This is a genomic window from Pseudoalteromonas sp. DY56-GL79 (assembly GCF_041414765.1).
Classification (GTDB): Bacteria; Pseudomonadota; Gammaproteobacteria; order Enterobacterales; family Alteromonadaceae; genus Pseudoalteromonas; species Pseudoalteromonas piscicida.
This window is the reverse complement of sequence record NZ_JANHZS010000003.1, coordinates 1-115343: the sequence shown is the minus strand read 5'-3', so window position 1 is coordinate 115343 and position 115343 is coordinate 1. Positions and strand designations below refer to the sequence as shown.

The window sequence follows — 115343 nt, the reverse complement described above, 5'->3', positions numbered from 1 at the left end:
CAATATAGTCGTTGGTCCACCCGTGGCGTTTTTCGATAGACAAATGTTTGCGCTTGGTAAGAAACTATCAACGGTGGATAACGCTCATGTATTGATGATCTATGATAGCGATATTATTGATAGATGGTTGTTAAACATCGGCTCCTTAGATGGTACGATGGAATTTAAAAACCAAAGTGATGAGATTATCGCGGGGGAGCGCTATGATCACGACCACGATGGGCTTGTAAACTCATCAGCACCTTGGCAGTACGGACTACACTTTATTGCAAAACCCGCCAAAGAGCCTATTAGTTTAAACTATCATGAAAGCTATGAGCAGTTTGCCGCTCCGCTACAGCGGGAGATCTTGCTCGAACTTGCGCTATTACTGTTTTTTATTCTTTTTACCTTTGTGACTATTGTGTGGTTAAGCGGACAAATATTTGTCCGACCTTTAAAGCACTTTGTGAATTATCTATCTTTGCAAGAGCATACACCACAAGCCACTTTAAACTATCCCATCCCCTCAGAATGGCAACCTTGGTTTATACAAATTAAGCAGGTAGTGGAGCAAAAATCGCGCTTAATGCATGCCCTTAAGCAACATAATCAAGAACTAGACGACGAAATTAAGCGTAAACAACAGGCATTAAAGCAAAGCTTTGAGGCAAAAGAGCGTCAAGCTGCTTTGCTAAATGCAGTGCTTGACTCTGTGCCCGATATTATCTATTTCAAAAATATAGACGGTTCATTCATAGGCTGTAATCGCGCGTTTGAAGAGTTTATGGGGGTTGATAAGTCGGATTTAGTTGCGAAAACCCAGCCTGAAGTGACATCTGGATTAACCATATTACTTGAGCAAGAAGCGGCGATGGAGCGCTCGCAAGAACAAGTGGCAACTAACTTTGTCCTTGGGGCGAATACCTACTTTTTGACAATCACGCCATTGAAATCGGAAACTGGAAAGCTCATCGGTTGTTTGGGGGTTGCGAGAGATATTACTGCCGCACAAGAGGCATATAATGCCCTAAGAGACTCTGAAGAAAACTTTAGGGCTGCGACTGAGTTTGCACCTAATGGCGTGATTTTAGCTGCGATCAGCGGTAAAATTTTGGAGATGAACAAGGCTGCCAAACGTTACTTGTCACTTGATAAGAATACGGGAGAAAAGCAGCTGGAACGCTTGTTTGATGAACAAAACTGGCAAGAGCTAAAGCCTGTCTTGGCTGGGCTATTAAAAGAGCAAAAGAAAGTCGTTGAACACATGATCTCACAGTCGGGTAAGCACCGCTGGTTACAATTGAGTATTTCTTTAGTTTGGGATAAAAATAAGCGCCCTAAGTATTACGTGATCCATATTCAAAATATCACCGGTTTGTTGTTAGCAAAGCAAGATGCTGAGCGCGCAACGCTTGCCAAAAGCCGCTTTATCGCGAATATCAGCCATGAAATTAGAACGCCAATTAATGCCATATTAGGTCTGGCGGATATGATCAAAAGTGAGTCACTAACTCGAGTTCAGAATAAAAAATTGCAGCAGCTTTCTGGAGCTGCAAACGAGCTGCTTACCATGCTCAATAGTATTTTAGAGTTTGCTAAAGTCGAAAGTCATCAAGGCACAATTCAATACGAGACATTTCAGACCTGCCATGTATTTACCACGATAGAATCACTGATTAAGCCTTTATGTATACAAAAAGGTTTGGAATTTGAGTTACAGGTCGACCCTCAAGTTTGGCCTTACCTGTACAGTGATGAAGATAAGGTAAAGCAAATCTTAGTAAACCTACTTGGTAACGCTGTAAAGTATACCAATCAAGGTAAGGTTGGTTTGAAGGTAACGTTAGTTAATGATAGAGCTGCAAAACAAACCATAAAGTTTGCTGTTTGGGACACTGGAGTTGGGATCAAATCGCAAGAAATTGAACACCTTTTTGATGCATTTACCCAAGGTGATGAAAGCTTCACACGTCGTCACGAAGGCATTGGTTTGGGGCTTGCGATTGTGAAGCAAGAAGTTGCACTCTTAGGTGGCGATATTGCGGTTAACTCAACCCCGAACGAAGGAAGCTGCTTTTTCTTCGAATTGGTGCTAGATAAAGGCGCTTGTCCAGTCGTGGATAGTCACAAAGAAGTTTACTGTCTCACCACCGAAGCGCATAGCTTACCAAGCTATTTTGCAGGTCTTGCGGAACCTTTATCTGTTGAGCGATTGCACGCAATGCATGCTCAGCTCGACAAGTCTATTGTTGTTATTCCACCAGAAGCAGCGCTTGACCCCGCTTATGCGCTACCTGGAAATACCGCATTACTACTGCATAGTGAAGGGGAGTTTCCTGAGCAAAGTAACCATATTGCGCTTAATCAAAGTGTGTTTTACCAATCAGCCTATACTTGGCTTGCTGAATTTGCCCATATGACGCAAACCGTCGACAACGTGTGTATGCAGGTTGCCGGTGCGCTTTGCTTGGTGGTCGACGATAACAACTTAAATTTAGATATTACTGAAAATATGTTGAAGCAGAATGGTATTTCTACCATAGGGCTACAAAGCGCCGAACATATTGAGGAAGTTTGTCGCTCACTGCAACCCGACATCATCCTGATGGATATCCATATGCCAAACATTGATGGCTATCAAGCGACCAAGCAGATCAGAGCCGTGTGGTCTGAAACTGAGCTACCCGTTATTGCCTTGACCGCCAATGCAAGCAAAGAAGAGCGGGCGAAAGCCACAGCCGTTGGCATGAATGATTATTTGGTAAAACCAATTAATAGCACACAGGCGTGCAAGGCATTGGCAAGTAATATTTTCCAGTCAGATAAAACAGAAGAAGCTTTTTTTGATTATGAGTTTGCTTTATCACAAATGATGCAAAATGAAACGTTTTTGCAAACAATGTTAGATAAATTTGCTAAACTTTGCCATGATTACCTAGAACAGGTTGCTGAAATAGAGCAAGGTTCAGCATTATTCGAGTTAGCACACGGAATTAAGGGCGCTGCAGCAGGTCTGGGCTTTAAGCGACTAGCGAAAGTTGCAAAAGACCTTGAAACACAAAGCAAAACGATCACAACAATAACAAATCGCACTGACTTGGATGTGTTAACAAATGCACTTTCACAGGTGGTGTGCTTTATCGAGCTAAAAAGGTAGCGTCATAAGATGCAGCAAGCTGAGCACATTTTTATTATTGATGATGACCCAATAAATAAGATGGTCCTAAGTAATACATTAGGTGACGGCCATCGGTTATCCCATAGCACTGATACTAAGTTATGTATTGATGAACTAAAAGCAAGCAAACCAGACCTTATTATTTTAGATGTGTTAATGGCTGACGGCGCTGGATTTTCTGTTTTAGAGTGCCTAAAAAAGGATGCGAGCACTTACGGTATTCCCGTTGTCGTGATCTCCGGTAGTGTGAGCTTTAAAGATGAAGCACGAGGTTTGGAGTTAGGGGCCGTGGATTATATTACTAAGCCCTTTAACCCTTTGATTGTAAAAGCCAGGATCAAAAACCATTTAGCAATAAAAAAGAAAAATGACCTGCTAGAAAAGCTAGCCTCTATCGATGGTTTAACGGAGTTGCCCAATCGAAGATATCTAGATGAAGCGATGAAATCAGCATTAGAAAGCGCAAAAGCTGATGGCAGTGCGTTTACCGTTATGCTGGTTGAGGTGGACTATTTTAAAACGTTTAATGAGCATTATGGCTACATGCACGGTGATGATTGCTTATTTAAGGTCGCCAAAGCGCTAGAAGAAGGCGCTACCCGACGTTCTTTATTTATTGGCCGTTTTGATGGTACTCGTTTTGCGTTGGTGCTAACTCAGCATAATATCGATGTAATTAATGAGATAGCAGAAGCGTTGCATGACTCGGTTAATGCGTTAAAAATCCCCCATATTGCCTCACCGATATGTGCTCATGTGAGCGTTAGCATTGGTGCAGTTCATATTGAAAATCACTGTAGTAGTGAGCTTGGTGAGTTGATCAAAATGGCAGATAGTGCCCTTGCCGTTGCACAAAAGCAGCAAAGCACGGTATTTATTAAAGCGTTATAAATATCTAAAGCCACATGCAGGGAAAAGAGCGTATCCGCATTATTCACCATCCTTGGTGCAATAAGGTCTTACTGAATTTGTTTTAGTGCGTTGTCGCCAAAGCCAACCAGTTGGTTGTTTTTGAATACCAATGGCGTGCACTCATCTTTTGTTACTTTGCCGTCTGAGTGTTTGCTGTTGGTTGCATAGTAAAGCACTTGATAGTTGTCGCCGTCTTTTGACACCAACTCGCTAAAATCAGGGGTTGCAAACATGTCTTTTACTGATGAGTAAGACGCGCCCATTTCAAGGTTGGCAATCTTCTCACGATTTTTACGCTGTTTATGTTCCCAGTTAGACGAGTTGTATTCAGAAGCCCAACCATGCTCTACTTCACCGTCGGATACAGCAACGATACAGCCTGATAATAGAGTAGAGCTAAGCGCAGCCACTAACATTAATTTTTTCATTGTTGTTTTCCTTTTTAATTTTGTTGCTGAGCAAATAATGCAAACAGCCATTTGTTTTTTGCTTGAATTATCCCAGAGGTGCAAACTCTTTGCCAACTAATAAAGTTTATAAATATCAGTTTGTTGTTGGTTTTTAATCAGTTTGTAGTTGATGATTTTCACTAACATTTGGCTATATCACTCACTAAAACAATAATCTAGACCACTCGGTTTCTCGTTGTCCCAGCCACAAAACTTTCAATATTAATGGCAATTTCGCCGACTAAACGTTCGATGGCCTCTTTACTTGCCCATGCCGTATGCGGTGTTAAAAGCAAGTTTTCCCCTTGGTATTGAACGAGTGGATTGCTTGCTTGTGCCGGCTCTTGTGTGAGGACATCCACAGCAGCACCAGCTATTTGCTCATTAGTTAGTGCATCCACCAGCGCTTGCTCATTGACTATTCCGCCTCTCGCGGTGTTGATAATATAGGCATGATTTGGAAGTAGGGCGAATTCAGCACTCGCAATCAGGTTTTCTGTTTCAGCGGTAAGCGGGCAGTGAATTGATACAATATCTGCAATTCGCAGTGCTTCTTCAAAAGCCATTCGTCCTGCTCTAACCTCAGTTACGCCTCTACGTTCGGCAACAATTACCTGAGCTCCAAATGCTTGTGCGACTTTTGCAACGGCTTCTCCTAACGTTCCATGGCCTACGATCACAAAGTTTTTGCCTGCAATTTCATTGATGCTGTAGTCCAAACGACAAAACATGTCACTTTGCTGCCAAAGCCCTGCATGGCAGTCTTGCTGGTAACGATGAATATTTGTCATTAAGTTACCAAGCATAGTAAAGGTGTGCTGCACGACAGAAGGCGTCGAATAACCAGCCACATTGGCAACCGCAATGCGATGGGCTTTTGCGGCTGCTAAGTCGATGTTGTTGACGCCTGTGGCCGCAACACAAATCAGTTGTAATTGCGGTAACGCCGCGATCGTTTCTTCAGTTAATTGTACTTTATTGGTGATGATGACTGCTGCATCTTTACAGCGTGTGATGATGTCCTCACTGGATGTGGTGTCGTAAGACGTTAATGTGCCTAGTTTGGCAATGAGGGAAAGATCGGTTCCTGCAAGGGTTTTAGCGTCTAATACCACGATTCGCATTATTTTTATCCTTTTCTTGACTTTGGAGTTAACTCTAAGGTTTATACTTGTGATGTCGACTAGGATAATCTTCAGGACTTGGGAGTGTAAAGTGGTAAAGATTGGTGAGCTGGCAAAGCGGCTTAACGTATCAACTGACACGTTAAGGTATTATGAAGCAAACGATCTCCTACACCCTTGCACAAGGAGCGAGGGCGGGTATCGGTTGTTTGATGAGCAAAGTGAAAAGCAAATGCGCTTTATTCTTCGTGCGAAGGAAGTGGGGTTCAGCCTCAAAGAAGTGCAAGACTTGCTGAAGATAAAGTTTGAAAAGCATCAGCACAGTTGTGAAGAAGTGAAAACACTGACTATCACTAAACGAGATTTAGTGAGAGCGCGTATCGCTGAGTTACAAAAATTTGAACAATCGTTATCGACGCTAGCAGAGCAATGCTGCGGCGGTAAGGAAGCGGCTGTGAGCTGCTCGATTTTAACGGCCTTGGAGGCTATCGATGAATGAACTGATAGTAAATTTTTGGCAGCTATTTTTAGTATCTGCCCCGTGGTTACTGCTTGGCCTAATATTGGCCGGGTTACTTAATGTATTTATTCCAAAAGATTTGTTGCAAAAGCATTTAGGGAAAGAAGGATTTTGGACGACGATAAAGGCAGCACTGATTGGGGCGCCGATGCCGCTTTGCTCTTGCGGCGTTATTCCAGCTGCAGTGGGACTGAGAAGAGCGGGCGGCTCAAAAAGTGCGACAACCGCATTTTTAGTCTCAACGCCTGAAACTGGCGTGGATTCTATCTCGGTTTCTTATGTGCTACTTGGTCCTTTTATGGCGATAATTAGGCCAATTGCGGCTGTGGTTAGCGCAATTGCGGCTGGGTTGCTCGTTGGCAGTGAGAAAGATGATAAGCCTGTGTCGCTAAAGCACCTTAATACCTCAGAAGAACCAAGCGCGACTAGCGGTTGTTGTGACGCTAATCATCACTCAGAGCCAAAGCCTGCTGAAAAGCATCACAGCCATGATAGCTGTTGCGCCAGCACTAAAGTGGAAACCGCAAAAGTAAGCTCAAGCTGCTGTGCGCCTGCAGGCCCTCAATTAGCAATGGCAGGGGCGAATATGTCTTGTTGTGATACTACGGAGCCTACCGTAACCAGTTGTTGCGATGCTTCATCAGCCACGACAAGTTGTTGTGAGCCTGCCCATATACCTGAAAACCAAGGGGGTTTTGGTAAAATTGTAGAAGCTGTTAAGTTCAGCTGTAATCAATTACTGTCCGACACCGCAGTTTGGCTTCTTATCGGTTTATTCTTTGCAGCGTTAGTGCAAACCTTCGTGCCTGAGTCTTTCTTATCCCAATGGGGCGACGGTATTATTGCCATGCTAGTGGTTATTCTTATCAGTATCCCAATGTATATTTGCGCCACCGCTTCAACTCCAATCGCTGCGGGTTTATTAATGGCTGGTGTTTCACCTGGTGCAGTATTGGTATTTATGCTCGCAGGTCCTGCAACTAACATCGCCACAATTGGGGTGGTAGGTAAAGAATTAGGGCGTCGTGCCGTGTTTGCCTATTTGGGCGGCGTTATCGGGGTTGCGCTTATCTTTGGCTATTTAACTGATTACTTAGTTAATACTTACGGTTTTGTAGTAACGCCGATGATAGGTGAGGAGCACGAAGTGCTACCACATTGGTTAACAGTATCGATGGGCGCATTATTAGCAGCACTCTTACTAAGATTAGCTATACTCAAATTAGGTAAAGTTGTTAGAAGATAAACAATTGTGGTACTTTTTACCGTATTACAATTGCATGACGCTTAAGCATTTAATGTTCCAACTTGGTATATCGCCTTGGTGGTCAGACATGAAATGCTTAGCGTCTGTTTATTTGACACGATAGAATGCGTTCCAGTATTCGTTAATCCGACAATTTGAGAAGTAGAGTGGATAAATACGCTGACATTAGACCGTATAATGATGATGAAGTAGTGCCAGCATTGGCACGTCTACTAGGTGATGATCAATTCATTGATGTGATCGCCAAATATAACCTGCCAGCTTGGTTGAATGCCTGGCCTGCTATTGCACGCCCACTCGTAAGAATGAAACTAAAAAAGAAGTGGGGAGATTTTTGTACGATTGAACAAGTACAAGATGAAGTGGCGTACTATCTACAAATTTTAATCAATAAAACGACGTCTAAAGTGACTTATTCTGGCCTTGAAACATTGGACTCGAATACCTCGTATTTATTTATTTCAAATCACCGTGATATCGTATTAGACCCTGCGCTTGTTAACTGGGGCTTGCATCAGCAAGATATGCGTACGGTGCGTATCGCTATTGGTGATAACTTACTACAAGTACCTTATATCACTGAGCTTATGCGCCTTAATAAGAGTTTTATAGTAAAACGTTCGGCAAAGGCGCCGAAAGAAATGCTAAAAGCATTAACCCAGCTTTCTGCCTATATTTTTGACTCATTGAGTGAAGGTAACTCCATTTGGATTGCGCAAAAAGAGGGGCGTGCAAAGGATGGAGTAGATCAAACCGATCCAGCACTGTTAAAAATGCTACAGCTCAATGGTCGCAAACAGAAGCTAGATTTTTCAGAATATGTAAAGCAGCTCAGGATAGTGCCCGTTGCCATCTCCTATCAATATGAGCCATGCGCGGTTGCTAAGGCTAAAGAGCTATACCATAAAAAGCAGTTTGGCCAATATGTGAAAGCACAAGGCGAAGACATTGCTAGCATTGTCGAGGGCTTTAGTTCAGATAAAGGCCATGTGCATATCGCATTTGGCGATCCTATCACTGCGGATGTTGAAAACCCAGATGAGCTGGCGAATGTCATTGATAAACAGATTTTAGATTTATACTATCTACATTCAACCAATCACCTAGCAGCAGGTGATGATGCACAAGTTAGTCCAGAAGATAAAGAGGACTTTATCTCTAAACTAGAGTCTGTACCGGAAGAGCTGAAGCAATTGGTGTTGAGCATGTATGCCGAACCACTGCGTCGCAAAGGCATTTAATAGCAGTGAGCAAGCGCAACCGTAGTCTTAGGTGGTTGCGCTTTTGTTCGGTTAATTAAGAACTTTATGATAATAAACGACTTCCATATCTCCTAAAATATCTTTGTGAAGCCCTTTTTTCACATAATTCATCCCAAGTTTCTGCATAATTTTGATGGATCCAAGGTTCTCTTCTTCAGCGATAGCGCTCAAGTGCGTCAAAGTAGGATTGGCTGCTATTAGGTCTGGAATAATATGTTGTGCGGCCTCTGTTGCAAACCCTTTGCCCCAAGAGGCTTGTTTAAAACGCCAACCAAGCTCTAAATCCTGATCGTTTCTTTGTTCTGAAAAGAAATTAGCAGGGCGAACCAAAATCCAACCAATAAATACCTTGTTTGGCAGCTCGAAACAACCCCAAAGCCCCCAACCTTTGATCTCATCGGTAAACTCTGTTAAACGTGGAATATATACAGTTTTTACTTCTTCAAGTGAGTTAGTCTGACCGCCTGTGATGTATTTCATTACCTCAGGGTCGCTATCAAGATCGGCGAGCAGCTGTGCATCTTGTGAGGTGAGTAGGCGATAACTCAGTCTTGCAGAGTCCTTTACTTGCATTTTTTACTCCTAATGAAACCCAATAAAACTTTAGAGTACAAAAGCTTATGTCATGAGTAAAGATGTTGCATAAGTTTGCATAGACGCCAGCCGAGCGCTTTACTAAAATACGCCGGCATTTTTAGATGGGGAACAGAGTGAATAATTCAGTACTAGCGCTTAGACAGCGTCAAATCGCTGCGGCTCAACGCGAATATAAGGCAAGGGGATCAAAGCTTGCGCGTTGTGAATGCTGCTTATTAGCCACGACTCTATGTATTTGCGATAAAGTCGAAGTGGCCAAAGCAGACTGTGCGGTGTGTTTGCTTATGTATCATAATGAAAGCTTTAAGCCCTCCAACACCGGACGCTTGATTGCCGATGTGATCCCAGATAATCATGCCTTTCGTTGGGACAGAACTGAGCCTGACGCTGCGTTATTAGCGCTTCTTTTGGACGAGCAATATGCACCAATAGTCGTTTTCCCAGAGCAAGGCGTGGAGCCTGAACGGGTAATTACTAAGGTGACTCGCACTGAAAATAAAACACCACTATTTATCTTTTTGGATGGGACATGGCGTGAAGCTAAGAAAATGTTCAGAAAGAGCCCCTACCTCGATAGTTTACCTGTGTTATCCATCGCCCCTGAAAAGCTCTCGGATTACAAGCTACGAGTCGCGCCGCATGAACATCAGCTTGGTACGGCAGAAGTTGCGTGTGTGTTGTTTGCCGAATGCGGCGAGCAGGATGCGGCAGCTAAATTAACCGCGCATTTTATCGATTTCAGAGATGCCTACTTAAAGGGTAAGCGCAGTAAACTGTAGGCTGAGCCCTAACCGTAGGTCGAGGTTTATCTCGACAAAATAACCGCATTATTTACGAAATATGGCGAGCAAGATGATAGTAGATCGAGATTTATCTCGACAAAAAGCTGCATTATTTACGAAATACAGCAAGCAAGATGCCGGTAGGTCGAAATTTATTTCGACAAAAAGCTGAATTGTTTACGAAATACGGCAAGCAAGATGCCGGTAGGTCGAGACTTATTTCGACAAAAATCTGAATTGTTTACTAAATGCGGCAAGCAAGATGCCGGTAGGTCGAAATTTATTTCGACAAAAAGCTGAATTGTTTACGCGGTACAGCGAGCAAGACGGCGGTAGGTCGAGATTTATCTCGACAACACAAACGTAATATCACGCGATAAATAGGAACAAAATAAGAAGCGCGCGACCCATTGCTGAGTCGCGCTTACGGAATCTTCTAAATGCATCCTGCAAAGTTGAGTAGTTCAACGTCCTGAATCTTTCCTCTTCCATGGCATCGCTTGGTGTTCTCGTTTTGCGAATAAAGGCATCTTGCCCTGTGTCCATCTTCCTTTTACACGTCCGCTGTCTTATCCATTGCCATCCACTTGCTAAGAACAAGCCCTTGTTCTAATTGTCCCTATTTGCTACTTTCCAAAATAGCAGTGCCAATCATCACTTTTTTACCTTGACACTTGGTAGCCTGAACGTGTTGCTTCAAGCTAGGTGTTGCACTGTTAATTGCAACAATTGGCATCTCCTAAGCCACATTTTACCAGTACATCCGATGTACCTTCCTTCCTCATCCTCAACCACCTGCATATCCAATGCAGTAACGTTATCCCTCAACGTTTAGCCTCTCCCCTGAAGCAATCCTTAGGCTCGTCATGAACCTTTAATCCCTGTCCTTTAATGTAATCACACCATGTGACATACAATCTCGCTCGCTTTTCCCTATATTCCTTTAAGTGGGTGCTTATCCATTAGCAAATCCTGCCCTGAGCGTATCCCGTGTATCCTTTATCTCTCTTCCTGAGATGTTGTTAAGTATAAGCAGACTAAAAAAAATCGGGAGCAGTGAAATTCAATCTTTTTTGCGTCTTTTTCTAGTAATAATAAATAACTTTATATTTTTTAATTAGTTACTTTAATTCCGAGTGTTATTTCAGCACGTCTTTACTCAATTTCTGGTAGCTAAGTGAGATATATCTCACAGGTAATTCTCCCGTTTTCTACAACGCTAATTTTATCTTGAGCGTAGTTTCAAATATTCAGGGTGTAAAACGGCACAATTACAGGTAGAATTAGTTGATAATAATTATTGTTTACCTAATGGAGTCTTTATGAAAAAAGCACTTGTTACTATACTGGCAACGCTTACTTGCCTACCAGCAATGGCTGCAGAGGAAGTTAATATCTACTCGTTTAGACAACCTTTTCTGATCCAACCTATTTTGGATGACTTCACCAAGCAAACCGGTATCAAGACCAATGTGGTTTTTGCAAAAAAAGGCTTAATCGAGCGTGTTAAGCGTGAAGGCAAGCATAGCCGTGCTGATCTCGTACTCACTTCAAACTTCAGTGCGCTAATTCAACTTGAAGACGAAAACCTAACACAAGCAATTAACAGCGAAGCTGTAACCAAGAATATCCCAGCGAACTTCAGAGATCCTGAAGGTCAGTGGGTTGCGCTTACTAAGCGTGTACGCAATGTATATTCTGCAAAAGACCGTGTAGGCAAGTTAGATGCGCTTACGTATGAAGCGCTAGCGGATGAACAATACCGCGGTAAAATATGTACGCGCTCAGGTAAACACCCCTATAACCTCGGTTTAGTGGCGTCTATGATTGCCCATCATGGCGAAGCAAAAACCAAAGAATGGCTTGAAGGCGTGAAGAAAAATTTAGCTCGTAAGCCTCAAGGTAACGACCGCGCACAAGTCAAAGCAGTAAAAGAAGGACTGTGTGATTTGGCCATTGGAAACAGCTATTACTTCGGTAAGATGATGGAAGATGAGAAACAAAAAGCTTGGGCTGAAGCGGTGTATATCAACTTCCCAAATCAACAAGATCGAGGTTCACATATTAACGTTTCTGGTGTTGTCTTGACCAAGCACGCTAAAAATACAGAAAATGCCTTGAAACTCATTGAGTTTATGACCGACAATAAGGCGCAAAATATGTATGCGTCGATGAATATGGAATACCCGGTTAAACCTGGCGTCGAGTTATCGAAACTTGTGGCATCTTGGGGTGAGTTTAAGGAAGACAGCCTACCATTGTCAGAGATCAGTAAATACCGTCCGTTAGCGCTTAAGCTAATCGATGAGGTAAAATTTGACCTTTAATGCAATTATCATTTTCACTGTCTAAATGGCAGAGTTTTGCGTGGCTGATAGGGCTTAGCCTATCAGTCCCGCTGATGTTTTTAATCTTTGAGTCGCTACAACCTGACTCCGAAGTCTTTGCTCACCTTTGGGGTACCGTTCTGTGGGATTATGTCCGCAATACGATTTTGCTGATTGTGGGGGTATGCACCCTTTGCGCTTTAATCGCGCTACCACTTGGCTGGCTAACTGCATATTGTGAATTTCCTGGACGGCGCTTTTTCGAATGGTCGTTGATGCTACCCCTTGCGATGCCAACCTATTTGATTGCTTACGTGTATACCGATTTGCTGGATTATGCAGGACCTGTACAAATAGCGCTGCGAGAGTGGTTTGGTTGGCAATCTCCAGATGATTATTGGTTTTTTGATATTCGCACTTTGTCAGGTGCTATCGTGATGATTGCACTGGTGCTTTATCCTTATTTGTTTTTGATTTTTAGAACGGCGCTAAGAGAGCAGTCGTTTAAGCTGGTGCAAGCCAGCCAATTAATGGGCAAGTCGCCTTCACAGAGCTTCTTTAAGGTAAGTTTACCTTTGTCGCGAGGGGCGATTGTGGCGGGGCTGGCACTGATCGCCATGGAAAGCATGGCAGATTTTGCAACCGTACATTACTTTGCTGTGAGCACACTAACCACCGCCGTTTACGATACTTGGTTGGGTTATTATTCACTTACTGCTGCGGCTAAAATTTCAGGCATCATGCTACTGTTTTTATTTTTAGCCCTAACACTGGAGCGAGTAAGCCGCCCAACTCAGGTAGTGCATGAGCGCCAGTCGAGTGTTAACAGTACCACGCTTTATCATCTTAAAGGCGCGCAGGCTTGGCTCGCTAGCGCTTTTTGTTGGCTTATTCTTATTGCGGCTTTTATCGTGCCTACATGGGTGCTTGCAGATTACGCCATCGACTATTTTGAACAAGCTTGGAATGACGACTTTTTCTTGTATGCGTGGCAAAGTTTAAAAATAGCGTTTTGGGTGAGCGTGGTATTAATTATCATGAGCATGCTGGTGGTGTTTAACCAGCGAGTTAGCAGTGGTAAACGCGTCACGCTTCCGGGCAAGCTTGCAAGTACCGGATATGCGCTACCGGGCACGGTGCTGGCAATTGCAGTACTTATTCCACTCACTTTATTAGACGACAAGCTAAATACTTGGCTTGAAGGTACTTCATTTGAGCCAGGCTTGCTGTTCAGCGGGACGATTTTTGCGCTGGTTTTCGCTTACGTTGTACGATTTTATGCGATTGCGCAAGGCGCGGTCGAATCGAGTTATCAGCGGATCAGCCCAAGTCTAGATATGGCAAGCTTTTCGCTGGGTCGCAATCGTTTCAAAACCATGTTATCAATACATTTGCCATTGCTGCGTCGGGGTATTTTAACCGCAGCACTGTTGGTTTTTATTGAGTGTATGAAAGAACTTCCAGCGGCATTGTTATTACGACCCTTTAATTATGAAACACTGGCAACACACGTTTTCCAATATGTGAGTGATGAGCAGCTGGAATTGGCTTCTGTCTCTGCGTTATTTATTGTGTTGGTTGGTTTAATTCCGCTTTATGTTGTAAACCGTTCTATGGAGCAGCGAAGTTAATGCATAGTTTAGTGCTTGAAAATCTCTCTTATCGTTATGACGGTGAAGCCGTTGTGGATAGCCTAAATCTGACCGTAGAACAAAACGAGATTGTTTGTTTGCTTGGTGCCAGTGGTTGCGGTAAAACGACCACGCTGAAGGCGATAGCGGGCTTGATTGAACCATTTCAAGGCTCTGTGAGTATTTTAGGCAAAGCCATGAATGGTAATGGCACTTTTGTACCTCCACAAAAACGCAATATTGGCATGATGTTTCAAGACTATGCGCTATTCCCACACCTCACTGTGGCGCAAAATGTGGCGTTTGGGTTAACCTCAAAAAGCAAGCGTGAACGTCAAGACCGAGTGGCTGAAATGCTCCATTTGGTGCAGCTGCAAGACTATAGCGACCGCTTTCCACACGAGCTTTCAGGTGGCCAGCAACAACGTGTCGCAATTGCGCGAGCACTGGCGTACAAGCCAAATCTGTTGCTGCTTGATGAGCCGTTTTCAAATATAGATGCCCAAGTGCGGTTTCAGTTAATTAACGATATTCGCCGTATAATCAAAGACCAGCAAGTTTCCGCGATTTTTGTTAGTCACTCGAAAGAAGAAGCTTTTGCTTTTGCCGATCGGTTGGCAATTATGGATAAAGGGAAGATCGCACAAGTGGGCGAGCCGAGAACGCTATTCCAACGACCAAAGAGCAAAATGGTTGCCGAGTTTTTGGGTCAGGGAATTTATATTCCTGCACAGCGAGTGAATGGCGCTTCGGTAGAAACCCAATTTGGTGCCGTAAAATCACTCGTTGAGCTCGGTAATATCGACGCGAAGGGCGAAATGTATGTGAGGCCACAGCACATTACGTTAGAAAACGCCGAGCTTGGCAGCGTTAAAATACTCAATCAGCGCTTTATGGGAACAGAGTACATTTACCGTGTTGCATTAGAGGGACAAGAGCTTGAAATACCGCATCCAGCGCATGAACCGCTCGACTTAAATCAACCAATCTCTTTAAAAATTAAGGCACATGCTGTAAATTTCTTTTCTTAATAGCAAATGAATAAACGCAGGGAGTAGAGCATGGCGCTTGCCCAATCAGGTGTGTGTGCTGAAGCCAATTTGCACGGCTTACACTTGTTCTTCAATGTGCTTGAAGGACAAGACGAGGCGCTAAGAGCGGCGCTCGCCAATTGTGGGCGCTTGCAAGAGGAGTTAGAAGATAGATTCTCTGAATCTATGCTGTCGAGCTTTGTCGCGGTGGGTGCGCAATACTGGCCGCACATTTATCCTGAGTTTATTCCTAAAGAGCTGAAAAGCTTTCCACATATTGTTGAGGCTGAGCACACCGTGCATACTCAGCCTTTTGACTTGCTTTATGTGATCCGCTCCGACCGAGAAGACGTTAATCATATCTTTGCTCAAAGTGTGCTACACATGCTAAATGGCCTAGTCGAAATGGTGGCACATGTACGCGCCTTTCGTTTCTTAGACGGTCGAGATTTTAATGGCTTTATTTATGGCGCAGACATCCCTAGAGGGCGTAACAAACGGGAAGTTGCACTTGTGCACAACCCGAATGCAGCCGACCACCTTGGTAGTTATATTCACGTACAGCGGGTGAAGTTTGATTTACTGCGCTGGCAGGCGTTGCCGCTCGCTGAGCAAGAGCAATTGATGGGGCGTACGCGTCTCGACAATGACCTAATTGAAGATTGCGACCCCTGTAATCATGCGGCATTAACCGAATTGAAAGACGCAAATGGTAATGCGCTACTGCTTAACCAAAGCATGCCATTTGGTGATGTATTTGAACAAGGAAGCTTGTCGCTAAGTTGCAGTGCCAAGGGCGATGCTTTTGAGCAGGTACTTAGAAGCCGATTGGGTGAAGGCGATGAATACGACCCCATATTGGATTATTCCAGTGCCGATATGGGTTCCGCGTTTTTTGCACCCTCACTAGAGTTTTTGGCGGTGATGGCAAAAATGCCAGAATAAGTTATCTGCCACTTTACATCTCCAAAGCCCATCCATGCATGGGCTTTGATTTGTTTCGCAAGTGTTTTTCCGCTGTTACAACATATACGGGTTTTTCGCAGGTGATCCGTTACTAACACCAGGTCTTGATTGAATATCCTCTAGCTTGTGTAAAATGTCTTTTAGCTGTTGCTGCTTGACTTGTTCAGCGCTTGAGTTTGCTAAAGTATTTGTTAGCAAAGTGGTGACGGCTTCAAGCGCTTTTGCACTGCTATCATCAATGTGATTGTCGACTTGAATATGCGGTTGTGCCACCGCTTCTAAGCGCTCAGACAGGTTTTCAAATAACGTATTTTGCTGCTGACCTTGTTGGCCCAATGCTTGTTGTATTTGCGCTTGGGTGCTGAGCAAGTCATTGAGTTTGCCAAGATTAGTGAGTAGCTGCTCGTTGTTCGCGGTGTGTTTGATAGCGTTTTGCAGCCCCGCAATTTCCTCAGCGACTTGTTGCTGTGAAGCTATCAATTGTTTTAGCGGTGTAGCGTAAGGTTGCTGCGTTAAGGCCTCACGTAGCTCAGTTAACTGCGTGGCAAACTCTTGCTCGTTAAGCACTTGAGCCAATTGTTGCAATAGCGCACTGTAATCAAAGCTAAGCTGCTCTTTGTCGAGTTTAGCGGCGATTTGCGAAAGGGATTTATTGACAAAGCTTAGCTGTTCAACTGCCAATTGCGCAGGGCTTCCCTCATCGCTATTGCGGTGCAGGCGGGCATATTCGGCCTTGATTTCATGCCAGCGCGTTGCTTCTTCATCCGTTAAGGTACCGCGTAATTCAGCCAGTTTCAGTAAGTTTTCTTCGCTGCCTTTGCTAAGCGTTTGTGCTTCACCGCGATAGTGATCTTGAATTAGGTTTTCAAGTTCACTGTCATTCATGGCAGCAACCACCTTTTCAGCCATCTTATTCATGTTCCGGTAACTGCCTTGTAGCTTAAACGGCGGCTCGGTTCGATAGTTATCATCTTGCGCTGCTGAGGCAATATATTGGGCATTTACTTTGAGCACGGTGTTGCGGATGGTGAGCAGCTTTTTCAGTACGCTGACAACTTCATTCACTTGCGCTTGAGAGTAATTAAATTCCAATTCATTGATGGAGATGTCTTCTCCGTCGGCAATGCGTACTAGCTTGTACAAGTCTTCCATACCACGATTGGCAAGTGGCGCAAGCACTGCATTGGAAGTGAGCGTATTTTCAATAAAGCTCATGGCAAATTCTTGTTCGCAGCCACTGAGGGTGTCACCGAGGTTGTAAATATCCGCACGGTTGGCAAGCATATCTGGGATCTTAAAGGATTCACCGGATTCGGTGTAGGGGTTTCCTGCCATCACAACGGCAAATTTTTTGCCTCTCAGATCATAAGTTTTACTGCGGCCATTCCACACACCGTCTATGCGTCTTGAACCATCACATAAAGAGATGAATTTTTGTAAAAACTCGGGGTTGGTATGCTGAATATCGTCAAGGTACAGCATCACATTATTGCCCATCTCAAAGCTTTGGTTGATCTTCTCAATTTCTTTTGCGGCGGTCGCGTTGATGGCTTGAGCAGGATCTAAAGAGACTTGGTCGTGACCAATGGATGGACAGTTGACCTTAACAAAGGTGAGTCCTAAGCGGTTAGCCACATACTCGATTAACGTGGTTTTACCATAGCCCGGTGGGGAGATAAGCAGCAACATGCCCATTAAGTCGGTGCGTTTATTGTTTCCTGCAGCCCCTATTTGTTTTGCTAAGTTATCGCCAATAATAGGGAAGTAGACTTTGTCAATCAGCTGGTTACGTACAAATGAGCTTAGCGGTCTAGGTTTAAACTCATCCAATTGCAAGCGCTGCTTTTGCGCCTCAAGCACTTGTGCTTTTAACTGTTGATACTGTTTGTAGGCCGGAACATGAACCGTGAGATACTCGTTACTACGGGCAAAAAAGTCTGCGTAATCTAGGCGTAACACTTGGTTCTCGATACGTGGGTGTTGGCCCATTAAACCTGAAATTTCGGTTTTTATTTCGGCTTCTTTGACTTGGTAGGTGATATCTAACTGGGTGGAAAGCAAAATGCAGTTAGCGGCCTCAAGCAAGGTCTCAGCACTTTCATTTTGCTTACTGCCATAGGCGCGCAGCCAGCTGCTTAACAGGCGGCATTTGTCCGCAAGTTTAGTCAAATGTGTTAATGAGTCTTCAAGCTGTTGCCAAACGCCTTTGGCCTTTGCCATCGAGATAAACTGCTCGCTGGTGTGTTTTGCAGGTGAAGCCAAATCAAATTGTCTCGGCTTAACTTGCTTGGCAAGGGCTTTAATTAAGTAAGTTGCGCTTAACTCGCCTGAAAAGCGGTGTAGCTCGGTTAAATAGCTCGATAAATTTTGTTGGCAAAATGCCGTGATCTTTTCACTCAATTCTTTGCTTAGCTGTTGGCTAAAACTATGATCATCTAACTTCGTTGCCATCAGCTCTGCTTGTGTGGCCTGAAACGCCAATTCAGCTAGCTCAGCCTTGCTTTGTTGAGTATAAAATAGCTGTGCCGCAATTCGACAGCTAGCAGGGTAGACGAGTAACTCAAGCTGTCGTTTTTGTTTTAGTAAATTAGCTAAGATCAGGCTGGCATCTTGATCATGAATACCTTTTTCATAGCCTTCTTGATATCTGGGTTCTGCAAATTTTTGTACGATGGGCAGTAAACTTCCGTCATCAACGGCAAGTTCTAGATCTGCTTGACTAAAGTCGTTGCCGTCTTGCTCCGCAGCTGCTAATACTTGAGCTGCAAGGTACTCGCCTCGATATAAGTGACGATTTTCTGAGATCAGGTTTTGCTGCCAGTATGTGCTTGCGTCATTGAGTTGTTGATTGACAGTGGCGTCAGGAATAGTATCGAAATACTCAGTGCCGGTGAGGTGTAACATCAGCTGTTCACCACGAGGCAGCAAAGTCAAATCAAGGATTTGTTTATTGAAACTAAACGCATGTTTGCCGACTTTAACGGTATTGCCACCATCAATGTAAATATCTTGCTTGTCTCGCAAAGCGCGGATTGCTTGATCTTTGCAGGCCTTGAGTTTGGCTTGAATATCATCCGCCTTCACTTCATCGCTTAGGCGCTTTAGCTCTTGCGTTAAATCACGCAGCTTGCCAATCATAGGATCGGAGGCAAAATAGCTATTGATGTCGTCTAAGGTTTTAAAACTTTGCGAGCGTCGATTCACCCCCTGTAAAATACGCTCAGCAGCGTTTGCTAGGCTTAGTGCTCGGCGCTGTCTTTCGTCGATGAGCTGCTGTTTATGCGCCTCAAAGCTTTCATAAACGTCATCACGTTTAGCCAAGATCTCCGTTAAAAACTCATCATACTGACTAAATTGAGACTCGAGCTCTTCTAATTGGATAAGTAAGCGAGAGAGCTGGTCGTCACATTGCTCTGGGGTTTTGGCAGCGCTTAGACCGCTGGTAATACTTTGGCTGAAAAGCTTAAAGCGAGCCGCGAATTCGGCTTTTGCTTCAACACTGCCCACGCTCTTTTTCTGGATTTCTAACGCTGCTTTGGCGCGGTTTACTTGACCATAAATGGCGCTGACATCTTCCAAAATTTTAGTGCGAATGCGGCTATCGTCAATGTCGAGATCCAGCATGGTATGGTTGAGCAAATCAAGTTCAGCGCTCAAGGTTTCCAAGGTTGCCAAAAAGCCGTTAAGCTCGGTGACACTCTCTGTCTGTGCTCTGGCTTGCTCTAAGGAGTCTAGTTGCTCGTAGTAGGGCGCCAAAGCACTATCTTGCTGCAAGAACTCCGCAGTTTTATGGCTTAAACTCAAGGTTTGCTCATCAATCTGCTGCAGCATGACAGATAGCGCGCCAAGATTGATATACTTCACTTCTTCAAGGCTTATCACTTTGCCTTTCAAGCGTTTGAGAGATTCTAAGCTCTGAACGAATTGCTCCGCTGTTTTAAAGCTATCAGGTCTCACCTCGCGAAGCACATCTTGCATGGCTTGCTCTATTTCCGCTTCTGCGCGCCGAGCGTCGGCCTCAATTTGGCTTACCTTTTCAAATTCGTCGAGTACCTGCTCCGAAGTTTCAAAAATTTCATGTAGTTTTGCTGTGACGTCTGCAAAGTCCGCTTCAGCAAGCCAATGATAGCGGTCTAAAATACTGCGGGTGAGGGCAATTAAATCTTCATAATGAAAGACCGTGGGGCTTTGTTCGTTAATGGCTTTGAACACACTGTATAAATCAGAAATCGCGCGTACTAAATCCGGGTTGCCGATCCGGCCAAATAAGCCGGTTGCGCGAGGGGCTTGTGCGGCAAACTCGCTGCCACAAAATGGGCTTTGCCAGATTTGAATAGGGTGCACGCGCTCAGGCTCAGGCTCTGCTTTAAAGGTTAGCGCTAAGCCATCGTCATAAATTCCATAGCCATGACAATAAATAGGATTTTGCAGGTTTTTCTCAATAATATTGTAAGAGAAAAGTGCGTAGCGACCCTCGTTTGGTTCGTAGAAGATATACAGTACATCTTCACCATTGGGTGATTTGATCTGGCGATGGAAAATTAAATCGTCCAGTTGGTCGTCAAAATAGCGTGTTTGCCCAGATTGTAAATAATAGCCACCAGGAAAAATAATTCCTTGGTTCTCAGGTAATTGAACACAGGCACCACCCAGCGCATCTTGGCGCAATACCTGTTGGGTGCGGCAATTATAAATAAAATAACGCCATTGTTTTTCTCGGTAGGGAAGTAACTTTAACAACACCATTTCGCCAACTTCGGCAAAACGTAAATCGCAATCTGCGAGTGATTGACTGGCGTCATCAACGGCTTCTTGATAAATACCTTCACCGCTTTGGGTATTGTTTTCTATTTTTACGGTGAGTTTGCCACTCGATACTTCAATAAATACTTTGTCGTTTACATTAATATGTGGGTGACGGCCTTCGACGTGATCGGCGCGATCGGTTTTTTGCCATTCAAAGTCAAAGTTTTCCACTTCGCCTAGGTCACGCTCTCCTCGGTTATCAATGTAATCTAAGGTTTCGTCTTTGGCGATTTGCCAGCGAAACACGCGGACATCAGAGAGCTTTTCGCCAATCTGAAATAGTGCAAAAAGCTTGTTTGATTTAACAAATAGGTGCTGTAGACGGGTGTCTTTGTAATACGTGTATAGTTCGTCGAAGTCCCGTAAGAAACGTTGGTCAGTGAGGAATTTGGTTTCTTGCGGGTAAGGTTCTATTTCGTAATGCTCTTCTTGCAAGTGTAGCTTTTGTACGGTGAATACATCGCTGACTTGGGTATTTTGTTTAAGCCCCATAAACACATTATAAGCAAAGATGAGCTTGTCGCCGATCAGTACAATGTCGCGCGGTACGCAGTTATGCTCAGTGCGAACTCTTGCTCGACCTTTCACTTTAAGCTCGGTGCTGCCAAAAGTGTCAACACGCTGTTGGTTGAGTTTATCTATCTGACTTTTCAGTTCACTGCCAAAGTTACTAAGCCGGCGTTTAATCAGTTGATAAGAGTCTTGTTCGAGCGTTCGCTCTGGCGCTTGTTGCGTTGCTTCCGTCATTCTTTGCTTTCCTATGTGCGCTGTCGCAAATGGGGGAGAGGAGCCAAGCAGATTGACTCCTCAGGGTTAATTACTCTAGTGGTTCGCTTTGTTTACTGCCATTTAACGAGCCGCCAAGTAACTTGAGTAGCTGCTGTTTGTCCGCATCTGAGCTATTGCTTAGTTGTTGGAAGAACTTACTCATGTTGATGTTTTTTAGCGTTTCCGACGACGCATTAGCACCAGCCAACACCCCTTTTAGGTCGTCCATCAAATTACGCTCACCGTTTAGGTGATCTTTAAATACGGTTTGTACCGTCTTACTTTCGCCGACTAAGCCGTCAATTGACTTGCCCACTGTGATGGCATTCATAAACTGGTTAAAGAACTGGCCGTCGCCGCCCATAAAGTTGATATCAGCACCGCTTAGTGCTTTACCTAATACTTCAGCCTGACTTGCAGAAACTTGTTTGTTTGCCTCGATACTCGCAAGCGTCAGCTCTTTCTGTTGATTTAGCTGTAGTGTAAAGCCTTCGTATTCACGGGCGTCTTTATCCATCTTATTCAGTGCTTCCAGCTTCTCTGTAAGACCTTTGGCTTCTGCTGACATCTTTCGTTCAAGGTTGATAGCTTCTGCTTCACCTTGTTTTTCAATTGCCTCAGCCATTGCTGATTGAACCTCAGCTTCTGCCAAACCAATTTCACGTTTGCCTTGCGCTTCGGCTTCACTTTGCTTCTTAGTTGCTTCAGCCATTGCTGCTTGTACTTCGGCTTCGGCGCGGCCGATATCACGTTTACCTTGTGCTTCGGCTTCTAGTTTTTGCTGTAACACTTTGGCGTCTGTTTCGCCTTGTATCGCACTTGCAGCGGCTTTTGCCTTGATGATATCGGCTTCTGCAAGACCAGGCGCTGCCGCTTCAACTTGGGCAGCCTCGGCAAGAATTTTCTTCGACTCTGCGGTTTGGTTCGCAATACGTAGTTCTGCTGCGGCCATTTTTTCCATTTCACGGGCTTTAAATTCGGCAGCTTGCTCTTTAGCTTTAGCCGCTTCAATATCTTTAACCAACGCTTCTTCAGCCTCAGCTTGAGCAAGAATAATTTTTGCTTGCTTTTCACGCTCGGCTTCAGCAATACATTGTACGTCTTTGATGCGCTCTTGTTCCTCGGCAACGGTTTTCTCAACGGCAACCCGTTCACGCTGAACATCGGCAATCTCTTTACGTTCAACTTCTAGCGCTTTGGCCTTTTGAATACGTAGTATTTCGGTTTCGCGCTCACGTTCGATAATTTCAATCTGGCGAGAACGCGTGACTTTTTCTTCTTCTATACCGAGTAAGCGAAGGCGGTTTTGCTCTGCAACATCGATTTCACGCTGTTTATTGTGCTCTGCAATTGCAATTGCTTCGTCCGCTTTGAGGCGTGCTTCTTCGGCTTTTAAGCGCTCTTCATGCTTAACACGTTCAGCTTCTGCGGCTTCGCGAGCGCGCACCGATTCGATTTCACGACGCTGTCTTGCGCTAGCATCTTCTCGTTGGCGCTCGACTTCTGCTGCTTTTTCAAAAGCTGCTTGGTTTTGGTTGTCGATTTGCGCTTTTTCATCGCATTTAAGTTGGTTCGTTTCCACGTTTTGGCGTGAGGTTTTTTCGGTAATACGGCGAATACCTTCAGCGTCAAGAATGTTATTTGGATCTAACTTGTCGATAGAGGTTTGTTCAAGATAATCAATCGCCACATCTTCTAACGTATAGCCAGATAAATCTTGTCCAATCACTTCTTTAATAGAATCTCGGAACTCATTACGATGGGTAAATAGCTCCTCAAAATTCATGCGCTTACCAACGGTTTTCAAGGCTTCGGAGAATTTTGCCTCAAATAATGCTTGTAAGGTTTCTGGTGCCGATGCGCGGGCACAGCCAACTTGTTTAGCAACGCGTAGGATATCTTCTTTGTTTTCGTTTACGCGAATGTAAAAAGTGATGGCGATGTCGGCACGGATATTGTCTTTACAGATCAGGCCGCTATTTTCACGACGCTCCAATACCATGCGGTTAGTTGAAATATCCATGACTTCCATTTTATGGATCACAGGTAGCACAATGCCGCCTGTAGTCGTGACATCCGGCTCGCTTTTCATCTTGTTGATGATCAATGCCTGACCTTGTTCAACCTTGCGGTAGAACTTTCCAATCAGAAGTAGAATGGCAAAAATAATGACGATGGATATGCCCACGATTGCGAGCACCGGTCCGAGGTTGTTTAGAAATTCCATGTTTTTTCCTGCGTTGCGCTATATTGTTTGAGCTGGTATTAGCTATACCAACTCGTTCCTAAATTCCGTTATTTTCCGTACTATTACCAAGGTTTAGCCACAATCGTGTAGCTATGTGTAAGGGTGTCATGTTCGATAAGTAAGGCACTGTCTCCTAGTGTGAAAGTGTTATCTTCATCCGAGCGCACTTCGATGAGTTGCTCTGTTCCTTGAATATATACTCTGGCTTGACCGAACGTGTTGCTAACTCTCGATGTTGCAATAACGCATTCGAGCCCAACCAGCGCTTGCTTTGATGTGGTTTCTTGGCTTTCGAAAAAGCGTCGTAATGGTCTTACAATGACGGCGGTTAGTGGTAATGCAGCAATGAGGCTAACAAGCATAAATACCGTGCCCATCAGGTAGTAGAAAATGCCATTGCCTAGTAGGTAAGCAAAAAACTGTTGTACATAAATACTGACAATCCAGCCCAGCGCGATGATTAAACTCAATGAAATACTCACAGGGACGCCGCCAAAAGCGACTTCCCAAAAAGAACCAGAGCTTGCGCCTTCGGCTTCAATATCAACATCGCCTTCTAAGATATCGATATCAGCAAAACCGAGTAAAGCAATTAGCCAGAACAACAGCACTATCAGTAATAGTGTTGAAAAAATAACAGTGGGAAACGTAAATGCAGTATTTAAAAATTCCATTGCTGTTCCTTAGTTCCTTGTATTTCCTTTTAAGCGGTTAAGTAAGTGAATTGTCCACTCAGCGCCATAAGGTATCTTTGTGTGTATCAAGCGGTGAGTTCCGCATCATAGAATGTGAGATGATTGAGTGAAGCGAATAGCGTTCGTGTCCGGAAAGACTGAGACACTGTAGGAAACAAATCCGAAAAGCTAGTCAATCAGCTTAAAAACCATCCATGCGTTGTAAGAAAGCCTCACATGTGTTTCTAAAGTTGCCACATTTAGACATATTATGTCAAACGTTTTTTTGCTGTAAAGATAAGCAATTTATTCTGTTTATCGTGATAGTAGGGGGAAGCGTTTTTGTGGAAGCTAAAATATCAAAGTATGTGCTAACCTGTGAGTTAGCACCGATAAGAGTAATAGACTAAACGTTATCGAACAGGGTTTTTACTTTGTCTAAAGTAACGTCGATTTCAGATACTTTGGCAGGGGCAATAAAAATCGTGTCATCGCCGGCAATCGTACCTAATACGCCGTCTGCGGTGCCTAATGAGTCAAGTAGCCTCGCAATTAACTGGGCAGCACCAGGACTGGTTCGAATAATAATCATCATTTCGTTGTGCATAATATCAACGACTAACTGACGTAAAGGACTTTTTGCTGTTGGTACGCTCATTTCGGCGGGTAAGCAGTAAACCATTTCTTGTTTGGCATTACGTGTACGCACAGCACCAAACTTGCTCAGCATGCGCGACACTTTGCTCTGACTGACGTTGTCAAATCCTTGTTGTTTTAGAGCATCAACAATTTCACCTTGAGAGCCAAAGTTTTCTTCTTTTAAAATGGCTTTAAATGCTTTGATCAGTGCTTCTTGTTTTTCTTGCGGCTGCATAGTCTGTCTTCTTTTACGGCTAATCTTTAAATTCTACACAAAACCGCCGAGATTCCCAAATTTGCGCGACCAAAATGGCAGTCGTAAAGCATAAGTGTACAAAGTGTCGCGATCTTTACACTTTTATTTAAGACATTAGTCAAAAAATCTCGAAAATAACCGTGATTAATTTGTGTTTAACAGCGCTTTTCATTATCTTTACTGCACACTCAATTCCACCTTCAAATTATGGAGAATTCAAATGAAAGTTGCTGTATTAGGTGCCGCTGGCGGTATCGGTCAAGCTCTATCTTTATTGCTTAAAAATGGTCTTCCAGCTGGCTCTGAGTTAGCGCTTTATGACGTTGCACCTGTTGTACCTGGTGTTGCAGTTGACTTATCTCACATCCCAACTGCGGTAAAAGTAGCGGGTTATGGTAAAGACGACCTAGACCCAGCTCTTGCTGGTGCTGACGTAGTGCTTATCCCTGCTGGTATGCCTCGTAAGCCTGGTATGGACCGTGCTGACCTATTCAACGTTAACGCAGGTATCATCAAGACACTTGCTGAAGGTATCGTTAGAAGCTGCCCTAAAGCACTTGTTGGTATCATCACAAACCCAGTAAATGGCACGGTACCAATCGTTGCTGAAGTGTTCAAAAAAGCAGGTACTTATGATCCAGCTCGCGTATTCGGTGTAACAACGCTTGACGTTATCCGCGCTGAAACTTTCATCGCAGAGCTTAAAGGTCTAGACGTTGCTGAAGTTAAGATCCCAGTAATTGGTGGTCACTCAGGTACTACAATTCTACCTCTGCTTTCTCAAGTTGAAGGTGTTGAGTTCACTGACGAAGAAGTTGCTGCACTAACGACTCGTATCCAAAACGCGGGTACTGAAGTGGTTGAAGCTAAAGCGGGTGGCGGTTCAGCTACACTTTCAATGGGTGCAGCAGCAGCACGTTTCTGCTTCTCACTAGTGAAAGGTCTACAAGGTGAAGAAGTACTTGAGTACGCATACGTTGAAGGTAACACAGGCGATGCAACATTCTTTGCACAGCCGGTTATCCTTGGTAAAAACGGTGTAGAGAAGTTACTTCCTTACGGTGAGCTAAGCGCGTTTGAGCAAAAAGCAAAAGACGACATGCTAGCGACACTTGAAAAAGACATCAAAGAAGGTGTTGATTTCATGGCGTAAGCCAAATTGATACAAAAAAAACCAGTCACTTCACAGCGACTGGTTTTTTATGCTTGATTCTTCTTATACCAGTTGTATTAAGTAAATGATCTATCTTGAAGCGGGGAAATAGCTTTAGTAGCAAGGCAAAAATTTTGCTATTTATTTGTTCTAAATGAGAAATTTTTAACGAAGCTAATATGCTATTTCACCCTTCAAATTGATTAGAGAATTAATTCAATTGGTATTAGTGAAGAATACGTGCTCTAATAGTTCCTTCAACTGCACTTAACTCTTTCAGTGCTACTTCAGAGTGGTCGCTATCGACGTCGATAACTACGTAACCAATAGATTCATCCGTTTGTAGGTATTGCGCCGCAATATTGATACCGTGCTGAGCGAACGCTTGATTGATTTGCGTTAGTACGCCTGGGCGGTTTACGTGTACGTGTAATAAACGACTTCGGTTTGATAATTCAGGTAGAGAAACTTCTGGGAAGTTAACTGCCGTGACTGTTGAACCATTATCTGAATATTTTGCCAACTTACCCGCGACTTCCACACCAATGTTTTCTTGTGCTTCTTGGGTAGAACCACCAACGTGTGGGGTTAGCAGTACATTGTCAAACTCGCGTAGTGGTGAGACAAATTCTTCATGATTAGATTTTGGTTCAACGGGGAATACATCGATAGCAGCGCCAGAAAGTTTCTTGGCCGCTAAAGCTTCAGCTAAGGCGTCGATATCAACAACCGTTCCACGTGATGCGTTAATTAGGATTGCGCCTTGTTTCATCACTTCAATTTCAGCCATGCCGATAAGGTTTTTGGTCTGTGATGTCTCTGGTACATGCAAACTGACCACGTCCGCTCTTTGTAGCAGTTGCGTTAGCGTGTGTAACTGCGTTGCGTTGCCGAGCGTGAGCTTATCTTCGATGTCATAAAACTCGACGTTCATCCCGATATTCTCAGCCATAATGCCAAGCTGGGTGCCAATGTGACCATAACCAATAATACCCAGCGTTTTACCACGGGCTTCGTATGAACCATCGGCAGATTTATCCCACTCACCGCGATGCGCCTTTGCGTTACGCTCAGGAACACGGCGCAATAACAAGAGAATTTCACCTAAGACGAGTTCAGCCACAGAGCGGGTGTTAGAAAATGGTGCGTTGAATACGGCGATACCGCGTTTTTTAGCAGCATCCAAATCCACTTGGTTGGTGCCGATGCAGAAACAGCCAATCGCGACCAGCTTTTCAGCCTGTTCTAAAACTGCTTCTGTAAGGTGGGTACGTGAGCGGATCCCGACAAAGTGAGCATCTTTGATCCGCTCGATCAGCTCAGGCTCCGGTAAGGATGTTTTAACGTAGTCTATGTTGCTATAACCGTTGCGCTTTAGCGTCTCAACAGCGCTTTGATGCACGCCTTCTAACAACAAAATTCGAATTTTATCCTTTGATAACGAAACCTTGCTCATCTGTAATCTCACTAGTTGATTTTAGGCCCTTCTGGAGTGCCTGTTATTACAACGTCAGCGCCACGCGCGGCAAATAAGCCATTAGTCACGACGCCAACAATCTGGTTAATTTTTTCTTCAAGCGCTTTTGCTGCGCTAATTTCTAGGCCATGCACATCAAGAATGACATTGCCGTTATCAGTGATAACGCCTTGGCGGTAAACTGGATCGCCACCTAATTTTAGTAACTCTCTTGCCACGTAACTACGCGCCATTGGGATCACTTCAACAGGCAGTGGAAATGCGCCTAGCGTCTCAACATGCTTTGTATTATCAACGATACAAACAAATTTCTTGGCAACAGCTGCAACGATTTTCTCGCGCGTCAGTGCTGCGCCACCACCTTTTATCATTTCGTTGGTGCTGTTGATTTCATCTGCGCCATCAACATATACCGCAAGCTCTGACACATCGTTTAGCTCGAAAACTTCAATACCAAGTGCTTTTAGCTTCTCTGTTGAAGCTTCAGAGCTTGATACTGCCCCTTTGATTTGATCCTTGATACTGCCAAGCGCATCAATAAAGTGGTTTACCGTTGAGCCTGTACCAACCCCAACAATGGTGTTTTCTTCTACATAGTTCAAAGCTGCCCATGCCGCGGCTTTTTTCATTTCATCTTGAGTCATAACGCTACACTTAGTTGTCATTGAAGTTGTATGGAGTATAACTCAATCAAAGTGTCAGCGTCATGGTCAAAAGTGCCTCAAAATGCGCTTAACTATTTGCCTGCTAAATTATTTTTTGGCCAAGTGTATAGTTGGGTTGGAGTGAGGATAGTTGGGAGCGGTACATCCCAAGCTGCTGTTGGTAAGCTTGGAACTTGCTGGCAATCATGAGCAAGACCAACAAGTGCTGGTTTAGCTCGCTGCTCAGCGTAGTGTAACGCTAATGTTCTATCGTAGTACCCACCGCCCATACCGAGGCGATTACCTTGCTCATCAAAAGCAACCAGAGGCATCAAAAGGAAATCCAATGATGCAAGCGGTGCCACTGCTGAACAATCTAACTTAGGTTCCAAGATAGCATAGCGATTTGCCTTCATGGGTGAGTTTTTTTCATACTTCTGGAAGAGCAAATTAGCGTGATTAAAGGGGTGGATTATGGGTAGAAAAACTTGGTGTTTTTTATCCCAAAGCGATTGAATTAAAAGGGATGTATCTAGTTCTCCATCGTTTTGAATATAGACCCCAATATTGGCATTTTTAGGAAGTTTTATTTGTTGAAAAAAATTAATGTTAAGGTGTGCCGCGGCTGCCTTCTGTTGCTCTGCTGATAGCGAGTTTCTTGCGTTTCTAATCATTTTTCTCAAATCAGCACGAGTAACTTGAGATTTATTTATGTTGTTATTAGTTTTACTCATTCTAACGCGAGCCACTCAGGGAAAAACAAACTTACACCAAGTAGAATAAATAAAATAATTAATACAGCGAGCAGGTAATATAGCCAAGTCTTAGATTTAGCCGGAGGGCTAGGCTCAAAGTCTAGCTCATCAAATAGCTCCTTCGTTTCCCACTCTTCGTCTGTTGTATCTTCTATTTTAGTATGGGGAGTTGGTGCCACGCGTTGCTCGAGTTCCTCTAATCGCTCTTCGATACGTATTAGACTGCTGGTGATGTAATCCAGTGCTTCAAATACGCGCTCTTGATCTGCGTTACTTGAGGTAGCGGCTGCTTGGCTTTGTAGCTTGGCATTGATCCCCGCGCTTGCAAGTAATTTTACCTGTTTTAGCGCTTTGGCTTTATCTGCAGGAGCAAACAAGTTTTTGCCAGCGTAAAATTGCTGGATCTTTGAAGGTGAGGTTTTCAACCTGTCTGCAATTGCGATAGCGGCGCTTTGTTGATCCTTACCGTCGGCCATGCCAACGAAGACGACTTTAAACTGCTCGTTCATGGTGCGTGCCTAAGTTGTAGAGAGATAGTATTGAGTATATCTAGATTATAGGTAACTGTAGAAGGATAAAAGGAAATTTTTACAATCTGGTGAGCATTAAGATAAGTGACCGCTTGCGCGGCCACAATGGGTTGGGAATTTAGTAAAGCGCTGACTGATCCGCTTTGGGTGTTGTTTTTAAGATAAACTCGCGGAGATCTTCGTTCGACTTTTGTAAATCTTCATGACGCAGGTACATCATGTGCCCGGAGCGGTAACCTTTAAAGCTTAAGCGATCACGCATTTTTCCGCTCGGATCGAGTTGCCACATATTGTATTTGGCATCAAAGTAATTCGTTGCGCCATCGTAATAGCCAGATTGGATCATCACGTTTAGGTAAGGGTTTTGTGCCATTGCTAATCGTAATTGCTCACCGACATTATTATCGCTGTTATCCCAAGGGTAAACTGAACCAAACATATTATATTTTACATCGGTTTTATAGTTGAGCTCCGTTGCGAAGTAATGATTGATCGCTGGCGTAAATGAGTGCAACCAAGAGGTCAGCTCAGGCCAATAATCAGGGCGAGAACCAGCGTCTCTTTTATCAATACCAAGGTAGCGTGAGTCCAATCGACCTAGGGTATAGCCACGCTCACGCAACAGTTCTTTCCAAAATGCCGCAGTAGGAATATCTAGGTTGTTTTGAGCTACAAAGCGCTCGCTTAAGCCACTATATTTAGCAACGGCCTGTGTCACACTTTGCTTTTCTTGGGCACTGATAAATGCGCCTTTGGCGAGTGCGGGAAGATATTGATCAACCGTATATTGTTCAACCTCTGCAAGTACTTCGAGTAAATCTTTATTTTGCAATTCAGAAGACAGCGCCTTGTGGTACCAAGCGGCAGCAGCGTAATATGGTAAACGGTTTGCCACTTCAACCGGACCTTCTCGTTTAATGCCGATTTCTGTAGGAGATACCAACACTACGCCATTGAGGTAAAGCCACTGGTTGTTTTGCATCGCGTGTGCAAGACCTGACACTCGAGTCGTGCCGTAGCTCTCACCAATCAGGTACTTAGGGGAAAGCATACGCTCATTGCGATGAATAAATGTATTGAGCCATTCGGCTAAGTACTTCACGTCCGCGTTGACGCCAAAAAACATCTTTGTTTGTTCGGCTTTACTAGGATATTTACCTTCAGCATTTTTGAGTACGCGAGAATAACCTGTGTTGACTGGGTTTACATAAACAATATCGGCAACATCTAGTACTGAATATGGGTTATCTTTCAAGCCGTAAGGTTGCAGTGGATATCCTTCGTCATCAATTTTTAATACTCTTGGGCCAGTATAGGCAATGTGCATCCACACGGAAGCAGAGCCCGGACCACCGTTAAATGAGATCAACAGCGGACGTTTGCTCATATCTTTGATTTTTGTGCGCTTGTAGTAGGTGTAATGCAACGTTGCAACTGCGTCGCCGTTTTCATTCCACACCGGCTGTGTGCCTGTTGTCGCGGTGTAGTTAATACGTTCACCTTTTATTTCGGCTCTATGCTCAGTTGTTATTTTATGATCTATCTCAATTGCGCGGTTGTGCTCTTCAGCTATGCTTGGCGCTGAGAGTAGGGCACAACTCACGAGCAATAGTGGTAGTAGTTTTTTCATTGCTTCCTCGGTATTGCAGTCGGTATGTCTGCATTAAAGAAGTATTTCATCTGAAATTCAAAGCCATTGAGACAAACTCAACAAAAAAAACGGCAGGTTTGAAAAATAGGCTGTTGTAACCTCGTTTATCGAAAAGTAACGAATTTGAGCCGATTTGGTTTTTTTTAGTGCAAGATTCGCGTATATTTAGTACTTTATTATGTAGTAATAAAGTATTTAGCCCCGTTAAATTCTTGTTTCACTGCGCTTCTCGTTGTACTTAAGAGATCTCAATCCATGCAAAGAATTTTAATTGTTGAAGACAGTAAAGTCGTACAACAGGTATTGCGACACCTTGCTGCTCAGCATCTAGATGTCGAAATCGATTTTGCTTGGTCCCTCAAGGAAAGTAAGGACTTCTTAGCACAGCACCAATATACATTGGCGCTGGTAGATTTAACGCTGCCCGATGCGATGGACGCAGAGGTCGTGCAGCTCACGCTTAGCCACAAAATTCCCACTGTGGTGCTGACCTCAAAAATAGATGAATATAGTCGCCAGCAAATGCTTGAAATGGGCGTGGTGGATTATGTAATTAAAGACAACCGTGATTCATACCTATACGCGGTCAAGTTAGCATCTAGACTGTTGAGAAACCAAGGTTGCAAGGCGCTGATCGCCGATGATTCTGTGATCAGTCGAGCAGTAATGAAGCAGATGCTTGAAAAGCAATTATTTACAGTGCTTGAGGCGCAAGATGGCGAACAGGCATTGGAGATGTTGCTATCTGACCATGAAATTAAGCTACTGCTGACAGACTTTGCGATGCCGACGATGGATGGCTTTGAGTTGGTGAAATCCGTTCGTAATAGTCGCGGACGAGATGAGTTGGCGATTATAGGTCTATCTGGCGCGGGAAGTCATGGTTTGTCAGCTAAGTTTATCAAATACGGCGCCAATGACTTTTTGGCAAAACCTTTTATGAGTGAAGAGTTTCATTGCCGCATCATGCAGACGATGGAGCAGCTCAATTTGATTGCAGAAATCAAAGAATATGCGCATCGAGACTATTTAACAGGACTTTATAATCGCCGTTATTTCTGTCAGCAGGCAGAGCGTTTAATCAAAAACAAACCGAGCCAGCATATATTGGCATTGTTAGACCTCGATCATTTTAAATCTATTAACGACCAATATGGTCATGAAAGCGGTGATGATGTACTTAAACAAGTTGCTGATTTACTGCGTAGTGCATTTGGTCACTACATTGTCGCACGTATTGGTGGGGAAGAGTTTGCTTTGCTTATTCCAAGCTCAGATATGAAGATGGCAAAGCACATGCTAGAAGACTTTAGAGAGCGCCTTGCACAGCAAGCATTTAAAATTCCTGAGGGTAAGCATTATTGCACCATCAGTATTGGCCTCGCGGCTTGCCAATCAAAGAGTCTAAGCGAAGTAATGCGCAAGGCTGATAAAGCGCTCTACAAAGCGAAGGACAAACAACGAAATTGCGTTATCGCGCATTAGCTTTTCGTTATTTGGGTGTTTATGCACCAACTCAGTTCAGACTTAATATCAATGCACCTAGATGGTGCATTTTTTATGCGTTAAATTCCACCTCCCACTTTAATTCATTGTTAATTAAGGAATAAAAAATTTGGCATAAAGGTTGGATTACTGCATACAACAGGATCAACTGTCCTAAGGGGACTCAGCATGAAAATGATAAGTGCAATAATAAAACCATTTAAACTGGATGAGGTGCGTGAAGCGTTAGCCGATCTGGGGATTGAAGGCATGACGGTCGTTGACGTTAAAGGGTTTGGACGTCAGCGCGGTCACACCGAACTGTATCGCGGTGCAGAATATCAAGTCGATTTCATTCCAAAAATAAAAATAGAAATTGCAACGTTAAGCGAAAACGCCGAGCGCGTTGTGGAAACGGTTACAAAGGCTGCGTTCACTGGAAAAATTGGTGATGGAAAAATCTTTGTTTACGACTTAGACCAAGTTGTTCGGATCCGTACCGGCGAACTTGATGAAGAAGCCATTTAAGGGGAGCCGAGCAATGGAAAATACAATAATAGAACTAAAATTTTCATTAAATACCTTTTACTTTTTGATCTCTGGCGTCTTAGTTATGTGGATGGCTGCCGGTTTCGCTATGCTTGAAGCGGGATTAGTACGCTCAAAAAATACCACTGAAATCCTTACCAAGAACGTCGCACTGTACGCTATTGCTTGTACTATGTATCTGCTTATTGGTTACAACATCATGTATGTGAATAATGCCGAAGGTGGGGTTTTACCAAGTCTTGGCGCGCTCATTGGCAGTGCTGCTAAGGATGCCGACCATGCACTGCAATCCGACTTTTTCTTCCAAGTGGTATTTGTTGCAACGGCCATGTCAATTGTCTCGGGCGCTGTTGCTGAGCGTATGAAATTGTGGGCGTTTTTAGCATTTTGTGTGGTGTTAACTGGTTTTATCTACCCGTTAGAAGGCTATTGGACGTGGGGCGGTGGTTTCTTATCTGAGCTTGGCTTTGTTGACTTTGCCGGTTCTGCCATTGTGCATGGTGCCGGTGCTGCTGCGGCACTAGCGGGTGTTCTGTTACTAGGTGCGCGCAAAGGAAAATATGGCAAAAATGGTGAGATTTACCCAATTCCTGGTTCCAACATGCCACTAGCTACACTAGGCACCTTTATTTTGTGGATGGGGTGGTTTGGCTTTAACGGTGGCTCTCAACTGTTCCTTGCCGACAAAGAAAATGCCATCGCGGTCAGCCAAATCATGCTAAATACCAATGCGGCGGCGGCTGCAGGTGCGGTTGCTGCACTGTTGGTGTGTAAATTAATGTGGGGCAAGGCGGATTTAACTATGGTGCTTAATGGTGCACTAGCAGGTCTAGTGACCATTACCGCAGAACCTGCTTCTCCAACACCTATATTAGCGCTTATCCTCGGTGCCATAGGCGGTGCATTGGTGGTGTTTAGTATCGTTGCGCTAGATAAAGCAAAAATTGATGATCCTGTCGGTGCTATCTCTGTTCACGGTATCTGCGGTGCGCTGGGTGTGATGATGGTGCCATTTTCAAACTCAGACGCTACTTTCCAAGGTCAGGCTGTGGGACTTATCACTATTTTAGGTTTTGTTTTCATTGCTTCCTATATTGTTTGGAGTGTATTGAAAGCGAGCATGGGGATCCGCGTTGGTGAAGAAGAAGAGCTAAGTGGTATGGATCAACATGATTGTGGCGTAGATGCCTATCCCGAGTTCGTGACAGTTCGCGGACAGTAATACCAATTTGGCTCTCGGTCAATATTGTAAAGTTCTCGTTGTCTAAACAAAGTGAGTCCAGCAGGGCTCACTTTTCTTTATAAATATTATTCTACTTTCAGCAGTTGTTAATTTAGGTTACCCTACCATCTTGCGATTCATTTTTTAGTTTTACTTGGGTCATGACGGATAAAAAGAAAAGAACACCTGCCAAAAATTCAAACGTCAAAGCGAACACTTCGCGTAAAAACAATACCCAGCAAAACGGTTCTAAGATGCAAAGAATTAAAAGCCGTGTACTGAGCACGTTGTGGTCTTTCTTTTGGAAGGGGACTATTGCGGCGATATTCCTTGTAGCAATCTATATCATCTACTTAGACGCCAAAATAAGCCGCCAGTTTGAAGGCAATAAATGGGAACTTCCCGTGCAGGTTTATGCCAGATCGATGCAGTTTTTTCCTGATCAGTTCCTTAATGAGGATGAAGTGCTGTGGGAGTTGAAGCGGCTTAATTATTCCCGTGTAAATCGTATCAGCCGTACCGGTCAATATACCGTTCAAGGTCGCACAATCACCATCCATCGTCGCGCGTTCGAATTCTACGATGGCCCAGAAACCGCGCGTATTTTTACGCTTAATTTTGCTGGTAAGAAGCTTGCCAATATTGTTGATAATCAAGGTCGACGCTTAGCTGACGCTCGCTTAGAACCAGTGCAGATTGCTCGGATCGGCAATGAATCTCGGCAAGACAGAGAGTTTGTTCCGTTCGATAAATTTCCTAATATTTTAAAAGAAACGCTGCTGGTGGTAGAAGATAGAGACTTTTACCAACATCATGGTGTTTCTGCGCTGTCTATTTTACGTGCGCTGTATGCCAACATCAAAGCAGGGCGAACCGTGCAAGGTGGCAGTACGCTTACGCAACAGCTCGCAAAGAACTTTTATCTCACCAGAGATCGCACCTTAATCCGCAAGGTGAATGAAGCGTTCATCGCATTGATTTTAGATTTCCGTTACAGCAAAGATGAAATCCTCGAAGCCTATTTGAACGAAGTGTTTTTGGGGCAAGCCTATAATCAAGGCGTTCATGGTATGGGGCTTGCGGCCGATTTTTATTTTGGTAAGCCGGTGGACGAGCTTGAGTTTGACCAAGTCGCTATGTTAGTCGCGATGGTGAAAGGGCCGTCTTTTTATAACCCAAGACGCTACCCTGAGCGGGTAATGGAAAGACGTGATTTAGTCTTAAGGCTAATGGTGGAAAACGACCTTATCACAACGCCTGAGTACCGCGCAGCGCTGGCAAGGCCGATTGACGTACAGCCTTTAAAAGCGAGCCGTATGCAGTCTTATCCTGGATATTTGGAGTTGGTGAATCGCGAGTTAAAGAAACTGGTGCCTGATGATGACATTGTCGACTCTGGAATTCGGATTTTTACCTATCTCGATTTACAAAAGCAAACGGCGATGGAAGATGCCGTTAAAAAGGGCTTGCCTTACTTAGAGCGCCGCTTTAAAACGGAAGATTTAGAAACTGCAATGCTGTCAGTTAATGTTGAAAAAGCGGGTGTATCGGCGTTAGTTGCTGGTCGTCAGTTGAAGTTTTCAGGTTTTAATCGAGTGTTAGACACCGAGCGCAATATAGGTTCACTGGTCAAGCCTGCTATTTACTTGAGTGCCTTGTCGAATCCAAACTACCATTTGGGCATGCTACTTGATGACAGTCCCCTTGAAGTGACCGACGGTTCAGGTAAGGTTTGGTCTCCAGAGAACTTTGATCATAAATTCAGAGGCCAAGTGCCAATGTTTGAAGCGTTCAGCAATAGCATCAATATTCCAGCGGTAAACCTTGGTCTGGATGTGGGTGTTAATCGAGTCGCACAAACTTTGAATGAGCTTGGTGTCTCTAAGTCGATTCCACTTTATCCTTCTTTATTGTTGGGCGCGTTAGAGCTATCCAGTTTTGATGTTGCAGAGGCCTACACCACACTTGCTGCAGATGGTAAGCAGAGCGAGTTGACCAGCGTCATGGCTATCACCGATTCACTGGGTAAGCTGGTATACGAACATCCTGTACAAAAAAGCCAAACGCTAGACAGCGATGCAGTATACATGACGAAATATGGCATGAAGCGCGTAACTAAAAAAGGCACGGCAAAACGCCTCAATCTTCATTTCCCCTCTATTCAACTTGCAGGGAAAACGGGGACGAGTAATGATTTAAGAGACAGCTGGTTTGCCGGTTTTGACCAAAATACGGTCACCGTTGCTTGGATTGGTCGTGATGATAACAAGCCAACGGGGTTAACGGGCAGCCAAGGTGCGCTTGAGCTCTATATTCGTTACCTAAAACCACTGAACCCACAAGCGATTGTTGATGAGCGTCCAAAGTCCATTCGCTGGGCGTTTATCAATCCAAAAACGGGTAAGCAGTCGCCTCCGAGTTGTGGTCCTGTATTGCAGCTACCTATTAGAGAAAGCATGTTCGAACCAAGACCTGGGTGTTGAGCAAACTACTGGCTGCTAGGGTTTGTTGACCCTAGCCAGTCTCTAAGCTTTAAATTTATCGATTTCTTTATTTAAAGTTTGTGAGAGCTTGCCAAGTTTTTGTGCATCACTTTGGGTCGCTCTTGCGGAACCCAGAGTATGCTGTGCTAAGTTACTGATCTCAGATGATTCATTCAATGCGTGTTCGGTCGCTTGGGTTTGTTGTTGCACTAACTGACTGATCAGTTTCCCTTGTTCATCTATGTCTCGCATGCTTTGCTCTGCGTGCTGTAGGACTTCATTGGTATCATTCGCGGCGATAACACTTTGTGCCATATTGTCTTCACTGCTGCGCATTTTGTCTTGCGTGTCTCTGGATGCAGCTTGTAAAGATTGAATAATATTGTGTATTTCTTCCGTTTGTTGCTGCGTTCTTTGCGCAAGCGTTCTAACCTCATCCGCTACCACCGCAAATCCTCGGCCTTGTTCACCTGCACGAGCAGCCTCAATTGCGGCATTGAGCGCGAGTAAATTGGTTTGCTCGGCAATCTCTCTAATCGCGGAGCTCACCTGACTAATGTTTTGCGTGTCTTCCGCTAGCTTATCTAAGGCTGCACGACTTTGTTGAAACTCAGCTTGTAGTTCGGTCATTTGCTCTGCAAGGGCTGTGGTATTGACGCTACTTTGCTTTACTTGTTTGGCTGCTACGGAGGCCAGCTCTGTTGCGCTAAATGCGGCATCCTCAACCGAGTGAGCGGACTGTGCCATATTCTCGAGAGAATGGTGGATAGACTGGATTTTATTCTCCTGCTGGGCAACGTCCTTCTCAGTATCTTGGCTTATTTTATTGAGTGTTCTTGTTGCATGCTGTAGCTCGTCACTACTTAATCGAACGTTGCCAAGCAAAGAGATAAAGGCACGTAGTACCGCATTAAATTGTTCAATAATTTGGCTAAGCTCGTCGGAACCAGTTGTCTGCGCTTTGATGCTTAAATCCCCTCGGGAAGCGCTCTGCGCTGCATGTGAGAAAGTCGTGATGGTGCCCATGACCGAGGAGTAAAAGCCAACCATAAGATAAATAGCGATGATCAGTGCGAGTAGTGAAGCCAAGGCAACAGTGTTTCTTATCCACCGTTGCTGGTTTTGTTTTTCAGCGACAAGCGCGGCAAGCGAGGGTGTTGCAACATTAACAAACTGCTTGATAGCATCACTTGCGCTTTGGTAGTAACGGTTAAATTGCGCTTGTGAGAGTGCCAGTTCATCAGGATCTAACAAGCCTGTTTTCACCGCTTGCTGGTAATCAGAGAGGCTAGACTCAAGCTCAGCTAAGGGCTGACTAAGCTGCTTTTTGAGTTGCTGGTTATCATTGATAGCAATGTTAAGTTTGCCTGAAAATTGTGTCGTGACGCCAGGTAATCCTTTGTTTAAATTGGACAGTGCAATAAAACTATCTGGAGTAAAACTGCCTCTACTGATGATATCGCGTGCCTGCGCTTCAATTTGATTGATTTGCGATATAAGTCTTGGCGCAGATTCAACAAGCGTGCGATTCAGGTAACTGCGTCCAAGATCATCATCAACGGCAAGTTGAGAGGCAATAGAGAGCTGCTCAAGGGCGCTTGCGCCAGCGGCGCTCACTTTAGGTAATTTAGCGCGTTGCAATAAAATTGAATTATCGGAAGCTTTACCCGCTAAAATGTTTTCCAACATACTAGGGTAAAGCGTGAGCCCTTGCCTCTGCATCTCACTGACTGAAATAGAATGGTTAAGTACACTGTTTAGAAAAAACAAGCTGAGGCTTAGTGGTAGTAATAAAATGCCAAATACAACGGCCATTTTTGTTTTGTATCGCAACCGTGCCATCAAACGGGTTGCAGGATTAATAAGCGTATTAAATCCAGCCATCACTTCCTCTGTATGATAGTTTTAACTTTGCACAGTGTTATTAATTATGTGCGCCTAGGTTAAATAGACCGAAGCTTTTGAAAAGCTTATTCAAAGCGTAGCTGAAAAAACAAAAAAAGCCCTGAGCGGGCTTTTTAAATACAAACTAATGTGGGTTGCAATCAGTGATTACAACTTGGCAAATGCACGCTTTGCAGCATTGATAGTGTTAGCGATTTCTTCGTCAGAATGCATTGTGCTCACGAAACCCGCTTCGAATGCAGATGGGGCTAAATAAACGCCTTCATCTAGCATCAAGTGGAAGAACTTTTTGAAGCGCTCTAGGTCGCATTCAGTTGCTTGTTGATAGCTGGTTACTTTTTTAGCGTCAGTAAAGAAGAAGCCAAACATACCACCCGCGTAGTTAGTCGTAAGCGCGATGCCTGCTTCATCAGCAGCAGCTTGAAAGCCTTCACACAGGGCTTTACTTTTAGCTTCAAGCTCTGCGTGTAGCCCTTCTTTTGAAAGCAGCTCTAGCGCTTTTAAACCAGCAGCCATGGCAATTGGGTTACCAGATAGCGTGCCCGCTTGATAAACAGGGCCTACTGGGGCGATGTAATCCATGATTTCTTTTTTACCACCAAACGCACCCACTGGCATACCGCCACCAATCACTTTACCTAAACAGGTTAAGTCTGGGGTGATGTTGTAGTACTGTTGAGCACCACCAAGTGCAACACGGAAACCCGTCATGACTTCATCAAAGATAAGCACACTTTGATTGTCAGTACATACTTCGCGTAGGCCTTCTAAAAAGCCTTCTACTGGTGGAATGCAGTTCATGTTTCCAGCAACTGGCTCGATGATCACACAGGCGATTTGATCTTTGTACTGCTCAAAAATCGCTTTTACTTCATCAAGGTTATTAAATGAAACCGTTAACGTATGCTTAGCAAAATCGGCAGGAATACCTGGTGAGTTAGGCACGCCCATGGTAAGTGCACCTGAACCTGCTTTAACAAGCAAAGCGTCAGCGTGACCGTGGTAACAGCCTTCAAACTTTAAGATCTTATCGCGGCCGGTGTAACCACGAGCAAGGCGAATAGCGCTCATGGTCGCTTCTGTACCAGAGCTTACCATGCGTACTTTTTCAATAGATGGTACTAGCGCTTTTACTTTTTCCGCCATTAGGATTTCAGTTTCCGTCGGCGCGCCGTACGATAGGCCATTTTCAACTGCTTCAAGCACTGCTTGTTTAATCTCAGGATGGTTATGACCTAAGATCATCGGGCCCCAAGAACCCACATAATCAATGTACTGTTTACCATCGGCATCAAAGGTGTGAACGCCTTCGGCTTTGGTAATAAATAGTGGCGTACCACCTACACCATTAAAAGCGCGAACAGGAGAGTTAACGCCTCCAGGGATTGAGTCTTGGGCGCGTTTGAATAAGTCTTGACTAATTGTCATTGTCGATCCTTTTTAGCTTTCACGTTTGCGGCTAAACCAAGGTACTTCTACCTCGTGTTTTTCCACTTGGTTTTCAACACCTAGCGTTAGGGCAAAAAGTGCCATACGGATCAATACACCATTTTGAACTTGGCGGAAGATAGCTAGGTTGTCGTTGTTATTTAGGTCGTTGTCTAGCTCGTTTGCATCGCTACGGCTGTCGCGAGGTAACGGGTGCATTAATACTGAGCTAGGTTTACAGTGAGCGTCATAAATCGCTTGGCTGATCCTAAAACCACCACGGTATTTGTTTGCTTCTTCTTGAGAAGGGAAACGCTCTTCTTGAATACGAGTCTGGTAAACGATATCGGCAGCTAAATTGCCTTCCATCTTAGACACGACTTCAATACGGTGACCGGCATTGTCTACGACATCTAAAATAGACTGAGGCATTTGTAAGCCATCCGGTGCAACCATTGTAAAGCGGATATCTTTGTAGTGACTCAATAACTTTGATAAAGAATGCACGGTGCGGCCGTATTTTAAATCACCGACTAGGGCGATGTGCATGCCGTCAATTCCGGTACCAAAGCGGCTAAGCTCTCGGTCAATCGTCAGTAAGTCCAGCAGTGCTTGAGTCGGGTGCTCATTAGGGCCATCGCCACCGTTGATGACAGGAACGTCGGAACCAGTTGCAAACTCGGCTACTGAGCCTGCGTCTGGGTGGCGCATTGCCACGGCGTCAGCATAAGCTGAAATCACACGGGCGGTATCATACAAAGATTCGCCTTTTGCCAGTGCTGAGCTTTGCATACCTGTGGTTTCACGAACTAGGCCGCCCAGCAGGTTAAATGCGGTGCCGAAACTTACGCGTGTTCTCGTGCTTGGTTCAAAAAATAGATTTGCCAAAATCGCCCCATTAAGTACTTGGGTACGTTTTTGCTTTTTAGCATAGGGTTCCATTTTTTTGGCAATGGAGAAGATGTGTTCAATTGAATCTCTGTCTAATTGATTGACAGAAAGAATGTTTTCACCTTGGAAACTGAACATTTGGCGATTCCTAAAGACAAATTGACTACCGGGTTGCAAGGTCGCTCACCCAACCAGATAACACGCAGATTGTGGGCGGTTACTTGGGCGCATATTATACCCAAGTACCCCCAATAATGCACGGTTACAGTGCAGGTTTTAAAACGGCAAGAAAGACAATGGCTAATAGGATTAGTACGGGAAATTCGTTGAAAAAACGATAGAACTTGTCGCTTTTACGATTGCGATCATGTTTGAAGTCGGCAAGCAATTTAAAGCAATAGCCATGATAAATATAAAGTAAAATCACTAAGGTCAGTTTGTAGTGCAGCCACATACTGTGTTTAAACCACTCACGTCCATATTCTGTAATCGTTAAGACTCCAAACACCGCGGTGAGAATAGCAAATGGGGTTACAAAATAGAGTAGGCGGCGCTCCATGATTTTGAGCATTGAGCTACAAGATTTTTCTTCAGTCATCGCGTGGTACACAAAGAGACGTGGCAGATAAAAAATCCCTGCAAACCAGGCAATCATAAAAAAGATATGTAAGGCTTTATACGTTAGCAATAAGCTCATTATAAATTCCACTTTTTAGATTAGAGTAAACTGTTTCTGGTGGTGAGTATGTGACGAATTTGGTCCCATCGCAATAACCCAAGTATTTGTTTTTCATCCTTTTGGTTGTAGATATACACTGCGCCTGAACGTTTATCTTTTAGCACATCAAAGGCGTCTGCTAAGGTCGCTTGTGTGCTTAGTCCTTGTAGCTCGATATAAGAGACCGATACGCTGCCCTCGGAGATTAAGTTTAAATCGTATTCGGCTAAGCGGTAGCCGCTTTGTTCATCATAAACAATGAGCGGTGTTTGGCTATCAACCGCGGATAGGGTTTCCTTTATCTGCTCTTTGTCATCGGAATAGAGCAGTTTAAAATTTTCATCCATCTCGGCCACTATGCCCACTTTTTGCAATGCCTCTTTTGCCGGGGATACTTGGTAAGGCAGTCCTTGAAAATCCAATTGTTGAATAAAAATAGAGCGGTTGCCAAACGCCTGTAAAGCGGTAACGTAAGCTGTGGTGATCACCAGCATAGCTGGAACGATTATTTTTGGATTGGAAGTCAGCTCCATTACCGCAGTGAGCGCAGCAAGCGGTGCGTGCAAAGTTGCCGCAAGTAAGCCTGCCATACCAAGTACGCCATAAGTCCCTGCAACATCGACGCTGGGTTCAATAAACTGGGCAAAGAAAGACATCAAGGTGCCCATGATAACCCCAAGCCCAATCACTGGACCAATAATACCACCGGGAATACCAAGTCCAATCGCAAATAAAGTCGCCATCAGCTTAGCAATCAATATTGTGGTGAGTAGCTGTAAGTTATGTGGAGATTCAACGGCTTGGGTGATAGCGCTCATACCTGAACCCATGGCTCCCGGTACGGCGTAGCCAATTAATCCCGCAATTAAACCCGCTAATAAAAGGCGAGGGAACATACTGATGGGCTTAAAAGTTTTGATGATCAGCATTAGATTTTGATTAAAGGCAAATGCAACCGCTCCTAATGCTGCACCACAAATAATTAAATAAGGGTAATGCCAAAAACTCAACGGAGTAATATGAATGAGCGCTAGCTCGGAACTATTACCAAACACATATTGCGTGCTCATTGCACCGATCACTGAGGCTAACATCACGGGCACGAAAATGTGGATTTTATACTCCCTGAGCACGACTTCCATAACGAATATCACCGCCGCGAGCGGAGTGTTAAATGAGGCAGCAATACCTGCAGCTACACCGCAACCGGCCAAAGTTCGCGCGGCATTGAGTGGTAGATGTAAACGCTCTGATAGAATGCTCGCTGCTGTTGCCCCCATGTGTACAGATGGTCCTTCTCGACCAACAGAGAAACCACTGATCAAAGCAACGGCACCACCAAAAAACTGGTTCGCAGAATTCCAAATTGGCATATGACCGTAGTGGTGTTTGATCCGGTTGATCACATATGGAATGCCCAAACGGTAATGCTTAAACCCGGTTAAGGCGGCAAAGACCGCGATGAGTAGCGCAGCAAGCACAGGCAAAAATAGCCGATGTAGCTCAGAAAGCTCGGTAAAGTCATCAGGTTTATCGAGAAATGTGCCTTGGATTAATTCAATAGTAAGACGAAAAGCAATGATAAGTATCGCCGCAAGCAGGCCAGCACCGGCACCAAGTAGGCACAGTTGCGCTGAAGTTTTAGGTTTTGCAAGGCTTCGTCTTAATGTATCCAACGACATGAACGTCATTCCACAATAGTAAACCGTTTAAGAATATCAAATTTTTTACACTAAGTCCTTGTGCTAACGCAACTTAACTGAGGCAATAGTCTTATTTCCTTTGGTTTAGCATATAGATACCAATTTATATCAATATACATTCAATAGCAGGTTAGGTGCAGAGTTAAAAATCTCTCTATGACAAAAAATAAATAGAAACCTTTTGACAGGTGAACGACGAGTTCTTTCCTCCAAAAATAGATCATTTATCAAAGATAATTGGTACAAACGCTATACTTGATTAAAATACTCAGGTATTAGATAATTTGCAGATTACAGGATTAGGGGTCTAAATCTATGTCTGAACAATTACCAATTCAGTTTTCTGACGCTGCCGCAAGCCGCGTAAAGGAACTTATTGAAGAAGAAGAGAATGCCAATCTTAAGCTACGCGTGTATGTAACGGGTGGCGGTTGCTCAGGCTTTCAATATGGTTTCACTTTCGATGAAAAAGTAAATCCAGGTGATTTGGAAATCGTAAAAAACGGTGTCACTATGGTTGTCGATCCTATGAGTATTCAGTATTTAATCGACGGCATCGTGGATTATACTGAAGGGCTTGAGGGCGCACGTTTCTTTGTGAACAATCCCAATGCAACAACCACTTGTGGCTGTGGCGCAAGTTTCAGCGTCTAGACTTTATTCGCACTACGTTCCACTAAAGAGTCATGCGTTTGTCATGGCTCTTTTTGTTTCTAACCATCACAACTCAATTTGCTTTATTCGTCACAAGCTACCTGTTAAATACATCATTAAGACAAAAAAGCCCAAAACAAAAGATGAAAATACTAAGATGTAGATAAAGCCTTTTTTTCCTTGCTTAAGCGGCACGCCGTTAGAACGAAGGAAGTAAATCCAGCCTAAGCACAATAGAATTGGCAGTAAAAACAGTAATCGAATCATCTAGTAATAGCCTCTTTTTTAACCACTTAATAAATGTTAGCTGTAAGTTTTTATTTTTTAAAGAAAAATAATTTATTTCAAATACTGGTACATTTTTTAAAAAATTTGTTAAAGTGTTACTGGATATTACAACCCTTAATGAATTAAGAAAAAGTAAAAAATTAATTAGGTGTTACTCGTGTTTTAGTCTATACCTAATTGGGTACATAGGGACAAGTTAACATTTTGTCTACGTGTTACTGGTTTGGCATAACTTATCGCAGCTAGCTGGTAAGTTGTACCGTATTCGGGGTAAACTGTAAGCTTGATCGAGTTCTAAAGGCAAAATGCTGAGTTCATACAGGCTTAACATTTTGCATTGTAGAGTTCATCGATAAGCTACAACTGTAATATTTAGATAATAACTAAATGAGACGGGCATATTTCATTTAGATAATTTAGTCTTTCATCTAGTAGGAGATGTTTAATTATGATGGGTAAAACGGTTTCTTCTGAAGAAAACGGCAAACTAACGAAGTGGCTAAAATCAAAGCGCCACGAGAAAGGTCACACAATGCGTAGTCTTGCGCAGGTGTTAGGTACGCCTCATTCATTCATCGGTAAAATTGAAAACCAAGAGCGTCGATTGGATGTCATTGAGTTTTTACGTTACTGCGAAGCGTTAGAAGTTGATCCTTATGAAGGCTTACAGCTAATCAAAGAAGATCAATAAGCGTTTAGTTAGCAAGAACGTAAAAGGTGCAAGGACCTGCACCTCTAGCTTTTGTTAGCATGATACGCCTTTTCAATAGCATAAAGCTTGTGCCGAATTAAATATAAAAACAATAATGACGGAAGCACCATAAGCGCAGTTAGCGCAAAGAAGAGTGCCCAATTACCTCCAAGCAAATCATCTATCACAAAACCACTATAGCCTGATAGCACGGTACGGCCTAAGCTACCAAGTGATGCAAGTAAGGCATAGTGGGTTGCGCTAAACGCTCTATCACAGAGCATAGAAATAAACGCCACCATCGCTACCAGTGACCAAGCTTGGGTAAAACCGTCCACCACAATTGCTAGTGCGTATAGATGTTCTTTAGGGCCTGCAATCGCAATCCAAGAAAACATTAAATTTGATGCGGCCATTGCAACACCACTAACAAATAGGCCCTTCACGATACCGTATTTATGGTTAAAGATACTGCCAAGAAAAGCAAATACGATAGTGATCACACCGGTACCAAGCTTTGAATATTGCCCAATTTGGGTGTTTGTAAAACCGACTTCTTTATAAAATACGATGGACATACGGGCTAAAAAGGCCTCTCCTATCTTAAATAGGAAAATAAAGGCGAGTAGGGCGCATGCCGTTTTAACCCCATTTTTTTCAAAAAATCGCTTAAAGGGTTCAACCAGAGTCACGGCAAGCCAGGCATAGATCTTTTTAGAAGCATTTGATGAAGCGCTGTGGTTAAGTTTTTGCTCGTAACTCTTCTGTAGCTGTGCCTGTACTTGCTCGCGATGAGACTTTGGTTCTTTTGCCAACAAAGTGACAACTAATAAACACACTACGATGACGCTTAGCATCTGATAGATAATGGGCCAACTAAAGCCGGGTAAATCAGCCATAAAGAACGGAATTGCACCGAGTAAGGCATAGCCAGACCACCAACCTGAAGTCGCCATCGCTGCCGCTGCTGTTGCCTTTTCACTTTCGTCTTCTGGTAAAATGTCGATGCGATAAGCATCTATTGCAATATCTTGGGTAGCTGAAAATAACGCAATAATAAAGCACAATAATGCAGCATGCAAAAGATGGTCTTTAATTGAAATAGTGGCTAATGCAAAGGTGGCAACAATAATAATAAACTGGCAACTTGCTATCCAGCTTCGTCTTTGCCCTAAGCGATTATACAGCAGGGGAATTTTTATGCGGTCAACGAGTGGGGACCACAAAAAGTTAATTGTATAGGCGCCATATACTAAGCCAAATAGGCCAATGGTGCTACGGCTTAACCCTTCATCTTTAAGCCAAGCTGACATCACCGAGCCAATCAATACCCAAGGAAAACCGCTACTTATTCCAAAAGCAAAGACAGTTAATAGACGTTTGTCTTTGTAATAACCAAGATATTGCGAAAAGCTAGATGATATCAACATAAAAGGGTATTACTCTGGCTGCTTTAATACTTCGACTGAAAGAATAATGACGGGCTCTTTGGGTATAAAGGTATAGCCAAGCTTTTCATTGTAGCCGGTTTCCACCTTCATAATTGCGTCCAGTGTTTCATAGCCTTCAGAGACGTTTCCGAACACGGCAAAACCCCAGCCTCTACCTGGGTTCAAGTGATCGTTGTCATCCATATTAAAGAAAAACTGTCTGGTACCTGAGTGTGGTTTGTTGTCTTGGTATGCCATGGCAATGGTATACATATCATTTTTCAGACCATTACCGCTTTCATTGAAGATAGCTTCGCGCTCAAACATACCATCGTACTCTTTGTCGTAGCCTCCACCTTGGATAACAAAGTCTTTTTCATTGGCTTCATCACGCTCAACTCGATGAAAGACAGAGCCGTTATAGTCTTTATTGATAACGTAAGTTAAAAAGTTATTTACTGTGATAGGCGCTCTCGATCTGTCTAGTTCGACAATAATCGGCCCTTTACTGGTATTGATCTGAACTCGAGGGAATAGATTATTCTTTTGTACGAATTTACCGTTCATTTCGGCAAATACATTCATACTTAATAATAGGACGGTTAAGCTTAGAATTATTTTTTTCATTAACTTCCTCTCACAAATTGAATAAATTCAGGATCTTGAACGATTCGAGTAACAACCTGTTGAGCTAGGTTGTTGAGCTGCTCTTCGACTTTGGCTTGGTCGTGTTTTAGTGGGCCATTTAAATTAGCACTACCTTTATATTGTTTTTCGAAACTGCGAGCGCCTTGCTTTATCAGTACGGTGACGTCAGCTTCAGCATCACTTTGATGAGTCGAGAAAGATTCTTCAATAATCGCTTTAAAGCGATTGATATTCACAGTGATTTGCGCAGCAGCGACCGGTGTTATTTGCGCGCCATGTGCGGTGAGTGCTTGCGTTAATACCTGATTGAAATTAACTGGTAAATTAGCATCAGGTACGTAAAGTGCGGGCTCTTGGTTTTTCACGCGAATGGTGTATTTTGTGGTTCGTAGATCGTTTACTTTGACCGCCACGTTGGCGGCAAGCGCGTTTGACGAAGGTCCTTGATACTCCGGATGAAGAATGACACTGCGTGGTGAGCTTTCACAGCCCACGAGTATCAAGGTTAGCAAAATAATCAGCAATGAAAAACGCATGAAGTTAGCTCCTCTTTATTGCACTTAAAACAGTGAATTTTTTGTTGTTGCCTAGTGTCTTGCTGTTACCGAACAAACGCTTGAGTTTGTCGTCGTATTCCAAGTGGCGGTTACCGATAATTCTTAACTCTCCCCCTTGGCGAAGCGCAGCCTTAGCTTGTAAAAACATCTGCCAAGCAATGTGATCGGTGATTGCGTTGGCCTGATGGAATGGTGGGTTACACAGTATCAGATCCGCACCGTAATTTTCAAAACCCGTAAGGCAGTCGTTTTGAACGAACTGACAATCAGCGACACGCTCGGGTAGGTTATCCACGACATTTTGCTCCGCGCTATGCACCGCCATCGCGGACTCGTCGATAAAGGTGACGGTGGCATTTGGCATTTTTGCGAGCGTCATCAATCCGATGACACCATTACCGCAGCCAAGATCAATGACCTTCAATGGCTTTTTCCCCATAGGGAGGTAATTGATAAAAAAGCGTGCGCCTATATCAAGAGAATCTCGTGAGAAAACATTTGCTTCATTCGACAAGGTAAAATCGGTTTTTTCCAGCGGCCAAGACACAGGGAATTTACTATCAATGGCTTTGGCTGACGTCTTGCTGAACACCAAACGTGATTTTTTTACCGCTAAGCTAGTCGTTGGCTCCGTCAAAAAGTGGCTAAAGCTTTTTAATGTTGAGGTGTGAATTTCTTTTGCTTTGCCAGCCGCAATGACGGGAATGTCTATAGTCAATTTACTTAACTGTGCAAGTTGCGCTTGCAATAGCCCTGAGTTTTTGGGAATTTTTATTAATATCAGATCGATATCCTTTGGCAGCTCATCCATGCTAGTGAGTACATCAACCTTAGCGTCCGCAAGTTCGTTGGCCTCTAAATTATACTCATAGGCGAGGGTACTCACATAAGAGTCGGTCACTACCGTACAGTGCTTGTCAGCAAGTGCACAGCATAATGCGCCAAAACTATCGTTGAGAATGAGAATACGATTTGCATCGCGGTGATGTTCAAAGACATAATCTAACAGGTATTCGTCGGCTGAATCCCAAGCTTGTAAGCTACGATTTTTTTGATCGAGTGGAAACCTATGTAGCGTAAAAGGGTTTCCGGCTAGAATTGCATCAGTCGTCATGTGAATGTTCTATAAATAAAAGCAGCGGGTAGTTTAACATGAGAGCAGTAGACAAAGCACGGAACTTGCCGTGCGGTTTTAGCTATCAAGCACAGGCTATTAGCTTCGATAAAAGTCTAGCGCTATATAATGTACTACTGAATAGCCTTGCGTGGCAGCAAAATACCATCACCTTATTTGGTAAGACCCATCAAACGCCTCGACTTGAACGATTTATTGCCGACCCTGACGTGCATTACAGTTATTCTGGAAAGCGACTTGAAAATGCTCCTTGGCCTTCGGTATTGCTGGGGATCAGACAAACGCTAGAACGCAGATTTAATATGCCTTTTAATGCAGTATTGGCTAATTTTTATCGTGACGGTCAAGACAGTATGGGCTGGCACAGTGATGATGAACCTGAACTCGGTTTGACGCCCATAATTGCTTCACTGTCGCTTGGCGCGACCCGTAAATTTAAAATACGCCACAAAGTAAGTCACTCTGTAACTGATATTCTATTGGAAACAGGCAGCTTATTGGTAATGCAAGGTGATAGCCAGCGCGACTATCAACATGCTTTGCCAAAGCAGGCCAAGGTGACTCAGGGGCGTATTAATCTCACTTTTCGAAGTGTTGGAAATACGCGCTGAACGGCGTATAGTAGCGTCACGAATTGCTCTAGGAGACAAAGTATAATGTCAATGCAATCACAGATTTATGACAAAATAGCTGAAGCCGTTGCGTGCAAGCATCTGAACGTTATCAATGAAAGCCATATGCACAGCCGTGGCGAAGAGTCTCATTTTAAAGTCATTGTTGTAAGCGAACAATTTATCGGTCAGCGGCTGCTGCAGCGTCATCGAAAGATCAATGAAGTGCTAAAAGATGAGCTGCAAAACCATATTCACGCTTTGGCCATTCATGCCTATACACCAGAAGAGTTTTCAGACAAAGAAGGTCAGACGCCAGAGTCACCAAAATGTTTGGGTGGTTCTAAGTTTGATAGCTGATCAGATGTGTGTTTTACATATCTGCCAGTACACTACGCAGTAATTTTAATAAAGTGAGACCAATCTCACTTTTATTTTGTATCAAATCAATGGATAGGATCTCTTATGGTCATCAAACCAAAAATTCGCGGATTTATTTGTACTAATGCGCATCCAGTAGGCTGTGCTGCACACGTTCAAGAACAGATTGAATACGTAAAACAACAAGGCCAAATCGAAAATGGTCCTAAAAATGTATTAGTAATTGGTGCATCGACAGGTTATGGCTTGGCATCGCGTATCACGGCTGCATTTGGTGCCGGTGCGAAAACGTTAGGTATCTTCTTTGAAAAAGAAGGCTCAGAGAAGAAAACAGCGTCAGCGGGTTGGTATAATACGGCTGCCTTCCAACAAGCTGCAGAAGAAGCGGGTTTGTGGTCGAAAAATATCAATGGCGATGCATTTTCTGATGAGTTGAAGCAAAAAACCATCGACACCATCAAAGCTGAACTGGGTAAAGTAGATTTAGTGGTATATAGCCTTGCGTCTCCTCGTCGTAAAGACCCTAAATCTGATGAAGTTTACTCTTCAACACTTAAGCCAATTGGCTCAGCTATCACAACTAAAAACCTGAATACTTCTAAGCGTGTTATTGATGAAATGACAGTTGAAGCTGCTAACGAAGACGAAATCGCCAATACGGTGAAAGTGATGGGTGGTGAAGACTGGGAACTTTGGATTGATGCGCTTAAGCAAGCAGATGTACTGGCTGATGGTTTCAAAACAACGGCATACACTTATATCGGTAAAGAGTTGACTTGGCCAATATACGGTCACGCAACGATTGGTAAAGCAAAAGAAGACTTGGACCGTGCGACGCTGGCAATTCGCGAAACCACTGCTGATATTAATGGCGAAGCTTATGTGTCTTCACTGAATGCAGTAGTGACGCAGGCAAGCTCTGCTATTCCAATTATGCCTCTTTATATCTCTGCACTATTTAAAGTGATGAAAGGTGATGGCACATATGAAGGGACAATAGAGCAAATTCATGGATTGTTTACTGAAAATCTATATGGTCAATCGCCACGCTTTGATGATGGCGGTCACTTGTTCCAAAACTATAAGGAACTAGAAGACGGCGTTCAAGCTCGTGTGCAAACTATTTGGGATACTGTTGATACTGATACAATTGATGAATTGACGGATTATGTTGGTTATCACAACGAATTCTTGAAGCTATTCGGCTTCGGAGTTGACGGCGTAGATTACGAAGCTGATGTGGATGCAACGGTAGAAATTAGTCACCTAGTTTAATTTCACTGTTTTTGATCTCACTGTTTTTGATTTTGCGGGCAAAGTGCTACTTGGTACTTTGCCCGTTTTTGTTTGACCGTGAATTTTTACTTATTTTGTAGATTAGGGTAAGAAAAATTTTATCTATGCAACTTTGGTCTATACTCCCTCCAGTGATGGATTTTTCAACTAATCTAAATCCACGTTAAAGTCGTATTAATTTCATAATTCCACTCGCATACTCAGTACGATTAATGTTAAAATCAGAGAAATATGTGAGGACTTTTATCACGACGCTGCTTTTTTGTGCGCGTTGAGGGGTATTTTAAAGGGGCTTGTTTGGGAACCCTATCCGGACTCATAACTTTCTGCTCTTTATACCTAATACTTAGTACAAACGAGGTGGCGCTGTGGTGACTAAAGATATTTTCAGTTTCTTTCCGTTAATGTAATGCAAGTGCGTATGATCAACATAAAAAAAGGTCTGGACTTACCAATAGAGGGCGCACCTCAGCAAGTTATTCATGATGGTTCTGCCGTCAAACGAGTAGCTGTGCTAGGTGAAGAATTCATCGGTATGCGTCCTACCATGCATATTCGTGTGGATGACCAAGTCAAAAAAGGCCAAGTTCTTTTTGAAGATAAAAAGAACCCAGGCGTCAAGTTTACTGCGCCAGCTTCTGGTGTAGTTAAAGAAATTAACCGTGGTGCTAAGCGTGTACTTCAATCCGTTGTGATCGAAGTTCAAGGCGACGAGCAAATCACTTTCGAGAAGTTTTCAGCTGCTGATTTAAGCAACTTAGACTCTGAAAAAGTGAAGGAAGTGCTAATCGAGTCTGGTCAATGGCCAGCGCTTCGTGCACGTCCATTCAGCCGTGTCGCTGTGCCGAGTGCAACACCTAGCTCAATCTTTGTGACAGCAACAGATACTAATCCGTTAGCAGCAGATCCTGCTGTTATCATCGCAGAAAACGTGGAAGCGTTTGAAGCGGGTCTAGCGGTTGTATCTCGTTTGACTGAAGGCAAAGTATTTGTGTGTAAGAAAGCGGGTGCTAACGTACCTAGTTCTTCTATCTCACAAGTAGAAGTTCATGAGTTTGCAGGTGTGCACCCAGCAGGTAACGTGGGTACTCACATTCACTTCCTAGATTCTGTAGGTACAAACAAGCAAGTTTGGCACATTGGTTACCAAGATGTCATCGCGTTTGGTAAGTTGTTCCTGACAGGTGAAATCTACTCAGACAGAGTTATTGCTCTAGCAGGTCCTCGAGTTAAGAACCCTCGCTTAGTAAAAACTCATGTCGGTGCGTCGCTAACAGATTTAGTTGCAGGCGAGCTTGAAGACGGTGATAACCGAGTCATTTCTGGCTCTGTGTTAGCTGGTAAAACAGCAACTGGCCCTCACGCTTACCTTGGTCGTTACCATACTCAAGTATCTGTTTTACTTGAAGGTCGCGAGAAAGAGCTATTTGGCTGGATCGCTCCTGGTAGTGACAAATTCTCAGTAACACGTACATTCATTTCACACTTAACACCTAGCCGTTTGTTCAAGATGACAACGTCTACTGGTGGTTCTAAGCGTGCGATGGTACCAATCGGTAACTATGAGCGTGTTATGCCACTCGATATTTTGCCAACGCTATTATTACGTGATCTTATTTCACGTGATCTAGATTCTGCGATTTCGTTGGGTGCACTAGAGCTAGATGAAGAAGATTTAGCACTATGTACTTACGTATGTCCGGGCAAATATGAGTACGGTTCAATCCTACGCGATTGCCTGACTACTATCGAGAAGGAAGGTTAAAAATGGCCTTAAAGAAATTTTTAGAAGACATTGAACCTCACTTTGAACCTGGTGGTAAACACGAGAAGTGGTACGCGCTTTACGAAGCCGTAGCAACTATCTTCTATACTCCTGGTTATGTAAACAAAGGTGCAACGCACGTTCGCGATAATATCGACCTAAAACGTATTATGATTTTAGTGTGGATGGCGACGTTCCCAGCAATGTTCTTTGGTATGTTCAACATCGGTCACCAAGCTGCGCTTGCACTAGGTAACGGTTTTGAGCTTGCTAATACTTGGCAGGTAGCTATCTTCCAAGCGCTTGGTGGTGAATTAACTGCTGATGCAGGTTGGGGCGCCAAAACGTTCTACGGTGCGTGTTTCTTCTTGCCTATTTACGCTACCGTGTTCGCGGTTGGTGGCTTCTGGGAAGTGTTATTCGCATCAGTTCGTAAGCACGAAGTAAATGAAGGTTTCTTCGTAACTTCGGTATTATTTGCGCTTATCCTGCCTGCGACAATTCCTTTATGGCAAGCTGCTTTAGGTATTACGTTTGGTGTTGTAATCGCGAAGGAAATCTTCGGCGGTACTGGTCGTAACTTCTTAAACCCAGCACTTGCAGGCCGTGCGTTCTTATTCTTCGCATACCCTGCTGACATTTCTGGTGACACAGTGTGGACAGCTGTTGATTCGTTCTCTGGTGCAACATACCTAGGTCAAGCAACTGCAGGTTCACTAGACTACAGCAATATGGACCTTTGGTTTAATGCGTTTTATGGCTTTATCCAAGGCTCTGTAGGTGAGACATCAACACTAGCAATCTTACTTGGTGGTTTGTTCCTGGTTTATGTTCGTATCGCTTCATGGCGCATCGTACTAGGTACATTCATTGGTATGGTTGTAATGTCATTCGTTCTAAATGCAATTGGCTCTGAAACAAATGCTGCGTTTGCTATGCCTTGGCATTGGCACTTAGTACTTGGTGGTTTTGCATTTGGTATGTTCTTTATGGCAACAGACCCTGTATCTGCGTCTTTCACAGACAAAGGTAAGTGGTTATACGGTGCGCTAATCGGTGTAATGGTTGTGCTTATCCGTGTTGTTAACCCGGCATACCCAGAGGGCATGATGTTGGCAATCCTATTCGCTAACCTTTTTGCTCCACTATTCGACCACTTCGTAGTGCAGTCTAATGTGAAGAGGAGATTGGCACGTGTCAACTAATAATGAATCAATGGGCAAAACGCTTGGCGTAGTTGTTGGCTTATGTTTAGTGTGTGCAATCGTAGTATCTTTTGCTTCGGTTCAGCTTCGCCCTATGCAACAAGCAAACAAAAACGAAGATATTCAACGTAACATTTTAGCCGTTGCTGGCTACGATAAAGTTAAAAACGTATCTGAAGTTTTTAACCAAAATATCGAATCACGTGTTGTTAGTCTTAAAACAGGTGAGTTTGTAGAAGACGTTAAAGCGGAAACTTTTGACTTTGAAGCGACTAAGTTTGATGCCAAACGTAGCTACAAGCTTTCAAAAGCAGAAGACAAAGCGGGTATTCAACGTATCACAAATAACTCTCCAGTTTATTTTGCAAAAGATGACCAAGGTAAAGTGTCTACTATCATTCTACCAATCCAAGGTTATGGCCTTTGGGGTGTGATGTATGGCTTCCTTGCGCTAGAAGCTGATGGTGAGACGATTAAGTCAATCAACTTTTATAAGCACAGCGAAACTCCTGGTCTTGGTGGCGAAATCCAAAACCCTAAGTGGACTGCACTTTGGGAAGGTAAAGAGCTTCCTATCGATGTAGTTAAAGGTAGTGCTGGCGGTAACGAACACAAGGTAGACGGTCTATCTGGTGCAACACTTACTTCTAACGGTGTTGATCACACAGTTGATTTTTGGACAAGCGACAAAGCGTTTGGTCCATTCCTTGCGAAAGTACGTAAAGGAGCATTGAACTAATGGCTAATGCAAAAGAAATGAAGGAAGTCTTGTTTGGTCCTGTTTTTGCAAACAACCCGATTGCACTGCAAGTGTTGGGTATCTGTTCTGCACTAGCGGTAACTTCAAGCCTTAAAAATGCACTTATCATGTCAATCGCGTTGACATTGGTTACTGCGTTTTCAAGTTTATTTATCTCAATGATCCGTAACCACATTCCATCAAGTGTGCGTATCATTGTACAAATGACGATTATTGCATCTTTAGTAATCGTTGTAGACCAAGTGCTTCAAGCGGTTGTTTACTCAACAGCAAAAGAACTATCAACGTTCATCGGCCTTATCATTACTAACTGTATCGTAATGGGTCGTGCAGAAGCATACGCAATGAAGTCACCACCAACAATGTCGTTCCTTGACGGTATTGGTAACGGCTTAGGTTACTCTGTTGTACTTCTAACAGTTGGCTTTATCCGTGAGCTATTCGGTGCGGGTACATTGTTTGGCGTTGAAATCTTACCACTTATCTCTGAAGGTGGTTGGTATCAGCCTATGGGTCTACTAGTTATGCCATTCAGTTCGTTCTTCATCGTAGGTGCATTTATTTGGGCACTACGTACTTGGAAGAAAGAGCAAGTAGAAGCGAAGGCATAAGGGGAGAGAGATGGAACAATATATCAATTTATTTATAAAAGCAGTTTTCATTGAAAACTTAGCTTTGTCTTTCTTCTTAGGTATGTGTACTTTCTTGGCGGTATCTAAGAAAGTAACAACGTCGCTAGGTCTAGGTATTGCGGTAGTTGTAGTTCTTGGTATCTCTGTACCAGTAAACAACTTGGTTTATCACGCAGTGCTAGCGCCGGGCGCATTGGAATGGTTAGGCTTCCCTGAAGTGGATCTTAGCTTCCTACGCTTCTTGACGTTTATCGGTGTAATCGCAGCGCTTGTGCAAATTCTAGAAATGACATTGGACAAGTTCTTCCCTGCGCTATATAACGCACTAGGTATCTTCCTACCGCTAATCACAGTTAACTGTGCGATTTTCGGTGCGGTATCATTCATGGTTGAGCGTAACTTAAACTTCGGTGAATCTGTAGTTTATGGTCTAGGTTCAGGTGTGGGCTGGGCACTTGCTATCGTATTGTTAGCAGGTATTCGTGAGAAGATGAAGTATGCAGACGTTCCTGATGGTTTACGTGGCTTAGGTATTACCTTTGTTACTGTAGGTCTAATGGGCTTTGGCTTCATGTCATTCTCTGGTATTTCACTGTAAGGTAGCGAGGAAACTATACGATGGAAACTATTGTATTAGGCGTAAGCATGTTCATCGCTATCGTTGTGATGCTAGTGCTTATCATCATTGCAGCGAAATCGAAGCTTGTAGCAAGCGGTGACGTGACAATTGATATTAACGGCGATCCTGAAAAAGCGATCAAGACTCCTGCTGGCGGTAAGCTACTAGGTGCACTTGCAAACGCGGGTATTTTCGTATCGTCTGCATGTGGTGGCGGTGGCTCGTGTGGTCAGTGTCGCGTACATATTAAAGAGGGTGGTGGTGATATTCTACCAACCGAACTTGACCACATCTCTAAAGGTGAAGCACGTGAAGGCTGTCGTCTAGCGTGTCAGGTTAACGTTAAAAACGACATGGAAATCGAAGTTGAAGAATCAATCTTCGGTGTTAAAAAGTGGGAATGTACTGTTATCTCTAACGATAACAAAGCAACTTTCATCAAGGAGCTAAAACTAGGCATCCCTGAAGGTGAAGTTGTACCTTTCCGTGCCGGTGGTTACATTCAGATTGAAGCACCAGCTCACCATGTTAAATATGCAGACTATGATATTCCTGAAGAATATCGTGCTGACTGGGAACGTTTTGGTTTCTTTAAGCTAGAGTCTAAAGTTGACGACGAAACGATCCGTGCGTACTCAATGGCTAACTACCCAGAAGAGTTTGGCATCATCATGCTAAACGTACGTATCGCAACTCCGCCGCCAAATAACCTAACATTACCTTGTGGTAAGATGTCATCATACATCTGGTCACTTAAAGAAGGTGATAAGGTTACTATTTCTGGTCCATTTGGTGAATTCTTCGCGAAAGACACTGATGCAGAAATGGTATTTGTTGGTGGTGGTGCTGGTATGGCGCCAATGCGTTCACACATTTTCGATCAGCTTAAGCGTCTTAACTCTAAGCGTAAGATGTCTTTCTGGTACGGTGCACGTTCTAAGCGTGAAATGTTCTACGTGGAAGACTTTGACGGTCTAGCTGAAGAAAATGATAACTTCCAATGGCATGTTGCCCTTTCAGATCCTCAACCAGAGGATAACTGGGAAGGTTACACGGGCTTCATTCATAACGTACTTTTTGAAAACTATCTTAAAGACCATGAAGCGCCAGAAGATTGTGAGTTCTACATGTGTGGTCCTCCAATGATGAACGCGGCAGTTATTAACATGCTTAAAGACTTAGGTGTGGAAGACGAAAACATCCTACTTGATGACTTCGGTGGTTAATTAGGTTTCGGTCTAACAATGAACTTAAGTTAGAATATAAGCCCTCCAGCAAAATACTTTGCTCGAGGGCTTTTTTATACCCGTTGGTACTAAATTCAGGGAATTCTGATGCAAGCAAGTTACGCTTTTTTATCTAGATTTTTTATTATTTCGTTTTTATTCGTTTTTTTAACAGGGTGCCAAGACGCCAAACCTGAAGCCAAGGAAATCGTGCTGTCTGGTAAAACCATGGGCACAACCTACAACATCAAAGTATTCCCTGGCGAAAAGTCGCTCTCACAAGCGCAGCTGCACGATGAGGTTGAGCAAGCATTAAAGACTGTTAATCAATCTATGTCCACCTATATCCCAGATTCTGAGATTAACCAGTTCAACCGTTTAGCGGCAAATACCGTTATGCCTATCAGTGAAGACTTTCGCTTGGTAGTTGCTGAATCTATCCGCCTTGGGAAGTCGACAAAAACGCTTGATGTTACGATGGGACCGCTTATCGATTTGTGGGGATTTGGTCCTGACAAAAGACCAACAATGCGTCCGTCACAGGCTGAGTTAGACGATATGCGCACTCGTATCGGTGTCGATAAGCTCATTTTAAATGACAGTGGCCTCGCTAAAACAATTGCTGGACTTGAATTATCATTTTCTGCAACCGCTAAAGGTTATGGTATAGATAAGGTCGCCGAGGTAATTGAGAGTCATGATATTCATGACTATATGGTTGAAATTGGCGGCGAGCTGCGAGTTTCAGGTAAGAAGCCGGATGGTGAGTGGCGTATTGCTATCGAGAAACCTGATGCGCCTGTTGGTCAACGCCAAATTCACCGTGTGATAGAGCCTGGCAAAAATGGCATTGCGACCTCAGGTGACTACCGTATTTTCTATGAAATGGATGGTGAAACCTTTACACACCTTATTGACCCAACAACAGGTCGCCCGGTTAAACATGAGCTAGTATCAGTAACGGTACTGCATCCATCTGCGATGACGGCTGATGGCTTAGCAACAGCATTGACTGTGATGGGCACGGAGCGTGCAAAGGCGTATGCCACTGAGCATCAACTCCCCGTGTATTTGATGTATAAAAGTCCTGAAGGGATCAAGAGTTACGCGAGTGAAGCATTTCAGCCGTACTTGAATTAAGCTCTACAACACCCCATAATTTAATTGTGAGTGACGTCATGAAAGCGTATAATTTGCGCGTCGTCACTCAATTCAATGTAGCAATAAAAGGGGCTAGATAATGTCTTTATTCCTCCTTACTTTCGGTTTACTTATGCTTATCGCTGTTGCGATGGCTGTAGGCGTTATCGTACAAAAGAAATCCATGGCCAGTAGTTGTGGTGGTTTAGGCTCAATGGGCATTGACAAAATTTGTGATTGCGACGATCCATGCGACAAACGCAAAAAGCGGTTAGCAAAAGAAGAGATGTGGAAAGAAAACCAGATCCTGTAATCGTAGAATGATATTAATTGAAAACGCAAGCTTAGCTTGCGTTTTTGCTTTTTGGGTAACAAACCTTAGGTTAAGTAAAAATGCAGCGGCAGCTATATTTTGTTCGTCATGGTGAAACGACGCTCTCAGGCCATTTACTTGGAGTGACAGATCCCGAGCTCAGTACCATAGGCGCTCAGCAATTGCTGCAATCATTAACGAGTCTAAGTGGCCCGAAGCGTATTATTAGCTCTCCAAGGAAGCGCTGCCTGAATACTGCTACAGCCTTTGCAAAGCAGTATCAACTCCCCATTGACGTGGAGCCAAATCTCGCCGAATTTGATTTTGGATTATGGGATGGACAACCTTATGATACGCTTTGGCGAGAAACCCAATCTCCAAGTATTGGCGATTTTTGGCAAAACCCTTGGCTGCACACGCCTCCTGAGGGCGAGTCTATGTATGATTTTCATCATCGGGTCACAACGTGGTGGCACAGTATTTTGGCGTCGCCAAGTGAAGAGTGTATCGCCGTCGTAGCGCATGCAGGAGTAATAAAAGCGCTTGTAGCACTTATTCTTGAGCTATCGCCAGAGCTTACTGCATACCAATCGAAGATAGATATTCCTTATGCGGGTATAGTAAAAGTTGAGGTGTTTTACGACAGCAGCCAAACTGCTTGGCCAAAAGTTGTATTTTAGACGTCTAGACTTCATAATATTGCAAATTTCGTGATAGGCAGATATTGGGAATGAGGTGTGAGTCCTCAACTGTCCCCGCAACTGTAAGTGCTTGAGCCTTGTCTCTTGCATAAGTCAGATACCAAGGCCTATCCATATACTTAAGCGGGCAGACTTAAGTCAAAGTTGTCGCTTCTCTATAAGCTACTACTTTGCCGTGCCCAATCAGAGGTGCTATGGCAGTTACTCCACAGTTTCAAGTCGATAAACTTAGCGTGCAGCTTGGTGGTAAAGCCATCTTAAAGGCACTCAGCTTTGCTATTAATTCGGGTGAATTTATTGGTTTGCTCGGACCGAATGGTGCTGGAAAGTCGACTTTGCTGCGCACTTTATATCAATACACAGCACCAAGTTCTGGGTCGCTACTTTTCAATGATAAGCCGCTAGCTAGTTATGGACGTAAGGCTTACGCGAGAAATGTTGCTGTGGTGCTACAAGAGATCCCCGCTGAGTTTACTCTGCCATTATTTGATATGGTATTGATGGGGCTAACACCAAACAAATCACTGCTCGCGACAACGACGGCTGCTGAAAAACAGGCAATCTTACATGCCATTGAGCAGGTTGGATTGAGCCATAAATTGGAGCAATGTTTTAGCTCATTGTCTGGTGGGGAGAAGCAAAGGGCAATGATCGCACGTGCTATGGTGCAAGCGCCTCAAGTATTGATAATGGATGAGCCCACCAGCCATTTGGACATTAAATATCAAATCCAAATTATGGAGCTGGCCAAACAACTTGGCGTTACTATCATCGCGTCTTTTCACGACTTAAATTTGGCTAGCGCCTTGTGCGACCGCTTATTAGTATTAAATAACGGTGAGCTTGTTGCAGATGGGTCGCCACTTGAAGTCATTAACGAAACCCTATTAAGCCAAGTTTTTGGGGTATGCGCAGAGGTTTCTACTGTCCGTCATCCGCCAAATAACAGTGAGATTCCACATATACGCTTTCATTATGGGTATCAGTTATGATTGCCGCAAAGCGGATCGCGTTGATATCGATACTGCTATTGAGCTTGTGCTGTTTTAGCATGCTGATGGCACTAAAGATCGGTGCGATTGATTTATCTTGGCATACAGTTATACAAGCGATTATTAATTTCGATCCCAACGTACTTCAACAACGAGTGGTAGTTGAACTTCGTCTGCCACGGACGTTACTGGCGATGAGCGCGGGAGCAGGACTGGCGATAGCAGGTCTTATTTTGCAAACCGTGACGCGTAACCCTCTAGCTGATCCTTATTTATTTGGTATTTCTTCAGGTGCCTCATTTGGTGTGGTGGTACTTATCGCGCTATTTGGTGCACAGTCTAGCCTAATGATGTCTGGGGCTGCATTTGTCGGAAGTTTGCTGTCTATTTTGTTGCTTTTATTTGTGGCAAAGCGCAATGCAATGCAGCAGGTGGAAACTATGCTCTTGGCGGGAGTCGCACTTTCTTTTCTGTTCAGTGCCTTTACTAGCTTGTTGCTCTATTGGAGTGACCCTCAAGCCATCAGTGCAATCTTGTTTTGGAATCTAGGCTCGTTTGCAAGGGCGAGCTGGCAATGGCTATGGCTTCCTTGTTTGGTCGTGTTGCTGAGTTTTATCACGCTTTTAGTGATGCGTCGGCCACTCAACGCCTTGTTGCTCGGAGATGAGAGTGCCACCACGCTTGGCGTGAATGTAGGACGAGTGCGAATAGGTATGTTGTTATTGAGCTCCTTACTCACCGCAGTACTTGTGGCTGCGTGCGGTGGAGTCGGATTTGTAGGTTTGATGATCCCGCATATCGTGCGCTTTTTTATCTCGCAAGCAAAGGTCATTGGGCTTGTGGCCACCGCGCTTTGCGGTTCGCTATTGATGCTATGGGTGGACGTATTGTCGCGCACGCTTATCGATAATCAGGAACTTCCTGTGGGTGTGATCACCGCCGCCATTGGCAGCGTGTTCTTCTTAGCATTGCTTATTTTCAAAAATCGCCGCTCTGGAGGCGTCGGAGTTACCCATGGTTAAACCGTTAGATACTCGCTTAAACACGCTTATTCAACAGCGCATTGACTTAAAAACCAAACCGCTAGGTGCGCTTGGTAAGCTTGAAGCCTTGGCTGCGCAGCTAGTACAGATCTTCTCACAAGGGCAGGCGCAATTAGACATAGAGCAGTTAGCAATAACGCGCCCTGCAATGTTTGTTTTTGTGGGCGACCATGGTATTGCAAGTCACGGGGTTTCTATCGCGCCAAGCGAAGTGACTGGGCAAATGGTTGCAAACTTTGTGCAGGGCGGTGCAGCGATCAATGTCTTTTGTCGAGAACTTGGTTGGCAGTTAACCGTAGTAGACTGTGGCACATTAGTGCCATGCGAGCCTGCGCCGAATTTGTGCTCACAGCGACTTGGCGATATTACTCATGCTTTCCATAAACAACCCGCGATGAGTGAAATGCAGCTCAAGCAAGGATTTGAATACGGAGAGCAAGTAGTGATGTCCGCTATTGAAGCGGGTAGCAACGTAATTGCTTTTGGTGAAATGGGGATTGGCAATACCAGTTCTGCAGCTGCAATTTTAGCGGCGCTCAGTGGGGCGAGTGTGGAATTATGTGTGGGGCGCGGTACAGGCATTGACGATGAAATGCTTTGCAAAAAACGGGCACTTATCAAACAGGCTCTAGAATATCATCAAGGTAAGCTTGCGACACCAGAACAAATTTTGCAGCGCCTAGGTGGCTTTGAAATTGTGCAAATGGTTGGTGCCATGCTGGCGGTTGCACGGGCACAAAAAGTAATCATAGTGGATGGCTTTATCTCCACCGCAGCGGCTATGTTGGCAAGTAGAATAGCACCGCATAGTAAGCAATATATGGTGTTTGCTCACGGCTCTATGGAGCAAGGTCATAAGTTAATGTTAGAGCAGTTAAACGCTGAGCCATTACTACATTTAGATATGCGCTTGGGTGAGGGAACAGGCGCCGCTCTAGCGCTTCCATTATTACAAGCTGCGCTAGGCTTTTTTTGCGAAATGGCAAGCTTTGCCGATGCCCATGTTACGCAAGTGGTAGACGCATAATGCAGTGGCAACAAGAGTGGCGACTGTTTAAGCTTGCCGTGGTGTTTTTAACGCGGGTGCCAATTCGTTTGGATCCTGCTCCTTCATCCGATGAACTTAACGAAGTGAGTGGTTACTTTTCTTTAGTCGGTTTATTTGTTGGTAGTTTCTCGGCCATGCTTGGCTATGTTGCCAGTGGTGGTGTGTCGCTAATGTTCGGCGCCGTTGTTGCACTGGCTGCGAGTATTTTACTTACCGGTGCTTTTCACGAAGATGGTTTTGCCGATGTTTTTGACGGTTTTGGCGGTGGCTGGAGCCGTGAACAAAAGCTTGAGATCATGAAAGATAGCCGTCTTGGTACATACGGTAGTTGTGCGCTGATATTGCTGTTATTGGCCAAATTTTCGCTTTTGCTCATGCTCTTTAATGACTTTGCAGTGATACTTGCTGCACTTATTTTGGCCCATAGCCTAAGCCGTGCCTTTGCGGTGTCTTTAATCGGTGCACTTGACTATGTACAAGCTGATAAGCTGAGCAAAGTTAAGCCTGTAGCTAAATATCTATCGAGTGCCGCGGCGACTCGCCTTACGCTTACTACCATCGCGATTTTAATTTTCTGTTGGCCATGGCTTGCGCTTTCACTGTTCGACTTGCTGATGCTGTGTACTTGCTTATTTGTGTTAAGACTTGTGTGCATTAAATGGTTTAACGCGCAGCTCGGTGGTTACACCGGAGACTGTTTAGGGGCTGCGCAGCAACTTGCTGAGCTTGTTATTTTGCTTTTTATTGTGGGTCATCTCTAATGGCACAAATACAGTTAATACTGGGCGGTGCTCGCTCAGGCAAGAGTCGCTTGGCAGAGCAGCGCGCTATTCTAATGTTAGAGCAAGGTGCGGTGAACGAACTTTACTATGTTGCAACTGCAAAAGCTCAAGATGAAGAAATGAAAAGCCGAGTGTTTGCTCACCAGATGCAGCGCGATAGCCGCTGGCAGCTAGTGGAAGAGCCGTGGCATATTGATAAGCTTATTGCTACTGCACGCGAAGATGCGCTGTTACTTATCGATTGTTTGACTTTATGGCTGAGTTTTGGCTTATGCGAAATGGGCAAAGCCGCGACCATAGACAAAAAAGAACATTTGCTGGCGGCACTAGAAAGCTGTGCTGCCACTGTTATTTTGGTGAGTAACGAAGTGGGGCATGGGATAATTCCGCTTGGCGAGCTAAGCCGTGAGTTTGTTGATGAGTCTGGTTGGCTCCATCAAGACATTGCTAAAGTGGCCGACAGAGTCGATTTTGTTATTGCAGGCTTGCCACAATGTTTAAAAGGTCAAGACGTATGAAAACCTTAATGGTGCAGGGCACCACGTCTGATGCCGGTAAAAGTACACTGGTTGCGGGACTTTGCCGGGTGCTGCAACGAAGAGGCTTGTCTGTTGCGCCTTTTAAGCCGCAAAATATGGCACTAAATAGTGCCGTCACACCTTGCGGCGGTGAAATTGGTCGGGCACAAGCACTCCAAGCCGAGGCCGCAAAAGTCCCGCTATCCATAGACTTTAATCCTATTTTGCTTAAGCCAAACTCTGACACTGGCGCACAAGTGATCATTCACGGCAAAGCCATTAGCAATATGGAAGCAGCCGCGTATCATGATTACAAAAAGGTAGCGATGGAGGCCGTGCTTTCCTCACATCAGCGTCTCAGCGAACAATTTGAGCTGTGCATAGTGGAAGGGGCGGGGAGCCCTGCTGAAATCAATCTGCGTGAAAACGACATTGCCAATATGGGGTTTGCCTGTGAAGTTGCATGCCCCGTGATCATTATCGCTGATATCGACAAAGGCGGGGTGTTCGCACACTTGGTTGGCACACTTGCGCTATTAAGTGACTATGAACAAAGCTTGGTTAAAGGGTTTGTGATCAATCGCTTCCGTGGTGATATTGCGTTATTGCAATCAGGACTTGACTGGCTCGAGCAAAAAACGGGCAAGCCTGTACTTGGGGTATTGCCCTATTTGCATGGCTTAGCGCTCGATGCAGAAGATGCGGTGACAGTGGACAATATCTTTGAACGGGGATCGTTAAGCGTCAGGGTTTTACTATTTCCTCATATTAGCAATCACACCGACTTTGACACCTTGCGCTTAAACCCTGAAGTGGATTTGCGTTATGTACGCTATCAAGAATCTATCGGTCCTTGTGACTTAATCATTCTGCCTGGCAGCAAAAATGTGTTGAGCGATTTAACCTTCTTACGCAAACAGGGTTGGGCAGAAGAAATCAAACGGCACCTGAGGTACGGTGGTAAGGTACTAGGTGTGTGTGGCGGTTTGCAAATGTTAGGTAAGTTCATCAGAGATCCAAATGCGGTGGAATCAACTCTCGGTGAAGTCGCTGGGCTTGGTCTGGCTGACTTTGATACTACACTTTCAGAGCAAAAAGTACTGACGCAAGTATCTGGCATTTGCCAATTGGATGAGCAAAGTGCTGAAATTTGCGGTTACGAGATCCATGCAGGGGTTTCTTCTGGAGCGGCACTAGAGGTGCCATTCTTGCGATTTAACACACATCCAAATAACAGCGTGAAAGATGGTTTTATCTCTCGAGATAATCAAATTTCAGCCACCTATTTACATGGTTTATTTGATACGGTCGCCGCGACACAGGCTATCTTGTCTTGGGCCGGTAGTAAGCAAGCGGGCACTGCCGCGATTGATTTAGCGAAGCACAGAGAGCAGCAAATTACGCGTCTTGCCGACAGCTGTGAAGCACATTTAGATTGGCAAAAATTGATGAAAATAATTGAGGAATAACATGAGCGAACAACAAGATAAACATCAGCAACGACAGCAAAAAGTAAAACAACAAGTCGATGAAAAAATTGCCGCGGCGCAGCAAGAGCAGGGCATTTTGCAAGTGATCACAGGTAACGGTAAAGGCAAGTCAACATCTGGTTTCGGCACCGTTGCGCGTTGTGTCGGTCATGGTATGAACGCTGCGGTTGTACAGTTTATTAAAGGAACCTGGGATTGCGGTGAACGCAATTTGCTCGAAAAAGTCGGCGTGCCATTTGCGGTCATGAAAACGGGCTTCACATGGGAAACGCAAAACCGTGAAACCGACACTGCCGCCGCGCAGGCGACGTGGCAACAAGCAAAAGTATGGCTACAAGATGAAAGCATCGACTTGGTATTGCTCGACGAAATTACGTATATGTTGAGCTATGACTATCTAGATTTGGACGAAGTCATAACGGCACTAGAAAGCCGTCCTACCATGCAGTCGGTGATTGTAACTGGGCGCGGTGCACATCGACGTCTGACTGAGCTTGCAGATACCGTGAGCGAAGTGCGTAATGTGAAGCATGCGTTTGAGGCCGGCATTAAGGCGCAAAAAGGGTTTGACTACTGATGCTAAAATTCGCCTTATTTATTGTTCTAGGTTTTGCCTTTAGCGTTAGTGCTAAGCCCGCAGAGCGGATCATCGCGCTTGCGCCTCATATTGTCGAAAATCTTTATGCAATTGGAGCTGGGGAGCGGATTGTAGGCACGGTAGCCTATGCAGATTATCCAGAATCAGCCAAGCAACTGCCTCAAGTTGGTGACTATCAAGGCATTTCGGTTGAGAAAATTTTGGCACTTAAGCCTGATCTTATCATCGCGTGGAAAAACGCAAGTCACGTTCCTATGCTTGAAAAGCTCGAAAGCTTTGGTGTTGACGTGATCTATAGTGAAGCGAAATATCTAGATAAACTACCGGAAGAGTTGCTACGCCTAGGTAAAATTACTGGCCTTGGAGCTCAAGCACAGCAACAGGCTGATTTATTTGCTAAACGTTTAAATGAACTAAAAGCCCAGTATAAACAAAGCGCTAGCTTAGCTGTATTTTATCAATTGTGGCCATCACCGCTGATGACAGTGGGAGGCGAAAGTTGGTTACAGCAAGTATTTACTGTGTGTAATGTGAAAAATGTTTTTGCCGACGCCACCACGGACTATCCGCAAATTAACATTGAGAATGTTCTGTTGAAATCACCACAAGTGATTGTGATCCCAGAAGAAAAGACCAAACAAGAGGTCAAAGCAATTGCATGGCAGCAATGGCCTTCGATCCCTGCAGTAAAGTACCAACAAACTATTTCGGTAGATGCCGATCTGCTCCATCGTTATAGCTATCGTATGCTCGAGGGAATATCGGATTTATGTGGTAAACTCGACGCTTCTCGAAGCCATTATAATATGATGAAAAAAGGTGAAGCATGACAACGTGGAGTGACGTGTTAGGTCAGGAAAAACAACAAGATTACTTTAAACAAACCATGGATTACGTGGCAGAGCGTCGCGCTCAAGGTATAAATGTGTTTCCGCCCCATGAACAGGTATTTGAAGCGTTCAAAGTCACACCTTTCGATCAGGTTAAAGTGGTGATTTTAGGGCAAGATCCCTATCACGGCCCCAATCAAGCTCATGGCCTATGTTTCTCTGTGTTACCAGGAATTAAGCCGCCGCCGTCGTTAAATAATATGTATAAAGAATTAGTGCAGGATATTGACGGCTTTCGCATACCTAATCATGGCTACCTAATTGACTGGGCTAAACAAGGCGTACTGCTGTTAAATACGGTGTTGACGGTAGAGCAAGGCCAAGCACACTCACACAAGCATTTAGGCTGGGAGCGCTTTACAGATGTAGTGATTGAAAGGCTGAATGCCCACAGTGAAGGTGTGATTTTCTTACTCTGGGGCTCACACGCCCAGAAAAAGGGTAAGAGCATAGACACAAACCGTCACCATGTTTTACACGCGCCACATCCTTCGCCGCTCTCAGCACATCGCGGCTTTTTTGGTAGTGGCCATTTCAGTAAAACGAATCAGCTGCTCACCCAAATGGGTAAGCAGCCAATCGACTGGCGATTGGCCGAGCTATAATACCAATTAGTCTTAATACTTGCTCAATTTGAAGGAGTAAATCTGACGCTAACTGCGTTAAAAATTTATTATTTAGAACAACTAAATAGCAAAATTTTTGCCTTGTTATCGACAAGATTTTCTCGCCTCAAAATAGACCACTTAATTAAGCGAATTGGTATAACAACAAAAAAGAGCGCCGTGAAGGGCGCTCTTTTTAGTTAAAATCAAATTCGTCTAAATCAACACTGTCTGCGAAAATATCCAATTCCTGTAGTTCTTTGCGTAGTCGCTGTTTATCTTTTAGCGCTTCAATTTCACGCCATTTTCTTTTTTTGCCCTTAGATGAAGTTTTTTTCCTAGTATCCGGACTTTCTAATAATTCTAATAACTCGTCTAGGGTATCCATGAAAATCTCCTATTGATAAAAACAACCTAAAGTGGCATTTGCTTCGGCTGTTGTTAGCACTACAACTGCAATGACACCGTTGATTTCTTCATACTATTTGGCAAACCTCAATATGAGGAACCGATAAAAGTCTGATAGCTAAAGTACGCTACAAACAACCCCGCGTTGCTTGCTTTTTGTACCAAAACCAGAAAGTAGCGGCATCAATTTTCACTTCAAGTGATATTGATATACCACAGACGGGATAAAAATAAAACACAATTGTGTCTTTTGAGTTAAAACCAAGTGACAGTTTGATGAAGGTCAATTCGGGTGATATATAAGGAGGTGTCAGAAAGGTTTGTATTGAGAGCGATAACAAAAACGCCGCAATATGCGGCGTTTCGAAATCGAATGTTTAAGGCACTTATAGTGCTTTAAAGCGTGCGACTAGTGTTTCTTGTGCATCGGCAAATGAGCGAATACCTTCAGCAAGCTTTTCTGTGGCCATTGCGTCTTGGTTATGTAACCAACGGAACTCACTTTCGCTAAGCGCTGCAGGTTTTGCTTTAGGCGTAAAGTCAGCCTCAAGTAGGTAATCTTCGTTTGCAGGCATTGCAGCGAGCTCTTCTAATAGAGAAGGGCTAATCGTGAGCTTATCGCAACCCGTTAGGGCTAGAATTTCACCTGTATTTCTGAAGCTGGCGCCCATTACAACGGTTTTATAACCGTGCTGCTTATAGAATTCAAAAATACTACGAACAGATTGTACACCCGGATCTTGTAGTGGGTCAGTTGGTTTTTCTAGGCCGTTGGCAACGTGCCAATCTAGAATACGCCCAACAAATGGTGAGATTAAAAATACGTTTGCATCGGCACATGCACGTGCTTGCGCTTCGCTAAATAGCAACGTTAGGTTACACTTTACACCTTCTTTTTCCAGTGCTTCAGCGGCTTTAATACCTTCCCAAGTCGATGCAATCTTAATCAAGATTTTGTCTTTGCTTACGCCTTGCGCTTCATATAAATTTAATAGCGTTTTTGCTTTTGCGATAGTCGCTTCGGTATCAAAAGATAAACGTGCGTCTACTTCGGTTGAGATATATCCCGGCACAGAGTTTGCGATTTCTTTACCAATCACAACGGCAAAATAGTCACAAGCAAGCGCTAATTGCTTTTCAGCGTCACTTTCATTGGCTTTGGCATAATCCCAAGCTTCTGTTAGATAAGGCTGATAAGCAGGCGTCTCTGCCGCTTTAAGTAAAAGAGAAGGATTAGTTGTTGCATCCTCAGGCTGTAGCTTGCGGATGGCTTCAATGTCACCGGTGTCAGCGACGATTGATGAATGTTGTTTTAGCCTATCTAATGCTGAAGTCATGTGTTCCTCATTCCAATATTGATAACAGCGAAGTGATATTAGACGCCTTATGTTGCAACACCATTAAATAGCTGAATAGGTCATATGTCCGTATCGGGCGACATATCACACTCGTTATTTAGGGTTATTGTTATATAAGGTCGAGTTGTAAAGCGAAGCTGTACTGTAACAGCGAATTGCTTAAACCCAAGTGAAAGCGGACAAACACTTGAAGTTACTTGGGGATAGTGTTGAAATTGACATTAATTACTAGCTAAGTCAATAGGCAAACCATGATCACAGTTATCTCTCCAGCGAAAAACCTAGACTATGAAACACCCGCACCAACCAAGATGCACACACAGCCAGAGCTGCTGGAGCATAGCGAGTCACTTATTCAAGTTTGTCGCGATTTATCACCACAGCAGATCGGTAGCTTAATGAAGATAAGCGACAAGCTCGCGGGCTTAAATGCGGCAAGGTTTGCCGAGTGGTCAGAGCCTTTTACACAAGACAATGCTAAACAAGCTATTTTTGCTTTTAATGGCGATGTGTATGTTGGTTTAGAAGCGCAAAGCCTAACTGAGGCTAATTTAAATTATGCGCAAAATCATTTACGTATCTTATCTGGGCTGTATGGCATCCTAAAACCACTTGACTTAATGCAGGCCTATCGTTTAGAAATGGGTACAAAGTTAAGTAACCCGCGTGGCAAAAACCTGTATGAGTTTTGGGGCACGATTATCGCTGAAAAACTGAATAAGGTCATGGAAGGGGCACAAACACAATACTTGGTAAACTTAGCTTCAAATGAGTACTTTAAAGCGGTAGATAAGAAAGCGCTGAAAGGCGACATTATCACTCCTATCTTTAAAGATTGTAAAAATGGTCAATACAAAGTCATCAGTTTTTACGCGAAAAAAGCGCGCGGTATGATGGCAAGGTATATCATTGAGAACCAAGTATCGGATTTGGAAAGCCTGAAAGCGTTTGATATTGCAGGATACCGCTTTAGTGAAGAAGCAATGCAAAAGGCCCAAGAACCGGTGTTTTTGAGAGCAGAGCAATGACAACAAAATTATGGGTAGTAGCAGTGTTCGCCGCTGTGTTTGTTAGTGGCTGTAGTGGACATTTTACAACTAGAGTCAGCAATGTGCCGGTTGATTGCGAAGGTGATTCACGTTCGTGTTCTATGAGCTGTCGCAGAGATTACTCAGATCCGATGCAAGTACAAAACTGTGAGGACAGGTGTTTTCAACAGCAAAATCAATGTCGAGTGGATAGACCAACAGAAGATAAATGGGAAATTACGGACGAAAAACCGACTTATCCCGCTTCTTTCTAATTCACTACGTTACGCGCCTTTGGGTAAGCTCATATAGGCGCGTACAACTCTATCTCTAAATGCTAAATCCGCTGCTTTTTCGGCAGCTCTGTAAAGTTGGCAAAACCCCTCGGGCTTTCCTGTCTGCAATAAGATGTCATCTAAAGCATCGACGCCAGTTAGGGTCTGCTGCCAGCGAGATACGATAACAGAGTTAGGCTCTGGCAGCTGACAGAGGATTTGCTCAGATAGTTTAAACTCACTGTTGGTAGCGACTTTGATCATATCGTCATTGGCCGCAGCTAACCAAGTAGCGCCTGTTGCATTGACACAAATTAACGGTAGATAAGGCGCGATGGCTGGAAAGGCGGTGTTTTTAAACACTTCCACTTGCCAGTAAGCGCGAGCAATCTTCACAAACTGCTCGAAATTGGTGATGGCTGAAAAGCCTGATTGTGCGATGGGTTTGATTTCAACTCTGGGTTTGTTTGCATTCACCGTATCGTTTGCGGTATCTATATACCAATCTCCCACCAACATCGCATTTTGAAAGTACTCATCGCGTAGCGAACCCCATACTTTTTTGAGCTCGGCATTCTCTTTAAGCATGTAATTTCTGAGCACAGATAAACGCTCTGAATTTTGCTTGAGCTCCGTGGTGACGAGTTTAAACATTTCATCGCGAATTTCTAGGCAGCGACCAAGCGGGTAGGGTTTATCTGAAAAATAACTGTACTTTGGTGCAAGCGTAAGATCGGCTTTGAGACGAAGGTTTGCCAGCTCAAAAGCGAGTAAATCTATTTCCTGTTGTGTCAAAACAAAGCCACTGGGTAGATACTAGATGGCACTAGTATAACCACAGTGGCGAATTTGGCCTATTTAATTGAAGAAATTAAATAACTTAGGATTGCATCAGGCTTAGGATCTCGGCTCGTATCCGGCAGATATTTAGGCCTTGTGAATATACCTTGCTCTACTAACGCGTCCAGTGCATCTAAGTGCGCAATGCCCGTTTTACCGAGATATAAGTTATCTAAGCTGCGGGTATTGGCAAGCTGCACTATGTCTTTAAAGCCTTTTAAGTAGAGATGATCTTTAGTAAAGCCACCACCACGGAAAATTCGCGTGGTCAGCGCAAAGGCTTCATTGACGTTTAATACACCCGAGTCAGCTAAGAACTCATACACTTGATAGAATTTGTCGCCTTTAAGCAGCATGTTGACCGCAATCACCCTGAGCGCTAATACTTTCAATCGTGTCAAATTTATTTGCCCAGATTGATACTCACGATAGATGGCAAGGCCTTCTTGAGTATAGGTATTGCCGGGTAGACCTAAGTGCAGCACTTTAAGTTGCTGAGCGTCAGCATTTAAGGTCGTGAGCAAGTGCACGCCTATTTCATGCTCTATCAAGGCATTGATATCAAGCTCAGATAACATTGCACTGCTATTTACAAGCAGAAGACGCTTACTATTGTCGACCATTGCTTTGGCAACAAGTTTGCTTGATATAGCGACCTTACAAGGTAAGCCCATGGTCTCAATCGCTTGATTAAAACGTACTAGGGCCTGCTCGGCTGTAATGTCTTTTTTTGGCAAGGTTTCGGTTTCGCGCGCGTGCAGCAAGAAGGTCGCATTATTTATATCGTTGTAATCCGGCTCACCATAATAGCGTAGCGAATTATACAAAAAGGCTTCGCGACCAATTTGGGTGATCAGTTCGATTTTTGTGGCGTAGCTGTCGATCACTTTACGATATAAATCTTTTACGATCGGATCTTGGATTTTTCCAACGGGCAAGCGATAGAGTTGCTCTTTAAACTCATAAGGGTCAATTTTCAGCGGGCGATATTTAAACGCAGGCTGATAATGACGTTTCGAGAAAAAGCGACGTTTCTCTTGTGCGATATTACTTGGGTTAACGTAATGCAGCGTTTCAAGGTTTCTGGCTATGCGGTATAGCGCTGAGTCCACGTTAATCAGCGCAGGGTCAAGCTGCGACGTTGATTTTGCTTTGCGAAGTGGCTTATAGCAGTGATTTTTAGCAAATGTTTTTGCCGTTTTACTCAAAGCAACATGCATGTTGCGCTGTAGTTTTTCAAACACCACAGGGAATAATTCGCCACTGTTTTCGTCCATAAAGACTTTTTTTACTTCCAGTGGCACCACTAAGGTGTTATCAAAGTGGCTGGTAATATATTGCGCTTGATAACCATGGCCCTGAAAGACGGTATTTTCAGCACAATCCACCAGCTGGCCTGCCAGTTTTTTCAGTCCTAGCTGCTTTTTCAGCTCATCTAATACGGCGCGAAAACGCAAGGTATCAAGTTGTGCAGTGCCAATATTAAAGGTTGGTGCATAAGGGTAGCTACGAATTTGATAATTATAGCTGTGCACATCAAATAGCAAGCAGGCACCAAACTTACGCTCAAGCGTGGTTAACAGCGCACTGAGCACTCGGTAATAGGCTGCATGCTTTGACAAGCTAACATCTATGTCTGCATTTGGTAGCGCTTGGCTCCACACTTGTTTACCCCATGCTTCTTTGTATATCGCAAGTTCTGGCGCACGGTTAAGATCGTATTCGTAACGTGAGTCACGCGCGATCAGCGTGATGGGTAATGATTCAATCATGCCGTCGGTAAACGGATCTTCCTCTTGTAAACGCTCAGCATCGCTAATGGCGAACAAGCCTTTTAGGCTAGCCCGGGTACGGTGGCCTGCGTGTACAGCAGTAGCGACATAAGGCACGTATTCCCTCACTTCGAGGTGAAAAGCACCTTCAGCAAATTGTCCACTGATGGGTTTACCGGCTTCAAGCGTGGTAATGATGGCTTGTTCAGATAGCATGAGCATCTTCTATTACTTGACGGAATTGGTTTTTGCGATGCGTTACTAGCTCTTTGGCGTGCACCACACTCTCTACAAAATCGATAACTTGCACTTGCAGCTTACAGCGGTTTAAACGGTTAATACGGGTTATCCCGCCAGGCGAGAGTACGTTAACTTCGATAAGCTTGCCGCCTATCACGTCAATGCCAACAAAATACAAACCATCACGCACAAGCTTAGGGCCGATGTGCTTACATAACGCTTTTTCTTGGTTGGTGAGTTTGTGTTTCACCACTTTGCCACCGGCATGTACGTTGGCACGCACTTCATTTGCTGCAGGCACACGCTTCATGGCGCCAACCGGTTCACCGTTAAGCATTAGGATGCGAACATCACCTTCGTCGGCACCTTCAACATAGTCTTGTAAAATGACGTAGTTGCTGCCTTTACCAGCCTCATCGCCACCAATATAAAACTCAAGGAGTGAGCTAAAGCTTTGTTTCGCGCGTTTTTCAACGACGATAACACCGCGACCACCAAAGCCATCCAGTGGCTTTAAGATCATTTTCTCTTGCTCTGACTCAGAGAATATACGCTCTAAATACTCTTTATTTTTTGATACATGCGTATTTGGAATAAACTCTCTCGCGATGCCTTGGAAAGATGCCGTGTATAGCTTGTTATTTGCGATACGCAGGCCATCAATGTCGTTGATGATGAAAGTGTCATCACGAACAGAGTCTAAAAAGTTCATCGCTAAGGTATCAAGCGGCGGATTAGCGCGCATAAATATCGCGTCAAAACCTGCCAAAGGAAGCTGTACTTTTTTAAACTCAGCTTTGTTGTAAAAGCTCACGAAGTTGTCAGATACTTTTTGGCCCGCAACAAATACATCACAGAAGGCACTAGCGACACTTTCGCGAATAGTGAGGTTGTTTACGGTAGTGATGGCAACGACGTGACCGCGCGATACGGCTTCGTGGATAAGTCTTAGCGTGCTGTCGTTTTCAGCTTCTACACGCTCCCAAGGGTACATAATAAAACAGATTTTCACGGGCTATTTTTGCTCAGCAAATAAATTGGCAATATAGCGGTAAAATAGCTTAGACGCTCACGGATTATTTTTATCGACAAGATAAGGAATATCAATCATCTATAGGGCAAGAAGCAGAGCACTTATAAGTGCTCTGCAAGGCGGATATCATACTCTAAAGCGATTAACTATGTCACTCAATTCGTGACTTGCTCGTGTTAGTTGCTCACTGGTGTTGTTGAGTGAATGTGTGGTATCCAAAGAGTGATGGGTGGAGTCAGAAAGCTGAGCTATTCGCTCATTAACTTCTTGTGCTGCAAGACTTTGCTCGTCGGTGGCTTTAGCGATGTGGGTACTCATATCCGAGATAGCGTCAATAAGGCGCTCAATTTCGGTTAATGCGCTATCGGCAAGCTGTACTTGTTCAACCGTTTGCTCCGAGATTTGTTGGCTAATTTTAACTGCTGCTACGGCCTGCTGCGCTTCTTTTTGCAGTCGCTCGATCATGTTGTGGATTTCATCTGTGCTTTGACCTGTACGACTTGCAAGGGTGCGTACTTCATCTGCAACAACGGCAAAGCCTCGTCCTTGTTCACCTGCTCGAGCGGCTTCTATTGCCGCGTTTAGTGCAAGTAAATTGGTTTGCTCAGCAATACCTCGAATAACATCGAGCACCGATCCTATATGCTGACTCTCTTGTGCAAGGCTCGTTGTTGTCACGCTCACAGATTGAATTTGCTCCGACAGCTTTTTAATGGCGGCGATGGTTTGAGAAATTGTTTGTTTGCCTTTTTCACTGTAATTGCGTGCGTCTGCGGCGGAATGCTCGGCAGTATCTGCATTGCTACTGATCTCACGAACTTGCATGGTCATTTGTTCGGCTGCAGTAGCCACTTGGCGGCTATGGTCATTTTGCGACTCAATAAATGCTAGGTTCTCTTCGCCAGCCGCTTTTACCTGATTGGCCAGCGTTTCAACTTCTTTGGCGTTATGGGCCACTGTCGCGATGGAATGACGCATCTTCTCAGTATACAAGTTAAAGTATTTGGCAAGCGCGGTGATCTCATCTTTGCCGCTTTCGTCGAGTTGTCGAGTCAAATCGCCTTCGCCCTGAGCGATATCTTTCATCATGTCTTTGGCGTGTTGAATGGGGGTGATGATGCTCTTACTTATGATTGCACTAAATGGGAATAGCAGAATAATAAGCACCGCCATCTCAATTAATAGCAAATTTCGAATATAGGCAAACTCAGCTTCTATGGTGTCGAGGTACACACCGGAGCCGATGATCCAACCCCAAGGTGTAAACGCTTTGATGTAAGATATTTTTTCTACAGGAGCTTCTTTACCGGGCTTTGGCCAAAGGTAGGGAACAAATCCCGCACCGCTTTTTTCTGCCACTTGTACCATTTCAACGAATAAGCGCTTGCCGGTGGGATCTTTTGATTGGCTGAGATCTTTGCCGTTGAGTTCGCTTTTAAATGGGTGCATCACCATTTTGGGATGATAGTCGTTGATCCAAAAGTAATTATTACCTTCGTATCGTAAAGCGGCAACGGCATCAAGGGCTGCGGATTTCGCTTGCGCCTCTGGGAGTTTCCCAGATACATATTGTTGGTGAAAGTAAGCCACTAAACTATAGGCATTTTCAACAAGGTTTTGAGTTTTATGATATTGCTGCTTTTCGAGTGCCTCATACTGTTGCGATAAGCTTACTGCGCTTTGAAGAATAACACCGATAATAACCACAATGATCAGTAACGCGAGCCGCTGGAAAATGGTGAGATTTCGGAAAAACTGTTTGGACATAACGCAATCCTTATGTCGTTTTTATTATTGAAAGTAGCAAGCGCGAACGCCTCATCAGTTCATACTAATTAATCTTAGTAGTAATACCAATTGCGTTAATTCTCCAACCAATTTGAAGGGTGAAATAGCATATTAGCTTCGTTAAAAATTTCTCATTTAGAACAACTAAATAGCGAAATTTTTGCCTTGCTACTAAAGCTATTTCCCCGCTTCAAATAGTTCATTTACTTAACGCGATTGATATATAACTTGAGATAGAACAATAAATTCAGTTTTTCTTAGTCTTGAAGAATAAACAATTAGACCAATGGATTAGAACTAAATGTATAGATAAGGAGAAGAAGCGCCCAGCTTATCAAAGGCTGAGCGCTATTAAGTGTTTACTTAGCTTCAACCTCAAAATGACGATTAAAGAAGTCAGTAATGGTTTGATGCAAGTGGGTTTGTACTTTTTTGCCACGCAAGCTGTGCTTCGAGCCAGGGTAAGTCATCATTTCAAATGGCTTAACCTCGTCCTGCAACTGCTTAAATAGTTTCGTTGCATGGGTAAATAGCACATTATCGTCCGCCATACCGTGATAGATCATCAGCGGGCCTTTTAGTCCATCAGCATAAGGGAAAACCGCGCTTTGCTCATAGCCCTTAGCATTTGTATCTGGGTGACCAAGATAACGCTCAGTGTAATGCGTGTCATATAGAGCCCAATCGGTTACTGGCGCACCAGAGACACCGGCTTTAAAGTAGTCGCCAGCTTTAAACATTGTCATCAGCGCCATGTAACCTCCATAGCTGTGACCATAAATACCGATACGCTCAGGGTCGACATACTCTAGCGTACGCAAGAACTCAACGCCTTTAATTTGGTCAGCCACTTCCACGACGCCTAAATGCTTGTAGATTGGATCTTCAAACTTTTTACCACGGTTATATGAACCTCGGTTATCTAATTGGAAAATCACATAACCTTGCTGTGCAAGATATTGGAAATACAAGTTTTTGCTACGCCAGCTGTTGGTCACGCGTTGTGCATGAGGTCCGCCATACACGTTCACAATAACCGGATATTTCTTACCGGTTTCAAGCTTTGCTGGCTTAAATAAGCGGTAATACATGGTTTGACCATCTTCCGCTTTAAGCGTGCCATATTCTGGCGTGGCTAGATTGCTCAAATAAGGCGTTAACGGATGTTCGTTATTCAGCGCATTTTCTTCAAGCCAAGTCACAAAGTCACCATTCACTTTGCGTAGCGCAACGGCTGGTGGACGGTTTACAGAAGAGCTTTTATCGATAAAGGTACGGTTATCTTTCGCCAGTACAACACTGTGATAGCTGCCTTTTTCGGTAATACGTTTTGCATCGCCATCTTTAAAAAGTGGTACGCTGTATAGGTGGCTTTCGAGCGGCGTGTCTTTGCGGCCGGAGAAGTATACGATACCTTTTTTCTCATCAATGCCCTGAAGGCTTTCAACAATCCAATCGCCTTTAGTGATTTGGCGCACAAGTTGGCCATTGGTTCTGTACAGGTAAAGGTGTTTAAAGCCATCGCGCTCAGATGCCCAAACGAAATGCTTTTTGTCCTTTAAGAATTCAAGGTCAAAGTGTAGGTTAATCCAAGTATCACTGGTTTCGGTCAGGGCAACCTGCTGCTTTTTGCTTTTAGTATCGTAAAAGCGCAGTTCCAGTTTTTGCTGTGAGCGATTTTGCCACTGGTAGGACAATGTTTTGTTGTCTTTTAACCAATTTGCACGGGCAATATAGATATCTTTATCGTCGCCTAAATCAATCCAATCCACCTTTTGGTCATTGATCTTTACAACACCCAGTTCAATTTCAACGTTAGCAGTACCCGTATATGGATAGCGTTGATTGAATAACTTGACCTCTTCGGCATAGATTTCGTTACGAATGGCTTCTTGAACAGGGCTTTCATCAATGCGTGTGAAGGCGATTTGTTGCTCATCACCCGACCACCAATAGCCCGTCATACGGCTCATCTCTTCTTGAGCAACGAACTCAGCCATGCCGTTTTTAATTACGCCACCGCCGTCTTTAGTTAATTGCGTTTCTTTACCCGATTTAAGGTCAATGGCATAGAGGTTTTGCTCACGAATAAAAGAAACAAAGTTACCTTTTGGTGAGAAGCGAGCGTCGGTTTCGAATGCTTCCGTTTCCGTTAGTTTCTTGCTCTTACCAGAAGCGATTTCATAGTAGTACAAGTCGCCATTGAGTGGGAAAAGTAGCGCTTTGCCATCTTTTGACCATTTGTATTCTAAAATACCACGGCCAAAAATACGTTGACGCTCACGACGTGCTTTTTCTTCATCTGAGAGGTTCTCTGGGCCAGAAAATAGCGCCGCAGAATCTACCAACAAGCGGTTGGTATTGTCTTTTAGATTGTATTCCCAAAGGTCGTAACGGTTATAGTCTTCTTTTTTACCTTGAAGATAAGTAACACGAGAACCGTCAGGAGAAAATTGCAGTTTTACAGGCGCTTTACCTGAAAGAGACGGGTCGTCAAAAAGTCGCTCTAGCGTTAGTTGCTCTGCGCTAACGGTGACAGAGGCAAGCGCTAACGGAAGGGCGATGGTGTAGTGTTTAATGCGAGAGTGCACGGTAGCCACCTTGTTATATTTTTAAAGTCTGATCGGATGGTAATGAAGCCGCTTTGCAATAGCAACAAATTCGGATAGAGTGCCGAGTAAATAGGATTTAAAGAGTTTCACTATGTCATTTGAATTAGCTAAAGAATTACAACGAGACTGTATCTTAATTACCGAGTGGCCGCTGTGTAGCGTATTGTTAATGAATGACTCACAATACCCTTGGTTTATCTTAGTACCTAGGGTTGTGGGCGCGAAAGAAATTATTGATTTACCTGAGTCGCAGCAAGTTCAATTTTGGCAAGAATCGGCCAAGCTGAGTCGTTTGTTACAAGACACCTTTACCCCAGATAAATTAAATGTGGCTGCGCTTGGTAATATGGTGCCGCAACTACATGTGCACCACATCGCACGATTTAAAACTGATATTGCATGGCCAAAACCCGTATGGGGACTCTATCCAGCAAAACCTTATAGTGATGAGGAAGTTGAGCAGCTAAAAGCGAGTTTTGCTTAAAGCCTCAAAAAGGCCATAAGACTGTAAACACATCAAGCGCTTTACAAACTTTTTAGCTCTACGTGTTTTGTGTTTATATCTGGAACTGTTATAACTGAAATTGACTTTTGCCGTTTTAAATCAAGGAGTACGCGATATGAATAAAAGTTTAGTTGTTATTTTGGCAGTATCATTATTATCCGCCTGTAAGGCGACTGTGCCAGAGCCTTATCAAAAAGATCGTGAACCAGAATCCAGAACTGAATATAGTGGTGTGGAAGGGTTGGTGCAGCAACAGCAAGATCAAAACTATTTGATGCGCAAAGAGCTACAAGACAAATGCGATGATGCGAAAGTAAATTTAGCGATTGCTAAATCTGACAAAGCCACAAAAGCCATCAAAAAACACCAAAGAGAAATCAAAGATTATTGTATCTAGGATTAATTACACCATGGTAGTAAGCACTACCATGGTGTGCTCGGTAATTACAGTCCTAGCACCTGCTTACCTTGCTTAAAGGTAACATCAACAGGAATGTTCGCTTTGGAAAGCTTATCTAGATCTTTTTGTAGTTCCGCTTTGATATCGCCGTGTGTAGCGATCAGTTGGTCTACTTTTTGATAGTCGCCGTCACCTTGTAGCGTTAGGATAAGGTTAGACAGTTTCTCCATCGCTGCGCCCATCTTTTCCATATTCACTTGATATAAACCATCCGTGTTCTTAGAAAACGCGCCTTCTTCTTTAAAGAAGTTAAAGCGGATCATGTTTGCTTTACCGTGCGCACTGGATGCGCCAAAACGTACTGAGCGGAAGATACCTGCCATAAAGGTGATGTAGTAATCCTCAAGCGTACCTTCGGTGATCTCGCCTTTTTTAAGTAATTGCTCGACCATGTATAGACCTAGGATATCGGCTTTACCTTCTTCAAGTGCACTGGCGTGTTCTTGCAGTGATTGGCGCACGGTGCCTTTACCTGTAATGGTATTTTTAATGCCTAGACCATGGGCCACCTCATGGAACATGGTATTAGCAAAGAAAGCATCAAAGGTGATGTGCTTACGTTGCTCAGGGACGATAAGTTGATCGGCGATCGGTACTAAGATCTTATCGAATTTTGCGCGCATAGCGTTTTTAAGCTGTAGGCGACGCGTACCTTTTTGGAGTTGCACTTCTTCGTCATTTGGTAGATTAATCGCAATGGTTTTGCTACCCGCGTTTGAATGGCCTGCATAATAAATGACGTCATATGCGTTTAGGTCGGCATCAGAGCCTGGTACTTCTTGCTTATATTTATCATCAACAGGCAAGCCGGTTTGTAGCTCAGGTAAGAAAGCGGCAAATTTAGCGAGACGCTCACTCCACGCCAAGTCTTTAACCAAAACATAAGACTCAAAAGCGGCGCGATAGCCAAATAGCTGGTCTTCATAGGTTTCAATTGGACCAATCACCACATCAATTGGGTTATTCTTCATGTCCATCCAAGCGAAATCAGACGCTTGGTAGCTATTATTGACTAATGCATCTGCGCGCAAGTTTAAGTAGTTTGCAAACTCTTTGTCTTGTGCCAGTTTACTTGCTTGGCGTAAAAGCTCTGCGGCTTTGTCCAATTCTGCTTTATACGCGGATGAGTAAGAAGTGCTGTATAACTTGCCGTTTTCATCGCGGCGGATAACAGAATACAGTCCTGTTTTATCTTTTACATCGGCGTTATTTAGCTCGTCTTTGGTGATGTCGCTTGGATAAAATTCTGCACCCAGTGCTTTTTCTTCAAAGCCAGAAAGAAAAACTTGGTCGCCATTTAAACGATCCCAAGGGCCATAGTTAATGTCCGCGAATTGGCGTACTTTTTCGTCTGAGATTTTGCTTAGGAATGTTGCTTTGTCTTCGCCGAATGCTTGCTGCCAAAATAAATCATCCATAATAACCGAAGCGTCGATGAGTAAAGCTAACATCTTTTTCTGGTTATCGTTTAAGTGACTTAAGTCTGTTTCTAGCGTTACTGGGGTATAAATATCTAGCCGGTCTTGAGATGCATTAACGAGCTTATAGCCTGATTGTTTAGTATCAGCTTGTGCTTGCTCAGTTTGTGCACTAGGTTTCTCTGAAGAGGTTGATGGCTCAGAGCAGCCTGTTAGGGTGAGGCCTGTTGCAAGCGCGATTGCAACCGAAATCATTGAGTGTTTCATAATGCTCCCTTGTTGTCTTAATTATGTGGCGATCACCTTACACGATTTTGTATCACAATACTTAGTTAACTTAGGTTAGCGTGTGATACGCAAGCCGCTGTTAGCGTGAAAGGTCATCATTTGTGTCCAGCTGTGGGTCATTTTCAGTATTTTTGCGGCAAAGTTTGCCACAAAGCACTATATGCCATGAATTCTAACTTGCTAATTATTGAGGGTATATAAATAAAATATTATTTTTTTAGATTTTCTTAACTTTATCCGAAAGTTAGACAATACTTACGTCATAGATACTAAAAATCAGCAGTGTGACCTCTAGCAAGCAAGTGCTTACTTTTGCCATAAGCTTACGCTTGTAGTCGGGTCTTTTATTCAGTTATTAAGGGATTTGGTTTCATGTCTACAGAAAATGCTTTGCTCACAATTCTAACTGACAGAATTAATAACGACACCTTGGTATTGCCGACATTACCTGAAATCGCAGTGCGGGTTAGGCAGGCGGCAGATGACCCTGAAATTAACTTGATGCAGATGGCAGACGTAATTTCTCACGACCCGGCCCTTGCAGCACGTATGATCAAAGTTGCCAACAGCGCTTTTATGGGCCGTTCGGTGAAGGTAAACACCTTAAACCAAGCAGTAACTCGTATCGGTCTTAGACAAATCAAGAATATAGCGACTGCAATGGCAATGGAGCAGTTATTTGTTTCTAATAACAAACTCATCAAGACATACATGGACAAAGCTTGGCAGAAAACGCTAAAAGTCGCTTGCCAAGCGATAACAACGATGGATTTTTATCTTCGCGTCAATAAGCACACTTCGCTTAACAAAGATACAATCACGTTGGCTTCTTTGGTGTTTAATATCGGTGTTTTGCCTATTTTAACGGAGGCCGAACGCCACCCTGAAGTGTTTGCTAATCCGAGCTTTTTGGCCCATGCCATCCAGAAATTAGGCGGCAAAATTGGAGGGGCAATAATGCGAGAGTGGGAATTCACCGATGAGTTTGTTGAAGTCGCAGAAAGCTGGGCAAATCCAAATTATCGGCCTGAACATGTTTGTTATGTCGACTTTATTCGTGTTGGTGCAATTGTAGAAGGTATTTTGCAGGTATCGGATAAGTCTGCAGCGCTAAAACAGTATGAAGAAAAAGGGGTAATAAGAGAGGTAAATATGTTTGCTGATGACACTTACTTGAATGTACTCGAAGACGTTAAAACAATGTTTGCTTAACCCTTGTACTCAATATGCAGTTTCAGCGCCTTTGTTTCCCGTGAATATAAAGACCTCTGTTGAGGTCTTTATCGTTTAGGGTATAGCCTCGGCCTGGGGTTTTCTAAATATTTTGCTTATCCGAGCACCTGTAACAGAAATCGTTAAGCCACATAAGATAAAACTGCCCCCAACGGCTTCCATTAACATCAATTGCTCATTAAGTAATAAGGCTGAACCTACAATGCCGACAATAGGGATTAATAAAGCAAAAGGCGTGACTGCCGCGGCCTTGTGATTTTTAAGTAGCCAACCCCATATTGCGAATGCAATCAGTGTCGAGATATAACCCACATAGGTAATGGATAGCCAAGACTGTGTTGTGGTGTTTAGTAGTAAGGTCAATGGTGCGTCAGTTTCAATAAAATAAGACAGTGTAAAAAGTGGCAATGGCGGCACTAGGCTTACCCAAACAATAAAATGGAGTAAATTAACGTCTTGCAGGCGCTTCATAATGAGATTTGAAAACGACCAAAATAATGCTGCGAATAGAATGAGCACCGCGCCCAATATTGTCGTTGACCCAGACGAGTTGATAAAAAACAAGCTAAAGCCAAACGTTGCGATGCTAATTCCCACCACTTGAAAGCGATTCATGGTTTCCTTTAACAATAAAACACTTAGCAAAATCGTGAAAATGACTTGGGCTTGTAGCAGCAAAGAAGCAATGCCGGCTGATGCATTCGATTCCATCGCAATAAACAGCAAGCTAAACTTAAGCACACCCAAAAATAGACCAACCCCGAGTACGTTCCATACCGATGTTTTAGGAAAAGGAATGAAGAATACTGCAGGGATCGCGACTACCAAAAAACGCAAGCCTGAGAATAAAATAGGAGGCAACTCTGCTAGGCCAAATTTAATGACCGAAAAGTTAAGCCCCCAAATTATCACGACTATTAAAGCCAATGAAATGCTTTTTACATTCACGCGCGTCAAACTCCGTTTAATTGTACGAGTTACCGTTGTTGGGTATCGGACTACTGGAGTAAATAGTCTTCGATGCCTGAAATTCAGGTTAGTAAAGCGTTACTGCCAAAGCCGAATTGCTATCATGCCATTGAAGAGTAAATAAAGCGCGACAAATGCGTTGGTTAGTGTAAATAAAGTGGCGAGCCAGTAACTAAACGCTCGCACTTGAGTGCGTGCAGTCCGTTCGCTATTGGCGCAAAGTGACCTTGTGAAGATAGAGTATTGAACTGGATAAAGAAAAATTGATAGCCATATCCGCTATCAATTTTTCGTACTCAAAGCTCAACAGATTCTAGATGGTAAAATTAAGACGCTAAGCCTTCGTCGTCACCAAGACCTTTGGTTAGATCTTCTAACAATTCTTTGATTTCTTCCGATACCAAAATAAAGTCAGCATCAAGTTTAACGGCTAGATCTTCTTTTGGAATATCTGCATTTTGGTCTTTAAGTGCTTCTGCATAGCTTAAACGTTTTAATGTGCCATCGTTTTGTAAAACGAACTTCACGCGCTCACGCCAATCTAACGCGAGTTTAGTCACACGTTTACCGTTTTCTAGGTGCGTTTTGATTTCGTCTGATGAAAGGTCATGTTGTTTTAACTTTACCTGAGCACCGTTGTCGTCTGGCTCTTGCAACTCAGCGTCGGTGCCTATTGCGAAGCCTTCAGGTGCACTAAACTCGGTGAGCCAGTGTGTTAGCTGTAAGTCTAAATCATAGTTTGCAAACGCAGGTACAACAGGAAGTGTGCCCAGAGACTTACGCAGTAGTGCAAGTAGTTCTTCCGCTTTATTGAAGCTGGCGCTATTTACAATCACCCAACCTGACTTTTGGTCGATAAAAGCAAATTGTAGGCTCGATTTTTTGAACGCCTGAGGCAATAAAGTGGCTAGGATATTTTCTTTAATATCGTCTTTTTCTTTTTTCTTTACTGGACGATTTTCTTGCTGCTCTATTTGCTCAATTTTTTCGGCGACCATTTCATTGACTACGGCTGCAGGAAGCACCTTTTCTTCGCGCTTAGCACAAACTAAGATACTGTCTTGAGAAAAATGAGAAAGCATCTGGCCATGTTTGCCAAAAGCTTTAGTCCAGCCAAAAGTGGTCATGTCTTGGCTACCACAAGGACGAAAAATATCCTGCTCGAGTGCTTTTTCGAAATCTTCTTGTGCGTAAGTTACATCTTGTTTGAATTTGTAGCAGATTAAGTTACTGAACCACATAGAAATATGCCCGTCTGGAATAAAATTGCGGTCATCATAGCAAAAAGGTCACAGCTTGTATTCCACTAGATGATGTTTGATGGTGGGGGGGACTTGCTCCAATACGCCACTTTGCAGTATGGCGTATTGGACGGTTGTCCTGTTCTAAACTTGGTTAGCTAAACATCGCCATTGGTTTTTGTAAGTCTTTTGGGAAGCTGATGTAGTAGGTGAGGCCTTTGCCTTCTTCACTATTTACTTCGATATCCCCATTCAAAGTTTGTTTTACGAGGTTTAGGGTAATATGGGTACCAAGCCCACTGCCACCTTGATCGCGTTTGGTCGTAAAGAAGGGATCAAACAACCGGTCTAGTTGGGCTTTACTTACGCCCTTGCCGTTGTCTTTGTAGACGATATCAACCATACCATTGTCTTCTTTGATTTTAATATCTATTTGCCCTTGGTCTTGATTTTCAAAACCATGGATCAAAGAGTTCATGATAAGGTTAGTGAATATTTGGCTAATTGCCCCAGCTGGTAAATTTAGCGTCATGTCTTCAGGGCATTCAACATTCACTTGATGATGAGTTTTCTTCAATTTTGGATGTAATGAGCGGATCACTTCACCAAGGTATTGCTTCAGGTTAATAGTACGAACCGCTTCACTGGCCTGATCGACTGCAATTTGTTTAAAGCTTGCGACAAGCTCCGATGCACGGTCTAAATTAGTGGTAAGTAGGCTAGCACTTTGCTTTGCTTCACTAATAAATTCTTCTAACGCTTTTGGTGATAAGGTTTTTCCGTTGTACGCCGCCTCAAGCTGATCTAAACGTTCCTGTAAAAACGACGTCGCAGTCACGCCGATACCAACGGGCGTATTAATATCGTGCGTAATACCGGCAACGAGACCACCAAGTGCCGCCATTTTTTCAGAGCCCACTAAGCGCTCTTGAGCCATATTTAGCTCGTCTACGTATTTCTCAAGCTCTTTTTGTTTAGTTAGTAGTTCTTCTTCTGTTTGTTTTCTTAAATCAATCTCTTCTGTGAGCGTTAACTTCTGCTTTTCTAATTCATACTTTTGTTGCTGGAGATCCATCATCGCTTGGCTCAGGTTTGAGGTTTTACGTGCGACTTCTTGTTCCAACTGAATATTATGTTGGTCGAGTTTTTCATTGCTGATCAAAAGCTCTTTTTGAGTTTGATCGAGCTTTTTACGATATTCAGAGACCTTATCTATTAGCTTATTGAATGCCTCTTCCATGATCTTTAGTTCATTGCGCTCTTTTGCGCCGATATCTATTTTATGGCCATCAACGTTGTCGACCTCAAAGTCTTCAATTTGCTCGGTGAGGTCGCTTAATGGCTCGGTAAGTAGCTTTCTGAAGGCAATTAAAAATAGAATAATCAAGAAAGTCGTCTTGATCATCGCATTACCTATCAAAAAGTAGATAGAGATCATGATGCGACTAAAGACCACCTCCCGGCTAGAAAACAATGTAACATCACCGACTTGTGTTGCACGTCCCGAGAATTCAAAAATCAACGGAAATGTGTAACCAAATAAACCGGATGGTGTATCTTCGATTATTGCTTCTTCTTGAACAAGCTGTTGGCTATACAGCTCGTGAATATCTAGTGAGCGGCCAAGCTGTGAAATAATCTCGCCACTGTCATCACGTACAATAATTCCTTCGATCATGGGGATCGCAAGTAGGCCTTCTGCCGTAGTAACGGTCTGCTTCGTATTGAGCTCCCAAATGGCACGGGTCAAACTGCGGCTAAAGGTTTTTTGCAGCATGGTAAGTTCATTGCGAATATAGTCTTTGGTATTGACGTATTCAGCAACGATTTGACCACATGTGACGACAAAGGTTAGAAGGAAGTAAACCGACAGCACATTGGTGAGCAATTTTTTTGAGAGGCTTTTTTGCAGCATGAATTAAGCTGAGCTCCTACGGTAAGTTCATCGCCTTTGTATAATCTGTTTTTAAAGTTAGCCAATAAATGGTTAAAAATAAATAATTATCTTCATTAATTATGCTTTTTAGCGCCTTACCTAGGAAAGTTTAATGTGTTATAAGATAGCGATATCCAGTGACCGTTTTATTAACGATAGTACAAGACTGACCACTTTATGAGTTATTCCGTCTTAGTTTGCGATGATTCGGCTGTCGCCCGTAAACAAGTCATTAAAAACTTACAGAGCAAATTAGACCTGACCTTGCACCAAGCACAGAATGGCCAGCAGGCGATTGATTTACTGAAAACTCAGCAAATAGATTTATTGTGCCTGGATTTAACCATGCCAATACTTGATGGGATTGCTGTGTTAGAGGCAATAAAAGCACACCGAATTGAATGTTTCGTGGTGGTTATTTCGGCAGATGTTCAGGCCAAGATGAAAGAAAGGGTAGCGAATTTGGGGGCGTTAGGGTTTTTAGAAAAACCGGTTAAAGCAGAGCAGTTATTAGGATTACTGCACCAGTTTGGGATCCGATAACTTATCTATGCAAATTACAAATGTCACTATTAGAAATTTGCATAATCTATTTTGCTCTTTCGTATTGACAGCGCGGCTAAACTTCAGGCACTCTAAAATTATGAAAACGAATATTATCACTACGACCATTATTACAACCACCATCCTAACGGGATAGTGGCATAGGTCAGTGCGAGTTTGAAAAAGGCCTGTGTTCACTAAGAACACAGGCCTTTTTTGTTTTTGGAATGAGGAAAAATGATGCGAGTACTAAAGTTTGGAGGGTCTTCCCTCAAAGATTTTGCCTGTTTACAAAGAGTCAGTGAGCTAGTTAAAGACCATGGCCAACAACAAGCGCTTATCGTGCTGTCGGCTCCCGGTGGTATGACAGATCAGCTCGTTGAGCTTGCTGATTTGGCTGGACGAGGAGAAGCGTTTGACTCCCTGTGGCAGTCATTTACTTCCCGCAGCCAAAGCTTATACGATGAAGTACAAGCGGTGTACGGTGGTGTTGTAGGCTGGCCTGACTTTGAATTACTTAAGAATAAATTAGATGGGGCCAAGTTACTGGGACATTGTCCAGATCAAGCAAGAGCCTATGTCATTAGTTTTGGCGAACGCATTAGCGTTGCGCTGATGGACACCATGCTGCAATCAGATTCAGTCGCGCTTAGTGCTGACGCTTGTGTAAAAACGCAGGGCGGGTATCTCGATGCTGAAGTTGACCTTAAGCTAAGTAAAGTATGTTTTGCAGAGTTAGTGCGTGCCCAAGCGTCGCGTTTTTATATCATGGCAGGATTTACGGGAAGCAATGAAGCGGGCGAGCTGACAACGCTTGGTCGCAATGGTTCTGACTACTCTGCAGCTGTCGCAGCTGCGTGTCTTGAAGCTGAAATCTGCCAAATCTGGACTGACGTTGATGGCGTTTACAGTGCAGATCCTCGTCTGATAAAGAAAGCGACGAAGGTCGACGTGCTATCTTATAAAGAAGCCATGGAGCTATCTTATTTTGGCGCCAAAGTGCTTCATCCAAAAACCATTTTACCTTGCGCCAAAGCAGATGTGCCTTGTGAAATTAAAAATACGCATGACCCAGAAGTGCCGGGTTCACTGATTTGTGCTCAAGGCGGTGGCGAGGCTCCAGTAAAAGCGCTTTCGAGTCTTGATAAACTGGCCATGTTGACCGTTGCAGGACCTGGGATGAAAGGCAAGGTTGGCATGGCTGCTCGGGTCTTTTCTGCACTGGCAGCAGATAACGTATCCATTGTACTTATTACGCAATCTTCTTGTGAATTCAGCATCAGTTTCTGTGTCCATGAGCAAGACTTAACACTTGCGCTGGTTGCGCTTGAACAGGCATTTGAGCTTGAAACGCAAGCAGGATTAATCGACCCAATTGAAGTGCAACGTAACCTTGCTATCGTTACTTTGGTTGGCGACAACATGAAAGCGCACAAAGGTCTTGCGGCCAAATTCTTTGCATCACTTGCACAGGCTCAGGTGAATATTGTCGCCATCGCACAGGACTCAACAGAGAGTTCGATTTCGGCGGTGGTTGACGGTGAACTTTGCCAAGATGCAGTAAAAGTATGCCACGAAAACTTCTTCACGCATGTACCGTCCATCGATGTTTTCCTGATTGGCTGTGGTCTAGTGGGTCAAGAATTAATGAAGCAGTTTCATAAGCAACAAGCATGGCTTGAAAAACGTAATATACGCTTGAACCTCTATGGCATTGCAAACTCAAGTAAGTGTTATTTAGACCCAGAAGGCGTACCGTTTGATAACTGGGAACTGGCGCTAGAGAAAGCTGAGTCGGGCTTTGATTTACAACAGGTTAGCCAGTTTGTTAGACAAAATCATTTAATTAACCCTGTGATTGTTGATTGTAGTGCAGCTCAGTTTGTTGCCGATGGCTATTTAGATTTTCTTAATGCGGGCTTTCATGTCGTTGCGGCCAACAAAAAAGCCAATACTGGCAGCTATGAGTATTATCAGTCACTGCAGCAGGCTGCACTAGCTAAACGCCGTCACTTTCTATACGAAACCAACGTTGGCGCCGGACTCCCTGTATTAGACAACCTTAAATTGCTGTTTGGCGCAGGAGATGAATTGCTTTCATTCAGTGGTATTTTGTCTGGCTCGCTATCGTATATTTTTGGCGTATTGTCGGATGGTTTATCGCTATCGGAAGCGACAGAGAAAGCCAAACAAAGCGGTTTTACAGAGCCAGATCCGCGCGATGACTTATCTGGTACGGATGTCGCACGTAAGCTGCTTATCATTGCCCGTGAATCGGGACTGCCGTTGGAACTCAGTGATATTGAAGTTGAATCCGTATTACCTGAAGGGTTTGCTGAGGGCGCCAGTGTTGATGAATTTATGGCGCAATTACCGCAATTAGATGATGCTTTCGCAGCGCGTATTGCGGCGGCCAAAGCACAAGGCCAAGTGCTGCGCTATGTCGGTTCAATTGTTGACGGTAAATGCCGCGTTGGCATTGAAGCGGTAGATAAAGAACATGCTCTGTACGATATTCGCGATGGTGAAAACGCACTGGCTATTTTGAGCCAATATTATCAACCAAAGCCTTTTGTGATCAGAGGTTATGGCGCGGGCGCAGAAGTAACCTCTGCAGGCGTATTTGCTGATATCCTAAAAACGCTGTCGAGGTAGGACTTATGAAAACGTTTTATGCACCAGCGTCAATGGGCAATTTTTGTGTTGGCTTTGACGCCCTTGGCGCCGCAATCCAGCCTATTGATGGCAGTTTATTGGGCGATCAGGTCAGTGTTGAAGCCGCAGAGCGTGATACGTTCAATTGTATTGGTCCATATGCAGAAAAGCTCTCCTCCGATCCTAAAGACAATTTGGCGTTTCAGTGTTTACAGCACTTCAAACTGCATGTTGCACCAAACATGCCAGCAGTTGCTATGACCTTATATAAAGGCCTTCCTGTTGGTTCTGGTTTAGGCTCTAGCGCTTGCTCTGTGGTTGCCGCTTTTGCTGCACTCAATGATTTTGCCAATACGCAATTAAGTCAAGAGGCACTCATTGAATTGATGGCCGACTTTGAAGCTAAGGTCAGTGGCGGTCGTCACTATGACAACATCACGCCATGCTACCTTGGTGGACTACAACTGACGGCAGACTGCATTCCAAGTAAAGCAATCAGTGTTGCGCATGATGAGAGCTGGTTTTATGTTATTGCATATCCTGGCTTTGCCTTGAATACAGCGAAAGCAAGGCAAGCACTACCACAGCAATTTTCTTTGCATGATACGGTGGAATTTGCCCAGCGATTGTCGGGCTTTTGTTTATTGATGCAGTCAGGTCAATTTGACAAAGCACTGTCGATGATGAAAGACAGCATTGCCGAGGAAGCGAGAGCGCCACTCATTGCCGGCTTTAGTGAGGCAAAAGACGCGCTACCAGCCCTAGGTGCTGAGCTGGTGAGTATTTCAGGGGCAGGGCCCACATTATTTGCTATTTGTAAGTCAGAGCAACAGGCAAATGCAGTGCAGCAATGGTTGCAACAAAATTACATTAATGAAGCGGGTTTTAGCCATGTTTGCCGATTAGATATGCTTGGCACAAGAGAATTAAAGGATCAAAAGTAATGAAATTAGTGAATTTAAAAGACGAACAGCAGATAGTCTCATTCGTTGAAGCGGTAAAAATCGGTTTAGGTCGTAACCAAGGGGTTTTTTTTCCTCCTACATTTGAGCGTATTGCGGATGTTGATGCACTACTTGAATTACCTTTTGCTGAGCGTAGTGCCAAGGTATTACATCACCTTATTGGTGATGAACTACCACAAGATACGCTCGATGCAATGGTAAAACGCGCCTTTAATTTCCCAGCTAAGTTAGTCGAAGTTGCTAAAAATCAGCATTGTTTAGAGCTTTTTCATGGACCAACACTGGCGTTTAAGGACTTTGGCGGCCGCTTTATGGCTGAATGCATTAGCATGTTTAATCAAGGTGAGCGCGTGACTATCCTCACGGCAACAAGTGGCGATACTGGCGCCGCCGTTGCCCATGCCTTTTACGAAAAAGAAAATGTCGATGTGGTGATCCTTTACCCTCATGGCAAAATTTCGCTTGCCCAACAAAAGCTGTTTACAACACTTGGGAAAAACATTCATTGTTATGCTGTAGATGGCAGCTTTGATGACTGCCAAGCGATGGTAAAGTCTGCATTCCTTGATGACGAAGTAAAGCAAAAGCTTGGTCTTAATTCGGCAAACTCCATCAACATCAGTCGTTTAGTGGCGCAAGTGTGTTATTACTTTGAAGCGCTAGCGCAATTACCTAAGTCGCAGCGTGATAAAGTGCATGTTTCAGTGCCAAGTGGTAACTTCGGTAATGTCTGTGCGGCGATGATTGCGGCCGCGATTGGACTGCCGATTGCCAAGTTAAGTGCCACGACAAACCAAAATGATACTGTACCCCGTTATATTGCCTCGGGTGAGTGGCAACCAAACTACACTTTGGAGTCACTCTCTAATGCGATGGACGTGAGTAAACCTAATAACTGGCCTCGAGTTGAAATCATGCTAGAAAGAGGGGATTTTAACAAACATGACTTTTATTCACGTTCGGTGACGGAAGCGCGAACTCAGACAGTAATGCAAGAATTACATGATAAAGGTTACTTGGCTGAGCCACATACTGCGATAGCCTACGAAGGATTAGCGCTGGACTCTCAAGCGGATGAAACCGGAATTTTCCTTGCCACTGCGCATCCTGCGAAGTTTAAGGAATCTGTAGAAGGTGTTTTAAATCAGAAGCTTGACATGCCAAAACAGTTGGTCGATGCATTGCAAAAACCATGTTTGGCAGAGCCGCTTAGTGCAGATTATGATGCTTTGAAGGCAGCAATGTTAGCAAAACTCAACTAAATCAGAGAGCCTGTCTGAGTGGGTAGAACGCCCACTCAGATAAGGTCAATTTCAAGACTATATTAGCTTTTCAAATACAACTTAGGTTGTCTTATTTAAAATATTAATGTTTAAATAAAAAAATATCATCGCGATAGGGGTGTGAAATAAATTCAATCCCTGCTTAAATATGCCCATGCTGATTTCATAGGCAAACTGGTTATCTTGTGATGCTAGATTGTCTTTAAAAATACCCTTACGTTTACCTAGGAGAAACCATGTTAGAACGTAACATGAATATTGCAGATTTTGACCCAGAACTATTTGCAGCGATTGAAGCAGAAACTTCACGTCAAGAAGAGCACATCGAGCTTATCGCTTCTGAGAACTACTGTAGCCCACGAGTACTTGAAGCGCAGGGTTCTCAGCTAACAAACAAGTATGCTGAAGGTTACCCAGGTAAGCGTTATTACGGTGGTTGTGAGCACGTTGATGTGGTTGAGCAACTCGCGATTGACCGTGCCAATGCGCTATTTGGTTCGACTTACGCAAACGTTCAGCCTCACGCTGGCTCACAAGCAAACGCGGCGGTATTCCAGGCGCTACTTCAGCCACATGATACTGTGCTAGGTATGAGCCTTGCTCACGGTGGTCACCTAACGCACGGTTCACACGTAAACTTCTCTGGTAAAACTTACAATGCTATCCAGTACGGTCTAAACGAAGAAACTGGCGAAATCGATTACGCGCAAGTTGAAGCGTTAGCACTTGAGCACAAGCCAAAAATGATCATCGGTGGTTTCTCTGCGTACTCAGGTATCGTTGACTGGGCTAAGTTCCGCGAAATCGCTGATAAAGTAGGCGCTTACCTACTTGTTGATATGGCGCACGTTGCAGGTCTTGTTGCCGCTGGTATTTACCCAAGCCCAGTGCCTCATGCACACGTTGTAACAACAACAACGCACAAAACGCTAGCGGGTCCTCGTGGTGGTCTTATCATCTCTGCTTGTGATGATGAAGAAATCTACAAAAAGCTAAACTCTGCTGTATTCCCTGGTGGTCAAGGTGGTCCTCTATGTCACGTTATCGCTGCGAAAGCGGTTGCGTTCAAAGAGGCACTACAACCAGAGTTCAAGTCATACCAAGAGCAAGTGGTTAAAAATGCACAAGCTATGGTTGCGGTACTTCAGGAGCGTGGTTATAAAGTGGTTTCTGGCAAAACTGAAAACCACCTATTCCTACTTGACCTGATTGATAAAGACATCACAGGTAAAGATGCGGATGCAGCGCTTGGCCGTGCAAATATCACAGTAAACAAAAACTCTGTACCAAACGACCCTCGTTCACCGTTCGTTACTTCTGGTCTACGTATCGGTTCTCCTGCGATCACTCGCCGTGGCTTTAAAGAGGCTGAGTCGAAAGAGCTTGCTGGCTGGATCTGTGACGTACTAGACAACATCAATGATGAGTCTGTACAGGCACAAGTGAAAGAAAAAGTAAAAGCAATTTGCGCTAAATTACCTGTTTACGCATAATTTCGCTCACAAAAAAGCAGTTTTTTGTTATGATTAAGGCCGCATTCAAGCGGCCTTTTTTGTTTTTGAGTCAACGAGAGCGTCTATGCATTGTCCATTCTGTACAGCCAAAGATACCAAAGTGATAGATTCACGTTTGGTTGCTTCCGGCCACCAAGTCCGTCGCCGTCGTGAGTGTATTTTATGCCACGAACGCTTTACCACTTTTGAAGGTGCAGAGCTCTTAATGCCGCGCGTAATAAAGCAAGATGGAACCAGAGAGCCTTTCAATGAAGATAAGTTACTTAATGGCATGCACCGAGCGCTGGAAAAGCGCCCCGTCAGCACAGAACAAATAGAAGAAGTGGTACACCAGATTAAATCTCAAATTCGTGGTACGGGCGAACGTGAAGTACCAAGCGACATGATTGGCGAATGTATTATGGAAGCCCTCAAAAAGCTCGATAAAGTGGCTTATGTGCGATTTGCTTCGGTATATCGCTCTTTCGAAGATATTCGTGAGTTTGGTGAAGAAATTGCGAGGTTGGGGGATTGAGCCAGTTCACAGCGCAAGATCATGATTACATGAGCCGTGCCATCACGCTTGCAAAGCGCGGTAAATACACCACAACACCCAATCCAAACGTCGGCTGTGTGATCGTAAAAGACGGTGAAATCGTCGGCGAAGGCGCGCACTTAAAAGCAGGTGAAGGCCATGCTGAAGTGCATGCGCTTAAGCAAGCTGGAGCTAAAGCCGCTGGTGCGACTGCCTATGTAACGCTTGAGCCATGTAGTCACTATGGCAGAACGCCGCCGTGTGCTAAAGGTCTGATTGACGCAGGCGTCAGCAGAGTGGTTGCAGCTATGGTTGATCCTAACCCACAAGTTGCAGGGCGCGGATTGGCAATGTTAGAGGCCGCGGGAATTGCAACGGCTTTTGGTTTGCTAGAGCCACAAGCAAGGGCGCTAAATACTGGTTTCTTGAAGCGAATGGAGTATGGGTTGCCGTTCGTGACCTGTAAGCTTGCCGCTTCTGTTGATGGTAAAACCGCATTAAACAATGGCCAGAGCAAGTGGATCACCTCAGCGGCAGCGCGCTTAGATGTACAGCGCCACCGTGCGCAAAGCTGCGTGGTCTTGACCGGAGCGGATACGGTTATGGTAGACAATGCAAGACTCAATGTTCGTGAAGAGTTTTTGCAAGACACCGATTATCCTCAACCTGAGCTACGCCAGCCGATACGTGCGATTATTGACTCACAAAATCGTCTGACACCAGATCTTGCGCTATTTAAAATTGCATCTCCAGTGATTATTTTTCGCCGTACTATTGATAATTCAGCGCAATGGCCTCATTTCGTAGAGCAAATTGTCGTGCCTGAAATCAACGGTAAGCTCGACCTAAAAGCCGTGCTCAACAAGCTGGCTGAAAAGCACTGTAATTATGTTTGGCTTGAGGCTGGCGCCACCCTTGCGGGGGTAATGCATGAACAAGGGCTAATTGATGAATATATCATCTATTTGGCACCGAAAATAATTGGCGCTGGAAAAGGGCTGTTTAACACCACACCACTGAGTGCCATGTCGCAAATACCAGAGTTAGTGTTTGGCGACGTTTGCCAAGTGGGGCCTGATCTCAAACTTATCGCGACTAAAGAGAAGTAAAATGTTTACAGGTATTATCGAAGCAACAGGAACATTAACTCAATTGCAGCTCAAGGGCGGCGATTTAATTGTTCGTGTGACCACGACATCTCTTGATATGAGCGATGTAAACTTGGGTGATAGCATTGCCACTAACGGGGTCTGCCTGACCGTAACTGAGAAGTTTCATGATGGCTTCAAAGCCGATGTTTCTAACGAAACCTTAAGTTTGACGCGTTTTGCCGAGTACCAACAAGGCCAAAAGGTCAATCTTGAAAAGGCACTGCAGCCGATTTCACGCCTAGGTGGTCATTTGGTTTCTGGCCATGTGGATGGTATTGCTGAAGTGGTTGAGATAATCGCTAATGCCAGAGCGACTGACTATTGGTTAGCCGCGCCGTCATCGCTAATGAAGTATATTCCGTATAAAGGTTCGGTTGCCATTGATGGTATCAGTTTGACGGTCAATGCCGTGGAACAAAACCGCTTTAAATTGACCATAGTGCCACACACGGCGCAAGAAACGACGATTGCAGGTTTTCAAGTCGGGTCAAAACTAAACCTAGAGGTCGACCAAATCGCCCGCTACCTCGAAAGACTAATTCAGGGTGAGCCAAGCGCTGCCAGCGAGTCCACTCTCACAACCAGTCTATTGGCGAAAGCTGGCTTTATAAAGTAGCCATAGACAAAGTAAAAATGGGAAAACTATGAGTTTAAATAGTGCTGAGGAAATCATCGCGGACATTAAAGCCGGTAAAATGGTTATTTTGATGGATGATGAAGACCGAGAAAATGAAGGTGATCTGATCATTGCAGCAGAGCACATTACACCAGATGCAATTAATTTCATGGCAACATATGGTCGCGGGTTAATCTGTTTAACCATGACACAGGAGCGCTGTGAGCAGCTGAACTTGCCACTAATGGTGAAAACCAATGGCGCTCAGTTCTCTACCAACTTTACTTTGTCTATTGAAGCTGCGAAAGGCGTAACTACTGGGATTTCAGCGGCAGATCGTGCTCGTACAGTGCAAGCTGCAGTTGCCAAAGGTGCAGTGCCTGAAGATATTGTACAACCTGGTCATATCTTCCCAATCATGGCGCAACCAGGCGGCGTTTTAACGCGTGCAGGTCATACTGAAGCTGGATGTGATTTAGCACGTTTGGCGGGATTGGAACCTGCATCTGTGATTGTTGAAATTCTCAATCCAGATGGCACTATGGCACGTCGCCCCCAACTAGAAGTATTTGCAAAAGAACACGATATTAAAATTGGCACCATCGCTGATTTAATTGAGTATCGTAACTTAAACGAAACCACTATCGAAAAAGTAGCAGAGTGTAAACTGCCTACTGAGTTCGGTGAGTTTAATCTGGTAACGTACAAAGACACCATTGATAATCAACTTCACTATGCGATGGTTAAGGGCGAGATCAAATCGGAAGAAGCCAATTTAGTGCGTGTGCATTTGCAAAGCACGTTTAACGATATTCTTCATTCAGATCGCAGTGCGGATAGAAGCTGGACGCTGCAAAGTGCCATGAAGCACATCGCTGACAACGAAGGTGTATTAGTCATTCTTGGTAAGCAAGAACACAGCGAAGAAATGGAAGCGCTAGTTAAGGCGTTTGCTGCGGAAGATGCGGGCGAACAGGTGAACTACCGTAAATTCCAAGGTACTTCGCGCACCGTAGGTGTGGGGTCGCAAATTTTGGCTGATTTAGGCATTCAGAAAATGCGCCTAATGAGTCTACCGAAAAAATATCATGCACTGTCTGGTTTCCACTTAGAAGTGGTTGAATACGTCGAACCAAAATAATTCCAAAATGCCAAATTGATCGCAATCGCCTATATTCTGATAGTAGGCGATTGCCACATTACTGTGCTATCATGCGCCTCAATTTGGCAATTGCTCATACAGATTAGGAACATCTAATGAAAGTAATCGAAGGTAATAAATACGCTCCTGGCAAAAAATTTGCCATTGTCATTTCACGTTTTAACGATTTTATCGGTAGCAGCTTACTTGAAGGCGCTGTAGATGAATTAAAACGTACCGGTGGTGTTAGCGATGAAGACATCACGGTTGTATATGTACCGGGAGCGGTTGAACTACCACTAGCAGCAAAACGCGTTGCGATGAAAAAAGAGCACGACGCGATTATTGCGCTAGGTGTGATTATTCGTGGTGGTACACCACACTTCGATTTAGTTGCTAACGAGTCTAACAAAGGCTTAGCTAGCGTTTCATTAGATTATGACATCCCTGTTGCTTTTGGTGTACTTACTACTGAAAGCATTGAGCAAGCTATCGAGCGCGCGGGCACTAAAATGGGCAACAAAGGGGGAGAAGCCGCCCTTGGAGCTCTAGAAATGGTGAACGTGCTAGAGCAAATTTAAGAGGAATCTCAGTGAAACCAGCAGCTAGACGCAAAGCACGTGTACTTGCTTTACAAGCTATTTATTCTTGGCAGCTAAGTGGTAACCCAATTGCCGATATCGAACAGCAAATGCTGATCGAAAACGACGTAACGAAAGTCGATGTGGAATACTTCAAAGACTTAGCGCGTGGTGTTGTTGTTAACCAAAAGCAGCTAGACGAAGCAATTCGTCCGCATTTAGCTCGTCCACTTGAAGAATTGGATATGGTTGAGCTTGCCGTGTTACGTGTTAGTGCTTATGAGCTTAAATTCCGTGAAGATGTGCCATACAAAGTGGCTATCAACGAAGGTATTGAGTTAGCGAAAATGTTTGGCGCTGAAGAAAGCCACAAATTCGTTAACGGTGTACTAGACAAAGCGGTTAAGTTTATTCGCAAATAAGCTTTACTATAGGAATAGCCGGCCTTGGCCGGCTTTTTTGTGTATGAAAGAATTTGAGCTAATCAATCACTACTTTAAAGGCCGTGGCATTATTCGTCGAGATGTAGAGCTTGGGATCGGTGATGACTGCGCCTTAGTTTCAGTTCCTGCTGGCAATCAGCTTGCGGTAACAACGGATACGCTAGTTGCGGGTGTGCATTTTTTTGAAGATATTCCACCTCGGGCACTTGGTCACCGTGTGATCGCGGTAAACCTTAGCGACTTAGCTGCAATGGGGGCGGAACCTACTTGGGTGTCGCTTGGTTTAACGTTACCTAGCGCTGATTTAGAGTGGTTAGAGGCCTTTACTGAGGGGATGCATGAAATCGCTGAGTACTATAACGTACAAGTAATAGGTGGCGATACAACGCAAGGTCCATTGACTATCACTGTATGTGCAAAAGGTATTGTACCAACTGGTAAAGCACTCAAGCGCTCAGGTGCGCGAGTGGGTGATTGGATTTATGTAACAGGTCCGCTTGGTGACGCAGGGCTCGCTATTGAAGCGCGAAAGCAAGGCTGGACGCTTGAGCCAAAACACTACAAAGCAGCGCTTGAAAAGTTTCACTATCCAGCGCCACGAGTTGCTGCGGGTCAAGTACTCAGAGGCCTTGCTACCTCAGCAATCGATATCTCAGACGGTTTACTGGCGGATCTTAAACATATTTTACGTAGCTCGTTAGTTGGCGCTAAGATAAATGCCGATAAAGTCCCACAATCTGATGCGCTGCGCTCAAGTCTTGATGAAGATGCACGTATGCGGCTCGCGCTCGGTTTTGGTGATGACTACGAGTTACTTTTCACGGTCAATGATAATAACAAAAATGCCGTGGAAACCAGATTGAAGCAGTATGGTGTTGAGCCAGTTTGCATTGGCCAAATTACGGCTAATAATGGCGAAATTCAATTGCTCAAAAAAGGTCAACCTTACCAGCTCGCAGGGCTTGGTTTTGAGCATTTTAGCTAGGAGTTGGTTTGGCTAAGCAGTATGTATTTAATTTAAAGAAGCCGCATCAACTCTTTGCACTCGGGTTTGGTCTTGGTTTAGCGAAAAAAGCACCTGGTACTTTTGGTACCTTCGCTGCATTACCGTTTATTTTTGCAACCCAAGGTGCACCAATGTGGCTGCAATGTCTTGTTGCGATTGTCATGACGTTATTTGGGATCTGGGTGTGTGGTAAAACAGCAGACGATGTTAATGTTCATGACCATCCAGCCATTGTCTGGGATGAAGTGGCAGGCTTTTATATTACCATGATAGGGGCGGCACTTAGCTGGCAGTCATTAATCGTTGGCTTTATTTTGTTCCGCTTTTTCGATATTTTGAAACCGGGTCCGATTAGATGGCTCGATAAACGTTTGCACGGTGGCTCGGGGATTATGCTAGATGATGTATTAGCTGGCATTTTTTCATTGATTTGCGTGCAAGCTTTGTTTAAAACTGGCATTTTAGTCTAACTGTGCTGATGTGATGGAATCGAGATGACAAGGCTATTGTTTTTCATTTTCACTTTGCTGCTACCAATTACGAGTTTTGCGGCGATAGATGATTACGTAGTTAAACAGTGGAATATCCAAAGTGGATTACCGTCACAAAGCGTTAAGAGTGTCGTTCAAGACAATCAGGGCTACATTTGGCTCGGAACTCAGTTTGGCTTAAGTCGGTTTGATGGTCATCAATTCCAAAACTTCAACACCCAAAATACCGAATTTTTAAATAGCAATGCCATTAATAAATTGGTGGTAGACCGATTTGGCATGCTCTGGGTTGGCACGCGTCGAGGATTGCTAAGACTTAATCCCCAAACCTTAGAAGCTCGGCGTTTCGACCTGCAGGGGCCCGTACGGGATATCTTGCAAGATGAAGATGGCGGGATCTGGATTGCTGCAAATGGTCTGTATTATGTTTCTGCGAAAAAGCTGACGTTAGCCGCCAATAACATCGAACAAAGTACGTTAGATGTTACCCAAATCAATCAAATTGTAGGTTCCGTGACTAAAATGGCGCTGGTGCCAGATGGTATTTGGTTGGTAAATGAGCGTCACTTACTTAAAATCAGCGAATCAAGCAATCGCACTGGCGATGGGGTTCGGCTTGAATTGGCAAGTAAAGTGTCATTACCTGAACAGTTAGCACAAACCATCATACATGACTTAGCTTGGGTCGATGGTAAGTTGTTCTTAGCATCAGAGCTGGGCGCCTATTTTCTAGATATTGATGAAGTACTACGTCGTTACCAAGAAGTGGGTAACAATGCGGTATATAAGTTTCTTAACGATAAGGAAGGTGGCCTGTGGGTTTCCACTTATGGGCGATTGTTATACCGACAAAATAATGGCATTTGGCAAGCTGTTGAGCCAATTCAACTAGATCAGAGCATCTGGTTTGCCGATATTTTTATGGATAACGATAATAATATCTGGCTTGCTAGTTTAAATGAGGGACTTTGGCTTGCTCACTCAGGTAAGGTTGAGCGTCATCATATCGGCCAACGGACAAATCAAGCTATCTCAGCAATTACTCAAGGCCCCAATGGTCAATTGTGGGTAGCTAGCAGAGAAGGTCTTGGAATTATTGGGTTAAATGATAGTTATCAACCTGTGCTCACAAGTGCTCAGTTAAATCGCTCTGTAATACACGACTTAGAATTTATCGGTGAAAAGCTCATTCTTGGTACTGACCGTGGTGCGCTTATTTACGAAGATGGCACACTGCAAAAGTTAAATGAGCGGGAGCTCAGGCAAAATCCGGTATTTTCTCTCAGCCCTTCAAATCGTGGGGGGATGTGGTTTGGTACTGGCAGGGGCTTGTATCGCCTTGATTACAAGGGGATAACGCCGTTTGCCTATAATGCCTTTCTCGGTAGCCAATTCGTCACTTTTGTTGAAGACTTCCCTAGATACGGCTTCATTGGTACAAACAAAGGGGCTTATCGTTACAATGATAAGGGGATCGAAAAAATCGGTTCTCAAACGTCATTGGATACCGCTTATATCACCAGTATTTTGCATTTGGATACCGTGACGACTTTAGTTGGCTCACTCAACGATGGGTTATTCTATCGTACCTCAGAGGGTGATTGGTATCAGCTTGATGCTTCAAATGGATTGCCTTACGGATCGATATTTTCGCTGCATTATGACAAGAGCAATCAGCTCATCTGGGTGAGCACAATGAAAGGGGTATATCGCATGCCCGTTGCGCAATTTGGTCACGTTATAGAGAGTTTGCAAGTTGAACAAGTAATAAGCCCATTCGATAGGCAGCTTGATGGCAGACCAAGCCAATGTTGTTCGGGGCTTGGGCATGATGCAGTGGTTGAAACCGAGTCTGCTATTTTTTACCCCAGCTTACAAGGTGTCGTTGAGATCCCTAAAAATGTCCAGCTTTTTGGTGGTGGGGATTTATTGCCAAGACTAGAGTCATTGTCTACCCACGATAGAGTATTTAGTACAGAATCCTTAAATCAAGTGATCCAGCTTGATACATCGGAGCGTGATCTAACCATTAATTATACTGCAATCGATTTTTACGCGCCGCATAGTATTGAATTTAGATACAAGCTAAAAGGGCACGATACGCAATGGCGTGATGCTCAATCTCGCCGCGAAGCAATTTATACCAATTTACCACCAGGCAACTTCACCTTTGTTTTAGAAGTTAAGCGCCAAGGGCAAGATTGGGAGCAGGCGAAGGTGCTTAACTTATCCATTACGTTACCGCGCCGTTTTGATGAAACGATTTACTTTAGACTGTTTATCACTTGTGCATTTATATTTATGTTCTATCTCATTTTCTGGGTATTTAGAGCACAAGAAAGAAGGAAGCAAGCCGCACTAGAAGCGTTGATAGCAGAGCGTACGACAGAGCTCAGAAAAGCCAATGAAAAGCTCAATCAGGTCAATACTCAGCTTAAGCTTGTAAGTCACTCAGATGAATTGACGGGGCTACGTAGTCGTCGCTTCCTCTTTGATCAGTTACCAAAAGATGTCGAGCATTATCAGCGCAATGCGCAGTCACTACAGGCTCAAAATAAGAGTTTGGTATTGATGATCATGAACATTGATGATTTTAGCAAAATTAATGATTCTTATGGTCCAATTGGCGGTGATAGCTGTTTGCAGCAATTAGCGACGTTACTCAATACACGAACGCAAGGTTCTGATTATGTCGTCCGTTGGAGCGGTGATGAATTCCTATTACTGCTACGTGACTTTAGCAGAGACTATATCGAAGAGTACGTCAGCGACTTATGTAAGGCGATTGCTGAAACGGATTACCGCTTACCGAATGGTAAAACGACTAAATTAACGGTGTCGATGGGATGGTCATATTATCCGTTGCCACTACTAGGTGGTAAGGTCATTGGCTGGGAATCATCTGTGAACTTAGCTGATATCGCATTGCATCAGGTCAAACAACGTGGCGGTGATGGTGCTGCGACAATCATCTTTGACGATCAATTGGATGCATTCGAATTTGAGCAAAGCGCGAACATAGAGTCTCAGTTACAACTTTTGCAAAGCAATGGACTTGCGGAAGTGAGAGTGTGGATGAGGTAATACTCATCACTAGCGCTTAAACTGTCAACCTTGTTTAGGATGGGACAAGAGCATAAAAAAGGCTTCCAAATGGAAGCCTTTTTTAGAACAGCTCAAAGTCAAGACTATGGATTTAGCCAGGCCTTAATTTGCTGGCTTATTCCTTCGCTGTTTAAATCCAGTTCGGCGTGGATCTCAGTTTGTGAACCATGCTTAATAAACTCATCAGGTAGGCCGAGTAGTTTGATTGGCTTTAGATGGCCTTGGGCTAATAGATATTCGCTCACAGCTGAACCTGCACCACCAGCAATCGCATTGTCTTCAAGTGTTACAAAGCGCTCGTGAGTTACCACTAACTCTTCGATAAGTGCGGTATCTAAAGGTTTTACAAAGCGCATATCAACTAGTGTCGCATTTAGCTCTGCGGCTACGGCTTGAGCGTTTTCAAGCAATGTACCAAAGCTTAAAATAGCCAGCTTTTCACCTTCTCTTACTACCTTGCCCTTACCAATTTCCAGTTCGCTCATTTTTGCACTAATCTCTGCGCTTCCCGCACTGCCCCTAGGGTATCTTACCGCAGCTGGCCTATCTAGGCGGTGACCAGTATAGAGCATTTGGCGACACTCATTAAGGTCGCTTGGTGCCATGATCACCATATTTGGAATACAGCGCAAAAAGCTTAGATCATAAGCCCCTTGGTGTGTTTCTCCATCCGCACCAACGACACCTGCGCGGTCAATAGCAAAAAGTACTGGCAGGTTTTGTAGTGCAACATCATGAATTAATTGGTCATAGGCACGTTGTAAAAAGCTTGAATAAATAGCAACAATAGGATTCAAGCCCTCACAGGCAAAGCCAGCACCAAGCGTAACTGCATGTTGCTCAGCAATCGCAACATCAAAATACTGAGCCGGGTACTCTTTAGAGAAGCGCACCATGCCAGAACCTTCACGCATTGCAGGTGTAATAGCCATCAGCTTATTATCTTGTGCGGCCATATCACAGAGCCAGTCACCAAATACTTTTGAAAAGGTCGGTGCGCTGGGTTTTGATTTGGGTAAGCTGTGCACGGTTGGATCAAACTTAGGTACACCGTGGTAGCCAATAGGATCCGCCTCTGCAGGCTTATAGCCTTTCCCTTTTTGCGTTTTAACATGCAATAACTGTGGCCCCTTTAGGTTACGCATATTACGCAGCGTATCAACTAGGGTGCCAACATCATGTCCATCAATTGGACCAATATAGTTAAAGCCAAGCTCTTCAAAGAAAGTGCCTGGGATTATCATCCCTTTTAAATGTTCTTCCATTCTGCCAGCAAGTTCTTTAACTGGTGGCACACCAGCTAACAGCTTTTTACTGCCTTCACGAATATTGGTATAGAAGCTACCAGAGAGGATCTTAGCGAAATGGTTTGTAAGTGCACCAACGTTTTCAGAGATAGACATTTCATTGTCGTTCAAGATCACGAGCATGTCCGGGTTAACATCCCCTGCGTGGTTCATGGCTTCAAACGCCATACCAGCAGTCATTGCGCCATCACCAATAATAGCAACAGTTTTACGGCCTATTGCCTCTCTTTCAGCGGCAATAGCCATTGCGAGCGCTGCAGAAATCGAGGTGCTTGAGTGACCAACACTAAAGGTATCGTATTCACTTTCCTCTCGATATGGGAAAGGGTGTAGCCCATCTTTCTGGCGAATAGTATGCATCTGGTCACGGCGGCCCGTTAGGATCTTATGGGGATAAGCCTGATGACCTACGTCCCACACCAATCTATCCTGTGGTGTGTTGTAGACGTAATGCAATGCAACGGTCAGTTCGACCGTGCCAAGACCTGAAGCTAAGTGACCGCTGCTTTGAGAGACTGAGTTGAGCAAATACTCTCGTAATTCATCACTTAACGCAGATAACTTATGCTGGGGTAATTGACGAAGTTGACTTGGGTCGTCAATTAACGCGAGTAAAGGATACTTGCTACTATCAAGTTTCATGGTATTTATCAGAGTCCTAGTGAGTCTTTGCTGAGTACTTACTCGCGCAGCTCACTTCATAATTATTAAAATTCGTCACCAACTGGTCATAATATTATGTTAGCCAGTATTTACAAAGTACTTGTGAATATTTTCTTAGCTTGGCGTAGTTATTTTATACGTCAGCTTAATATTCTCGATCTATGATGTATTTTGCTAAATCTGCAAGTATTTCTGTGTCACCATCTATTTTCGTAAGCGCATCCAGTGCTTCATCTATCAACTGTTCGGCTTTTTCTTTTGCTTGCTCTAAGCCTAAAAGTGCAGGATAGGTAGACTTATTATGTTCTATGTCAGAGCCTTGTGGCTTACCAAGCACCGCAGTGTCACCTTCTACATCAAGAATGTCATCTCTGACTTGGAATGCAAGGCCTATTGCACGACCATAAGTGCGTATTGCATTACATGCTTGCTCGGTAACTTGCTCTGGGTTGCCGCATAAGATCCCAAGCTCCACAGCACAGCTTAGCAGTGCACCTGTTTTTAGCTTATGAATACGTTCAAGTTCGTCTATGGAAATTGAACGATTAGTAGCAGCTATATCAAGTGCTTGGCCACCAACCATGCCTTGTAGACCCGATGCTTTAGCTAGCGCGGAAATCATTTTTATTTGCGCATGGTGGCTTACTGCGAATTGATGCCCACTTAACAGCTCAAACGCCAGAGTTTGTAAGGCATCGCCAGCTAAGATAGCTGCCGCTTCATCGAATTGAATATGGCAGGTTGGACGGCCGCGCCTAAGTTCATCATCATCCATCGCGGGTAAATCATCGTGCACCAACGAATAGCTATGCACGCATTCTATTGCTGCAGCGGCCTTGTCTAAGTCTTCTGGAGCCGCACCAAACAATTCACCAGTGCAGTACACCAAGAATGGTCGCAAGCGTTTACCACCATTTTCTATACTGTAGCGCGTTGCGGCTTTGATATTTTCTTCAGTATCAAGGACATTATCAAAATAGTGTAAAACGGTGGTTTCTACACGCGTCTTAGCAGACAGGAGTTTTTCTTGTAATTTTGCTGACATTAGGCTTCGTTTTCAAATGGCTGTAATTGCGCTTGCTCATCTTCGCCCATTAAAATAGCGACCTGCTGCTCAGCTTGCTGAAGTTTTTGGTTTGAAGCTTTTGCGAGCTTTATCCCACGCTCAAATTGTTTAAGTGCTTGATCCAGAGGTAAGCTACCGTTTTCCATGTCTGCAACGATTTGTTCCAACTCTTGCATGGCCTCTTCAAAGCTCAAATTATCAGGTTTTTTTACCGCCATATGTCACACTGACCCGTAAAGTAAAAGTGTGGCAATTTTAGGGGGATTGCGCGCCAAGGTCAAAAAAACCAGAGACTTTTTGATCTGACGGAGTATCGGCATTACAAGATCTGCTATAAACTCGCATTTTAAACACTTTTTAATATAATAGTGTTAAGTTGTAGAGAAACTTGCCGATAACTCAAACAATAATAACTGCGTGATTTATCACAAATAACTTCCCCCGGAGGACATGTGGATTTAGCAACGGTAATAGGGATCCTGGGTGCCATAGGTTTGATTGTAATGTCGATGGTACTGAGTAGTGATGGCCAGATCGCTATGTTCTATAACACGCCTTCCGTCGTTATCGTATTTGGTGGTTCAATTTTTATCGTATTGTCTAACTTTACGCTTGGACAATTTTTCGGCATTGGTAAAGTGGCCGGCAAGGCCTTCATGTTTAAGATTGAAACCCCTGAAGAGCTGATTGAAAAAGCCGTTGAGCTTGCTGATTCTGCGCGTAAAGGTGGTTTCTTAGCGTTAGAAGAAGCTGAAATTCCCAACCAATTTATGCGTAAAGGCGTTGATATGTTAGTCGATGGCCATGACGCTGATGTTGTGCGCGCCACACTGCAAAAAGATATTGCTTTAACGTCCTCAAGACACCAGTTAGGCGCCGGTTTATTTAAATCCCTCGCTGATATAGCGCCTGCGATGGGTATGATCGGAACACTCATCGGCCTAGTTGCTATGTTGTCTAACATGGACGACCCAAAAGCAATCGGGCCTGCCATGGCTGTTGCACTTTTAACAACTTTGTATGGTGCGTTCTTAGCTAACGTAGTTGCGATCCCAATTCAGGTTAAGCTTGAGCTTCGTAAAGATGAAGAAGAGCGAAATCAGCGGCTCATCTTAGATGCTATTTTAGGTATTCAAGATGGCCAAAACCCGAAAGTCATTGAAGGCATCTTGAAAAATTATTTGCCTGAGTCTAAACGTGGCGCTGAGGCTGAGGAATAACCATGTCAGATGAGAATGAATGTAAATGTCCTCCCCCAGGTCTTCCCGCCTGGATGGGGACATTTGCTGATCTGATGTCATTACTGATGTGCTTCTTTGTACTGTTACTGGCATTTTCTGAAATGGACGTGCTGAAGTTTAAGCAAATTGCCGGGTCGATGAAGTTTGCTTTTGGTGTGCAAAACAAAATTGAAGTAAAGGATATCCCAAAAGGTACCAGTGTTATCGCGATGGAATTTACTCCGGGTAAGCCAGAGCCAACACCAATTGAAACTATCCAACAGCAAACTGTAGAAATGACGCAACAGATGCTTGAGTTTCAGGCTGGTGATGAATCGTCTGCGGGTGGTCGGCAAGAGCAGCGGGGCAATAAGCGTGGTGGTGAGTCAGCCAGTACAGCTCAAGAAATGGCGTCAACGCAAGCAATCGCATCCGCAGATCAAGAACAAGTTAATGAGCTTGTTAAAAAGATTGCGCAGCAGTTAGAAAAGCAAATAATGGATGGTGCGATTGAGCTTGAGTCTCTAGGGCAGCAAATCATTATTCGTATCCAAGAGAATGGTTCTTTCCCCGCAGGTAGTGCGTTTTTACAACCTAAATTTGAACCAGTGATTGCCGAAATTGCAGAACTACTCAAAGATGTACCCGGTGAAATTACTGTCTCGGGTCACACAGACGATTTTAGAGTCACTAACGAACTTTACTCCAATAACTGGGATTTATCGGCGACGAGAGCGGTCGCTGTTGCGACTGTGATGGAGCGCGTTCGTGGTTTTGATAAGAACAGAATGGTCGTGGTTGGGCACGCAGACACTAGGCCACTAGTTCCCAATGACAGCGATGCAGATAGACGCCGCAATAGGCGTGTTGAAATCTCGATTTTACAGGGTAAACCTAAAGAGTCAGACCCTATTGAAGTGAGGCAAAATTAATTACAGTTTATTGCCAAATTACAGGGAATTCGCTATTGTTTCGTTTGGTTCTACTTAAAGGAGAAATAGAATGATTTCAATAAAAAAACCTCAAAATTTTAGGCTGCCAGGCGGTAATGGTGAAGGCGGTGATGAAGAGGCGGAAAAAAAGCCGTCTTAACCGATTGTAATAATTACTTGACCCATTAAAAAATTATCTTAACTAATAATTAGAAGAGTAAATATGTTAGAGGCTTGGGAGTCGGTTAGGCTTTTTTATATCCAATACAGCATTCCACTATCGCTGATTGCAGTGTTGGTCTGTTTAGTTTTAAGAGATATAAAAGCCGCTCGTTATGCGATTTTGATTGCTTTATTTTATATTATTGGCTCTTTTACTGGTGATTTTATTAGAGCGATAGACGATGAGTTGGTTTATCGCTATATATTTTGGGCATTTAACGATATTGTGTTTATGGCTATAATTGCTGTTTGGGCTATTAAGGACAAAGTTTATATGTGGCAGAGTGTAATTGCTCAGCTCATTATTATACCTGCACCAATCTTACAGATGTTCCGCTTAGTTGATAGGCATTTAATGGAACTTAGCTATTCGTCTTATCTCTACGTTACAATTATCCCAATAGTTAACTTTGCTACTCTATGCTTAGCATTTGTACCTGTAGTTGCTTATTTTCAATTGAAACATAAACGAATGCAAGACGGTGGGCTGGAGAGAATCGAAGTAGGCCGTTAATAGACCTACGTCGTCTTGATAATGCTTACCCTAAACTAGGAATAAGGCCAGCCATTTGCATTAGCTGAGAGGTGATGATCATCACACCAAAAATGGCGGCAAGTCCTAGTCCAAGCGTACCACCTTTAATCTGATATCCATCATTACCTCTAACTTTTCTCTGCTTCCATACCATAGCAACTGGTAGAAATACCGCTAACACCACGAGCGCAATTGCCGCATATCCCAGTGCCATGATAAAGCCCTTTGGATAAAAGAGGGCAAAGCCAAGCGGTGGTAAAAAGGTAATGAACGCCGTTTTTACACGGTCTTTCTTGGTATCTTGCTTTTTAAAGGCATCAGCAAAAAAGTCAAATAGCCCAAGGCTTACACCTAAGAATGAAGTCGCCAGAGCAAGATCTGCAAAAACCGTCACAAATAATTGTACATTGTCGTTGTGTGCGATAGACGAAATACTGGTGACAAAACCAGGCAATCCCTCACTTGCCATTAAGCTCTCTTGCCCCATAACACCTTGACTTAGTAGTTGCCAAAATACATAGATGATAAGCGGGAGGGAAGCACCAAACATCATTACTTTACGTAATTGGCGGATATCTACGCCCACGTACTTAACGATTGACGGGATTGATCCATGAAACCCAAATGAAGTGAAAATTACAGGAATTGCCGCAATAACAAGTCCTTGCTCTACTGGCATATCGATAAGATGTTGGCCATGAACATAGGGAGTCAGGATAAAAAACAAACTCGCGAGCACGATAACTTTAATGGTAAATAGTAACTGGTTAAGCTTATCGACGGTACTTGTGCCTAATGTCACTATGGTTGCTATGATAACAGCAAGCAATACTGAGCCGAGTTGGGGAGTGATCCCGTCACCTAGTACACTAACCAGTTTGCTTTGAAGTTGTGCACCACCTCCCGCGATATAAGCTGCGCACAGTGCATAGAATAAAAATACCATAGAAAAGTTAGCGACATATTGGCCCGTTTTACCGAGCAAGTTTTTCGCCAGTGTATTTAGCGTTGCGTCTTGATCTGCGTATTGATGTACTTCCAGCATAAGCAAAGCGGTATAGGTCATTAACAACCATGTGATTGCTAATAATGCGATAGCGGTAGAAAAGCCGAGTCCTGCTGATGCAATAGGGAGGGCGAGCATACCCGCGCCAATTGTAGTACCTGCTACAATCAGCATGCTGCCCAAAGTTTTATTCTTAAGCACGTTTTGCCCCTGATTATTATTATCTGGTGAGGCAAGATATAACGAATAGCGAGGAAATGAAACCGTTTTGCTGCTAATACCAATTCGCGTATAAAATTTATGCGTTAAAAACAAAAAAGCCGCATACCAATATGCGGCTTATTCTACTCACTGGCATTTTCATCCAGTGAATTTGTGCTTGTACCTTTAACTTTTATATAAAGTCTTCATCTCTCATGAAAATGCACCGTATCAAGCTAACTTACCTAAGAGTCTATTGCGCTCGTACTAAATTGTCAAACCAATCTTGACCTCTCGCACTGAGCGACTTTAGCACAATAAGGTCACTTTCACCGTCTGGTAGCTTCAATCTTAAATGCTCATCAAGCGCAATTGCGCGCTCCAAATGGCTGCGGATCTCACCCAGCGTCCGGACCATACAATCTAGCTCCTCAGGTAAGCCTTCGCTAAAATCTATACGAGTCTGGTAACAGGCGATATTCCAATGCATACGAGCTCTGACGGACTCACTCATATCTGAGATGGAAAGTGCGCTTTCTAGCAGCTTGATGGCTTCTGCGAGCTTACCATCTCGGCTGAGTGCTCTGGCTTTTATGCCAATTGCTCTTGCATGGTTTGGGTGGATGTTGGTAAGAATGTCATCACAAACCTTAATTGCTTCATCGTATTGTGTGTTTGCAATCAATTCCCTAGCGCGTTGGAGTGCGATTTCTACGGTATTCTTACGTGCTATTTCATACTCCTCTTTCACCTTTTGTTGGATGTCATTGAATTCATCTTCGCCAACATAGCGCTTGTAGGCGCTAGAAACGAGTCCTACACCACCAAAACCGCTTAAAATAGAGAATGAAAATATTTTAATCCAAGTCCAAAATGCTTTATCAGAACCGGTAATTGAGTCATTTTCCCGCTTCAAATTGTGCTCTACGACCACTTTGATAATACGGTTGATCTCAACGGCGTTATCGTTATGCGCAGATGAAAACATTGCCACGGGAATGAGTATCTCGTCATTGTTTTGATGGTGGGAGTCGTGCTCCCCATTTTGATATGATTTAAATGCATACTTACTGACTGGGCTGAAGTCAGCAGCGCCCGCCATGGTGAGCACACCAATTGCCATAAATGCTGAGATCACACCGGCTAGAATGACACCGAATCCACCTAAGTCCCAATACTCTGGGGCAGCGCTATTCGCACTCTTAAACTTAGGTTTGCGAAACTTATATGACGACGTTGAACGCATCGCTTGTAAGAGCCCGCCTAAGCTGCCTCCAAGCACCACAACGGCAATAAAAATAGCGTAAAAGCTGATTGGTCCGTATTCCATATTATTATTCTAAGTAACTTGAGCTGGGGATAATTAATGCCTTGTTACCACTAAAACTCTCTGGCTAGACAAGGGTGTAAATTAAGGGAATTTTGGCTATTTTACATTGAATTTACATGAATGCGTAGAGGGAGAGCGGAAATTGCTCCTATTTACGACTAGGAGCAATATCCGTGTTACTTGAACTTAAGTTCGGAGCAGAAGCTATTTTACTTCTTTACCGGCGGCTTGCTGATCTGCATGGTAGCTAGAGCGTACAAATGGTCCGCAAGCTGCATGGCTAAAGCCTATTTCGTCGGCATATTCTTTTAGCCCATCAAACTCAACCGGTGGCACGTAGCGCTTGACTGGCAAGTGGTGCTTTGAAGGTTGCAGATACTGGCCTACGGTAAGCATATCTACGCTATGCTCGCGCAAGTCTCTTAAGACTTCTTCAATTTCAGAGATTTCTTCGCCTAGTCCAACCATCAGGCCTGATTTAGTTCTTACTTCTGGATGCGCTTCTTTAAAGCGGCGTAGTAATTCGAGCGACCACTTATAATCGGCGCCTGGACGCGCTAGCTTGTAAAGTCTCGGTGCAGTTTCAAGGTTGTGGTTGAATACATCTGGTGGTGTTTCACTTAAGATCTCTAAAGCTCTATCCATACGACCACGGAAATCAGGCACAAGAATTTCGATTGTAATACCTGGGTTGTGCTTACGGATCTCACGAATACAGTCGGCAAAGTGCTGCGCACCACCGTCGCGCAAATCATCACGGTCAACAGAGGTAATAACAACGTAGCTTAACTTCATGTCTTTGATGGTAAGTGCAAGCTTTTCCGGCTCTTGGGCGTCAGGTTTTAATGGACGACCGTGGGCCACATCGCAGAATGGACAGCGGCGAGTACAAATTGCACCTAAAATCATAAAGGTTGCTGTACCGTGATTAAAGCACTCAGAAAGGTTAGGGCAAGATGCTTCTTCACAAACAGAGTGCAAGCCGTGCTTTCGCATTGCTTGTTTAATGCCATCGATACGTTCACTTGATTTTGGCAAACGGATCTTTAACCACTCAGGCTTTCTCAGCATTTCTTCGCGTTCTGTTGGCATGACTTTAACTGGGATCAATGCCATTTTTTCAGCATCGCGGAGCTTTACCCCTGGCTCCATTTTGACTGGTTTACTCATACGTTTTCAAACCCTTCAGTGTATTCGACATGCTCAGCATTAATGCGTTTTAGCATGTGTTTTACCAGACCAGCCCCCGCATCAGCGACGGTTTGAGGTCCATTAATTTCGCTACTTTGCACCATATTCATGCCCGCATAACCACAAGGGTTTATTCGTAAAAATGGACCAAGGTCCATATTAACGTTGAGTGCGAGACCATGAAACGAGCAGCCACGGCGGACTCTGAGTCCAAGAGATGCTATCTTGCTATCGTTGACGTATACACCCGGTGCATCGGCTTTAGCATAAGCCTCTATCCCATATTCTTTTAGGGAGTCGATTATACTTTCTTCTAGCCAAGTGACGAGTTCACGTACCCCTATTTTCAATCGTCGTAAGTTGAGCAGAACATAAAGCATTTGTTGCCCAGGGCCATGGTAGGTAACTTGACCACCGCGATCCACTTTTACGACGGGAATGTCGCCCGGCGCCAATACATGCTCTTCTTTACCTGCTTGACCTTGTGTAAAAACAGGTTCATGTTCCACCAGCCAGATTTCATCCGCAGTGGTGTCATCACGCTCATCGGTAAAAGATTGCATTTTGTGCCAAATTGGCTCGTAACTACAAAGGCCGAGTTGGCGCACAATTAACTTACGAGATTCCATAATTAGGGGTCCTTACCAACTACAGGATGTAACGGACGTCTTCGATGCCACCGATCTCGGTATAAATCTGCTCGATATGCTCTTTGCTGGTTACGGTAACGACAAGAGATACGGCTTCATAGGTGCCTTTGCTGCTTGGTTTAACCTTTGGTGCATAATCACCCGGTGCAATAACCTGCAGTTTAGCTAGGATCTGATCCGTCAAATCGACATTTGCAAGGCCCATAATCTTGAATGTAAATGGGCAAGGAAATTCTAAGTATTCATCAAACTTAGTATTTTTAACTGGTTTTACCACGACGGTATCCTCACAACGAACTACTTGCTGACGCCCTTATTTGGCCACTTAGATGCTCTTTCAAGCCTGGAGCTGCCAAGGTCGTCATTTATTGGCCGCATTCTATCATTTTTGGCGCAAAAAAAAACGTTCACGATAAGGGCGTTTTTGTTGAGTCATTTTGAAGCTAGCTTTCACCATTGATTACGTCTTTACAATTATCAAAAACTGCTAAAGTAGCTAATAGAAGGAAGCAGTGATTGCTAAGCCTTCCGAGTCAAAGAAAAATCGAAATACTGTTGTTAATAGTAGTAGTATCAAAAGCGCTGTTTTGTTGCGTTTCAAGGTCTTTACTATGTTTCTTTTAGACAGCTTGATTCTAGCGCTAAGAATTCGTACCAGCTGATAAATGATGATACTAACTACGGCAAGATTGATGCCGGTAATAAGCATTGAAGGAGATGAGAGAGTAACAATACTAACCAATAGCAGAATAAATATTGGAATGTATCCAAATGCTTCATATTGGCTTTTTCCGCTTGGGTATTGTTAAGCTGCGTAGCAAGTTGATAAAGTGCGTCGTACAGAGCAATATAAAAACCAAGATACAGTAGTACAGGTTTATTTAAATAATCACTTAATATGAAGCAGACAATAAATACAGCCATGCTAATGTGGATCTAGATAGGAGATTGTTGCTCGGGGTGTAAAAAGTCAATCAGTATTTAACCACTGATTGACTTTTATCTAAATAGGTTATTGCGAGAACTCTAAACTAGTTTAATCAGGCGCAAAAATATTCTCACTAATAATATGGTTTAAGAACTGTATGTAGCAGTTAAAAATAACCATATAACTAGCAGCCCACGTTCCTAAAGACATTGTTAGAAATGGTATGGCACACATAACAACAATGAGTAGCAGGTTAACGGAAAAAATAAACCTCGACTTGGTTTTTAATCTCTCCTTTATCGCGTCAATAGCGGACGTATTTCTTATTTTATACACAACTTTAATAACATGGACAGCCAATAACAGACTGAATACAATATTAAAAAGAGTAAGTAGTGGGTATTCAAGGTGTAGCCCGGCAATACCTATACAAGCAAACGCTAGCATAAGTGGTAACTGTATCCAGTGCTGTTTACAGTAAGCTATGAGCGTAACTTTTGCACAAGCTCCTTGTTCTTTTGCCACTACGGATAATAAATCCCATGCAGTTATAATTAGCGCCATATAAAAACCGCGAATTCAACTCCGAAGTGCACCACTCGCTAAATTAAGCTGCTTTACGTAATTCATTGAATACTACAGCAGGCTG

100 protein-coding genes and 1 riboswitch (1 of these 101 running past the window's edge) are annotated in these 115343 nt (G+C 43.9%); of the genes, 60 read left to right on the top strand and 40 right to left on the bottom strand.

Annotated features, from left to right (window positions below; all coding sequences use genetic code 11):
* Together NO992_RS03040 and NO992_RS03035 are read left to right on the top strand one after the other, a co-directional pair.
* A protein-coding gene (locus tag NO992_RS03040) for a response regulator (protein WP_371374220.1) crosses the window boundary here: on the top strand, positions 1-3139 show its 3' portion. The gene continues 503 nt to the left of window position 1, outside the view; 3139 of the gene's 3642 nt are visible here — the last part of the coding sequence; the start codon falls outside the window, past its left edge; its stop codon occupies positions 3137-3139.
* Positions 3140-3148: 9 nt separating this feature from the next.
* Complete coding sequence (locus NO992_RS03035) at positions 3149-4051, top strand: diguanylate cyclase domain-containing protein (RefSeq protein WP_305776551.1); 903 nt, start codon at positions 3149-3151, stop codon at positions 4049-4051.
* Between the two features lie 68 nt (positions 4052-4119).
* Here NO992_RS03035 and NO992_RS03030 read toward each other — a convergent pair whose 3' ends face one another.
* Together NO992_RS03030 and NO992_RS03025 are read right to left on the bottom strand one after the other, a co-directional pair.
* Positions 4120-4500 carry a DUF3192 domain-containing protein gene (locus NO992_RS03030; protein WP_010606064.1) on the bottom strand — a complete coding sequence of 127 codons (381 nt, stop codon included), beginning with the start codon at positions 4498-4500 and terminating at the stop codon, positions 4120-4122.
* A gap of 197 nt (positions 4501-4697) precedes the next feature.
* Positions 4698-5645, bottom strand: coding sequence for a D-2-hydroxyacid dehydrogenase (locus tag NO992_RS03025; RefSeq protein WP_349198061.1), 948 nt, complete (start codon positions 5643-5645; stop codon positions 4698-4700).
* 91 nt (positions 5646-5736) lie between these two features.
* On the opposite strand from NO992_RS03025, the gene zntR reads away from it, so the two are divergent.
* From zntR to NO992_RS03010, 3 genes are all read left to right on the top strand, one after another.
* Entirely contained in the window at positions 5737-6144 is a 408-nt protein-coding gene (gene zntR, locus NO992_RS03020; protein ID WP_010606066.1) for a Zn(2+)-responsive transcriptional regulator, read from the top strand.
* The gene (locus NO992_RS03015; protein WP_371374215.1) at positions 6137-7411 is read left to right on the top strand and encodes an SO_0444 family Cu/Zn efflux transporter; all 1275 of its coding nucleotides are present in this window, start codon (positions 6137-6139) and stop codon (positions 7409-7411) included. The genes zntR and NO992_RS03015 overlap by 8 nt, the downstream gene beginning before the upstream one ends.
* Positions 7412-7578: 167 nt before the next feature.
* Positions 7579-8673 carry a 1-acyl-sn-glycerol-3-phosphate acyltransferase gene (locus NO992_RS03010; RefSeq protein ID WP_017216425.1) on the top strand — a complete coding sequence of 365 codons (1095 nt, stop codon included), beginning with the start codon at positions 7579-7581 and terminating at the stop codon, positions 8671-8673.
* Between the two features lie 51 nt (positions 8674-8724).
* On the opposite strand, the gene NO992_RS03005 is transcribed toward NO992_RS03010, so the two are convergent.
* Complete coding sequence (locus NO992_RS03005; RefSeq protein ID WP_371374212.1) at positions 8725-9267, bottom strand: GNAT family N-acetyltransferase; 543 nt, start codon at positions 9265-9267, stop codon at positions 8725-8727.
* Positions 9268-9404: 137 nt separating this feature from the next.
* Here NO992_RS03005 and NO992_RS03000 point away from each other — a divergent pair, with 137 nt between their 5' ends.
* The 5 genes from NO992_RS03000 to NO992_RS02980 all read left to right on the top strand — a co-directional run bounded on the left by NO992_RS03000 (position 9405) and on the right by NO992_RS02980 (position 16007).
* Positions 9405-10070 carry a tRNA-uridine aminocarboxypropyltransferase gene (locus NO992_RS03000; RefSeq protein WP_017216423.1) on the top strand — a complete coding sequence of 222 codons (666 nt, stop codon included), beginning with the start codon at positions 9405-9407 and terminating at the stop codon, positions 10068-10070.
* Between the two features lie 1325 nt (positions 10071-11395).
* Positions 11396-12400, top strand: a complete 1005-nt coding sequence (locus NO992_RS02995; RefSeq protein WP_010372304.1) for a Fe(3+) ABC transporter substrate-binding protein — start codon at positions 11396-11398, stop codon at positions 12398-12400.
* Positions 12400-14031, top strand: coding sequence for an ABC transporter permease (locus NO992_RS02990; RefSeq protein WP_371374208.1), 1632 nt, complete (start codon positions 12400-12402; stop codon positions 14029-14031). Before NO992_RS02995 ends, NO992_RS02990 begins: the two co-directional genes overlap by 1 nt.
* Entirely contained in the window at positions 14031-15062 is a 1032-nt protein-coding gene (locus tag NO992_RS02985; RefSeq protein WP_371374205.1) for an ABC transporter ATP-binding protein, read from the top strand. The genes NO992_RS02990 and NO992_RS02985 overlap by 1 nt, the downstream gene beginning before the upstream one ends.
* A gap of 30 nt (positions 15063-15092) precedes the next feature.
* Positions 15093-16007: a Dyp-type peroxidase gene (locus NO992_RS02980; RefSeq protein ID WP_045963323.1), complete on the top strand. Its 915-nt coding sequence runs from the start codon at positions 15093-15095 to the stop codon at positions 16005-16007.
* A gap of 75 nt (positions 16008-16082) precedes the next feature.
* Here NO992_RS02980 and NO992_RS02975 read toward each other — a convergent pair whose 3' ends face one another.
* From NO992_RS02975 to argR, 4 genes are all read right to left on the bottom strand, one after another.
* The gene (locus tag NO992_RS02975; protein ID WP_371374202.1) at positions 16083-21581 is read right to left on the bottom strand and encodes a DNA repair ATPase; all 5499 of its coding nucleotides are present in this window, start codon (positions 21579-21581) and stop codon (positions 16083-16085) included.
* A gap of 70 nt (positions 21582-21651) precedes the next feature.
* Entirely contained in the window at positions 21652-23829 is a 2178-nt protein-coding gene (locus tag NO992_RS02970) for an SPFH domain-containing protein (RefSeq protein ID WP_371374199.1), read from the bottom strand.
* 83 nt (positions 23830-23912) lie between these two features.
* Positions 23913-24524 carry a DUF1449 domain-containing protein gene (locus NO992_RS02965; RefSeq protein ID WP_371374196.1) on the bottom strand — a complete coding sequence of 204 codons (612 nt, stop codon included), beginning with the start codon at positions 24522-24524 and terminating at the stop codon, positions 23913-23915.
* Between the two features lie 406 nt (positions 24525-24930).
* Complete coding sequence (argR, locus tag NO992_RS02960) at positions 24931-25398, bottom strand: transcriptional regulator ArgR (RefSeq protein ID WP_010372285.1); 468 nt, start codon at positions 25396-25398, stop codon at positions 24931-24933.
* A gap of 241 nt (positions 25399-25639) precedes the next feature.
* On the opposite strand from argR, the gene mdh reads away from it, so the two are divergent.
* The gene (gene mdh, locus NO992_RS02955) at positions 25640-26572 is read left to right on the top strand and encodes a malate dehydrogenase (protein WP_010372282.1); all 933 of its coding nucleotides are present in this window, start codon (positions 25640-25642) and stop codon (positions 26570-26572) included.
* A 226-nt stretch (positions 26573-26798) separates the two neighbouring features.
* Here the strand turns inward: mdh and serA are convergent, their stop codons facing one another.
* From serA to NO992_RS02930, 5 genes are all read right to left on the bottom strand, one after another.
* Positions 26799-28028 carry a phosphoglycerate dehydrogenase gene (serA, locus tag NO992_RS02950; protein ID WP_010372278.1) on the bottom strand — a complete coding sequence of 410 codons (1230 nt, stop codon included), beginning with the start codon at positions 28026-28028 and terminating at the stop codon, positions 26799-26801.
* Positions 28029-28039: 11 nt separating this feature from the next.
* Positions 28040-28693: a ribose-5-phosphate isomerase RpiA gene (rpiA, locus tag NO992_RS02945; RefSeq protein ID WP_010372275.1), complete on the bottom strand. Its 654-nt coding sequence runs from the start codon at positions 28691-28693 to the stop codon at positions 28040-28042.
* Between the two features lie 92 nt (positions 28694-28785).
* A complete protein-coding gene (locus NO992_RS02940; RefSeq protein WP_371374192.1) occupies positions 28786-29427 on the bottom strand; it encodes a 5-formyltetrahydrofolate cyclo-ligase in 642 nt (213 codons plus the stop codon).
* On the bottom strand, positions 29424-29957 hold the full coding sequence (locus tag NO992_RS02935) for a hypothetical protein (RefSeq protein WP_017216410.1): 534 nt from the start codon (positions 29955-29957) through the stop codon (positions 29424-29426). Before NO992_RS02935 ends, NO992_RS02940 begins: the two co-directional genes overlap by 4 nt.
* Before the next feature lie 139 nt (positions 29958-30096).
* Complete coding sequence (locus tag NO992_RS02930; protein WP_211858385.1) at positions 30097-31608, bottom strand: S10 family peptidase; 1512 nt, start codon at positions 31606-31608, stop codon at positions 30097-30099.
* Positions 31609-31884: 276 nt separating this feature from the next.
* Between NO992_RS02930 and NO992_RS02925 the strand changes: the two genes are divergently transcribed.
* The 4 genes from NO992_RS02925 to mrcB all read left to right on the top strand — a co-directional run bounded on the left by NO992_RS02925 (position 31885) and on the right by mrcB (position 37368).
* Positions 31885-33114, top strand: coding sequence for a diguanylate cyclase domain-containing protein (locus NO992_RS02925; protein ID WP_010372263.1), 1230 nt, complete (start codon positions 31885-31887; stop codon positions 33112-33114).
* Positions 33115-33303: 189 nt separating this feature from the next.
* Entirely contained in the window at positions 33304-33642 is a 339-nt protein-coding gene (locus tag NO992_RS02920) for a P-II family nitrogen regulator (RefSeq protein WP_010372259.1), read from the top strand.
* Between the two features lie 13 nt (positions 33643-33655).
* Positions 33656-34885 (top strand): ammonium transporter, encoded by a 1230-nt coding sequence (locus tag NO992_RS02915; RefSeq protein WP_017216408.1) that lies wholly within the window; start codon positions 33656-33658, stop codon positions 34883-34885.
* 161 nt (positions 34886-35046) lie between these two features.
* Positions 35047-37368 carry a penicillin-binding protein 1B gene (gene mrcB, locus NO992_RS02910; protein ID WP_371374186.1) on the top strand — a complete coding sequence of 774 codons (2322 nt, stop codon included), beginning with the start codon at positions 35047-35049 and terminating at the stop codon, positions 37366-37368.
* A 42-nt stretch (positions 37369-37410) separates the two neighbouring features.
* Here mrcB and NO992_RS02905 read toward each other — a convergent pair whose 3' ends face one another.
* The 5 genes from NO992_RS02905 to NO992_RS02885 all read right to left on the bottom strand — a co-directional run bounded on the left by NO992_RS02905 (position 37411) and on the right by NO992_RS02885 (position 43992).
* Positions 37411-39252, bottom strand: coding sequence for a methyl-accepting chemotaxis protein (locus NO992_RS02905; protein ID WP_371374183.1), 1842 nt, complete (start codon positions 39250-39252; stop codon positions 37411-37413).
* Between the two features lie 168 nt (positions 39253-39420).
* Positions 39421-40701, bottom strand: a complete 1281-nt coding sequence (gene hemL / locus NO992_RS02900; protein WP_017216405.1) for a glutamate-1-semialdehyde 2,1-aminomutase — start codon at positions 40699-40701, stop codon at positions 39421-39423.
* A gap of 12 nt (positions 40702-40713) precedes the next feature.
* On the bottom strand, positions 40714-41730 hold the full coding sequence (locus tag NO992_RS02895; RefSeq protein WP_010372246.1) for an aspartate carbamoyltransferase: 1017 nt from the start codon (positions 41728-41730) through the stop codon (positions 40714-40716).
* Between the two features lie 124 nt (positions 41731-41854).
* A complete protein-coding gene (locus tag NO992_RS02890; protein ID WP_010606087.1) occupies positions 41855-42289 on the bottom strand; it encodes a CopD family protein in 435 nt (144 codons plus the stop codon).
* Positions 42290-42309: 20 nt separating this feature from the next.
* Positions 42310-43992: a chloride channel protein gene (locus tag NO992_RS02885; protein ID WP_010372240.1), complete on the bottom strand. Its 1683-nt coding sequence runs from the start codon at positions 43990-43992 to the stop codon at positions 42310-42312.
* Positions 43993-44328: 336 nt separating this feature from the next.
* On the opposite strand from NO992_RS02885, the gene erpA reads away from it, so the two are divergent.
* The gene (gene erpA / locus NO992_RS02880; RefSeq protein WP_010372235.1) at positions 44329-44667 is read left to right on the top strand and encodes an iron-sulfur cluster insertion protein ErpA; all 339 of its coding nucleotides are present in this window, start codon (positions 44329-44331) and stop codon (positions 44665-44667) included.
* Between the two features lie 736 nt (positions 44668-45403).
* On the top strand, positions 45404-45646 hold the full coding sequence (locus tag NO992_RS02875; RefSeq protein ID WP_017216404.1) for a helix-turn-helix transcriptional regulator: 243 nt from the start codon (positions 45404-45406) through the stop codon (positions 45644-45646).
* Between the two features lie 44 nt (positions 45647-45690).
* Here the strand turns inward: NO992_RS02875 and NO992_RS02870 are convergent, their stop codons facing one another.
* From NO992_RS02870 to NO992_RS02855, 4 genes are read right to left on the bottom strand one after another with little or no spacing between them, the layout of a single operon-like run.
* Positions 45691-47076, bottom strand: a complete 1386-nt coding sequence (locus tag NO992_RS02870; protein WP_371374177.1) for an MFS transporter — start codon at positions 47074-47076, stop codon at positions 45691-45693.
* A 9-nt stretch (positions 47077-47085) separates the two neighbouring features.
* Positions 47086-47703, bottom strand: coding sequence for a peptidylprolyl isomerase (locus tag NO992_RS02865; protein WP_010372225.1), 618 nt, complete (start codon positions 47701-47703; stop codon positions 47086-47088).
* On the bottom strand, positions 47703-48260 hold the full coding sequence (locus NO992_RS02860) for a YajG family lipoprotein (protein ID WP_305776538.1): 558 nt from the start codon (positions 48258-48260) through the stop codon (positions 47703-47705). Before NO992_RS02860 ends, NO992_RS02865 begins: the two co-directional genes overlap by 1 nt.
* A gap of 4 nt (positions 48261-48264) precedes the next feature.
* Complete coding sequence (locus tag NO992_RS02855; protein ID WP_010372220.1) at positions 48265-49395, bottom strand: methyltransferase; 1131 nt, start codon at positions 49393-49395, stop codon at positions 48265-48267.
* A gap of 38 nt (positions 49396-49433) precedes the next feature.
* On the opposite strand from NO992_RS02855, the gene NO992_RS02850 reads away from it, so the two are divergent.
* The 21 genes from NO992_RS02850 to ung all read left to right on the top strand — a co-directional run bounded on the left by NO992_RS02850 (position 49434) and on the right by ung (position 68031).
* Positions 49434-50027, top strand: coding sequence for an alpha-ketoglutarate-dependent dioxygenase AlkB (locus NO992_RS02850; protein ID WP_010372217.1), 594 nt, complete (start codon positions 49434-49436; stop codon positions 50025-50027).
* A 45-nt stretch (positions 50028-50072) separates the two neighbouring features.
* On the top strand, positions 50073-50387 hold the full coding sequence (locus tag NO992_RS02845; RefSeq protein ID WP_010372214.1) for a BolA family transcriptional regulator: 315 nt from the start codon (positions 50073-50075) through the stop codon (positions 50385-50387).
* A 105-nt stretch (positions 50388-50492) separates the two neighbouring features.
* Positions 50493-51683, top strand: a complete 1191-nt coding sequence (gene fabV / locus NO992_RS02840) for an enoyl-ACP reductase FabV (RefSeq protein ID WP_017216398.1) — start codon at positions 50493-50495, stop codon at positions 51681-51683.
* Between the two features lie 442 nt (positions 51684-52125).
* Positions 52126-53469, top strand: coding sequence for a Na(+)-translocating NADH-quinone reductase subunit A (locus NO992_RS02835; RefSeq protein ID WP_010372207.1), 1344 nt, complete (start codon positions 52126-52128; stop codon positions 53467-53469).
* A 2-nt stretch (positions 53470-53471) separates the two neighbouring features.
* The gene (locus NO992_RS02830; RefSeq protein WP_010372204.1) at positions 53472-54674 is read left to right on the top strand and encodes an NADH:ubiquinone reductase (Na(+)-transporting) subunit B; all 1203 of its coding nucleotides are present in this window, start codon (positions 53472-53474) and stop codon (positions 54672-54674) included.
* A complete protein-coding gene (locus tag NO992_RS02825; protein ID WP_010372202.1) occupies positions 54664-55413 on the top strand; it encodes a Na(+)-translocating NADH-quinone reductase subunit C in 750 nt (249 codons plus the stop codon). Before NO992_RS02830 ends, NO992_RS02825 begins: the two co-directional genes overlap by 11 nt.
* Entirely contained in the window at positions 55413-56045 is a 633-nt protein-coding gene (locus NO992_RS02820; RefSeq protein ID WP_010372200.1) for an NADH:ubiquinone reductase (Na(+)-transporting) subunit D, read from the top strand. The genes NO992_RS02825 and NO992_RS02820 overlap by 1 nt, the downstream gene beginning before the upstream one ends.
* 10 nt (positions 56046-56055) lie before the next feature.
* Positions 56056-56664 carry an NADH:ubiquinone reductase (Na(+)-transporting) subunit E gene (nqrE, locus tag NO992_RS02815; RefSeq protein WP_010372198.1) on the top strand — a complete coding sequence of 203 codons (609 nt, stop codon included), beginning with the start codon at positions 56056-56058 and terminating at the stop codon, positions 56662-56664.
* A 20-nt stretch (positions 56665-56684) separates the two neighbouring features.
* Positions 56685-57911 carry an NADH:ubiquinone reductase (Na(+)-transporting) subunit F gene (nqrF, locus tag NO992_RS02810; protein WP_010372196.1) on the top strand — a complete coding sequence of 409 codons (1227 nt, stop codon included), beginning with the start codon at positions 56685-56687 and terminating at the stop codon, positions 57909-57911.
* Between the two features lie 108 nt (positions 57912-58019).
* Positions 58020-59051, top strand: coding sequence for an FAD:protein FMN transferase (locus NO992_RS02805; protein ID WP_253105477.1), 1032 nt, complete (start codon positions 58020-58022; stop codon positions 59049-59051).
* Between the two features lie 100 nt (positions 59052-59151).
* Complete coding sequence (nqrM, locus tag NO992_RS02800) at positions 59152-59364, top strand: (Na+)-NQR maturation NqrM (protein WP_010372193.1); 213 nt, start codon at positions 59152-59154, stop codon at positions 59362-59364.
* A gap of 80 nt (positions 59365-59444) precedes the next feature.
* Positions 59445-60044 carry a histidine phosphatase family protein gene (locus tag NO992_RS02795; protein WP_371374168.1) on the top strand — a complete coding sequence of 200 codons (600 nt, stop codon included), beginning with the start codon at positions 59445-59447 and terminating at the stop codon, positions 60042-60044.
* 18 nt (positions 60045-60062) lie between these two features.
* Positions 60063-60191, top strand: a riboswitch (cobalamin riboswitch).
* A 68-nt stretch (positions 60192-60259) separates the two neighbouring features.
* Positions 60260-61057 carry an ABC transporter ATP-binding protein gene (locus tag NO992_RS02790; protein WP_371374165.1) on the top strand — a complete coding sequence of 266 codons (798 nt, stop codon included), beginning with the start codon at positions 60260-60262 and terminating at the stop codon, positions 61055-61057.
* Positions 61054-62079 (top strand): iron ABC transporter permease, encoded by a 1026-nt coding sequence (locus NO992_RS02785; protein ID WP_017216392.1) that lies wholly within the window; start codon positions 61054-61056, stop codon positions 62077-62079. Before NO992_RS02790 ends, NO992_RS02785 begins: the two co-directional genes overlap by 4 nt.
* Entirely contained in the window at positions 62072-63127 is a 1056-nt protein-coding gene (gene cobT / locus NO992_RS02780) for a nicotinate-nucleotide--dimethylbenzimidazole phosphoribosyltransferase (protein WP_371374162.1), read from the top strand. The genes NO992_RS02785 and cobT overlap by 8 nt, the downstream gene beginning before the upstream one ends.
* Positions 63127-63909, top strand: coding sequence for an adenosylcobinamide-GDP ribazoletransferase (locus NO992_RS02775; RefSeq protein WP_371374159.1), 783 nt, complete (start codon positions 63127-63129; stop codon positions 63907-63909). Before cobT ends, NO992_RS02775 begins: the two co-directional genes overlap by 1 nt.
* A complete protein-coding gene (gene cobU / locus NO992_RS02770) occupies positions 63909-64448 on the top strand; it encodes a bifunctional adenosylcobinamide kinase/adenosylcobinamide-phosphate guanylyltransferase (protein WP_010372179.1) in 540 nt (179 codons plus the stop codon). The genes NO992_RS02775 and cobU overlap by 1 nt, the downstream gene beginning before the upstream one ends.
* Complete coding sequence (locus tag NO992_RS02765; protein WP_371374156.1) at positions 64445-65917, top strand: cobyric acid synthase; 1473 nt, start codon at positions 64445-64447, stop codon at positions 65915-65917. The genes cobU and NO992_RS02765 overlap by 4 nt, the downstream gene beginning before the upstream one ends.
* A 1-nt stretch (position 65918) precedes the next feature.
* Positions 65919-66515: a cob(I)yrinic acid a,c-diamide adenosyltransferase gene (gene cobO, locus NO992_RS02760; protein WP_017216387.1), complete on the top strand. Its 597-nt coding sequence runs from the start codon at positions 65919-65921 to the stop codon at positions 66513-66515.
* A complete protein-coding gene (locus NO992_RS02755) occupies positions 66515-67366 on the top strand; it encodes a cobalamin-binding protein (RefSeq protein ID WP_371374152.1) in 852 nt (283 codons plus the stop codon). Before cobO ends, NO992_RS02755 begins: the two co-directional genes overlap by 1 nt.
* Positions 67363-68031 (top strand): uracil-DNA glycosylase, encoded by a 669-nt coding sequence (ung, locus tag NO992_RS02750; protein WP_017216385.1) that lies wholly within the window; start codon positions 67363-67365, stop codon positions 68029-68031. Before NO992_RS02755 ends, ung begins: the two co-directional genes overlap by 4 nt.
* 196 nt (positions 68032-68227) lie before the next feature.
* On the opposite strand, the gene NO992_RS02745 is transcribed toward ung, so the two are convergent.
* Complete coding sequence (locus NO992_RS02745) at positions 68228-68419, bottom strand: DUF3545 family protein (protein ID WP_010372168.1); 192 nt, start codon at positions 68417-68419, stop codon at positions 68228-68230.
* Between the two features lie 406 nt (positions 68420-68825).
* Complete coding sequence (tal, locus tag NO992_RS02740; RefSeq protein ID WP_239356958.1) at positions 68826-69776, bottom strand: transaldolase; 951 nt, start codon at positions 69774-69776, stop codon at positions 68826-68828.
* 272 nt (positions 69777-70048) lie between these two features.
* Between tal and yaaA the strand changes: the two genes are divergently transcribed.
* Together yaaA and NO992_RS02730 are read left to right on the top strand one after the other, a co-directional pair.
* Positions 70049-70825 (top strand): peroxide stress protein YaaA, encoded by a 777-nt coding sequence (gene yaaA, locus NO992_RS02735; RefSeq protein WP_371374148.1) that lies wholly within the window; start codon positions 70049-70051, stop codon positions 70823-70825.
* Complete coding sequence (locus NO992_RS02730; RefSeq protein ID WP_138527246.1) at positions 70822-71100, top strand: hypothetical protein; 279 nt, start codon at positions 70822-70824, stop codon at positions 71098-71100. The genes yaaA and NO992_RS02730 overlap by 4 nt, the downstream gene beginning before the upstream one ends.
* Before the next feature lie 9 nt (positions 71101-71109).
* Here NO992_RS02730 and NO992_RS02725 read toward each other — a convergent pair whose 3' ends face one another.
* The 5 genes from NO992_RS02725 to NO992_RS02705 form a co-directional block, all read right to left on the bottom strand.
* Positions 71110-71895 carry a hypothetical protein gene (locus NO992_RS02725; RefSeq protein WP_371374145.1) on the bottom strand — a complete coding sequence of 262 codons (786 nt, stop codon included), beginning with the start codon at positions 71893-71895 and terminating at the stop codon, positions 71110-71112.
* 59 nt (positions 71896-71954) lie between these two features.
* Positions 71955-73934, bottom strand: a complete 1980-nt coding sequence (locus NO992_RS02720; RefSeq protein WP_371374142.1) for a flavohemoglobin expression-modulating QEGLA motif protein — start codon at positions 73932-73934, stop codon at positions 71955-71957.
* Positions 73918-74964: a glutathione synthase gene (gshB, locus tag NO992_RS02715; protein WP_371374140.1), complete on the bottom strand. Its 1047-nt coding sequence runs from the start codon at positions 74962-74964 to the stop codon at positions 73918-73920. The genes NO992_RS02720 and gshB overlap by 17 nt, the downstream gene beginning before the upstream one ends.
* A 147-nt stretch (positions 74965-75111) precedes the next feature.
* Positions 75112-76752: a methyl-accepting chemotaxis protein gene (locus NO992_RS02710; protein WP_371374137.1), complete on the bottom strand. Its 1641-nt coding sequence runs from the start codon at positions 76750-76752 to the stop codon at positions 75112-75114.
* A gap of 380 nt (positions 76753-77132) precedes the next feature.
* A complete protein-coding gene (locus NO992_RS02705) occupies positions 77133-79364 on the bottom strand; it encodes a DPP IV N-terminal domain-containing protein (protein WP_371374134.1) in 2232 nt (743 codons plus the stop codon).
* A gap of 112 nt (positions 79365-79476) precedes the next feature.
* Between NO992_RS02705 and NO992_RS02700 the strand changes: the two genes are divergently transcribed.
* Together NO992_RS02700 and NO992_RS02695 are read left to right on the top strand one after the other, a co-directional pair.
* Complete coding sequence (locus NO992_RS02700; RefSeq protein WP_010372146.1) at positions 79477-79869, top strand: HIT domain-containing protein; 393 nt, start codon at positions 79477-79479, stop codon at positions 79867-79869.
* Between the two features lie 136 nt (positions 79870-80005).
* On the top strand, positions 80006-80287 hold the full coding sequence (locus tag NO992_RS02695) for a hypothetical protein (RefSeq protein ID WP_010372143.1): 282 nt from the start codon (positions 80006-80008) through the stop codon (positions 80285-80287).
* A gap of 47 nt (positions 80288-80334) precedes the next feature.
* Here NO992_RS02695 and NO992_RS02690 read toward each other — a convergent pair whose 3' ends face one another.
* Positions 80335-82035 (bottom strand): hypothetical protein, encoded by a 1701-nt coding sequence (locus NO992_RS02690; RefSeq protein ID WP_010372140.1) that lies wholly within the window; start codon positions 82033-82035, stop codon positions 80335-80337.
* 393 nt (positions 82036-82428) lie between these two features.
* On the opposite strand from NO992_RS02690, the gene NO992_RS02685 reads away from it, so the two are divergent.
* Positions 82429-83268 (top strand): HDOD domain-containing protein, encoded by an 840-nt coding sequence (locus NO992_RS02685; protein ID WP_017216375.1) that lies wholly within the window; start codon positions 82429-82431, stop codon positions 83266-83268.
* A gap of 75 nt (positions 83269-83343) precedes the next feature.
* On the opposite strand, the gene NO992_RS02680 is transcribed toward NO992_RS02685, so the two are convergent.
* From NO992_RS02680 to NO992_RS02670, 3 genes are all read right to left on the bottom strand, one after another.
* Positions 83344-84237, bottom strand: a complete 894-nt coding sequence (locus NO992_RS02680) for an EamA family transporter (RefSeq protein WP_371374129.1) — start codon at positions 84235-84237, stop codon at positions 83344-83346.
* A 347-nt stretch (positions 84238-84584) separates the two neighbouring features.
* A complete protein-coding gene (gene rdgC / locus NO992_RS02675; RefSeq protein WP_253105501.1) occupies positions 84585-85499 on the bottom strand; it encodes a recombination-associated protein RdgC in 915 nt (304 codons plus the stop codon).
* A gap of 154 nt (positions 85500-85653) precedes the next feature.
* Positions 85654-87414 carry an ATP-binding protein gene (locus tag NO992_RS02670; RefSeq protein ID WP_371374126.1) on the bottom strand — a complete coding sequence of 587 codons (1761 nt, stop codon included), beginning with the start codon at positions 87412-87414 and terminating at the stop codon, positions 85654-85656.
* A gap of 198 nt (positions 87415-87612) precedes the next feature.
* On the opposite strand from NO992_RS02670, the gene NO992_RS02665 reads away from it, so the two are divergent.
* The 14 genes from NO992_RS02665 to NO992_RS02600 all read left to right on the top strand — a co-directional run bounded on the left by NO992_RS02665 (position 87613) and on the right by NO992_RS02600 (position 103422).
* Entirely contained in the window at positions 87613-87978 is a 366-nt protein-coding gene (locus NO992_RS02665) for a response regulator (RefSeq protein ID WP_010372125.1), read from the top strand.
* A 240-nt stretch (positions 87979-88218) separates the two neighbouring features.
* Positions 88219-90633 (top strand): bifunctional aspartate kinase/homoserine dehydrogenase I, encoded by a 2415-nt coding sequence (gene thrA / locus NO992_RS02660; protein WP_371374447.1) that lies wholly within the window; start codon positions 88219-88221, stop codon positions 90631-90633.
* Positions 90634-90638: 5 nt separating this feature from the next.
* Positions 90639-91577, top strand: a complete 939-nt coding sequence (gene thrB / locus NO992_RS02655; protein ID WP_371374123.1) for a homoserine kinase — start codon at positions 90639-90641, stop codon at positions 91575-91577.
* On the top strand, positions 91577-92860 hold the full coding sequence (gene thrC, locus NO992_RS02650; protein ID WP_371374120.1) for a threonine synthase: 1284 nt from the start codon (positions 91577-91579) through the stop codon (positions 92858-92860). The genes thrB and thrC overlap by 1 nt, the downstream gene beginning before the upstream one ends.
* A 257-nt stretch (positions 92861-93117) precedes the next feature.
* A complete protein-coding gene (gene glyA / locus NO992_RS02645; RefSeq protein ID WP_010372111.1) occupies positions 93118-94374 on the top strand; it encodes a serine hydroxymethyltransferase in 1257 nt (418 codons plus the stop codon).
* Between the two features lie 85 nt (positions 94375-94459).
* Entirely contained in the window at positions 94460-94909 is a 450-nt protein-coding gene (gene nrdR / locus NO992_RS02640) for a transcriptional regulator NrdR (protein ID WP_010372109.1), read from the top strand.
* Positions 94906-96018: a bifunctional diaminohydroxyphosphoribosylaminopyrimidine deaminase/5-amino-6-(5-phosphoribosylamino)uracil reductase RibD gene (gene ribD, locus NO992_RS02635; RefSeq protein WP_371374117.1), complete on the top strand. Its 1113-nt coding sequence runs from the start codon at positions 94906-94908 to the stop codon at positions 96016-96018. Before nrdR ends, ribD begins: the two co-directional genes overlap by 4 nt.
* Before the next feature lies 1 nt (position 96019).
* The gene (locus NO992_RS02630) at positions 96020-96676 is read left to right on the top strand and encodes a riboflavin synthase (protein WP_371374114.1); all 657 of its coding nucleotides are present in this window, start codon (positions 96020-96022) and stop codon (positions 96674-96676) included.
* 28 nt (positions 96677-96704) lie between these two features.
* A complete protein-coding gene (gene ribBA / locus NO992_RS02625; protein WP_010372099.1) occupies positions 96705-97817 on the top strand; it encodes a bifunctional 3,4-dihydroxy-2-butanone-4-phosphate synthase/GTP cyclohydrolase II in 1113 nt (370 codons plus the stop codon).
* Between the two features lie 116 nt (positions 97818-97933).
* Positions 97934-98398 (top strand): 6,7-dimethyl-8-ribityllumazine synthase, encoded by a 465-nt coding sequence (gene ribE / locus NO992_RS02620; RefSeq protein WP_010372096.1) that lies wholly within the window; start codon positions 97934-97936, stop codon positions 98396-98398.
* Between the two features lie 11 nt (positions 98399-98409).
* Complete coding sequence (gene nusB, locus NO992_RS02615) at positions 98410-98820, top strand: transcription antitermination factor NusB (RefSeq protein WP_010372094.1); 411 nt, start codon at positions 98410-98412, stop codon at positions 98818-98820.
* A gap of 43 nt (positions 98821-98863) precedes the next feature.
* Positions 98864-99826 carry a thiamine-phosphate kinase gene (gene thiL, locus NO992_RS02610; RefSeq protein WP_010372092.1) on the top strand — a complete coding sequence of 321 codons (963 nt, stop codon included), beginning with the start codon at positions 98864-98866 and terminating at the stop codon, positions 99824-99826.
* 8 nt (positions 99827-99834) lie between these two features.
* Positions 99835-100317 carry a phosphatidylglycerophosphatase A gene (locus tag NO992_RS02605; RefSeq protein WP_253105507.1) on the top strand — a complete coding sequence of 161 codons (483 nt, stop codon included), beginning with the start codon at positions 99835-99837 and terminating at the stop codon, positions 100315-100317.
* A 24-nt stretch (positions 100318-100341) separates the two neighbouring features.
* Positions 100342-103422, top strand: coding sequence for a ligand-binding sensor domain-containing diguanylate cyclase (locus NO992_RS02600; RefSeq protein ID WP_253105509.1), 3081 nt, complete (start codon positions 100342-100344; stop codon positions 103420-103422).
* A 104-nt stretch (positions 103423-103526) separates the two neighbouring features.
* Here the strand turns inward: NO992_RS02600 and dxs are convergent, their stop codons facing one another.
* The 3 genes from dxs to xseB all read right to left on the bottom strand — a co-directional run bounded on the left by dxs (position 103527) and on the right by xseB (position 106697).
* Positions 103527-105392 carry a 1-deoxy-D-xylulose-5-phosphate synthase gene (gene dxs / locus NO992_RS02595; protein WP_371374108.1) on the bottom strand — a complete coding sequence of 622 codons (1866 nt, stop codon included), beginning with the start codon at positions 105390-105392 and terminating at the stop codon, positions 103527-103529.
* 166 nt (positions 105393-105558) lie between these two features.
* Positions 105559-106458, bottom strand: a complete 900-nt coding sequence (gene ispA, locus NO992_RS02590) for a (2E,6E)-farnesyl diphosphate synthase (RefSeq protein WP_371374105.1) — start codon at positions 106456-106458, stop codon at positions 105559-105561.
* Positions 106458-106697, bottom strand: a complete 240-nt coding sequence (xseB, locus tag NO992_RS02585) for an exodeoxyribonuclease VII small subunit (protein ID WP_010372081.1) — start codon at positions 106695-106697, stop codon at positions 106458-106460. Before xseB ends, ispA begins: the two co-directional genes overlap by 1 nt.
* A gap of 234 nt (positions 106698-106931) precedes the next feature.
* On the opposite strand from xseB, the gene pomA reads away from it, so the two are divergent.
* From pomA to NO992_RS02570, 3 genes are all read left to right on the top strand, one after another.
* Complete coding sequence (pomA, locus tag NO992_RS02580; protein WP_069022938.1) at positions 106932-107699, top strand: flagellar motor protein PomA; 768 nt, start codon at positions 106932-106934, stop codon at positions 107697-107699.
* 2 nt (positions 107700-107701) lie between these two features.
* Positions 107702-108631, top strand: coding sequence for a flagellar motor protein MotB (locus tag NO992_RS02575; protein WP_069022936.1), 930 nt, complete (start codon positions 107702-107704; stop codon positions 108629-108631).
* A 223-nt stretch (positions 108632-108854) separates the two neighbouring features.
* Positions 108855-109367: a hypothetical protein gene (locus tag NO992_RS02570; RefSeq protein ID WP_222241237.1), complete on the top strand. Its 513-nt coding sequence runs from the start codon at positions 108855-108857 to the stop codon at positions 109365-109367.
* 25 nt (positions 109368-109392) lie between these two features.
* Here NO992_RS02570 and NO992_RS02565 read toward each other — a convergent pair whose 3' ends face one another.
* The 5 genes from NO992_RS02565 to ybeD all read right to left on the bottom strand — a co-directional run bounded on the left by NO992_RS02565 (position 109393) and on the right by ybeD (position 114043).
* A complete protein-coding gene (locus tag NO992_RS02565) occupies positions 109393-110595 on the bottom strand; it encodes an aromatic amino acid transport family protein (protein ID WP_371374101.1) in 1203 nt (400 codons plus the stop codon).
* Between the two features lie 253 nt (positions 110596-110848).
* Positions 110849-111925 (bottom strand): lipopolysaccharide assembly protein LapB, encoded by a 1077-nt coding sequence (locus NO992_RS02560; protein ID WP_017216359.1) that lies wholly within the window; start codon positions 111923-111925, stop codon positions 110849-110851.
* Between the two features lie 204 nt (positions 111926-112129).
* Positions 112130-113095: a lipoyl synthase gene (gene lipA / locus NO992_RS02555; RefSeq protein WP_371374098.1), complete on the bottom strand. Its 966-nt coding sequence runs from the start codon at positions 113093-113095 to the stop codon at positions 112130-112132.
* Positions 113092-113745 carry a lipoyl(octanoyl) transferase LipB gene (gene lipB / locus NO992_RS02550; RefSeq protein ID WP_010372061.1) on the bottom strand — a complete coding sequence of 218 codons (654 nt, stop codon included), beginning with the start codon at positions 113743-113745 and terminating at the stop codon, positions 113092-113094. Before lipB ends, lipA begins: the two co-directional genes overlap by 4 nt.
* 19 nt (positions 113746-113764) lie before the next feature.
* Complete coding sequence (ybeD, locus tag NO992_RS02545) at positions 113765-114043, bottom strand: DUF493 family protein YbeD (protein ID WP_010372058.1); 279 nt, start codon at positions 114041-114043, stop codon at positions 113765-113767.
* Between the last annotated feature and the right edge of the window lie 1300 nt (positions 114044-115343).

Coding starts and splice junctions, on each gene's coding strand:
- NO992_RS02630 (WP_371374114.1), top strand. CDS start 96,020: ATGTTTACAGGTATTATCGAAGCAACAGGAACATTAACTCAATTGCAG.
- NO992_RS02845 (WP_010372214.1), top strand. CDS start 50,073: ATGTCAATGCAATCACAGATTTATGACAAAATAGCTGAAGCCGTTGCG.
- NO992_RS02700 (WP_010372146.1), top strand. CDS start 79,477: ATGTCATTTGAATTAGCTAAAGAATTACAACGAGACTGTATCTTAATT.
- NO992_RS02835 (WP_010372207.1), top strand. CDS start 52,126: ATGATCAACATAAAAAAAGGTCTGGACTTACCAATAGAGGGCGCACCT.
- NO992_RS02745 (WP_010372168.1), bottom strand. CDS start 68,419: ATGGATACCCTAGACGAGTTATTAGAATTATTAGAAAGTCCGGATACT.
- NO992_RS02665 (WP_010372125.1), top strand. CDS start 87,613: ATGAGTTATTCCGTCTTAGTTTGCGATGATTCGGCTGTCGCCCGTAAA.
- NO992_RS02820 (WP_010372200.1), top strand. CDS start 55,413: ATGGCTAATGCAAAAGAAATGAAGGAAGTCTTGTTTGGTCCTGTTTTT.
- NO992_RS02795 (WP_371374168.1), top strand. CDS start 59,445: ATGCAGCGGCAGCTATATTTTGTTCGTCATGGTGAAACGACGCTCTCA.
- thrB (WP_371374123.1), top strand. CDS start 90,639: ATGAAAACGTTTTATGCACCAGCGTCAATGGGCAATTTTTGTGTTGGC.
- hemL (WP_017216405.1), bottom strand. CDS start 40,701: ATGACAATTAGTCAAGACTTATTCAAACGCGCCCAAGACTCAATCCCT.
- NO992_RS02560 (WP_017216359.1), bottom strand. CDS start 111,925: ATGGAATACGGACCAATCAGCTTTTACGCTATTTTTATTGCCGTTGTG.
- NO992_RS02990 (WP_371374208.1), top strand. CDS start 12,400: ATGCAATTATCATTTTCACTGTCTAAATGGCAGAGTTTTGCGTGGCTG.
- ribBA (WP_010372099.1), top strand. CDS start 96,705: ATGAGTTTAAATAGTGCTGAGGAAATCATCGCGGACATTAAAGCCGGT.
- erpA (WP_010372235.1), top strand. CDS start 44,329: ATGTCTGAACAATTACCAATTCAGTTTTCTGACGCTGCCGCAAGCCGC.
- rdgC (WP_253105501.1), bottom strand. CDS start 85,499: ATGTGGTTCAGTAACTTAATCTGCTACAAATTCAAACAAGATGTAACT.
- cobO (WP_017216387.1), top strand. CDS start 65,919: ATGAGCGAACAACAAGATAAACATCAGCAACGACAGCAAAAAGTAAAA.
- NO992_RS02570 (WP_222241237.1), top strand. CDS start 108,855: ATGTTAGAGGCTTGGGAGTCGGTTAGGCTTTTTTATATCCAATACAGC.
- NO992_RS03005 (WP_371374212.1), bottom strand. CDS start 9,267: ATGCAAGTAAAGGACTCTGCAAGACTGAGTTATCGCCTACTCACCTCA.
- glyA (WP_010372111.1), top strand. CDS start 93,118: ATGTTAGAACGTAACATGAATATTGCAGATTTTGACCCAGAACTATTT.
- NO992_RS02730 (WP_138527246.1), top strand. CDS start 70,822: ATGACAACAAAATTATGGGTAGTAGCAGTGTTCGCCGCTGTGTTTGTT.
- nrdR (WP_010372109.1), top strand. CDS start 94,460: ATGCATTGTCCATTCTGTACAGCCAAAGATACCAAAGTGATAGATTCA.
- mdh (WP_010372282.1), top strand. CDS start 25,640: ATGAAAGTTGCTGTATTAGGTGCCGCTGGCGGTATCGGTCAAGCTCTA.
- NO992_RS02915 (WP_017216408.1), top strand. CDS start 33,656: ATGGAAAATACAATAATAGAACTAAAATTTTCATTAAATACCTTTTAC.
- NO992_RS02790 (WP_371374165.1), top strand. CDS start 60,260: ATGGCAGTTACTCCACAGTTTCAAGTCGATAAACTTAGCGTGCAGCTT.
- NO992_RS02895 (WP_010372246.1), bottom strand. CDS start 41,730: ATGTTCAGTTTCCAAGGTGAAAACATTCTTTCTGTCAATCAATTAGAC.
- serA (WP_010372278.1), bottom strand. CDS start 28,028: ATGAGCAAGGTTTCGTTATCAAAGGATAAAATTCGAATTTTGTTGTTA.
- NO992_RS02720 (WP_371374142.1), bottom strand. CDS start 73,934: ATGCTCATGCTATCTGAACAAGCCATCATTACCACGCTTGAAGCCGGT.
- NO992_RS02775 (WP_371374159.1), top strand. CDS start 63,127: ATGCAGTGGCAACAAGAGTGGCGACTGTTTAAGCTTGCCGTGGTGTTT.
- nqrM (WP_010372193.1), top strand. CDS start 59,152: ATGTCTTTATTCCTCCTTACTTTCGGTTTACTTATGCTTATCGCTGTT.
- NO992_RS02885 (WP_010372240.1), bottom strand. CDS start 43,992: ATGTCGTTGGATACATTAAGACGAAGCCTTGCAAAACCTAAAACTTCA.
- NO992_RS02785 (WP_017216392.1), top strand. CDS start 61,054: ATGATTGCCGCAAAGCGGATCGCGTTGATATCGATACTGCTATTGAGC.
- thiL (WP_010372092.1), top strand. CDS start 98,864: ATGAAAGAATTTGAGCTAATCAATCACTACTTTAAAGGCCGTGGCATT.
- NO992_RS02985 (WP_371374205.1), top strand. CDS start 14,031: ATGCATAGTTTAGTGCTTGAAAATCTCTCTTATCGTTATGACGGTGAA.
- ung (WP_017216385.1), top strand. CDS start 67,363: ATGACAACGTGGAGTGACGTGTTAGGTCAGGAAAAACAACAAGATTAC.
- NO992_RS02850 (WP_010372217.1), top strand. CDS start 49,434: ATGAGAGCAGTAGACAAAGCACGGAACTTGCCGTGCGGTTTTAGCTAT.
- NO992_RS02980 (WP_045963323.1), top strand. CDS start 15,093: ATGGCGCTTGCCCAATCAGGTGTGTGTGCTGAAGCCAATTTGCACGGC.
- NO992_RS02875 (WP_017216404.1), top strand. CDS start 45,404: ATGATGGGTAAAACGGTTTCTTCTGAAGAAAACGGCAAACTAACGAAG.
- NO992_RS02695 (WP_010372143.1), top strand. CDS start 80,006: ATGAATAAAAGTTTAGTTGTTATTTTGGCAGTATCATTATTATCCGCC.
- NO992_RS02860 (WP_305776538.1), bottom strand. CDS start 48,260: ATGCGTTTTTCATTGCTGATTATTTTGCTAACCTTGATACTCGTGGGC.
- NO992_RS02805 (WP_253105477.1), top strand. CDS start 58,020: ATGCAAGCAAGTTACGCTTTTTTATCTAGATTTTTTATTATTTCGTTT.
- NO992_RS03025 (WP_349198061.1), bottom strand. CDS start 5,645: ATGCGAATCGTGGTATTAGACGCTAAAACCCTTGCAGGAACCGATCTT.
- xseB (WP_010372081.1), bottom strand. CDS start 106,697: ATGGCGGTAAAAAAACCTGATAATTTGAGCTTTGAAGAGGCCATGCAA.
- NO992_RS02970 (WP_371374199.1), bottom strand. CDS start 23,829: ATGGAATTTCTAAACAACCTCGGACCGGTGCTCGCAATCGTGGGCATA.
- NO992_RS02920 (WP_010372259.1), top strand. CDS start 33,304: ATGAAAATGATAAGTGCAATAATAAAACCATTTAAACTGGATGAGGTG.
- NO992_RS02710 (WP_371374137.1), bottom strand. CDS start 76,752: ATGTCCAAACAGTTTTTCCGAAATCTCACCATTTTCCAGCGGCTCGCG.
- NO992_RS02600 (WP_253105509.1), top strand. CDS start 100,342: ATGACAAGGCTATTGTTTTTCATTTTCACTTTGCTGCTACCAATTACG.
- NO992_RS02765 (WP_371374156.1), top strand. CDS start 64,445: ATGAAAACCTTAATGGTGCAGGGCACCACGTCTGATGCCGGTAAAAGT.
- cobU (WP_010372179.1), top strand. CDS start 63,909: ATGGCACAAATACAGTTAATACTGGGCGGTGCTCGCTCAGGCAAGAGT.
- NO992_RS02865 (WP_010372225.1), bottom strand. CDS start 47,703: ATGAAAAAAATAATTCTAAGCTTAACCGTCCTATTATTAAGTATGAAT.
- NO992_RS02890 (WP_010606087.1), bottom strand. CDS start 42,289: ATGAGCTTATTGCTAACGTATAAAGCCTTACATATCTTTTTTATGATT.
- NO992_RS02975 (WP_371374202.1), bottom strand. CDS start 21,581: ATGACGGAAGCAACGCAACAAGCGCCAGAGCGAACGCTCGAACAAGAC.
- nqrE (WP_010372198.1), top strand. CDS start 56,056: ATGGAACAATATATCAATTTATTTATAAAAGCAGTTTTCATTGAAAAC.
- mrcB (WP_371374186.1), top strand. CDS start 35,047: ATGACGGATAAAAAGAAAAGAACACCTGCCAAAAATTCAAACGTCAAA.
- nqrF (WP_010372196.1), top strand. CDS start 56,685: ATGGAAACTATTGTATTAGGCGTAAGCATGTTCATCGCTATCGTTGTG.
- NO992_RS02690 (WP_010372140.1), bottom strand. CDS start 82,035: ATGAAACACTCAATGATTTCGGTTGCAATCGCGCTTGCAACAGGCCTC.
- NO992_RS02870 (WP_371374177.1), bottom strand. CDS start 47,076: ATGTTGATATCATCTAGCTTTTCGCAATATCTTGGTTATTACAAAGAC.
- NO992_RS02685 (WP_017216375.1), top strand. CDS start 82,429: ATGTCTACAGAAAATGCTTTGCTCACAATTCTAACTGACAGAATTAAT.
- thrC (WP_371374120.1), top strand. CDS start 91,577: ATGAAATTAGTGAATTTAAAAGACGAACAGCAGATAGTCTCATTCGTT.
- NO992_RS02935 (WP_017216410.1), bottom strand. CDS start 29,957: ATGAACGAGCAGTTTAAAGTCGTCTTCGTTGGCATGGCCGACGGTAAG.
- NO992_RS02965 (WP_371374196.1), bottom strand. CDS start 24,524: ATGGAATTTTTAAATACTGCATTTACGTTTCCCACTGTTATTTTTTCA.
- NO992_RS02830 (WP_010372204.1), top strand. CDS start 53,472: ATGGCCTTAAAGAAATTTTTAGAAGACATTGAACCTCACTTTGAACCT.
- NO992_RS02940 (WP_371374192.1), bottom strand. CDS start 29,427: ATGAGTAAAACTAATAACAACATAAATAAATCTCAAGTTACTCGTGCT.
- NO992_RS02755 (WP_371374152.1), top strand. CDS start 66,515: ATGCTAAAATTCGCCTTATTTATTGTTCTAGGTTTTGCCTTTAGCGTT.
- fabV (WP_017216398.1), top strand. CDS start 50,493: ATGGTCATCAAACCAAAAATTCGCGGATTTATTTGTACTAATGCGCAT.
- NO992_RS02670 (WP_371374126.1), bottom strand. CDS start 87,414: ATGCTGCAAAAAAGCCTCTCAAAAAAATTGCTCACCAATGTGCTGTCG.
- NO992_RS03030 (WP_010606064.1), bottom strand. CDS start 4,500: ATGAAAAAATTAATGTTAGTGGCTGCGCTTAGCTCTACTCTATTATCA.
- ispA (WP_371374105.1), bottom strand. CDS start 106,458: ATGTCAGCAAAATTACAAGAAAAACTCCTGTCTGCTAAGACGCGTGTA.
- NO992_RS02575 (WP_069022936.1), top strand. CDS start 107,702: ATGTCAGATGAGAATGAATGTAAATGTCCTCCCCCAGGTCTTCCCGCC.
- thrA (WP_371374447.1), top strand. CDS start 88,219: ATGCGAGTACTAAAGTTTGGAGGGTCTTCCCTCAAAGATTTTGCCTGT.
- NO992_RS02905 (WP_371374183.1), bottom strand. CDS start 39,252: ATGGCTGGATTTAATACGCTTATTAATCCTGCAACCCGTTTGATGGCA.
- lipA (WP_371374098.1), bottom strand. CDS start 113,095: ATGAGTAAACCAGTCAAAATGGAGCCAGGGGTAAAGCTCCGCGATGCT.
- rpiA (WP_010372275.1), bottom strand. CDS start 28,693: ATGACTCAAGATGAAATGAAAAAAGCCGCGGCATGGGCAGCTTTGAAC.
- argR (WP_010372285.1), bottom strand. CDS start 25,398: ATGCAGCCGCAAGAAAAACAAGAAGCACTGATCAAAGCATTTAAAGCC.
- NO992_RS02995 (WP_010372304.1), top strand. CDS start 11,396: ATGAAAAAAGCACTTGTTACTATACTGGCAACGCTTACTTGCCTACCA.
- ribE (WP_010372096.1), top strand. CDS start 97,934: ATGAAAGTAATCGAAGGTAATAAATACGCTCCTGGCAAAAAATTTGCC.
- yaaA (WP_371374148.1), top strand. CDS start 70,049: ATGATCACAGTTATCTCTCCAGCGAAAAACCTAGACTATGAAACACCC.
- NO992_RS02855 (WP_010372220.1), bottom strand. CDS start 49,395: ATGACGACTGATGCAATTCTAGCCGGAAACCCTTTTACGCTACATAGG.
- NO992_RS02930 (WP_211858385.1), bottom strand. CDS start 31,608: ATGAAAAAACTACTACCACTATTGCTCGTGAGTTGTGCCCTACTCTCA.
- lipB (WP_010372061.1), bottom strand. CDS start 113,745: ATGGAATCTCGTAAGTTAATTGTGCGCCAACTCGGCCTTTGTAGTTAC.
- NO992_RS02925 (WP_010372263.1), top strand. CDS start 31,885: ATGCAAAGAATTTTAATTGTTGAAGACAGTAAAGTCGTACAACAGGTA.
- tal (WP_239356958.1), bottom strand. CDS start 69,776: ATGACTTCAGCATTAGATAGGCTAAAACAACATTCATCAATCGTCGCT.
- dxs (WP_371374108.1), bottom strand. CDS start 105,392: ATGAAACTTGATAGTAGCAAGTATCCTTTACTCGCGTTAATTGACGAC.
- cobT (WP_371374162.1), top strand. CDS start 62,072: ATGGTTAAACCGTTAGATACTCGCTTAAACACGCTTATTCAACAGCGC.
- NO992_RS03015 (WP_371374215.1), top strand. CDS start 6,137: ATGAATGAACTGATAGTAAATTTTTGGCAGCTATTTTTAGTATCTGCC.
- NO992_RS03035 (WP_305776551.1), top strand. CDS start 3,149: ATGCAGCAAGCTGAGCACATTTTTATTATTGATGATGACCCAATAAAT.